This window comes from Caballeronia sp. LZ028 (assembly GCF_031451415.1).
Taxonomy (GTDB): domain Bacteria; phylum Pseudomonadota; class Gammaproteobacteria; order Burkholderiales; family Burkholderiaceae; genus Caballeronia; species Caballeronia zhejiangensis.
On record NZ_JARUXN010000005.1, the window covers coordinates 1 to 115343 of the forward strand.

At 63.6% G+C, this 115343-nt stretch carries 103 protein-coding genes and 1 pseudogene (1 of these 104 running past the window's edge); 41 read left to right on the forward strand and 63 right to left on the reverse strand.

Annotation, left to right across the window (positions count from 1 at the left end):
- Positions 1-222: helix-turn-helix domain-containing protein (locus QCE58_RS29355; RefSeq protein ID WP_309780526.1), on the forward strand; the 222-nt coding region annotated here is incomplete at its 5' end.
- A 54-nt stretch (positions 223-276) separates the two neighbouring features.
- Here the strand turns inward: QCE58_RS29355 and bamA are convergent.
- Together bamA and QCE58_RS29365 are read right to left on the reverse strand one after the other, a co-directional pair.
- Positions 277-2571: an outer membrane protein assembly factor BamA gene (bamA, locus tag QCE58_RS29360; protein ID WP_250522620.1), complete on the reverse strand. Its 2295-nt coding sequence runs from the start codon at positions 2569-2571 to the stop codon at positions 277-279.
- A 36-nt stretch (positions 2572-2607) separates the two neighbouring features.
- The gene (locus QCE58_RS29365) at positions 2608-2997 is read right to left on the reverse strand and encodes a hypothetical protein (protein ID WP_008345356.1); all 390 of its coding nucleotides are present in this window, start codon (positions 2995-2997) and stop codon (positions 2608-2610) included.
- 362 nt (positions 2998-3359) lie between these two features.
- Between QCE58_RS29365 and QCE58_RS29370 the strand changes: the two genes are divergently transcribed.
- The 3 genes from QCE58_RS29370 (at position 3360) to QCE58_RS29380 (ending at position 6977) form a co-directional block, all read left to right on the forward strand.
- Positions 3360-3620, forward strand: a complete 261-nt coding sequence (locus tag QCE58_RS29370) for a hypothetical protein (RefSeq protein ID WP_250522619.1) — start codon at positions 3360-3362, stop codon at positions 3618-3620.
- 397 nt (positions 3621-4017) lie between these two features.
- Positions 4018-4317: a hypothetical protein gene (locus QCE58_RS29375; RefSeq protein ID WP_175982411.1), complete on the forward strand. Its 300-nt coding sequence runs from the start codon at positions 4018-4020 to the stop codon at positions 4315-4317.
- Positions 4314-6977, forward strand: a complete 2664-nt coding sequence (locus tag QCE58_RS29380; protein ID WP_175982412.1) for an ATP-binding cassette domain-containing protein — start codon at positions 4314-4316, stop codon at positions 6975-6977. Before QCE58_RS29375 ends, QCE58_RS29380 begins: the two co-directional genes overlap by 4 nt.
- A gap of 61 nt (positions 6978-7038) precedes the next feature.
- Here the strand turns inward: QCE58_RS29380 and QCE58_RS29385 are convergent, their stop codons facing one another.
- From QCE58_RS29385 to QCE58_RS29435, 11 genes are all read right to left on the reverse strand, one after another.
- On the reverse strand, positions 7039-8031 hold the full coding sequence (locus tag QCE58_RS29385) for a UDP-glucuronic acid decarboxylase family protein (RefSeq protein WP_033535669.1): 993 nt from the start codon (positions 8029-8031) through the stop codon (positions 7039-7041).
- A gap of 27 nt (positions 8032-8058) precedes the next feature.
- A complete protein-coding gene (locus tag QCE58_RS29390; protein ID WP_008345361.1) occupies positions 8059-9018 on the reverse strand; it encodes a glycosyltransferase family 4 protein in 960 nt (319 codons plus the stop codon).
- The gene (locus QCE58_RS29395) at positions 9005-10060 is read right to left on the reverse strand and encodes a glycosyltransferase family 9 protein (protein WP_250437772.1); all 1056 of its coding nucleotides are present in this window, start codon (positions 10058-10060) and stop codon (positions 9005-9007) included. Before QCE58_RS29395 ends, QCE58_RS29390 begins: the two co-directional genes overlap by 14 nt.
- Positions 10057-11073, reverse strand: a complete 1017-nt coding sequence (locus tag QCE58_RS29400; protein ID WP_250522640.1) for a glycosyltransferase family 2 protein — start codon at positions 11071-11073, stop codon at positions 10057-10059. Before QCE58_RS29400 ends, QCE58_RS29395 begins: the two co-directional genes overlap by 4 nt.
- Before the next feature lie 32 nt (positions 11074-11105).
- Positions 11106-12851 carry a carbamoyltransferase C-terminal domain-containing protein gene (locus QCE58_RS29405; protein ID WP_033535668.1) on the reverse strand — a complete coding sequence of 582 codons (1746 nt, stop codon included), beginning with the start codon at positions 12849-12851 and terminating at the stop codon, positions 11106-11108.
- Positions 12852-12854: 3 nt separating this feature from the next.
- A complete protein-coding gene (locus tag QCE58_RS29410) occupies positions 12855-14015 on the reverse strand; it encodes a glycosyltransferase family 9 protein (RefSeq protein ID WP_409014186.1) in 1161 nt (386 codons plus the stop codon).
- Positions 14012-14590: an HAD-IIIA family hydrolase gene (locus QCE58_RS29415; RefSeq protein WP_008345366.1), complete on the reverse strand. Its 579-nt coding sequence runs from the start codon at positions 14588-14590 to the stop codon at positions 14012-14014. Before QCE58_RS29415 ends, QCE58_RS29410 begins: the two co-directional genes overlap by 4 nt.
- Positions 14587-15858, reverse strand: a complete 1272-nt coding sequence (locus QCE58_RS29420) for a glycosyltransferase family 1 protein (RefSeq protein ID WP_008345367.1) — start codon at positions 15856-15858, stop codon at positions 14587-14589. Before QCE58_RS29420 ends, QCE58_RS29415 begins: the two co-directional genes overlap by 4 nt.
- Positions 15859-16042: 184 nt before the next feature.
- Positions 16043-16990 carry a glycosyltransferase family 2 protein gene (locus tag QCE58_RS29425; protein WP_250522618.1) on the reverse strand — a complete coding sequence of 316 codons (948 nt, stop codon included), beginning with the start codon at positions 16988-16990 and terminating at the stop codon, positions 16043-16045.
- Positions 16983-17657: a PIG-L family deacetylase gene (locus QCE58_RS29430; RefSeq protein WP_250522617.1), complete on the reverse strand. Its 675-nt coding sequence runs from the start codon at positions 17655-17657 to the stop codon at positions 16983-16985. Before QCE58_RS29430 ends, QCE58_RS29425 begins: the two co-directional genes overlap by 8 nt.
- A gap of 351 nt (positions 17658-18008) precedes the next feature.
- Entirely contained in the window at positions 18009-18950 is a 942-nt protein-coding gene (locus tag QCE58_RS29435) for a helix-turn-helix domain-containing protein (protein ID WP_250522616.1), read from the reverse strand.
- A 93-nt stretch (positions 18951-19043) separates the two neighbouring features.
- On the opposite strand from QCE58_RS29435, the gene QCE58_RS29440 reads away from it, so the two are divergent.
- From QCE58_RS29440 to QCE58_RS29460, 5 genes are all read left to right on the forward strand, one after another.
- A complete protein-coding gene (locus QCE58_RS29440) occupies positions 19044-20294 on the forward strand; it encodes a DUF1479 domain-containing protein (protein WP_008345371.1) in 1251 nt (416 codons plus the stop codon).
- A gap of 40 nt (positions 20295-20334) precedes the next feature.
- The gene (locus QCE58_RS29445) at positions 20335-21582 is read left to right on the forward strand and encodes an ABC transporter substrate-binding protein (protein ID WP_409014187.1); all 1248 of its coding nucleotides are present in this window, start codon (positions 20335-20337) and stop codon (positions 21580-21582) included.
- Positions 21583-21791: 209 nt separating this feature from the next.
- Positions 21792-22868, forward strand: coding sequence for a taurine ABC transporter substrate-binding protein (tauA, locus tag QCE58_RS29450; RefSeq protein WP_008345373.1), 1077 nt, complete (start codon positions 21792-21794; stop codon positions 22866-22868).
- A gap of 49 nt (positions 22869-22917) precedes the next feature.
- Positions 22918-23733: a taurine ABC transporter ATP-binding protein gene (locus QCE58_RS29455; protein WP_008345374.1), complete on the forward strand. Its 816-nt coding sequence runs from the start codon at positions 22918-22920 to the stop codon at positions 23731-23733.
- Positions 23726-24631, forward strand: coding sequence for an ABC transporter permease subunit (locus QCE58_RS29460; RefSeq protein ID WP_008345375.1), 906 nt, complete (start codon positions 23726-23728; stop codon positions 24629-24631). Before QCE58_RS29455 ends, QCE58_RS29460 begins: the two co-directional genes overlap by 8 nt.
- 6 nt (positions 24632-24637) lie before the next feature.
- Here the strand turns inward: QCE58_RS29460 and QCE58_RS29465 are convergent, their stop codons facing one another.
- The 3 genes from QCE58_RS29465 to QCE58_RS29475 are packed head-to-tail and all read right to left on the reverse strand — an operon-like array spanning position 24638 to position 26385.
- Complete coding sequence (locus tag QCE58_RS29465) at positions 24638-25177, reverse strand: hypothetical protein (RefSeq protein ID WP_250457692.1); 540 nt, start codon at positions 25175-25177, stop codon at positions 24638-24640.
- 33 nt (positions 25178-25210) lie between these two features.
- Positions 25211-25789: a hypothetical protein gene (locus tag QCE58_RS29470; RefSeq protein WP_250522615.1), complete on the reverse strand. Its 579-nt coding sequence runs from the start codon at positions 25787-25789 to the stop codon at positions 25211-25213.
- A 26-nt stretch (positions 25790-25815) separates the two neighbouring features.
- A complete protein-coding gene (locus tag QCE58_RS29475; protein ID WP_250437753.1) occupies positions 25816-26385 on the reverse strand; it encodes a hypothetical protein in 570 nt (189 codons plus the stop codon).
- 170 nt (positions 26386-26555) lie between these two features.
- Here QCE58_RS29475 and QCE58_RS29480 point away from each other — a divergent pair, with 170 nt between their 5' ends.
- The 7 genes from QCE58_RS29480 (at position 26556) to QCE58_RS29510 (ending at position 32907) form a co-directional block, all read left to right on the forward strand.
- Positions 26556-27023 carry a DUF6484 domain-containing protein gene (locus tag QCE58_RS29480; RefSeq protein ID WP_250442125.1) on the forward strand — a complete coding sequence of 156 codons (468 nt, stop codon included), beginning with the start codon at positions 26556-26558 and terminating at the stop codon, positions 27021-27023.
- An 11-nt stretch (positions 27024-27034) separates the two neighbouring features.
- Positions 27035-28324, forward strand: coding sequence for a TIGR02270 family protein (locus tag QCE58_RS29485; RefSeq protein ID WP_208457008.1), 1290 nt, complete (start codon positions 27035-27037; stop codon positions 28322-28324).
- 61 nt (positions 28325-28385) lie between these two features.
- On the forward strand, positions 28386-29384 hold the full coding sequence (locus QCE58_RS29490; protein WP_250522614.1) for a DUF2169 domain-containing protein: 999 nt from the start codon (positions 28386-28388) through the stop codon (positions 29382-29384).
- Complete coding sequence (locus QCE58_RS29495) at positions 29381-30451, forward strand: beta-ketoacyl synthase N-terminal-like domain-containing protein (RefSeq protein WP_175982427.1); 1071 nt, start codon at positions 29381-29383, stop codon at positions 30449-30451. Before QCE58_RS29490 ends, QCE58_RS29495 begins: the two co-directional genes overlap by 4 nt.
- 15 nt (positions 30452-30466) lie before the next feature.
- Entirely contained in the window at positions 30467-31450 is a 984-nt protein-coding gene (locus QCE58_RS29500; RefSeq protein WP_051078947.1) for a PAAR-like domain-containing protein, read from the forward strand.
- Positions 31451-31459: 9 nt separating this feature from the next.
- A complete protein-coding gene (locus tag QCE58_RS29505) occupies positions 31460-31987 on the forward strand; it encodes an SMI1/KNR4 family protein (protein WP_250522613.1) in 528 nt (175 codons plus the stop codon).
- 17 nt (positions 31988-32004) lie between these two features.
- Positions 32005-32907, forward strand: a complete 903-nt coding sequence (locus QCE58_RS29510; protein WP_250522612.1) for a type VI immunity family protein — start codon at positions 32005-32007, stop codon at positions 32905-32907.
- Between the two features lie 10 nt (positions 32908-32917).
- Here the strand turns inward: QCE58_RS29510 and flhC are convergent, their stop codons facing one another.
- From flhC to QCE58_RS29530, 4 genes are all read right to left on the reverse strand, one after another.
- Positions 32918-33487 (reverse strand): flagellar transcriptional regulator FlhC, encoded by a 570-nt coding sequence (gene flhC / locus QCE58_RS29515; protein ID WP_250522611.1) that lies wholly within the window; start codon positions 33485-33487, stop codon positions 32918-32920.
- A complete protein-coding gene (flhD, locus tag QCE58_RS29520; RefSeq protein ID WP_250437747.1) occupies positions 33484-33801 on the reverse strand; it encodes a flagellar transcriptional regulator FlhD in 318 nt (105 codons plus the stop codon). Before flhD ends, flhC begins: the two co-directional genes overlap by 4 nt.
- Before the next feature lie 193 nt (positions 33802-33994).
- Positions 33995-36355, reverse strand: coding sequence for a bifunctional diguanylate cyclase/phosphodiesterase (locus QCE58_RS29525; protein WP_250522610.1), 2361 nt, complete (start codon positions 36353-36355; stop codon positions 33995-33997).
- A gap of 195 nt (positions 36356-36550) precedes the next feature.
- Positions 36551-37486 (reverse strand): cation diffusion facilitator family transporter, encoded by a 936-nt coding sequence (locus QCE58_RS29530; RefSeq protein ID WP_033535665.1) that lies wholly within the window; start codon positions 37484-37486, stop codon positions 36551-36553.
- Positions 37487-37681: 195 nt separating this feature from the next.
- On the opposite strand from QCE58_RS29530, the gene QCE58_RS29535 reads away from it, so the two are divergent.
- Together QCE58_RS29535 and QCE58_RS29540 are read left to right on the forward strand one after the other, a co-directional pair.
- Positions 37682-38005: a DUF4148 domain-containing protein gene (locus tag QCE58_RS29535; protein WP_250442119.1), complete on the forward strand. Its 324-nt coding sequence runs from the start codon at positions 37682-37684 to the stop codon at positions 38003-38005.
- A gap of 93 nt (positions 38006-38098) precedes the next feature.
- On the forward strand, positions 38099-39670 hold the full coding sequence (locus QCE58_RS29540; protein WP_008345391.1) for a protease pro-enzyme activation domain-containing protein: 1572 nt from the start codon (positions 38099-38101) through the stop codon (positions 39668-39670).
- Positions 39671-39722: 52 nt separating this feature from the next.
- On the opposite strand, the gene QCE58_RS29545 is transcribed toward QCE58_RS29540, so the two are convergent.
- The 6 genes from QCE58_RS29545 to QCE58_RS29570 all read right to left on the reverse strand — a co-directional run bounded on the left by QCE58_RS29545 (position 39723) and on the right by QCE58_RS29570 (position 45458).
- The gene (locus QCE58_RS29545) at positions 39723-40115 is read right to left on the reverse strand and encodes a hypothetical protein (protein ID WP_033535664.1); all 393 of its coding nucleotides are present in this window, start codon (positions 40113-40115) and stop codon (positions 39723-39725) included.
- 65 nt (positions 40116-40180) lie between these two features.
- Positions 40181-40849, reverse strand: a complete 669-nt coding sequence (locus tag QCE58_RS29550) for an RraA family protein (RefSeq protein ID WP_008345394.1) — start codon at positions 40847-40849, stop codon at positions 40181-40183.
- Entirely contained in the window at positions 40846-41886 is a 1041-nt protein-coding gene (locus tag QCE58_RS29555; protein ID WP_008345396.1) for an amidohydrolase family protein, read from the reverse strand. The genes QCE58_RS29550 and QCE58_RS29555 overlap by 4 nt, the downstream gene beginning before the upstream one ends.
- Positions 41883-43229, reverse strand: a complete 1347-nt coding sequence (locus QCE58_RS29560; protein WP_033535663.1) for an MFS transporter — start codon at positions 43227-43229, stop codon at positions 41883-41885. Before QCE58_RS29560 ends, QCE58_RS29555 begins: the two co-directional genes overlap by 4 nt.
- Before the next feature lie 186 nt (positions 43230-43415).
- Positions 43416-44315: a LysR family transcriptional regulator gene (locus QCE58_RS29565; protein WP_250522609.1), complete on the reverse strand. Its 900-nt coding sequence runs from the start codon at positions 44313-44315 to the stop codon at positions 43416-43418.
- Between the two features lie 234 nt (positions 44316-44549).
- Positions 44550-45458: a LysR family transcriptional regulator gene (locus QCE58_RS29570; RefSeq protein ID WP_008345399.1), complete on the reverse strand. Its 909-nt coding sequence runs from the start codon at positions 45456-45458 to the stop codon at positions 44550-44552.
- Positions 45459-45561: 103 nt separating this feature from the next.
- On the opposite strand from QCE58_RS29570, the gene QCE58_RS29575 reads away from it, so the two are divergent.
- Entirely contained in the window at positions 45562-46368 is an 807-nt protein-coding gene (locus QCE58_RS29575; RefSeq protein WP_250522608.1) for a phytanoyl-CoA dioxygenase family protein, read from the forward strand.
- A 34-nt stretch (positions 46369-46402) separates the two neighbouring features.
- Here QCE58_RS29575 and QCE58_RS29580 read toward each other — a convergent pair whose 3' ends face one another.
- Positions 46403-47290, reverse strand: coding sequence for a LysR family transcriptional regulator (locus tag QCE58_RS29580; RefSeq protein WP_250504358.1), 888 nt, complete (start codon positions 47288-47290; stop codon positions 46403-46405).
- Positions 47291-47416: 126 nt separating this feature from the next.
- Here QCE58_RS29580 and QCE58_RS29585 point away from each other — a divergent pair, with 126 nt between their 5' ends.
- Positions 47417-48598 carry an MFS transporter gene (locus QCE58_RS29585; protein ID WP_250522607.1) on the forward strand — a complete coding sequence of 394 codons (1182 nt, stop codon included), beginning with the start codon at positions 47417-47419 and terminating at the stop codon, positions 48596-48598.
- 75 nt (positions 48599-48673) lie between these two features.
- Here QCE58_RS29585 and QCE58_RS29590 read toward each other — a convergent pair whose 3' ends face one another.
- On the reverse strand, positions 48674-49135 hold the full coding sequence (locus QCE58_RS29590) for a MarR family winged helix-turn-helix transcriptional regulator (protein WP_250522606.1): 462 nt from the start codon (positions 49133-49135) through the stop codon (positions 48674-48676).
- An 84-nt stretch (positions 49136-49219) separates the two neighbouring features.
- Positions 49220-50101 (reverse strand): NmrA family NAD(P)-binding protein, encoded by an 882-nt coding sequence (locus tag QCE58_RS29595; protein WP_250522638.1) that lies wholly within the window; start codon positions 50099-50101, stop codon positions 49220-49222.
- 211 nt (positions 50102-50312) lie between these two features.
- On the opposite strand from QCE58_RS29595, the gene QCE58_RS29600 reads away from it, so the two are divergent.
- Together QCE58_RS29600 and QCE58_RS29605 are read left to right on the forward strand one after the other, a co-directional pair.
- On the forward strand, positions 50313-50456 hold the full coding sequence (locus tag QCE58_RS29600) for a hypothetical protein (protein WP_250522605.1): 144 nt from the start codon (positions 50313-50315) through the stop codon (positions 50454-50456).
- A 24-nt stretch (positions 50457-50480) separates the two neighbouring features.
- Positions 50481-51917: an MFS transporter gene (locus tag QCE58_RS29605; protein WP_409014188.1), complete on the forward strand. Its 1437-nt coding sequence runs from the start codon at positions 50481-50483 to the stop codon at positions 51915-51917.
- A 297-nt stretch (positions 51918-52214) separates the two neighbouring features.
- Here the strand turns inward: QCE58_RS29605 and QCE58_RS29610 are convergent, their stop codons facing one another.
- The 3 genes from QCE58_RS29610 to QCE58_RS29620 form a co-directional block, all read right to left on the reverse strand.
- Positions 52215-53033 (reverse strand): MetQ/NlpA family ABC transporter substrate-binding protein, encoded by an 819-nt coding sequence (locus QCE58_RS29610; RefSeq protein WP_034471132.1) that lies wholly within the window; start codon positions 53031-53033, stop codon positions 52215-52217.
- 119 nt (positions 53034-53152) lie between these two features.
- A complete protein-coding gene (locus QCE58_RS29615) occupies positions 53153-53446 on the reverse strand; it encodes a peptide ABC transporter substrate-binding protein (RefSeq protein ID WP_008345409.1) in 294 nt (97 codons plus the stop codon).
- Positions 53447-53462: 16 nt separating this feature from the next.
- Positions 53463-54638: an acyl-CoA dehydrogenase family protein gene (locus QCE58_RS29620; protein ID WP_175982445.1), complete on the reverse strand. Its 1176-nt coding sequence runs from the start codon at positions 54636-54638 to the stop codon at positions 53463-53465.
- A 179-nt stretch (positions 54639-54817) separates the two neighbouring features.
- Between QCE58_RS29620 and QCE58_RS29625 the strand changes: the two genes are divergently transcribed.
- A complete protein-coding gene (locus QCE58_RS29625) occupies positions 54818-55630 on the forward strand; it encodes a MetQ/NlpA family ABC transporter substrate-binding protein (protein WP_175982446.1) in 813 nt (270 codons plus the stop codon).
- A gap of 23 nt (positions 55631-55653) precedes the next feature.
- Here the strand turns inward: QCE58_RS29625 and QCE58_RS29630 are convergent, their stop codons facing one another.
- Genes QCE58_RS29630 through QCE58_RS29655 form a run of 6 tightly spaced genes read right to left on the reverse strand, consistent with a single transcriptional unit; the run spans position 55654 to position 63556 of the window.
- Positions 55654-56532: an ABC transporter permease gene (locus QCE58_RS29630; RefSeq protein WP_008345413.1), complete on the reverse strand. Its 879-nt coding sequence runs from the start codon at positions 56530-56532 to the stop codon at positions 55654-55656.
- Complete coding sequence (locus tag QCE58_RS29635) at positions 56529-57521, reverse strand: ABC transporter permease (RefSeq protein ID WP_175982448.1); 993 nt, start codon at positions 57519-57521, stop codon at positions 56529-56531. The genes QCE58_RS29630 and QCE58_RS29635 overlap by 4 nt, the downstream gene beginning before the upstream one ends.
- 5 nt (positions 57522-57526) lie before the next feature.
- Positions 57527-59248 (reverse strand): ABC transporter substrate-binding protein, encoded by a 1722-nt coding sequence (locus QCE58_RS29640; RefSeq protein ID WP_175982449.1) that lies wholly within the window; start codon positions 59246-59248, stop codon positions 57527-57529.
- Positions 59184-60890 carry an ABC transporter ATP-binding protein gene (locus QCE58_RS29645; RefSeq protein WP_250522603.1) on the reverse strand — a complete coding sequence of 569 codons (1707 nt, stop codon included), beginning with the start codon at positions 60888-60890 and terminating at the stop codon, positions 59184-59186. Before QCE58_RS29645 ends, QCE58_RS29640 begins: the two co-directional genes overlap by 65 nt.
- On the reverse strand, positions 60887-62284 hold the full coding sequence (locus QCE58_RS29650) for an LLM class flavin-dependent oxidoreductase (RefSeq protein WP_250522602.1): 1398 nt from the start codon (positions 62282-62284) through the stop codon (positions 60887-60889). The genes QCE58_RS29645 and QCE58_RS29650 overlap by 4 nt, the downstream gene beginning before the upstream one ends.
- A 27-nt stretch (positions 62285-62311) precedes the next feature.
- Positions 62312-63556: an acyl-CoA dehydrogenase family protein gene (locus QCE58_RS29655; protein ID WP_250437734.1), complete on the reverse strand. Its 1245-nt coding sequence runs from the start codon at positions 63554-63556 to the stop codon at positions 62312-62314.
- Between the two features lie 62 nt (positions 63557-63618).
- Between QCE58_RS29655 and QCE58_RS29660 the strand changes: the two genes are divergently transcribed.
- From QCE58_RS29660 to QCE58_RS29690, 7 genes are all read left to right on the forward strand, one after another.
- Entirely contained in the window at positions 63619-63822 is a 204-nt protein-coding gene (locus QCE58_RS29660; protein WP_250522601.1) for a hypothetical protein, read from the forward strand.
- Positions 63823-63879: 57 nt separating this feature from the next.
- Positions 63880-64710, forward strand: coding sequence for a CmcJ/NvfI family oxidoreductase (locus QCE58_RS29665; protein ID WP_008345423.1), 831 nt, complete (start codon positions 63880-63882; stop codon positions 64708-64710).
- A 267-nt stretch (positions 64711-64977) separates the two neighbouring features.
- Positions 64978-65916: a TauD/TfdA family dioxygenase gene (locus tag QCE58_RS29670; RefSeq protein WP_008345425.1), complete on the forward strand. Its 939-nt coding sequence runs from the start codon at positions 64978-64980 to the stop codon at positions 65914-65916.
- 66 nt (positions 65917-65982) lie between these two features.
- Positions 65983-67068 (forward strand): ABC transporter substrate-binding protein, encoded by a 1086-nt coding sequence (locus QCE58_RS29675; RefSeq protein WP_250442109.1) that lies wholly within the window; start codon positions 65983-65985, stop codon positions 67066-67068.
- A 51-nt stretch (positions 67069-67119) separates the two neighbouring features.
- Positions 67120-67893, forward strand: coding sequence for an ABC transporter permease (locus tag QCE58_RS29680; RefSeq protein ID WP_250522637.1), 774 nt, complete (start codon positions 67120-67122; stop codon positions 67891-67893).
- A gap of 9 nt (positions 67894-67902) precedes the next feature.
- Entirely contained in the window at positions 67903-68685 is a 783-nt protein-coding gene (locus QCE58_RS29685) for an ABC transporter permease (RefSeq protein WP_008345434.1), read from the forward strand.
- A 13-nt stretch (positions 68686-68698) separates the two neighbouring features.
- Positions 68699-69469, forward strand: coding sequence for an ABC transporter ATP-binding protein (locus tag QCE58_RS29690; protein ID WP_033535709.1), 771 nt, complete (start codon positions 68699-68701; stop codon positions 69467-69469).
- Here QCE58_RS29690 and QCE58_RS29695 read toward each other — a convergent pair.
- On the reverse strand, positions 69466-69840 hold the full coding sequence (locus QCE58_RS29695) for an ester cyclase (protein WP_008345436.1): 375 nt from the start codon (positions 69838-69840) through the stop codon (positions 69466-69468). The two genes, QCE58_RS29690 and QCE58_RS29695, sit on opposite strands and share 4 nt — an antisense overlap.
- A 173-nt stretch (positions 69841-70013) precedes the next feature.
- Between QCE58_RS29695 and QCE58_RS29700 the strand changes: the two genes are divergently transcribed.
- A complete protein-coding gene (locus QCE58_RS29700) occupies positions 70014-71327 on the forward strand; it encodes a Gfo/Idh/MocA family protein (protein ID WP_250522600.1) in 1314 nt (437 codons plus the stop codon).
- A gap of 900 nt (positions 71328-72227) precedes the next feature.
- Positions 72228-72929 carry a sterol desaturase family protein gene (locus QCE58_RS29705; RefSeq protein WP_250522599.1) on the forward strand — a complete coding sequence of 234 codons (702 nt, stop codon included), beginning with the start codon at positions 72228-72230 and terminating at the stop codon, positions 72927-72929.
- A gap of 61 nt (positions 72930-72990) precedes the next feature.
- On the opposite strand, the gene QCE58_RS29710 is transcribed toward QCE58_RS29705, so the two are convergent.
- The 11 genes from QCE58_RS29710 to QCE58_RS29760 form a co-directional block, all read right to left on the reverse strand.
- Positions 72991-73881: a LysR substrate-binding domain-containing protein gene (locus tag QCE58_RS29710; RefSeq protein WP_175982457.1), complete on the reverse strand. Its 891-nt coding sequence runs from the start codon at positions 73879-73881 to the stop codon at positions 72991-72993.
- Positions 73882-73946: 65 nt separating this feature from the next.
- On the reverse strand, positions 73947-74672 hold the full coding sequence (locus QCE58_RS29715) for an amino acid ABC transporter ATP-binding protein (protein ID WP_008345440.1): 726 nt from the start codon (positions 74670-74672) through the stop codon (positions 73947-73949).
- Positions 74673-74716: 44 nt separating this feature from the next.
- Positions 74717-75373 (reverse strand): amino acid ABC transporter permease, encoded by a 657-nt coding sequence (locus QCE58_RS29720; protein WP_008345442.1) that lies wholly within the window; start codon positions 75371-75373, stop codon positions 74717-74719.
- Positions 75370-76134, reverse strand: a complete 765-nt coding sequence (locus QCE58_RS29725) for an amino acid ABC transporter permease (RefSeq protein ID WP_250522598.1) — start codon at positions 76132-76134, stop codon at positions 75370-75372. Before QCE58_RS29725 ends, QCE58_RS29720 begins: the two co-directional genes overlap by 4 nt.
- 43 nt (positions 76135-76177) lie before the next feature.
- The gene (locus QCE58_RS29730; protein ID WP_008345445.1) at positions 76178-76990 is read right to left on the reverse strand and encodes a transporter substrate-binding domain-containing protein; all 813 of its coding nucleotides are present in this window, start codon (positions 76988-76990) and stop codon (positions 76178-76180) included.
- Positions 76991-77029: 39 nt separating this feature from the next.
- A complete protein-coding gene (locus tag QCE58_RS29735) occupies positions 77030-78112 on the reverse strand; it encodes an ABC transporter ATP-binding protein (protein WP_250442105.1) in 1083 nt (360 codons plus the stop codon).
- Positions 78113-78125: 13 nt separating this feature from the next.
- Positions 78126-78968 carry an ABC transporter permease gene (locus tag QCE58_RS29740; RefSeq protein ID WP_008345448.1) on the reverse strand — a complete coding sequence of 281 codons (843 nt, stop codon included), beginning with the start codon at positions 78966-78968 and terminating at the stop codon, positions 78126-78128.
- Complete coding sequence (locus tag QCE58_RS29745; RefSeq protein ID WP_250522597.1) at positions 78965-79885, reverse strand: ABC transporter permease; 921 nt, start codon at positions 79883-79885, stop codon at positions 78965-78967. The genes QCE58_RS29740 and QCE58_RS29745 overlap by 4 nt, the downstream gene beginning before the upstream one ends.
- A gap of 5 nt (positions 79886-79890) precedes the next feature.
- Positions 79891-80988 carry a PotD/PotF family extracellular solute-binding protein gene (locus tag QCE58_RS29750; protein ID WP_008345450.1) on the reverse strand — a complete coding sequence of 366 codons (1098 nt, stop codon included), beginning with the start codon at positions 80986-80988 and terminating at the stop codon, positions 79891-79893.
- Between the two features lie 159 nt (positions 80989-81147).
- Complete coding sequence (locus tag QCE58_RS29755; protein ID WP_250522596.1) at positions 81148-82623, reverse strand: aldehyde dehydrogenase family protein; 1476 nt, start codon at positions 82621-82623, stop codon at positions 81148-81150.
- A complete protein-coding gene (locus tag QCE58_RS29760; RefSeq protein WP_309780527.1) occupies positions 82620-84317 on the reverse strand; it encodes a 5-guanidino-2-oxopentanoate decarboxylase in 1698 nt (565 codons plus the stop codon). The genes QCE58_RS29755 and QCE58_RS29760 overlap by 4 nt, the downstream gene beginning before the upstream one ends.
- A gap of 443 nt (positions 84318-84760) precedes the next feature.
- Between QCE58_RS29760 and QCE58_RS29765 the strand changes: the two genes are divergently transcribed.
- The 3 genes from QCE58_RS29765 (at position 84761) to QCE58_RS29775 (ending at position 87459) form a co-directional block, all read left to right on the forward strand.
- Positions 84761-85669, forward strand: coding sequence for an ABC transporter permease (locus tag QCE58_RS29765; protein ID WP_175982464.1), 909 nt, complete (start codon positions 84761-84763; stop codon positions 85667-85669).
- Entirely contained in the window at positions 85656-86429 is a 774-nt protein-coding gene (locus QCE58_RS29770; RefSeq protein WP_250504341.1) for an ABC transporter ATP-binding protein, read from the forward strand. Before QCE58_RS29765 ends, QCE58_RS29770 begins: the two co-directional genes overlap by 14 nt.
- Positions 86430-86490: 61 nt before the next feature.
- A complete protein-coding gene (locus tag QCE58_RS29775; protein WP_235366136.1) occupies positions 86491-87459 on the forward strand; it encodes an ABC transporter substrate-binding protein in 969 nt (322 codons plus the stop codon).
- Positions 87460-87508: 49 nt separating this feature from the next.
- Here the strand turns inward: QCE58_RS29775 and QCE58_RS29780 are convergent, their stop codons facing one another.
- From QCE58_RS29780 to QCE58_RS29800, 5 genes are read right to left on the reverse strand one after another with little or no spacing between them, the layout of a single operon-like run.
- A complete protein-coding gene (locus QCE58_RS29780; RefSeq protein WP_250522594.1) occupies positions 87509-88741 on the reverse strand; it encodes an SfnB family sulfur acquisition oxidoreductase in 1233 nt (410 codons plus the stop codon).
- Positions 88742-88763: 22 nt separating this feature from the next.
- A complete protein-coding gene (locus QCE58_RS29785; protein ID WP_250522593.1) occupies positions 88764-90101 on the reverse strand; it encodes an LLM class flavin-dependent oxidoreductase in 1338 nt (445 codons plus the stop codon).
- Complete coding sequence (locus QCE58_RS29790; RefSeq protein ID WP_250522592.1) at positions 90098-91291, reverse strand: LLM class flavin-dependent oxidoreductase; 1194 nt, start codon at positions 91289-91291, stop codon at positions 90098-90100. The genes QCE58_RS29785 and QCE58_RS29790 overlap by 4 nt, the downstream gene beginning before the upstream one ends.
- Positions 91288-92952 carry a rhodanese-like domain-containing protein gene (locus QCE58_RS29795; RefSeq protein ID WP_250522591.1) on the reverse strand — a complete coding sequence of 555 codons (1665 nt, stop codon included), beginning with the start codon at positions 92950-92952 and terminating at the stop codon, positions 91288-91290. The genes QCE58_RS29790 and QCE58_RS29795 overlap by 4 nt, the downstream gene beginning before the upstream one ends.
- Positions 92953-92992: 40 nt before the next feature.
- Positions 92993-93427, reverse strand: a complete 435-nt coding sequence (locus QCE58_RS29800; protein WP_051078948.1) for an SDR family NAD(P)-dependent oxidoreductase — start codon at positions 93425-93427, stop codon at positions 92993-92995.
- Between the two features lie 211 nt (positions 93428-93638).
- Here QCE58_RS29800 and QCE58_RS29805 point away from each other — a divergent pair, with 211 nt between their 5' ends.
- Positions 93639-95006, forward strand: a complete 1368-nt coding sequence (locus tag QCE58_RS29805; RefSeq protein ID WP_250522590.1) for an LLM class flavin-dependent oxidoreductase — start codon at positions 93639-93641, stop codon at positions 95004-95006.
- 176 nt (positions 95007-95182) lie between these two features.
- Here the strand turns inward: QCE58_RS29805 and QCE58_RS29810 are convergent, their stop codons facing one another.
- Positions 95183-97582, reverse strand: a complete 2400-nt coding sequence (locus tag QCE58_RS29810; RefSeq protein ID WP_250522589.1) for an ATP-binding protein — start codon at positions 97580-97582, stop codon at positions 95183-95185.
- Between the two features lie 342 nt (positions 97583-97924).
- Here QCE58_RS29810 and QCE58_RS29815 point away from each other — a divergent pair, with 342 nt between their 5' ends.
- The 3 genes from QCE58_RS29815 to QCE58_RS29825 are packed head-to-tail and all read left to right on the forward strand — an operon-like array spanning position 97925 to position 102371.
- On the forward strand, positions 97925-99916 hold the full coding sequence (locus QCE58_RS29815) for a TonB-dependent siderophore receptor (protein WP_250522588.1): 1992 nt from the start codon (positions 97925-97927) through the stop codon (positions 99914-99916).
- Positions 99917-99918: 2 nt separating this feature from the next.
- On the forward strand, positions 99919-100440 hold the full coding sequence (locus tag QCE58_RS29820) for a YfiR family protein (RefSeq protein ID WP_081851830.1): 522 nt from the start codon (positions 99919-99921) through the stop codon (positions 100438-100440).
- Positions 100437-102371, forward strand: coding sequence for a bifunctional diguanylate cyclase/phosphodiesterase (locus QCE58_RS29825; RefSeq protein WP_250522587.1), 1935 nt, complete (start codon positions 100437-100439; stop codon positions 102369-102371). The genes QCE58_RS29820 and QCE58_RS29825 overlap by 4 nt, the downstream gene beginning before the upstream one ends.
- Before the next feature lie 72 nt (positions 102372-102443).
- On the opposite strand, the gene QCE58_RS29830 is transcribed toward QCE58_RS29825, so the two are convergent.
- From QCE58_RS29830 to QCE58_RS29840, 3 genes are all read right to left on the reverse strand, one after another.
- Entirely contained in the window at positions 102444-102698 is a 255-nt protein-coding gene (locus QCE58_RS29830) for a hypothetical protein (protein ID WP_309780528.1), read from the reverse strand.
- A gap of 804 nt (positions 102699-103502) precedes the next feature.
- Entirely contained in the window at positions 103503-104570 is a 1068-nt protein-coding gene (locus tag QCE58_RS29835) for a hypothetical protein (RefSeq protein ID WP_008345468.1), read from the reverse strand.
- Positions 104571-105691: 1121 nt separating this feature from the next.
- The gene (locus tag QCE58_RS29840) at positions 105692-106870 is read right to left on the reverse strand and encodes a porin (RefSeq protein WP_250522586.1); all 1179 of its coding nucleotides are present in this window, start codon (positions 106868-106870) and stop codon (positions 105692-105694) included.
- 1000 nt (positions 106871-107870) lie between these two features.
- Between QCE58_RS29840 and QCE58_RS29845 the strand changes: the two genes are divergently transcribed.
- Positions 107871-109424 carry a methyl-accepting chemotaxis protein gene (locus QCE58_RS29845; RefSeq protein WP_250522585.1) on the forward strand — a complete coding sequence of 518 codons (1554 nt, stop codon included), beginning with the start codon at positions 107871-107873 and terminating at the stop codon, positions 109422-109424.
- Between the two features lie 12 nt (positions 109425-109436).
- Here QCE58_RS29845 and QCE58_RS29850 read toward each other — a convergent pair.
- The 3 genes and pseudogenes from QCE58_RS29850 to QCE58_RS29860 form a co-directional block, all read right to left on the reverse strand.
- Positions 109437-109598: pseudogene (locus QCE58_RS29850) on the reverse strand (NAD-dependent epimerase/dehydratase family protein); the annotation flags it as partial.
- A gap of 131 nt (positions 109599-109729) precedes the next feature.
- On the reverse strand, positions 109730-111421 hold the full coding sequence (locus QCE58_RS29855; RefSeq protein WP_250522584.1) for a cyclic peptide export ABC transporter: 1692 nt from the start codon (positions 111419-111421) through the stop codon (positions 109730-109732).
- Positions 111421-112296, reverse strand: coding sequence for an alpha/beta fold hydrolase (locus QCE58_RS29860; protein WP_250522583.1), 876 nt, complete (start codon positions 112294-112296; stop codon positions 111421-111423). The genes QCE58_RS29855 and QCE58_RS29860 overlap by 1 nt, the downstream gene beginning before the upstream one ends.
- A gap of 154 nt (positions 112297-112450) precedes the next feature.
- On the opposite strand from QCE58_RS29860, the gene QCE58_RS29865 reads away from it, so the two are divergent.
- On the forward strand, positions 112451-113110 hold the full coding sequence (locus tag QCE58_RS29865) for a hypothetical protein (RefSeq protein ID WP_250522582.1): 660 nt from the start codon (positions 112451-112453) through the stop codon (positions 113108-113110).
- Between the two features lie 103 nt (positions 113111-113213).
- Here the strand turns inward: QCE58_RS29865 and QCE58_RS29870 are convergent, their stop codons facing one another.
- A protein-coding gene (locus tag QCE58_RS29870) for a non-ribosomal peptide synthase/polyketide synthase (protein ID WP_309780529.1) crosses the window boundary here: on the reverse strand, positions 113214-115343 show its 3' end. 24102 nt of this gene lie beyond the right edge of the window; only the last 2130 of its 26232 coding nucleotides appear in the window; its start codon lies beyond the right edge, outside the window; it ends in the stop codon at positions 113214-113216.

The window sequence follows — 115343 nt, forward strand, 5'->3', positions numbered from 1 at the left end:
AATCCGATGACGGTGATGTCGCGCCTGCGCCTCACGCGTCAGTTGAGCGAGCAGGGCTGCGCGCTGTCCGAGCGCTCGGTCGATGCGCTCGTGTGCCGTTTGCGACAGATCGTCGAGGACGATCCCGCAGAGCCGCGCCTCATTCAGACGATACGCGGGCGCGGCTACGCCTTCAGTCCGAATGGCGCGAAGCTCGGCGCGGTCATGCCCGCTCATGCGTAGATCGCCGAACCCGGACGGGGCCGGGCTCTTCGCCGGAGATTCACGTAAAGAGCCTTAAAACGCGGTGCCGATCTGAAACTGGAACTTCTGATACGTGTCGCCGCTGTGATGCACGATCGGGAAACCGAGGCTCAGCTTCAGCGGGCCGATCGGCGAAATCCATTCGAGGCCCATGCCGTAGCTGTAACGCAGGCCGTTCGATCCGGTGCTGTTGCCTTCGTCGCCCCAGACGTTGCCGCCATCGACGAAGGTGAACACGCGCAAGGTGCGGTCGTAGCCGGTGCCCGGCAACGGGAACGTCATCTCGATGTTGGCGACGACCATCTTCGAGCCGCCGATCGGATCGTTCGTCGTCTTGTCGCGCGGACCGAGCGAGCTCGACTCGTAGCCGCGCACGGAACCGATGCCGCCCGCGTAGTAGTTCTTGAAGATCGGATACGACTTGCCGCCCAGACCCGAGCCATAGCCCGCCTGTAGATTCACGCCGAACACGAAGCCGCGCGAGAATGAGTGGTAATACTGCGCGGTGAAATCGGTCTTGTAGTACTCGGTGTTGCCGAGCGGCGTGCCCACTTCCGCGTTGGCCTGCAAATAATAGCCGCGGCTCGGCACCAGCGCGCTGTCGCGATGGTCGCGCTTCCAGCTCGCCGTGAGCGGCACGTTGTTCACCACACGGCCGAACTCGCTCACGTAGTCCAGATACGATTGCGGCGTATCCGAATCGGTATTGAAGCGATCCTGCTCGACGCCCGCGCCGAAGTACACCATGTCCGATTCGGAGAACGGAATGCCGAACTTCGTGTCGACGCCCATGCTCACGATACGAAAGCTCGAATCGCTCGAATAGTAGATCGGATACGTCGTCCGGTAATACGCATCGGTGATGCGCTGAATGCCGTCGACGGTGAAGTACGGGTCCGTCTGCGTGATGCTCAGCGTGCGATACGTCTTCGCCGTATTGACGTTCACGCCGAGACTCGTGCCCGAGCCGAACACGTTGTCCTGCGTGACGCCGGCGGACAGCACGACCTTGTCCGTCGATGAAAAGCCCGCGCCGAGCGTGATCGCCCCTGTCGGTTTCTCTGTCACTTTCATCTGCACGTCGACCTGATCCGGATCGCCTTCGATGGGCACGGTCGTCACATCGACATCGGTGAAATAGCCGAGACGGCTGATGCGGTCTTTCGAGAGCTTGAGCGCCTGACTGTCGAACCATGCGCTTTCGAACTGGCGCATTTCACGGCGCACGACTTCATCGCGCGTGCGCGTATTGCCGATCACTTCGACGCGGCGCACATACACGCGCTTGCCCGGATCGACCTGCAACGTGAGCGCGACCGTGTGATGCGCCTGATCGATGTCCGGCTGCGCGTTCACGCTCGCGAAGGCGTAGCCGTATCCGCCGAGCCTGTCGACGAGCGTCTGCGTCACTTGCTGCAGCTTGTTAGCCGAGAACAGCTCGCCCGGCTCGATGCTCACGAGCCGCGCCAATTCCGCATCGCGCCCGAGCAGATTGCCCGCGAGCTTCACGCTCGTGATGGTGTAAGGCTTGCCTTCGTGCAGCATGATCGTCAGATACATGTCCTTCTTGTCGGGCGAGATCGAAACCTGCGTCGATTCCACGCTGAATTCGAGGTAGCCGCGATCGAGATAGAACGAGCGCAGGTTTTGCAGATCGCCGGTGAGCTTTTCCTTCTGATAAAGATCGTTCTTCGTGTACCAGGAAAACCAGTTGGGCGTGGAGAGCTGCATCTCGTCGTGCAGCGTCTTTTCATCGAACGCGGTGTTGCCGAGAAAATTGATCTGCCTGATCTTCGCGCTCGGTCCTTCGGCGACCGAGAAAAGCAGTTGCACGCGGCCGCGATCGAGCGGCGTCACCGTGGTCGTGACTTCGGCGGCGTAAAAGCCGCGCATCAGATATTGGCGCTTGAGTTCCTGTTCCGCGCGGTTCGCGAGCGCCTTGTTGTAGGTCTGACCCGGCGCGAGTCCGACCGATTTCAACGCCTTCGACAAATTGTCCTTGTCGAATTCATGCACGCCCGCGAACTGAACGCCGGCGATGGCCGCCGCTTCGACGACGCGCACGACGAGCACGTCGCCTTCGGTCGACACGCTCACGTCGGTGAAGAGGCCGGTGTCGTAGAGCGCGCGGATCGCATCGGTGGCTCCCGTCTCGGTGAAGGTGTCGCCGCGCCGTATCTTGAGATTGGCGAAGACCGTCGACGGATCGACGCGGCTCACGCCTTCCACGCGAATGTCGCGCACGATGAAGCTGCTGCCGGCATGCGCGTGCGCGCTGACGAGGGCGCCCGCCGCGACTGCGAGCGAGCGATAGATGTGATGCTTCATGCGGGAATCGGGAAAAGTGGAGAGAGCGGCGCGGGCTTACTGGATCGGTGCATCGCCGATGGCGGGCAGGGACTGGCCGGTCGCCGCGCCGATGACTTCATGGATCTGCAGCGCGCTTTCGCGGCGTATGCGAAAGGAGAGCTGCGCGCCGCCCTGAAGGACGAAGGAGAGAATCAGCGCGCCGGTGCCATCCGCATCGAGCGCGACTTCCCAGCCTGCGCAATGCATCGTGAATTTGGCCGCGCGATTTTTCTTGCGGATTCTTTCCGAGCACGCGATGGCGTGCGCGAGCGCGGCGATCAACTCGTGCATGACGGAGCAATGCAATGCGACCGACGAGCCCGAGCGCGCGTCGACGACGAGATAGCCGCCGTCTTCGCTAAGCCGGAAGCTCGCGAGCGAATCGATGGTGAGAGCCGGGCGCATGTGCGTTCGAAGCGGGTTATCGAAAGCGCACAGTCTATGAAGGCACGACGCGCATTGGGTTACGCGCCTCTTACCGGATGTTGCCCGGGATGCGGCCAAGAAAGCGGCGCATTCAATCGAATGCTTTCCTATAACCACATCATGAAATGCGCGTGATTTTTTAGGCGCCGCGGTCCGATATTTGCTCGATAAGGGCTAAGCTATCCGAATGCCTGATTTACATCGCATGTCTGGAAAAACGTGCATTGCGTGGCGGTCGAAAGCGGCGCGGCAAGGCAGCGCTCGAACGGTCGGGCGTTTCTCCGGGCGTTCGGACCTCGCATCAGCAGATGTGCTTTTAAACGAAGGACATCATGTACTCCATGAGCGATTTTTTTGTCGAGATCATTCCAGAACACGTACCGGATGATGGCTGGACCGCGATCGCACAGTTCTCGCGCCAGCGAGATTATCGAAAGCACGACGAAGTGCCCAAAGCGACCTTTCCGACCAACGTGGCGTATGGAACACGGAGCGCCGCCGAGCGCGCCGCCACGCAATGGGCACGCGAATTCGTCACGTCTTCGAGCGAAGTTCTCGAATCGTCCTTGCGGCTGGAAGAGGCGGCGCGCAAGGCTCATTGAAGGCAATTGCCTGCAAACGTACTGGGTCGAGTCTTTTCGATCTCAATCCCACTACGACAAGATGGATAGGCAGACTCTCTCGAGGATCGACCTCACGCTCACGCAATTCGAGCGTAGAGTTTCCGAACAGGAACGGCGTCAGATTCGTCTACGACAGATCGGTTGCAATAGTAAAGAGTGCATGGCATTGCTTCACGAATTGCAAAACAGCCTGAGATGCCTCCGGCGATATCGATTCGCTGTCGGACAAGACTTAGGGCGCCCCGATGATGACGTGGGTTCATGCTGGATTCAGGCCCCTTGACGCTTCCCATTCGGTCCGTCATCGCGGTCCCGGGCGCACGGGTTGCTGATCGACACACCAGTGCTGACCACTCCCTGTTGCAGGAAGAACGCCATGAATCGCAAATTACGATCGGGAATGATCCACACGCTCGCGTGCGTCTCGCTGTCGGGCGTCACGCTCGCAAACGCCCAGCAAAACGGTGCGCCGCCAGGCCATTCCACATCGGGAAACCAGGCGTCCGGGAAATCCGCGGGTGTTGCCGGCGGCGCGGGCGCCGCGGGCCAGTCGGGCACGGACCCGGCCACGCTTAGCCGCATGGAAGAAGAGCGCGTGCAGAAGAACAACGCGCAATCCGCGACGAAGGGCGCATCGAATCCCGGCGCGGGCAAGCGCAAGGACTGGAAGGAGTGACGGCCCGCGTAACGGAGGATCAGGAGCGCGCGCGTCTGCGCAGGCGCATCGGCGCCGATCTGTGGCGCGCGGTGTGGGCCTGGCGCTATCAGACCGCCGCGGCGGTCGCGCTGATGATCGGCGCGCGGCTCGCGGTGGTCGGCGTGCCGCTGATGCTCAAGCGCGTCATCGACGAGTTCAGCCATCCCGCATCGAGCGTCGTCTTTCCGGTCTTTCTCGTCCTCGCCTACGTCCTGCTGCGCTATCTCGGCGATGTGCTCAACGAAGCGCGCGACGTCGTCTTCAGCATCGTCACGCAGCGCACGGTCGCGTCGTTCACCGAGCGCACGTTCGCGCATCTTCATGCGCTCGGCGCGCGCTTTCATGCGCGGCGCGAAACCGGCGCGGTCGTGCGCGACGTGCAGAAGGGCGCGGACGGCATCGGCTTTTTGCTCGGCACATCGCTCTTCACGATCGTGCCGGTGATGATCGAGATCGGCACGATCGTCGCGGTCATGGTGCATGCGTATTCGCTGGAATTCATGGCGATCATCGGCGCGACGTTCGTGCTGTATTCGGTGTGGACGGTCATCTTCACGCGCTTTCGCATGCGCTTCCAGCGCGCGGTGAACGGCCTCGAAGCACAATCGGACGGCCGTCTCGTCGACAGCCTGCTCAACTACGAAACGGTGAAGTTCTTCGCGAGCGAAAGCATCGAAACGCGGCGTCTTTCGAGCGTGCTGGAGCAGTGGGTGCATGCGCGCATCGCCAATCAGCGCGCGCTCACGCTGCTGCATGTCGGGCAGAGCACGATCATCACGATCGGCATTGCGGCGGTGATGTTGCGCGCGGCGCAACACGTCGTCGCGGGCACGATGAGCGTGGGCGATCTCGTGCTCGTCAACGCGTATATCGTGCAGGTGTGCAATCCGCTCAACACGCTCGGCTTCGTGTTTCGCGAGACCAACGACGCGATGGTCAACGTCGAGCGCATGTTCAACATTCTGCTGTCGCGCGGCCGCGTGCGCGAGGATGTCGATGAAGCGCACGCGAAGCCGCTCGTCGTGACGGCGGGCGAGATCGAGTTCGATCATGTCGAGTTCGGCTACGATCCGGCGCGGCAGATTCTGCGCGATGTCGATTTTCGCGCGCATCCGGGCAAGAAGCTCGCGGTCGTCGGCGGCAGCGGATCGGGCAAGTCGACGCTCGTGAAGCTGCTGTTCAGGCTCTACGAGCCGACGGCGGGCGCGATACGCATCGACGGTCAGGACATCTCGCAGGTCACGCAGAACAGCCTGCGCGCGACCATCGGCATCGTGCCGCAGGACACCGTGCTCTTCAACGACACGATCGCCTACAACATCGGCTATGGGCGTCCCGGCGCGACGCGCGCGGACATCGCGCGGGCGGCCCGCGCGGCGCAACTCGACGGCTTCATCGAGCGTCTGCCGGACGACTACGAGACGCGCGTCGGCGAGCGCGGCGTGCGGCTCTCCGGCGGCGAGCGTCAGCGCATCGCGATTGCGCGGGCGATACTCAAGAATCCGCGCATCATCGTGTTCGACGAAGCGACGTCCGCGCTCGATACGCGCTCCGAACGCGCGATCCAGAACGAGCTCGACAGGCTCGCGGAGGGCCGCACGTCGATCGTCATCGCGCACCGGCTGTCCACTGTCGTCGATGCCGACTGGATTCTCGTGATGGAGCATGGACGCATCGTCGAGCAGGGACAGCACGACGAACTGCTCGCGCGCGATGGCGTGTACGCGCGCATGTGGTCGCTGCAATGGCAGCAGGGCGAGCTGAAGCACGCGCAACGCAAGGTGTCCGCGACGGCGCTCGGACTGGATGCGCTCGTCGCAGGCGTGGTCGATGCGCTGCACGACGAGATCGTCACGCGCGGCGTGAATCTCTACACGGTCATCAGCGATCCGGGTTTGCGCGTCTCGGGCGATGCCAGCGTGCTGCAGCAGATCGTGGCCGATCTGTGCCGTTCGCACATGAGCTCGGCGGCGCGCGGCGAGCGCATCGAACTGCGCGTGTTCCGCGAAGACAATCACGCGAATCTCACGGTGATCGGTCAGCGCGCGAGTCCCGCCGATCTGTCTTCGCAGCAGATGCGGCGGCTCGAATCCGCATTGAACGAAATGGGCGGTGGCTTCACGGTGCGCTATATCGACGAGCATGTCGCGTATGTCGCGACGATGCCGCTGCGTCCCGTGCTCGACGATCCGCAAGCGTCCGAAGCCACGCATGACGATGCATTGGCTGGCATCACCGTGATGGTGCTCGACGATCAGGAAGACGCGCGCGATGCGCTCGAAGCCGTGCTCGAATCGGTGGGCGCGCGCGTCATGTCTTGCGCATCGGGCGATGAAGCGCTTGCGCGTCTGCGCGAACTGCCCGGCGCGCAGTGGCCGGACGCGCTTCTGTGCGACATCGTGCTAGGCGGCGAACAGAACGGCTACGACGTGCTGCGACTCATTCGCGAGGAAGAGTCGCGCCGCGGCGCGTCGCTGTCCGAACGCATGCCCGCGATCGCGCTGACGGGACACACGCAGGCGGATGCACGTTCGCGCGCGCAGGCCGCGGGCTTTCAGGCGCATCTGACGAAGCCGGTCGCCGCGCCGAAGCTGATCGCGACGATCGGCGACGTGACGGCGCGCACATCGCTTCGATGAGGGCGGCGCGAGCGCGCGTTCGAATGTGACCGATGCAATGCTGCGCCGTTGAACGGAAGCATCAACCTGACGTGGCGATATTGAGCGCGTGACGTCCCTGCATCGCCTCGATGACGCCACGGAAATGCTGCGCCGTGCGACGCAGGCCTTCGTCGAGCGGCGTCGTCGGTGTCCAGCCGAGGGCATCGCGTGCGAGCGCGATATCCGGCTGACGATGCCACGGATCGTCCATCGGCAAAGGCTTGAACACGATCTCCGATGACGATCCCGTCAACTCGATGATGCGCCGCGCGATCTCGAGCATCGAAAGCTCGTGCGGATTGCCGAGATTGACGGGTCCGGTGAGTTCATCGGGCGTGTCCATCAGGCGGATGAATGCGTCGACCATATCGTCGACATAGCAGAAGGAGCGCGTCTGCGAGCCTTCGCCGTACACGGTGATCGGCTCGCCCGAGAGCGCCTGCATCATGAAGTTGGAGATCACGCGTCCGTCCGACGGATGCATGCGCGGCCCGTACGTGTTGAAGATGCGCGCGATCTTGATCGACAGTCCGTGCTGCCGCCGATAATCCATGAAGAGCGTTTCGGCGCAGCGCTTGCCTTCGTCGTAACACGAGCGCGGACCGATCGGATTCACGTTGCCCCAGTACGCTTCCTGTTGCGGATGCACATGCGCGTCGCCATACACTTCGCTCGTCGATGCCTGGAAGATGCGCGCATGCACGCGCTTCGCAAGCCCGAGCATGTTGATCGCGCCGTGCACGCTGGTCTTCGTCGTCTGCACCGGATCGTGCTGGTAATGAATCGGCGATGCGGGACAGGCGAGGTTGTAAATCTCGTCCACTTCGACGTAAAGCGGAAATGTCACATCGTGCCGCATCAGTTCGAAATTCGGGCTGTCGAGCAGATGCGCGATGTTGTCCTTCGTGCCGGTGTAGAAGTTATCGACACACAGCACATCGTGCCCGAGCGCGAGCAGCCGCTCGCACAGATGCGAGCCGAGAAAGCCCGCGCCGCCCGTCACCAGAATTCGCTTTCTATAGGCTTCTCTCATGTCGCCTTCATCCTTTCGATGTGTGTGCTAACTGCATACGAAGCGCAGCGTTTCGTCCCAGTCGCGGGCGAAGCGCGCGATATTGAATCGTTCGAGCGCGGTGCGCCGCGCGCCTTCGCCGAGACGCCGCGCTTCGGCGGGATCGCGCAGCAGGTGCTGCATCGCGTCGATGAGCGCCTGCGTGTCGGTATGCACGTAGCCGCTTTCGCCGTTGCGGATCACGGTGGCGAGTTCGGTCGTCGCGAGACCGATGATCGGCATGCCGATCGTCATCGCTTCGACGATGGCGAGCCCGAGGCTCGTCCAGCGAATCGGATTGAAGAAGAAGCGATAGCGCGCGCTGAACGCCGCAAGCTCCAGATTGCCGATCTCGCCGATGCCGCCCGCCGACTGCGCATCCATGCCGACGAGATCGAGTGGCACGCGCGCGGCCGCTTGTGCATAGACATCGTTGCCGAGCCGCCTGCCGCGCTGGCGCAGATGATTGATCACCGCGATGCCGCGTTCGAGTTCGCCGCTATAGCGCACGCCTTCGGGCACGATCACGCCGTGTTCGATGACGCGCGTCGGCGTTTCGCCGCTGTCCCACATCAGCTTGTTGAAGTGCGTGACGTGCACGAGCAGCGTGTCGCGTTCCTGCACCCAGTGCTTCTGTTCGAAGGGGTTTTCCTGCGGCGGATCGTGCTCGATGTAGACGCGCGGCAGCCGGCGTTGCGCGTCGCTCAGCAGATTGATGCGGTCGTCGTCCCATTGACGCTTGTGCTGAAAGAGCACGACATCGAAGGATTGCGACTGCACTTCGCTCGCCGGAATTTCATGCACGTTCGGGCCGAAGGGCAACGCACCCGCCGTGCCCGCATAGCCCGGCGGATAACCGGGGCGCGTGACGAGATAGAAGTCGTGCGGCGCCTGGCTCAGATAGTAAAGATAATTGCCGTGAATATGCCAGGTAAGCACGCGCAGACGCCGGGAACTAGTCGTGGGCATGAAGAAGCGTCTCCTCTCGGACGGTCGATTCAAGCTGGGCGAATGCCGTGTCGATCACGGATTGCACGCTTATGTTCATCGCGCATTCATGACCGTAAGGGCACTCGCGAAACGCGCACGGACGGCACGAGGGCCAGTCCGCGAGCACGCGATGACGCGCGTGATCGAGCGGCGCCCAGCGACGTGTATCGCTGCCCGACGCGACGACGACACTCGGCGTGCGCATCGCTGCGGCGACATGCGAAAGCCCCGTGTCGTTGCATACGATGAGCCGCGCCTTCGCGACGAGCGCCGCGAGCGAGCCGAGCGACGTGCGGCCGGCGAGATCGATGCCGGCACCTTGCGCAACGCGCGCCGTCAACGGGGCTTCACCCGCGCTGCCTGTGACGGCGACTTGCCAGCCGCGCCGCGACAACGCGCGCGCCACGTCGGCGAAGCGCTCGACGGGCCATCGACGGGAAGGCAGCTGCGCGCCCGGATGCACGAGCACGAGCCGCTCGCTATCGAGCGCGCAAGCTTCGATCAGCGCATCGCATTCGCGATTGTCGGCATCGGTCAGCGGAATCTCGAGATCGAGATCGTTTGCGTCGATGCCGAGCCGCTGCATGAGCGCGGTGTATCGCGCGGATTCGGGCAGATCGTCGGGCCATGGCATGAAGACGCCTTTACGCATGGCTTCGTCCGGCTTCAGAAAGCCCGCGTTCAGACGCGCGCCGATGCCTTCGACGATATCGTTCGCCACGCCGCCGCTTCCATGCAGTTGAATCGCGAGATCGAAGCGACGTGCGCGCATCGCTTGATGAAAACGAGGCAGATGTGCATCCGTTTCCTGCTGCTCGGGAAAACCGATAGCGCCGGGAAACACGATGAGTTCATCGACGAGATGCGCGTATCGTTCGACGAAACTCGCCGCCCAAGGCAGACCGATAAGCGCGATATGTGCTTGCGGATAGGCGCGGCGCAATGCACGCAACGCAGGCACGGCGCACAACATGTCCCCGAGCTGCAATGCGCGAAAGATGACGATGCGCTCGACGTTCATAGAAAGAAGACCCTGAACTTGAACGCGCCGCGTATGCGCCAGTAGATCGACAGATACGGAATGATCGCCGACGTCCACAGCATTTCCGCGACGTGCGACGGCGTGCGCGCAGTCGTCTTCAATCGTTGCATGCTGAACCATATGGTCATCGCGGCCCAGGCAAGCAATGCGAGCGACCCGGTGCGCGGCGCGTGTGCTGCGAACGATCCGATCGCAACGACGAGCGCCGCGAGCATCGCGTAGTACAAAAGCGGCGGATTGCGGCGGATGCGCGTGCGAAACATCGCGGGATACTTTTTGTAGAGCAGTGCATCGAACTGGCTCTTCTTCTGCTGCGATATGCTCACGCCCCAGCGCGCAGGGCGCACCGGATGCAGCACGGTTGCGTCTTCCGCACGGGCGATGACGAGTCCCGCCTTAATCAGCGCGAATTGCAGATCCGAGTCCTCGCGCCACGCCGCCGTAAAGCGCGCATCGAAGCCGCCCGTACGTTCGAGTGCGGCGCGCGTGACGAAGGTGTTCGCCGTCGCGAATTCGGCGCTGGCGAGTCCGGCGGCGTCGCGTTCGTAATCGGTCGGGCGTGGTCCCAGCGGCACGACGATGCGGCCCGACACGGCATCCGCGCCCGCATCGAGCGCACGCATGCCATTGGCGATCCAGTTCGGATCGGGAATGGTGTCGTCGTCGGTGAAGGCGATGCGCCGCGCAAGCGATGCGCGCCAGCCCGCGTTGCGCGCACCCGCCGGACCCTGCGTCGCGGTGACGGGAACGTAGCGGATCAACGGGCCGCGCCGCGCACGCCATTGCGACAGGCGCTGCACGCATGCCTTCGTCGCTTCGTCGGGGCCGTCGTCGCATACGATGATCTCGTAGCGCGCCGGATCGTAGGTCTGCGCCGCGAGCGCCAGCACGCAGCGTTCGAGCATCGCGGGGCGGCGATACGTCGGCACGACCACGGTCACGTCCGGGATGAAATCGCCGCGCGGTATCGCGGGTGCATCGGCCGCGCTCATCGCGCCGTGATCGAAGAGTTCGGCGTAGGTGCTCATGCGTGCGCGCCCGGCTTTTCGACAAGGAACGAGCCGATCACGAGCGCATCGAGCGGCGACGTCCAGAACGATTCGAGTGCGTCGCGCGGCGTATTCACCATCGGCTCGCCGCGCGTATTGAACGATGTATTGACGAGAACCGGTACGCCCGTGCGCGCCTTGAACGCCGCGAGCAGATCGTAGTAAAGCGGATGCTGCGCGCGATTGACGGTCTGCACGCGCGCGGTGCCGTCGATATGCGTGACCGCGGGAATGCGCGTCTTCATGTCGTCGCGCACGTCGAACACGAAGAGCATGAACGGCGCGACGCGTGCATCGACGAACCAGTCGGCTGCGTGCTCTTCCATCACGACGGGCGCAACCGGACGAAAGTCCTCGCGATCCTTGATCTCGTTGAGGCGCGCCTGCATGGACGCATCGATGGGCGATGCCAGAATCGAACGCGCGCCGAGCGCACGCGGGCCGAACTCGGTGCGTCCCTGATACCAGCCGATGACGCGGTTCTGCGCGAGAATGTCCGCCGTTTCTTCGGCGATATTCGTGAGCTTGCGATACGGCGCGCGCGTCCACTTGAGGAAGGTTTCGATCTCGTCGTCATCGAACGACGGTCCGAGATATGCGTGATCCATGCGCCATTTTCGACCGCGATCGCCGGTCTTCGCGCGTTGCTGATAGTCGGTCCACAAGGCAGCGCCGAGCGCCGTGCCCGCATCGCCGGCGGCGGGCTGAACCCAGATTTCATCGAACGGTCCGCGATCGCGCAGGCGCGCGTTCATCACGCAGTTGAGCGCGACGCCGCCCGCCATCGCGAGATTCTTCAGACCCGTACGTTCGTGCAGCCACTTCGCGAGTTCGAGCGCGGTCTCTTCCAGAACGACCTGCAATGAATGCGCGATATCGAAATGATGCTGCGTGAGCGGGCCGCCGCGTTCGCGCGCGGGACCGAAGCGCTCGACGAGACGCGGCGCATCGACGGTATAGCTGCCGTCGCGGCGATACTTCACGATCTCGCGAAACTGATCGACATACGCGGGCTTGCCGAACGACGCGAGCGCCATCACCTTGTACTCGTCGGACGAGTGCAGGAAGCCGAGATAGCCCGTCACCGTTTCATAGAGCAGGCCGAGCGAGTGCGGCAGTTCCACTTGCTTGATGCGCGTGTATTCGCCATTCACGAATTGCCCGAGACTCGTCGTGACGCCTTCGCCGCGACCGTCCATCGTAAGTACGGCGGTGTCGTCGAAAGGTGCGGCGAGAAACGCGCTCGCTTCGTGACAGAGATGATGATCGACGTTATGCCACGCGAAGCGCGGGGCGCGTCCGCCGCTTAGGAAACGCCGCTTCAGATGATGCGGCGCGCCGTCGATCAACTGACCCTTCGCATTGACGATATAGCTCAGGAACAGCGGATCCCAGGGCGATTCGGACGGGTTCGTCATCGCTTGCGCCGAGGGCATCATCGGCAGGGATATGTTCGCGTTTGCGTCCTTCGGCATGCCGGAAAACAGATGCGGATCGTACGAATACGCGATGTGATCCACATCCGCGAGTTCGATGCCCGCTTCCTTCAGGCAATAGTCGATTGCATCGAACGGAAGCTGCCATGTGGAAAACGGCACCGGCCGTTTCGCATGCTTGACGTGCGTGAAGCGCTCGTCCTCGGCCGCCGCGATGACGACGCCGTCCTTGACCAGCGCCGCGGCGCTGTCGTGATAAACCGCGTTGATTCCAAGTGTGTACATAGCTTAGCTTGCCTGTGTTATCGGATGGACGGGCGATGCATGTTCTTCTTCGATGAGCTCGAGCGCGGCGGAGACAACCTCGTCTACCTCGACGCCGACAAGGCACGCGTGATGGCCTTCGGGACACACGCTGCGATAGCACCAGCGGCACGAGACATCGTGATACAGCACGCGATGCGACGTTTGCCACGGCATGTGCTGCGGATTTGTGAGTGCGTAGAGATCCACGACGGGCGCGCCCAGCGCGGATGCGAGATGCACCGGTCCGCTGTTGTTCGAGATGAGAACGCGAGCGCGCTGGATGAGCGCTGCGAGTTCGCCGAGTTCGAGCGCGCCGGACAGATCGTGCGCGTAGGGACTCGTGCCGCAGGCGGCGCGGCACAAGTGACTTTCGCTTCGCGAGCCCGTCACGAGAATCGGCCATTCCAATTGAGCGCCGAGACGTTCGATCGTTTCGGCGAAGCGTTCGACGGGATAGCGGCGCGACTCCGCGCTCGCACCCGGATGCACGACGATGAACGGTGCGTCCATATCGACATCGCGGGCGATGAGCTTTTGCGTCAGCGAGTCGATATCGGCGGGGCGCACGGAGAAGCGCATGCGCGTGTCGTCGGCTTTCGCACCGACTCTTGCGACGAGAGCGAGTTGCCGCTCCACTTCATGCCGTGTGCCGTGCTGCGGTTCAGTCTCCTGAACCCAGTCGGTGAGCAAACCATACGGATTCTCGCGGCAATGCGCGAGCCGCAGCGGAATGCCGGCGAGATGACACAACATGGCCGCGGGCAGCGGATTCTGGCTGTAGACGCTGAAGATCACCGCTGCATCGAAATGCGCCGATGCAAGGCGCGCACGCATGGCGAGATCGGCGAGGGCGTCGATGGGCGCATCCTGCTTGACCCACGGCGCGTCGTATTCGATCACATCGTCGATTGCATCGATGAAAGGCGCCGTCGCCTTGCCCGCTCGCGATGCGAGCAAGGTCAGATGCCTGCCCGGCTGCGCGGCGCGTAACGCGTGCAGCGCGGGCGTCGTCATCAGCACGTCGCCGAGATTGTCGAGACGGATGCAGAGAATGCGCTTGACATCCGCGCCCCATTCGCGCGCCTGGCTCGCGGCGCTCTTGCGCGCATGCGCTTCGACGACGGGTGCAAGCATGGGCTTCATGCGGGACACTCCGCATTGACGACTGCAATCGCCGCCTCGTACAGGTCCTTCGCGACGATATCCGGCTCGCGTCCAACGCCTTTGAGCCATTCGGTTTCGTTGCCGTTATCGATCAGCGCACTGCGGCAGCCCGCGCGATGACCGGCTTCGACGTCATCGAGAATGTCGCCGATGAACCAGCTCTGCGAAAGATCGATGCCATGCTCGCGCGCCGCACGCAACAGCAGGCCGGGCGCGGGCTTGCGGCATTCACACGCGCGCGTGAATTCAGGCACGACGCCCCGCGGATGATGCGGGCACCAGTAAATGCCGGCGAACGACGCGCCCGCTTCGGCTGCGAGTTCACGCAAACGCGCTTCGACGCGATCGAGTGCCTGCAAGTCGAACTTGCCGAGCGCGACGCCGCTCTGATTGCTGATTACGAAGATCGGCAGTTCGAGCCACGAAAACAGGCGCAACGCGTCGAGCGCGCCCGGCGCGAGGCGCATCTTCAGCGGATCGACGTTCCAGGGCACATCGTCGAGCAAGGTGCCGTCCTTGTCGATGAAGATCGCAGGCCGCAGTGGTTGCGTCATCGTGCGGCTCCGCCCATGGCAACGCGCGCGGCGGCTTGTCCTTCCTCGCCCGCAAGTCGCGCGTAGACCTGTGCGAGCGCCTGCGCGACGCTCGACCAGGTGAACATTGCGTTCGCGCGGGCGAGGCCCGCTTCGCCCATTCGCGTGGCGAGCGCGGCATCTCGCTTGAGCGCGACGAGCGCATCCGCGAGCGCGGCCGGATTCTTCGGCGGCACGAGCAAGCCGGTTTCTCCGTGCGCCACCGAGTAGCGAATGCCGCCGACAGCAGCACCGATGACGGGCCGCCCGCAAGCCATCGCCTCCAGCGGCGTGATGCCGAACGGCTCATACCACGGCGTCGTCACGAAGACATCGGCTGCGTTATAGAAGTGCTTCAGTTCACCTCGTCCATGACGGCCCACGAAGTGAACATGCTCTTCGATGCCGCATTCGCGCGCGACCCCGCGCAGCCTGCCGATCTCCGGCGTCGCGTTCTCGTTCGCTTCGTCGGAATTGCCGCCCGCCACATAAAGCTCGGCACTTTCGCCATGCTCACCGTGTAGCATGCCGAGCGCGCGCACGACATTGTCGACGCCCTTGCGCGGCACCATGCGCCCGAGTTGCAGCACGATGAACCGGTCTTGCGGCCAGCCGAGACGTTCTCTCGCTGCCGCCTTGTCTAGCGGATGGAACTCCGCGCGATCGAAGCCGCACGGCACGAGGTCGATGCGCGCGGGATCGGCGTCGTACAGATGAATCAGATCGTTCTCGTCCTGGGGACATTCGGCGATGACCGAATCGGAGCGCCTGACGAGCTCGTCTTCGATATCGAAGCGCGCATCGGGAAAGCCGTCCGATTCGCCTTGATGCAGGCGTCGCACGCGCCCCAGCGCATGAAACGTCGTGACGAGCGGCACGCCGAGCGCGTCCTTGATGCGCAGACCCACGAGGCCCGACATGAAGAAGTTCGCGTGCACGATGTCATACGGTTGCGCTTCCTTCTTCATGAAGTCGATCATGAAGCCGGCGAACGCATCCATATGCGGCAGAAGCTGTTCCTTCGGTAACTGCACGGGCGGACCGGCCGGTACATTTATCACGCGGATGTTTTCGAAGCGCGAGACGAGCGGCAATAACGAACGGTCGCAACGCGTGAACACATCGACGTCGTGACCGATGCGAACGAGCTGACGCGCGACATTCGCCACATAGATGTTTTGCCCGCCGCTGTCTACGCCACCCGCGATCGCCAACGGCGATGCGTGCTCACTGATCAATGCGATTTTCACGGAAGTCCCCTTATCTTGCGATCCCAATGTGCGTGTGCGCGGCGCGCCATCGCGTGGATCAGTCACCAGCGTTCAGCATTCCCTGTGCCACTCGTTGTCGAACTGGCGAGAACTGCGAAACGATTTGCGGTTCGATGCGGGACGAACCAAATTTCGTTTGGTTCGTCGCGCGACGCACGCGTTTTTACGTGGGGCGTGTAGAACCGAAAGACGCCGACGATTTCGTCTGCCTGGCGCGGCGCAAATCGTCTTCGCGCACGACGCGGCGCATGTCCTGGACGCGCGAGGGGATCACGCGGCGCCTGGTCATCGCCCATGCGATGCCGCTTGCGAGGATCGGTAAATCGCGCATCAACGTGCGCTCGCGCCATGCCACGAGGAAGGCTTTTCCGGTGGCGTGAAGGGCTTGGTCGAATGGCAGGCGCATCCATGCGACCCACGCGGCGTTGCGCGCGAGGAGCCTGCGCCGTTGTGCGCTGTCGCGCAGCGGTGAGGGATGGTGATGAAGGACGAGGTCATCCATATAGACCATCTCGTAGCCGGCGGACAGGACATCCAGCGAGACGAGCGTTTCTTCTCCGCCGATGAAAAGCCTGGCCTCGTAGCCGCCGACTTGCCGGAAGACGTCGGTGCGGAACACGCACGCGCCCGCCATGAAGCCGACGAGCGCGGGACCGGGCAAGCCGCGATGCGGCAGCGGGCTTTCGCGCATTCGTTGGCAGGTCTCGTCCGCCGCGCCGTCGGCACCGACGACGACGCGCGCGTTGAGCACCGCGACGCGCGGCGCCGCGTCGAGGATCGCGACGGCGCGCGACAGCGATCCGGCGCTCCACCAGGTGTCGTCATCGCAGAATGCGACGTACTCCGTCGCGACGCGAGCGACGCCGAGATTGCGTCCGGCGGCGCCGAGATTGTCCGGCGCCACGACGAGTTCGACCGATGGAAACTGCGCCGCAATGCGCTCGGCCGTGCCGTCGGTGGACGCATTATCGACCGCTACGATGCGGATGCGGTCCGGCAGCGCGGCAAGTCTTGCGAGCGTGTCGAGCACCTGATCGGCACGGTTGTACGTCAGCACGACGACGGTGAGCCGCGCGCGATCGGGCTCGGAAAGTGTCGCCGGTTCAGCCATGGTCGACGGCTCGCAGAGTCCAGAAGCGTTCGGGCGCGAGCACGTCGTCATAGCCGTGGGGCCCGAAGGCTTTGAGCTGACTCGCATAACATTGCACCGCGCGTTGCTTCGCTTCGATGCAGCGCGAGAGCGTGGCGGCATCGATCGGATCGAGCAGCGGCGTCGCTTCGATGTTGCTTCCGATGAGTTCGACGAGCCGTTGCTGCACGAGGCCATCCATGCGCCGATATAGACAGTCTTCGTACGCAATGCATGCCGTCGCGTCCGGAAGGCACGCCTCGCGCGCGGCCGTATGAACCAGCGCGTGGTCGGAATGAAAGAGGCCGAGCGGGATGAGGAGCGTGGTGCAATCCGTCTCGCGCATCACGTCGCGAATGGCCGAGGCGATCTTGGCGGTGGTCGCGCTCGTGCCGCCTTGCGTGTATTGGGAGTCGAGAAAGCCGAGATGCACGGCGCGCGCGCCCAGGACGTGCAGCGCGGCTTTGTCTTCGACACGGCGCTCGCGCATCGCCTGATGTGCGTCCGCGAAGCCGCACTGCGCGTCCCAGTCGGTGGCGAGCGCCGTGTCCGGCGCACCCGCGAATATCGTGCAGACGGATGCGCCCGGCGACGCGGCGAGCAGGGCGCCGCAACTGAAGACGGCATCGTCGAGATGCGGGGAAATCACCAGGGTTCTTTGAGCGGAGAGAGGCATGGCCGGTTGCTTTCGATGAATCGATCCGAAGCCACTGCGCAATGAGCGTGCCTCGACGCGCCGGTCTGCAGGTAATCGTCTGATCGTGCGCGGTCGGCGCGTGTCGATTGATTAGGAACCCAAGCTAATCGCAACGCGGAGACGACTTCAGCCCGTTCGCATGAAGGCACCGCCGGGGTCCGCTCCGACCCAGGCGCATCGGCCGCGACCGACGCTTAACAAAAGCGTGAGCACGCCGGCGCACAAGAAGGCGAGCCGGACGATCATGGGCTATCTGAGATTGTCGCGCGATGCAGGGCATACGCTCAGCGCATCGCGATAACTTCAACGTTGCCGCTTCTGCTGAAGCGAAGGCGGCCGTTCGGTCAGGCTGTTCGCCGTGTCCTTGACGAGCGCGCCTGCATCGATGAACTGACGCCGGTACTCCGCCGGCGTCGTTTGCTTCGCGGCCTTGAATTGCCGATTGAAGTTGGCGACGTTCGCAAATCCCGAGCGCGCGGCGATGACCGATATCGGCAGGGACGTGTCGCCCAGCATCCGGCACGCATGGCCGATTCGAACCCGAGCGATGTATCGCCCGACGCTCTCGCCGATGTGCTGCACGAAATAGCGCGTCAAGGTGCGCTCCGAAAGGCTCGCCGCTTCGCATAGCTCCGATAGCCGGAGCGGTTCGGCAAAGCGCGCATCGATCATCGAAAGAACGCGATTGATGCGCTCGGGCTCGTGACCGGACGGCCCCGCGTTCGTCTGATTGAAAGCGCTCGGCGACGCGAGCGGATGGCCCGGCGCATCGGCGAGCGTGCACAGGACATCGAGCGCGGCGCTCAGGCGTTCGCGCGGCGCGGTCGAGAGCAACTGTTCGAGACGGCTGCGCATCCGTTCGCCGGCGGGAGGCTCGAACGCCAGCCCGCACGCCGCACGGCGCAGGAGCTTGCGAAGCGGCTCGTATTCGCGGCAGCAGTCCGCCATGCGCCGCGCCCAGTCGCCGTCGAACCAGATGACGATCGCGACTTGCGGCAACGACGAGTCGATCGACCGGTTCGACGACCACGTATGCGGCAAATCAGGCGGCACGAGGACGAGATCCTCGGCCTGATAGTCGTTCACCGAATCGCCGATATAGCGCTTGCCGTGACTGTTCATCGTCAGCGTCAGCTCGTATTCCGGATGGTGATGCCATTCGAATGGAATACGCGCGAGCCGCCGATGGTAAACCCGCACCGAACAGTCCGCGCCGAATTCGACATGCTCGTAGGCTGGTTTCATGGCCGAAAACGCAAATGAATTGCCTGAATCGTATCACCGCCGCAGACGGACGCATCATATGCTGTGTCCACGGCAATTCATGTGGAGACGATCATGGCGCTGAAAATCGATGACTTGCCGGGCGCGATCCGGCAAGCAAAAAAGGAACTGCGCGCCGCGCTGCCGAACTACCGCGAAGTGTTCGCGCAAGTCGAGCAGACGATCGGCGAGGAAGCGAAGCGGATCGCCGCGCGGCGCGATCGCGGCGAAGACGTCATTCCGGAAATTCAGTTCGCCGACATCACCGAAGGGCGCGTGAGCGGCGAGCAGATCGCGCTCGTCAAGTCGAGCGGCGCGTGCGTGATCCGCAATGTCTTTCCACGCGCACAGGTACAGCAATGGGATGAAGACATCGCGCATTACGTCGAACGAAATCGCCTCGACAAGCGCCTCGAAAACCGCGCCGAAGACAAGTACTTCGGTCAGCTCGCGTCGAGCAAGCCGCAAATCTACGGCGTGTACTGGTCGAAGCCTCAAGTGCTGGCGCGCCAGTCGGAGTCGCTGACCGCGGCGCGCGTGTTTCTCAACAAGCTCTGGCGCAACGAGAGCGAAGGACGCGTTCACTTCGACCCGGAACATGTGCCGGTTTATGCCGACCGTCTGCGCCGGCGGCCGCCCGGTTCCGCGTCGCTCGGCTTGTCGGCGCATTGCGATGGCGGCTCGGTCGAGCGCTGGATCGAAGGCAATTTCCGCAAGGTGTATCGCCACGTCTTCGCGGGCAACTGGCGCGATTACGATGCGTTCGATGCCGCTTTCCGTCCCGATGTCGAAGAGATCGCATCGCCGGCCGTGTGCTCGATGTTCCGCACGTTCCAGGGCTGGACCGCATTGACGCCGCAAGGTCCGGGCGACGGCACGCTGCAGCTCGTGCCCATCGCCAACGCGATGGTGTACATCCTGCTGCGCGCGCTCCAGGACGACGTCGCCGACGACGACCTGTGCGGCGCGATGCCCGGACGCGCGCTGTCGATCAGGCCGGAGTATCACGCGCCGCTGTTCGAGGCGCTGTCGTCGATCCCGAAGATGGATGCGGGCGACACCGTGTTCTGGCATAGCGACGTCATTCACGCGGTCGAAGACGAACACAAGGGCGCCGGCTACAGCAACGTCATGTACATCGCTTCCGCGCCCGGATGCGCCAAAAACGACGCGTATCTGAAGCGTCAATTGCCGAGTTTCCTGAAGGGCGAAAGCCCGCCCGATTTTCCAGGCGATCATTTCGAAGTCGATTTCGAAGGCCGCGCGACGCCCGACGACCTGACGCCGCTCGGCAAGTCGCAACTCGGATTCGAACAGCGCGCGTGAACGCGTCGCTTCATAAATAAATAAAACCCGGAGACAAGCAATGAAACGATCAACGATGTCGGTTGCGGCAGCCGTCGCGATGTTCATCGCCGGCACGCACGCGGTATCGGCCGCCGAACAGATCTCGGTCCTGCACTGGTGGACTTCCGGCGGCGAATCGAAAGCGATCCGCGTGCTCAAGGACGACATGAGCAAGCAAGGATACGAATGGAAGGACTTCGCCGTCGCGGGCGGATCGGGCACGGCGGCCATGACCGCGCTGAAGACACAGGTGATCTCGGGCAACGCGCCCTCCGCTGCGCAGATCAAAGGACCGCTGATTCAGGACTGGGCCGATCAGGGCGTGGTCGTCACGATCGATCAGGCCGCGGCCGACTGGAAAGCCCACACGCCCGCGCAGATCGACAACGCGATGAAGTCGGGCGGACATTACGTCGCCGCGCCGTTCTCGGTGCATCGGATCAACTGGCTGTGGATCAACAAGGCGGATCTCGACAAGGTCGGCGGCAAGCCGCCCACGACGTGGCCGGAGTTCTTCGCGCTTGCCGACAAATTTCGCGCGGCGGGCATCACGCCTGTCGCGCATGGCGGTCAGCCGTGGCAGGACATGACCATCTGGGAGACGGTCGTGCTGTCGCAAGGCACGGACTTCTATCGCAAGGCGCTCGTCGATCTCGATCAGAAGACGCTCACGTCGCCGCAAATGATTCAGGTCTTCGAGACGGTGCAGAAGATACGCACTTACTTCGACAAGGCCTATCACGGCCGCGACTGGAATCTCGCCACCGCGATGGTGATCTCGGGCTCGGGCGGCATGCAGTTCATGGGCGACTGGGCCAAGGGCGAATTCGCGAACGCGAGCAAGAAGGCGGACGTCGACTTCGTCTGCGCGCCCGCTCCGGGCACGTCGAACGCCTACACGTACACGGCGGATGCCTTCGTGTTCTTCCAGCAGAACGGCAAGAAGGATGCGACGCCGGGACAGATCGCGATGGCGAAGACGATCATGTCGCCCGAATTCCAGGAACAGTTCAGCCTCAACAAGGGTTCGATTCCCGTTCGCCTCGATGTGCCGATGGACAAGTTCGACAGCTGCGCGAAGAAGTCTCGCGCGGACGAGCAGGCGACGATCAAGTCGGGCGGCTTCCTGCCTTCGCTGGCTTTCGGCGAACTTCAATCGCCGGTGACGGCGGGCGCGATCACCGACGTCGTGACGAATTTCATGAACTCGAACGAGGATGCGAAGGAAGGCGTGCGCAAGCTCGCCGCCGCCGCGAAGATCAAATAAAAGGCGCATCCGCAGCGCCGACGCCTTCATAGGAGCCTTCCCGCCGCCCGACGGAATGTGGACTCAACGATTGTTCCCGTCTGGCACTAACTTCCTGGATTTTTCGCTGTGGATACTCGGTCATCGGTTCGCCGCTTGCGCGACGGACCGCACCGAAACGGGGAATGCCGCGCCGGCGAGCCCGATTTTCCACTTCTCCAGGAACCGTCATGAACACGATCCGCGTCTGTGGCTTGAAACGCCTGCCGGGCAAGTTGCTTAGAAAGTTCTCGCCGGCGCGCGCGCTGGCGACACTCGCCGTCGCCGTGTGCGCGTGGGGCGGCGCGCAGGCCGCGAACGCCGAAGACAAGGAAGTGACGATCGCGTATCAGCAGATCGTCGATCCTTGGGTCGTCGGCATCGCCGATGGCTCCATCGCCAAGGCGACCGGCTACAAGATCAACTGGCGGCAGTTCGAATCCGGCGCGAAGGTGGCGACCGCGATGGCCTCGGGCGACATCAAGATCGGCGTGATCGGCTCCAGCCCGCTCGCCGCCGCCGTCAGCCAGGGCGTGGACGCGCAGCTCTTCTGGATTCTCGACAACATCAACGAAGCCGAGGCGATGGTCGTGCGCAACGGCTCGGGCATCGCCAAGCCGGCGGATCTGAAGGGCAAGACCATCGGCGTCCCGTTCGTCTCGACGACGCACTATCACACGATGTTCGCGCTGCAGCACTGGGGCATCGATCCGTCGTCGGTGAAGATTCTCAACATGCAGCCGAATCAGATCGCGGCGGCGTGGGAGCGCGGCGATATCGACGCTGCCTACGTGTGGGATCCGGCGCTCTCGCAACTCAAGAAGAGCGGCAAGGTGCTGATTACGTCGGGCGATCTGTCCAAGCTCGGCAAGCCGACGTTCGACGGCATCGCGGTCGATCGTGCGTGGGGCGAAGCGCACAAGGACTTCATGGCGAAGTTCGTCAAGGCCATCTCCGATCTCGATGCGCAATACCGCAACGATCCGGCCAAATGGACCGCGCAGTCGCAGCAGGCCGCGGCCATCGCGAAGACGATCGGCGGCGCGCCGGCCGACGTGCCGGGCTCGCTTTCGCTGTATGGCTATCCGTCGGCGCAGGAGCAGGCGACGAAGCAGTGGCTCGGCGGCGGCGCATCGAGCCGCGCGGCCTTCGCGCTCAAGGACACGGCGGACTTCCTGAAGCAGCAGAAGCGCGTCGACGCCGTGCTGCCGGACTATTCGAAGTTCGTGACGGCGGAATACGTCGAAGCCGCGGAAAAACTGAAATAAGCCCGGCCGCGCGCCGCTTGCCCTTGGCACATCCGAGTCCGGAGGACATATGGGTTGCATGCAGGTGAAGAACGTGAGCGTGGTGTTTCCGGGCCGACGCCCGGGCGAGCGCGTGCAAGCGCTCGACGGCATCGATCTCACTATCGGCGATGGCGAATTCGTCGTCGCGCTGGGTGCGTCGGGTTGCGGCAAGACGACGCTTTTATCGCTGATGGCGGGTTTCATCGCGCCGTCATCGGGTGAGATGCTGCTCAACGGCAGGCCGGTAGAAGGGCCGGGCGCCGATCGCGGCGTCGTGTTCCAGAAGCACGCGCTCTTGCCGTGGCTCAACGTGCTCGACAACGCGACCTTCGGCCTGAAGCTGCAAGGCGTGCCGAAGGCGCAGCGCGAGGACATCGCGAAGCGCAATCTCGCGCTCGTCGGCCTTCAGGATTTTCATCGGCACATGATTTATCAGCTGTCGGGCGGCATGCAGCAGCGCGTCGGCATTGCGCGCGCGCTGACCTGCGATCCGGCGATGCTGCTGATGGACGAGCCGATGGCCGCGCTCGATGCCCTTACGCGCGAGACCATCCAGGAGCTGCTGCTCGATGTCTGGCAGCGCACGCAGAAGATGTTGTTCTTCATCACGCATAGCGTCGAGGAGGCGCTTTTTCTGGCGAGCAGGCTGATCGTGATGTCGCCGCGTCCGGGCCGCATCACGCATAGCTACGATCTCGATTTCAACCGCCGCTTCCTCGCCACACGCGATGCGCGCGCGATCAAGTCCAGCCCCGATTTCATCGAGATGCGCGAGCGGGTGCTCGGCATCATCTACGGCGACGAGCGCGCCGCTCATCATGCGGAGGAGATTCATCATGGTTAAGCGCGCATCGATGACGGTGCCGGGTCCCGCGATCGACAGCGGCATCGGCGCATCGCGGCGTCCGCCGGGCCGGCCCGCGCGGCAATCGAAGAAGAAGCCGGTGAAGCCGGGCGACACGTTCGGCGTGCCAGGCTACGGCAGCAGCTTCGCGATGAGCATCGCGACCGTCGCCGTGCTCGTGGCCGGCTGGTTTCTGATCACCGGCATGCACTGGGTCAAGCCGCTCTTTCTTCCGTCGCCGCAAGCGGTCTATGCGAAGTTCATCGCGGTGGCGAGCGATGGCTTCGCGAACTCGACGCTCGCGGAACACGTCGTCGCGAGCTTGCTGCGCGTGTTCGGCGCGTTCGCGCTCGCGTGCGCGACGGCGATTCCGGTCGGCGTGATGATGGGCGTCTCCCGGCACGCGCGCGGCGTGTTCGATCCGCCGATCGAGTTTTACCGGCCGCTGCCGCCGCTCGCGTATTTGCCGCTCATCATCATCTGGTTCGGCATCGGCGAGTTCTCCAAGATCTTCCTGATCTATCTCGCGATCTTCGCGCCGCTCGCGATCGCCGCGCGCGCGGGCGTGCGCTCGGTGTCGATCGAGCAGATCCACGCCGCGTATTCGATGGGCGCGTCGCGCACGCAGGTCGTCACGCATGTGATCCTCAAGTCCGCGCTGCCGGAGATTTTCACGGGCATGCGTATCGGCATCGGCGTCGGCTGGACGACGCTCGTCGCGGCGGAGATGGTCGCTTCGACGCGCGGTCTCGGCTTCATGGTGCTCAACGCGGCCGAGTTTCTTGCGAGCGATGTCGTCATCATGGGCATCATCGTGATCGGCTTCTTCGCGCTTTGCTTCGATCTGCTGATGCGGTATCTGGAAAAAGCGATGGTGCCGTGGAAAGGCCGCGTGTGATGCCTTTCAATAGCCGATCCTGAGCGGCTCGGGATGCGTGCGGCTGATCGCGAGCGTCGCGCCGACCTTGAAGCCCGAAAGCGTGATGGATGCCGTGAACGGACGGCATCCGTTCGCCGCGTTCGGATCGAGCGCCGAATTCGCCTGGAACGACTGCGTGACGCCTTCGGCCGCGAAGTACACGGTGACGTCGTTGCCGCGTCTGACCGCGAGCGCGGCGCGCGGTCCGTTGAGCGAGTCGAGGATCGGATCGCCGCTGCAATCGGACGATGCGAAATCGACGACCTTCGTCGCGAGCCAGTTGAAGTCGGTCGCGGAAAAGTGAAAGGTCGCGTCCTGTACGCGTGCAATGGGAATCACGGCGGTTGCGTCTCCGGCCGTCAGCGCGACGCCGTTTTGCGCGGCGAAGATCGTGAGATCGCCGATGACGTGACCGTTCGCATCGAACACCCTGACAGGGCGATGCCTTGCCTGATGCGCGAAGTCATCGGCGGGCGATGTTGTTGCGTATAGCGCGATCAGCGCTCCGATCAGCCAGTGCCTCATGTCGGTCTCCGTGCGGTCCGTGCGCGTCTTCCGTCAATAAGCCACGCGCAACGGCTCGGGATAATGCTGCGTCAGCGGATACGTGCGCTCGATGGCCCAGTAGTTGGCGCCTTGGTCAGACAGACTCGTCAGGCAGGTCGTCGCCCCGGTAGACGGATCTGTCTGCCTGAACGACCACACTTGCACGTTGCCGGACATTTGCTTGCCCGCGATATAGACGGTCACGTCGGCGCCTTCTCTGAGCGGCATCGCCGGAGCGGGGCTGCCGGCATCCGCGACGGCGACGCTTCCGGTGCAATCGCGCGATGGGTACGGCACGAACGTATAGCCGACCCATTCGTATTGCGAGGCCGAATACTGCAACGGACCGACGCGCTTGTGATTCACCGCCACGAAGACGGGCTCGCCGTCTATCGCGAGATACACGCCGTTGACGCCCGAATAAACCTCCAGCGGGCCGACGCGCTTTCCCTGTGCGTCGTACACCATCGGCTGGCGCAATGTGTTCTCGCCGGAATGCGCGCGATCGTCGCGTTTATCGCGTTCATCGCGTTCATCGGCGGCGCTCACGCTCGCGCACAGGACGAGCAGCACAACAAGCATTCGACACATGAAGCGTCTCCGTCGATCGTGCCCGATCAATATCTGATGGTGAGCGGCTCGGGATAATGAGCCGTCAGCGGATAGTTCGTCTCGGCCGTGAATGCGGGCACGGGCGCGGTCGATGGCGGCATGTGCCCGATAGTCGGCGGCGGCGTGCACTGCTTGCCGTCGAAGACCGCGACGACCTGAGCGGGCGACGAGTCCGTATCGCCCGCGATCAGGAGCGTGACGTCCGCGCCCGTTCTCATCGCGATCGACGGTCGTGGGCCGCTGCCGGGAGGAATGATCGGCGAGCCGCTGCAATCGGCGGTCGAGTAGTCGAATGGTCCGTAAGTCGACCACTGGAATTTCGCCGAGTCGTACGCTTCGCCGTTGTTGTTCAGGCGCGTGATCTGCGCGAAGACGAGCGCGCGGTCGATCGTGAGGAACACGCCGTCGTAGCCGCCGTAAGAAGCAAGGCGTCCGATAAGTTTGCCTTGTGCATCGAATACTTTCAGGGCGGGCTGGTCGCGATGTCGTCGCCAGTCCTGCCGGTCGTCTGCGTCCGCATGCAGGGACATTGCGCTCACGGCCGACAGGACCACGAAGATAAGCGACAGACGCATGAGGCGTCTCCTTCCACTGACGACGTCCGCATGGGGCTTGCGGACCGGATTCGACTGTTCAATGAGCATAGGTTCGCGATGCGCTTATTTCAAGCGCCGCGAAGTCATGGATAGCTTTGCAAATCGCCGTCGGCTCGTTCGTCTTTGAATGAGACCCGAAGGAGCACGCGATGAGCGGACGCGATTTTCTCGAACAAGGCCCTCTTGCGGCCATCGACGGGGTGAGGATCGGCGAGTTGATCGGACTCGATGGCGACGCTGCGTCCCCGTTCGTCGTCTACCCTGGCCAGCCGGGGAGCGCGGCGCTCGTCGCGCGCACGGTCGTCGATCTGCGCGGCATGCATATCGGCCGTCAAGTCGCGCTGATGTTCGAAGCCGGAGACCCGACGCGCCCGATCGTCATCGGCTGTCTGATCGGATGCGAAGCCTGGCCGTTCGACGATGCGCCCGCACAGATCGATGTCGACGCCGATGGCAAGCGGCTTCTCGTGACGGCGAAGGAGCAGATGGTGCTGCGTTGCGGAAAAGCCAGCATCACGCTCACGCGCGACGGACATGTGCGCATACGCGGAAGCAGCGTGTCGAGCAGTGCGTCAGGACTGAATCGCATCATCGGCGGATCGGTGCAGATCAACTGATGCATGTCGCCGTGGACACGACGAAAGCCGACGAAGCCGAACCGGTCGCGGACTCGGCGAGCGGCGTGCTTTTCCGCGTGCTGGAGCAACATGTCGAAGACGCCGCCGCCTTGCGGCGAATCCGCTCCCGTCTCGTGCGCGCGCCGCATGTGAGGCTCTCCGATCTGACACGGCTCGACGAACGCATCGCGGCGCATCTCGACGGCATCGCCGTGGCGGGACGCGCCGGCCTGCGTTCGAGCATTCGGGCGCTGGAGCACGCGGGCAAGGGCGAACTGTTCACCGCCGCCGTCGGTTGCATCGAGGCGCGTTCGGACCCGGCGATCATGCGGCTGCTCGCTTTGAGTCAGGCCACGCCCAATGCCAGAGCGGGCTTTCATTCGGCGTTCGGCTGGGTGAGTCCGGGCCGTCTCGCCGGTGTCGTCTCGATCCTGCTCGCGTGCGACGACCCCGCCGCGCGACTGGCTGGCATCGAGGGATGTGCGCAGCATCGCGTCGATCCGAAGCGGCATCTCGACGCGGCGCTCGTTTCCGACGACGCTGTGCTGCGCGCCCGGGCGCTGCGCTGCGCGGGTGAGATCGGCCGCGTCGATCTGCTCGGAACATGTCAGGCCCATCTCGATCACGCGGACGCGTCATGCCGGTTTCATGCCGCGCGATCCGCGCTGCTGTTCGGCGATCGCGACGAGGCGCTCGAGGTCATTCGCGATATTGCGGCTACGCCATCCATGTTCGGCGACATCGCGCTCGCGCTCGCGGCGAGCGTGCTCGCGCCCGCCGATGCGCATCGATGGCTGGAGCGATTCGCTTCTAAACCGGAGAGTGCGCGCAGGCTGATTCGCGCCGTCGGTTTCACCGGCGATCCACGTTATGCGCAGTGGCTGATCGGCCGTATGGACGATGACCGCGTGGCGCGGCTCGCGGGCGAGAGCTTCAGTCTCATCACGGGAGCCGATTTCGTTCGTCTCGGGCTGGAACGCGCGCCGTTGGCATCGGGGAATTCCGGCGGCGAAAAAGATGCCGATGCCGCCGAGGAAGAGGACGACGGCGCGCCGTGGCCGGACCCCGACAAGACGCGCACATGGTGGCACGCCAACAAGGCGCGGATGCCGGGCAACGGGCGCTATCTCATGGGCGCGTTGTCGTCGAAAGCGCAGTGCATCGACGTGTTGCGCAATGGCGCTCAGCGGCAGCGCGCCGCGGCGGCCATTCAACTGCGCCTCGCCGATCCGCGCAGCGTGCTCTTCAATTGCGCAGCGCCTGCTTGGCGTCAGCGACGCGCATTGCAGGCGATGGATTGACGCTCTTTCAAAACGATTCTTCGTGCTTCGTCTTAACACTGTTCGCGATAGGGGGTCGTCAATGTGGAGCATCGAGAATCGGACTGCCTACGAAGTCGATACGTCATGGACGCGCGACAAGGAGGGCACGCACGAATGGATCGTCGCGGTAAAGGCGACCTATGACATCACGCCGGCGGGACCGCGGCTCGCGGACGAGCAGACGCCGCCGGTCGAGACCGCCGAATACACCGGCACGCCCGGACGGTCCAGCCTTCGCTACGACTCGGACTTGCTCGGGCCCAAGCCGACGACCGACATCGTGCTCAACGGTACCGCTTACGCGCCCGGCGGCAGGCCCAGCGACGACTTTCTGGTCGGCATGCGGGTTGGGCCGGTTCGCAAGACGCTGCGTGTTCGCGGACATCGTAGATGGGGAAAAGGGATGCCCGGCCGCATGCTGGCGGAGCCGGTCGTCCGTCTGCCGGTCATCTACGAGCTCGCTTATGGCGGCTACGATGCGCCCGGCGACGACCCCGCCAGACACGGCTATGACGCCCGAAATCCGGTCGGGCGAGGCGTAGTCGGCGCAGGGCAGAGCCGGGAAGGCATGGCGATGCCCAATTTCGAATACCCGAGCGGACGTCTGGACAAGGATGGCCCCGCCGGGTTCGGCGCCATCGACAGCTTCTGGTCGCCGAGGCGGGAACGCGCCGGCACTTACGACAATGCGTGGATGCGCGATCGCTCGCCGCTGTTGCCCGAGGATTGGAGTCCGCACTCCTTGCAGTGCGCTCCACCCGATCAGCAACCCGCAAGCCCTCTGCAGGGCGGAGAGCCGGTCGAACTGATCAACCTCACGCCCGCAGGGTCGATGTTCTTCGCGCTGCCGAAGGTGCGCCTGGCTTTCACGACGCGCATCGACACCCGCGACGAGGAGCATCGCGCACGCCTTTCGTCGGTGATACTGGAACCCGATGCGCTGCGTTTGATGCTCGTGTGGGTCACGGTTCTGAAGGTCGAAGACGAACCCGATTATCTCGAGAGCACGCTGGTCCGCGAGAAGGATTACCTGTCATGAGCGCACGCGTCGTCATGGCGGCCGCCGGTGCGCGCACGCCGCTCGGTCTCGGGGCAGAGGCAAGCGCGGCGGCCGTGCGGGCGGGTATAGGGGCGGCGCGCGAGCATCCGTTCATCGTCGACAGGCTCGGCAACTACGTGAACCTGGCCTTCGACGCCGAACTCGACCCGGGGCTGCACGGTCCGTCTCGTCTGCTTGCGCTGGCAGGTTTCGCGTGGCGCGACCTGACGCGCGCCCTCGCTCACCTGGGCGAAGCGCCGCTTCGATCGCCGATGATGGTCGCGCTGCCGGAAATCCGCCCTGGCTTCACGCATGAAGACGCGAGCGCCGTCATGCAGGGATTGCGGCGGCTGGGCGGATCGACGATCGATCCGATACAAGTCTCGGTGCATGCGCAGGGGCACGCAGCCGGAGTAGCGGCCTTCAGGAAGGCGAGCGAGTCGCTCGGAAGCGGCGAACTGGACGCGTGCGTCGTCGGCGGCATCGACAGCTATCTGCATCCTGAGACGCTGAATTGGCTCGACGGGCGCAGGCAGATCGCAGGCGAAGGATCGAGGAGCGGCTTCGTCCCCGGCGAGGGCGCGGCATTCTGCCTGTTGATGAGCGACGCCGCGTGCCGGCGGCTCGGCGTTGCCGAAACGATGCACCTCGTCGCCGCTGCGACAGGATCGGAGCGCTGCCTCATCAAAACGCGCGAGGTGTGCGTCGGCAAGGGTCTGACCGCGGTCGTGCGAGACGCGCTGACGAGCGCGCCGGGCGCGCGGAAGACGATCGATCATGTCATCTGCGATATCAACGGCGAGCGTTATCGAGGCGAAGAGTGGGGGTTCGTCTGCCTGAGACTGGGCCGGCATTTCAAGGATGCCACCGGCTATCTGTCGCCAGCGGACGTCTGGGGCGATGTGGGCGCGGCGTCCGGGCCATTGTTCGCGATGCTGGCTCATCAGGCGGCGTCGCGTGGCTATGCGGCAGGCCCGAGAACATTGATCTGGTCGAGTTCGGAGGCGGGCTTGCGGGCCTGCGCGCTTTTCGAATCGGCCACGATGCCGGCCGCTTCGCGCCATTGACTTGCTCGACGCGCCATGACCAGCGTTGGAATCCATCCTCCGAAGACGCCTGTCACCAAGGGCAGTTCCGGCACTGCTCGGGCCACGCTCCCGAACATGTGCAAGATGCCGGGGCCGCCCGCTCCGTTCGTTCCGGCTGCGTTGCCCAATACCGCCAAATCGGGCGATTCGCCGGACGGCTATTCGACGAGCGTCAAGATCGAGGGCGACGAGGTGGCTATCCGGGGCGCGATGTTCAACAGCTTCGGCGACATGGCCAGCAAGGGAACGGGCGGCGGTCTGCTTTCGAGCAACACGCACGGGCCGGCCAGATTCATCACGCCGGGTTCGATGACGGTGAAAATCGAGGGCAAGAGCGTTCATCTTCTCGCCGAGCCGATGCTCAACAACTGCGGCCCGAACGGTTCTCCGCCCAATACCGGCGCGACGATGACAGGCGTGAAGCAGAAAAGATCGAAACGTCCGCCGGCGACTCAGGTCGGACCGGATTGCGGGAAAAAGAAGAAAAAGAAAAAGCGCAAATGGGACGATTGCATGTGCGGTCAGGTCTGCGAGATGGTCAAGGCCTACAACCAGTCGAAGAGCAAGAAGGCGAGGCTGAGCGATAGTCCCAGCAATCCCGGTTCCGACCACTACGATGCGTATCAGGCGAGCCTCAAGCAATTCGCGAAGGACTTCGCCGACGCAGTGACCGCGGCCGCCGGCAATCCCGATCATCCGGCCATCAAGCGCATGTTTTACAGTCCGAAGAACGTGAAGCCGCCGGACTGTCAGCACGAAAAATGGAAGCAGGCGGGAGGATTGGCGGACCCCGCTCGCAGCGGCCGGGGCGCAATGAATCCGGATCACATGCACCCGGCTTCTCTTAGCGGGCCACTCACCAGCGCCAATATGCGATGGGCCGACGCCCGCGTGAATTACACGGTCGGCGGCAGCATGAACCGGCTCAAACCCGCCCCCAAGCGCATGAAAGCGCATCCCTCTTGTAACTGTGATTAAGGAGGTCGCGTGAACACCCAACAGATGCAAGACCTGCTGCAGAAGCTGAGTGATACCAAGTTCAAGCTCAACGGCTACTTCAGCGACGATCCCGTGCGGCCTCGACTGCGCCCGCCGGCGAGCGGAGGCGACCTCGCGGCGCTCGATGCCTTTCTGCAAGCGCGCAACCTCGTCATGCCGGCGAGTTATCGATTGTTTCTGTCCACGAGCAATGGCGTATCCAGCTTGATGAATGATGAATTGTCACTGCTTTCGGCGCTCGAGGTCGCGCGCGACGACCACGGTCTCCTTCCGGAAATGGTCGACGAGTACCCGGCGTGCAGCCAGTTCGTCATCGGTGCGGGGAACACGCCGGAGTGCGTTTCGTTCGACGTGGACACTTCGCCCTCTAAGCATGGCTACGAGGTTGTGTGGATTTCCAGCATCGGGGAGCAATGGCGTCACGATAACTTCGAGGCTTTCCTGAAGGGCTATCTTTCAGTGCTGGAGCGTCGTGTTGCCGCTCAGCAGAAAGACCGGAAAAACCTCAAACCCTGACCGGGAAGTCCGACGCGATGGCAAACCCCATCCTCGAATTCACGGATGATCCTGCGTCGCCCATGCCGCTGGTCGAATTGAAACAGCATCTCGTGTTCTATGTGCCCGATCCGCCCGGTCCGGTCACGGCGAGACGCGTGTATGACGCGTACCTTCGCGCGGTCGGCGATGTCTTCAGGAACTACAGGTCGACCGTTTCGTGGGCGAGGCTCGAAGCGTGGGATGCGGCGGCGCGCATTCGCTTCGAAACCGTCTTGCTTCCCGAACTGCGCAAGACGGTGCATTGGGGCTATGGGTTTTCGGACGCAAAGCCCGTCGATTCGCGGGTCTTCATGTTTCACGGCTTTCGGCCTTTTACGGAACCCGAAATGGCGAGCTTCTTTCGCTTCGAATTCGATTGGCAAGTCGATGCCGCATTCCTCCGTTCACTCGCACTCGACATGATGTCGATGTTTCCGGTTTGCTCGGGCTATGGCGGTTATCTGCTGCAGGGACGTCCGTCTTCGAAATACGAAGAAGTTTCGTTCGAGCGCATCTATGCTTTGGCGCGCCGATACTGGGGCTGCGATGTGGAGGAGATCGAACTGAGCGCGAGGGAACTCAAGCGAGGCTACAAGTGCCTGAGCTGGCTGACGGTCATCGGCGAACCTTTTCGAACGCAATTTCAAAAGGAATTAGCGCAGGCGAAGCTTGCTGCTTTCGATTTCGTCGATGGGCCTTTCGCGACGCTTTTGCAGGTGTCGGACAGCCCGACGCTCGGCGACCGCAACGTTCAAGCGGATCTGAAACCGTATTTCGATGTCGCACGTGCGTTGTTGCCGATGCAGATCAAGAGCCACGAACCGTTCTGGAGCACTCGATGGGAAGACGGCCAGACCATGGCATGGCTACAGCGCTTCACACATGGATGGCCGACCTGAGTTCATCCACTCACGCCGCCAGCGAACCGCACTCGGCCTTGCTGCTCGCAGCCTTCTTCGTCCGCCCCGCGCGTGACGGCGGCTGACACGCGCCGCACACGAAATGCACCTGAAGATCGTGCCTGTGCGCGACGAACTTGCCCTTGCAGCGGCAGCATGGCGTCTGCTGCAGCATGTCCGCTTCGAAGAAGCGCACCAGTGTCCATGCACGCGTCAGGCTCAGGACGACTTCGAGCCGGTTCTGCCCGCAGTGCTCGACATACAGTCGATAAGCCTTGGTCAACGCATCGAGACGCGAACAGCGTGTCTGCTCCTTGAGAAACAGATAGATGTTGTAGAAGAGCGATGAATGGATGTTGGGCATCCACGTCATGTACCAGTCCGCCGAGAACGGCAGCATGCCCTTGGGCGGCGGCATGCCCTTCAATTCCCGATACAGACGGATCATGCGGTCGCGCGATAACGTCAACTCGGTTTCGAGCAACTGCATGCGAGCGCCCAGTTCGATGAGGGCAATCGCGCGATAGACTTCCTGCGCGTCGTCGCTGACGCTTTTGCGAAGCGTGGTTTCCATGCTCATGCGAACTGTTCCGCCGGCTGTCCGGCCAGCAGAATGGCGGCGTGAGTGGCGCCGACGTCGACGTGCGTGGCCGGTTGCGTCAATGCGGACAGCAACGAATGATCGTTGAAGCGAAACGCGCACAACAACTGGTTCGAACTGCAAAGCTTGATTGTTTGCGCGGGCGTGAGACTGGCCAGAATCATGGCGATTTCCGGCGAAAGCCCGAGCCGGAACATGGCGACGGACTTGTCCTCGAGCAACATGCGTTGTGCAAGGATCACGTACGACAGATTGATCTCGCGGATCGAGTCAAGCGATTCACTGCTATTCATGGTTTCCCGCTCTTCGGAAAAACCCCGTGGTTCATGCCGGCATTCTTGCCGTGCAATTTTCTTGTGCGTCGTTTGCGACTCGATCGACGTTCGCGATCATCTTGATACAAGCGTTACATTTAGTCACAACTTCGGCGTAAGGTTAGGGTTCACCGAAAGGAAAAGCAAGCGCGCGAATTTCGCGGTTCCTTTCCTAATCTATCAATGCGGATGGCGTGGCGATCGGGAGCCCGAGCACGTCGTCGGGGGCGACCGGCCGGCTCAGCAGGAAGCCCTGCACGAAGTCACATTGCGCATGCCTGAGCAATTCCAGTTGCGCTGTTTCCTCGACGCCTTCAGCCGTCACGCTCAGGCCCAGCGTGTGACACATCTGGATGATGCCGCACACGATGCTGCGCGTTGCCTGATCCGATTCCATCCGCGTGATGAAGGAGCGGTCGATCTTCACGCAGTCCGGTGCGAAATCAGCCAGATAGCGCAGACTCGAATAGCCGGTGCCGAAGTCGTCGATGGCGATGCGCACGCCCAGCTTCTTCAACGCACCGAGCGTGCGCTGTGCAAGGCTCGGGTCGTCCATCAGCGCGCTCTCGGTGAGTTCGAGTTGCAGCGTCGAGGCGGGCAGGGCATGGCGGCGCAAGGCTTCGTCGACGACATCGACGATGGTCGCGTCGCGCAACTGTCGCGCCGACACGTTCACCGAAACGCCGAGCGCGCGCGCGCCGGCCTGCCGCCATAGCGCGAGCTGACGCAGGGCGTCGTCCATCACCCATGCGCCGACTTCGGCGATGAAGCCGCTCTCTTCGAGAATGGGAATGAAGACGCCCGGCGAGACGAGCCCGCGCTCCGGATGCCGCCAGCGAATGAGCGCTTCGACGCTGCGGACCTCGCGCGTGTGCGGCTCGTGGATCGCCTGGTAGTGAAGCTGAAACTCCTTCTTGGCGAGCGCCGCGGGCAGGTCGCGCTCGAGTTCGAAATCGACGATGCGTTCGCTCGAATCCTTGTCGGCGAAACGGTAGCCGTTGCGTCCGGCTTTCTTGGCCGCATACATCGCGATATCGGCGCTCGTCAGAAGCGTCTCGCGATTCGCCCCGTTTTCGGGAAAGACCGATATGCCGATCGACGCCGTGATCGTGCCGGCGCGGTGTGCCTGATCCGCCTGCACGAGCGCATCGAGCGTGGCGCGCGCGATCTCGGCGAGCGGGTCCTTGTGCTTCGCGCCGTCGATCAGCACGGCGAATTCGTCGCCGCCGAGACGTGCGAGAAATGCATCGGCCGGCAACGCGGCCCGGATGACCCTGCTCAGCGATTTGAGCAGCCGGTCCGCCGCCGTGTGACCGAGCGTGTCGTTGAGCACCTTGAAACGGTCCAGGTCGATGAACATCAACGCGAAGGGCGCCTGCTTGCGGCATCGCTCGTCGATCCTGCACATGAGCGCGGCGCGATTCGCGAGACCGGTCAGCGAATCCGTGAAGGCGAGGCGGTCGAGTTCGGCGAGGCGGTCCTGCTCCGCCGTGACATCCTCGCTGATGCCGACGATGCGCGCCACATTGCCCGCGCTGTCCAGAACGGGCGATCCGGTGCTTTGAATCCAGCGCACATTGCCGTCCAGACGGCGGATGCGGTATAGCGCCTTCTGGCTGACTTTCGATTCGGCGATCCGGCGCATCGCGGCCGTGAGTTGCGGCAGGTCTTCCTGCAGCACGAGCGCCATCCAGGCCTGGGGCGACTCGCGAAACGTTTGCGCATCCAGGCCGAAGACGGCCGCGCATCCCGCGCTGATGTGATGAAAGCCCGTGAAATCGGCGTTATAGGAATAGAAGCAAAGGCCGACGTGCGCCTCCATCTCCGACATCAGCGTCTCTCTGGCGCAGAGCGCGGCGGCGAGTTCCGCCTGCTGCGTCATGTCCTGCGAGGCGCAAATCACGCCTTCCACGCCGCCGTCGCCGTTCTCTATCGGAATGAGGCGCGAATGCCAGGTCTTGGGCGCGCCCGACGTGGTCGGGCAACTGCCTCGGAATGTCGCGCGTGCGCCGCTCATGGCGGCATGAAACGCATCGTGCGCGGCGGTCGCGTCTTCACCGGACCAGAAGCCGAGCCAGTCCGAACCGGCGAGTTGTTCGGGCGCGCTCGCTTCCATGAGTTCGGCGCCATATTCGGAAATGCGGACCATGCGGCCATCGGCGTCGAGCAGTTTCAGGCATTCGCGATTGGCGTCGAGCAGCGCTTTTGCGAGCGCGGTCGTGGCGTTCGCGCGCGCGGCGCTCCGGCGTGCACGACGCAAAAAGAACGCGAACGCGATCGCGCCCGAGACGACGCCCGCGCAGGAAGCCGCACCTTCGGACACGAACGACAGTGCGAGGTAGCAGAGCGCGCCGACGCCCAGGCCCGCGAGGCCGATCTGCGTGAGAACGGGCCAGGAGAGCGTCGCGCGGTCGCTTCGCGTGGACAGAAAGAAAGCGAGAAATTCCTGATTTCGCGCGGTCTTGTGCCCCTGTCGCGAGCGATCGCCGCTGGCGACGGTGCTGGACGATCCGGATTGGGGAGACTGGGACATTACGTTGATGACGCGGGCTCTCGATGAACGGGCAGCGGGCTCGGCGTTGCTTTTAGCGAAGATCACGCCTTGTTTACGTCAGCCGGATTCGGGAGCTTTAGGCGCCCGGAAGCCGGCGGGCGTCGGCCGACGCGCCGACGCGGTAATTTTGTCCAGCCGATGCCGCGTGCGCCGCGCCACGACGAACCGATGCAATCACTTGTGGCCGGCGGTGGATGCCGTGCCGAGCACGCGGTCGTCCAGACGATCGTCGACGATGCCCGCCGGTTCGACGTGCGCCGTGACGTCCGATGCCTGAAAGAGCCGCTGCACGGCTCTTTCCGCGTCATCGGCGATGGCGTGGCCCTGCGCGACGGTCAGCTCGCCGGCCACTTCGAGATGGAACTCGACGAATACGCGATCGCCGCCGTTTCGCGTGCGGATGTCGTGCACGCCTTGCACGCCTTCGACCGCCGTCACGGCCGCCGCAATGCGCGCGCGTTCGGGATCGTCCAGTTCGCGATCGAGCAGTTGCACGAGCGCAGCCACCGCCATGCCGCGCGCGTTCCACAGCATGTAGAGCGAGATGCACAGCGCGCCGATTGCGTCGGCGCGTGGCCAGTCGAGCAAGTGATCGAGCAGCAGGGCGACGAGCACGGCGATATTCACGGCGATATCGGTCGCATAGTGCGCGCGGTCGGCGGCGATGGCGGTCGATCCCGTGCGCTTCACGACCCACGTCTGCATCAGCACGAGTCCGATGGCCGCAAGCGTACTCACGACGATGACCGCGATCCCGAAGTCTGTCTGATTCAACGGTTCGGGATTCACGACGCGCTGCCCCGATTCGATGCCGAGTCCGACAGCCACGCCCGTGAGCAGCAGCGCCTGCACGAACGCCGCCACCGCTTCGGCCTTGCCGTGACCGTAGCGGTGCCCCTCGTCGACCGGGCGCAGGGCATAGCGCACACCCATGAACGTCACCGAAGACGCGACGACATCGACGAGGCCATCGGCTGCGGCGGTGAGCAGCGAAATCGATCCGGTCGCGAACCAGGCCCACACCTTCAACACGACGAGCACCAGCGCGAACACCAGCGCGACGATCGACGCCATGCGACGAAGCGCCTCGTCAGTGTTTCGTTGTGACATCGTTAGCTCCTTGCAGCTTTTCGCGCAGCATTATTCTGACGCGATTCTACGGACGATTCGCGAAGGCGTTGCCCTTCGCGCGCATCGCGTTCATATCGCGCAACGAAGAATGCGATTTTTTCCATCGGTGATCGTCTTTCATCTGCGGACGAGCACGTCCGCGTCACGGACTTTCGCATCATCAAGGAGATCATCATGAAACCGATTTTGATGGCGCTCGCGGCGGCGTCCGCGCTTGCGCTGCCGATTGCCGCGCTCGCGCAGACGGACGCGGCGCTCACGCGCGCCCAGGTGCGCGCCGAGCTCGAGCAACTGGAGCAGGCCGGCTACTACCCGGGCAGAGGCGAGGATCCCGGCTATCCGGCGGCGATCCAGGCAGCGGAGGCGCGCGTATCGAGCCGGAACGACGCGACTGGCTATGGCGGCGCGATGTCGGGCGCGTCGGCGACGGGCGCTCGCGCCGTCATGCGCCCGGCATCAGCGCAGGAGATGAAGCAGATCTATTTCGGCGGTCAATAAGCGCGTATCGCACGGCATCCGATGCCCGCCCGCCGCCCGCGAGGCATCGAAAACGCAACCCACGACGGCGGCGTTTCTCAGGAGTGTTCAGACATGGCAAACCATCCGCTCAACGGAAGCGAACGCGAGTGTTTAAAGGACGCGCAGCCCATCGGCAAGGCAGACCCGAACGAACGTCTGGAGGTCACCATGCTCGTGCGACGGCGCTCGCACGATGCGTTCGAGAAGCACATCAGCGCGCTCGCGGCGCAAGGCGCGTCGGCGAAGCATATCGATCACGACGAGTTCACGAAGCATTTCGGCGCGGACAGCGCGGACCTGGCGGCGGTCCATGCGTTCGCGCAAAAGCACGGACTGTCGGTCGTCGAGAGTCACGAGGCGCGGCGCGCGGTCGTGCTCTCCGGCACGGTCGCGCAGTTCGACGCGGCCTTCGGCGTGAGCCTGCAACAGTACGAACATGACGGTGGCACCTATCGCGGCCGCACGGGACCGATCCATCTGCCCGATGAACTGAACGGCGTCGTCGATGCCGTCATGGGTCTCGACAACCGTCCGCAGGCGCGGCCCAGCTTCCGGACCCGCGCGCAGGGCAACGTGCGCTGGACAGCGCGCGCAGCGGGCGCGTCGACGTTCACGCCCGTGCAGCTCGCGTCGCTCTATGACTTCCCGCAAGGCGACGGCCAGAATCAATGCATCGGGATCATCGAGCTGGGCGGCGGCTACCGTCCCGCGGATCTCAAGACGTATTTCGCGTCGCTGAATATGAAGGCGCCGTCCGTGACCGCGGTTTCGGTCGATCACGGACGGAACCATCCGACCGGCGATCCGAACGGTCCCGATGGCGAAGTGATGCTCGATATCGAAGTCGCGGGCGCGGTCGCGCCGGGCGCGAAGATCGTCGTCTATTTCGCGCCCAACACCGACGCGGGTTTTATCGACGCCATCGGCACCGCGATTCATGACACGAAGAACAAGCCGTCGGTGATTTCGATCAGCTGGGGCGGTCCGGAATCGGCATGGACGCAGCAGGCGATGAACGCGTTCGATCAGGCGTTTCAGTCGGCGGCGGCGCTCGGCGTGACGATTTGCGCGGCATCCGGCGACAACGGTTCCGGCGACGGCGTGGGCGATGGCGCGGATCACGTCGATTTCCCTGCGTCCAGTCCGTATGCGCTGGGCTGCGGCGGCACGTCGCTGCAGGCGAGCGGCAACGGAATCGCTAGCGAGACCGTATGGAACGACGGCGCCAACGGCGGCGCGACCGGCGGCGGCGTGAGCTCGTTCTTCGCGCTGCCCGCGTGGCAGGAAGGGCTGCGGGTCACGCGCGCGGGCGGCGCACACAGTCCGCTCGCGATGCGCGGCGTGCCCGATGTCGCCGGCAATGCCGATCCCGTGACCGGCTACGAAGTGCGCGTCGACGGTCACGACATGGTGATCGGCGGAACGAGCGCGGTCGCGCCGCTATGGGCCGGACTGATCGCGCGCATCAACGCGATCAAGGGCGCGCCGGTGGGGTATATCAATCCGCATCTCTACAAGGACCCGCTGGCGCTCGTCGACATCACAAAGGGCAATAACGACGATTTCCACGCGACAGCCGGATGGGACGCCTGCACCGGCCTCGGACGGCCCGATGGCAAGAAGGTGAAGGATGCGGTGAGTTGAGGCTGAAATGCGTGCTCGCGCGAAACGGACGTTCCTGCGCGAGCGCGCATTGTCACGGCGAGACGTCTTCGATCAGATCCGCGCGCACCGCGCGAATCCTGCGATCGACGAAGTAGCCGCCGCCTTCCGTGTAGCGCAGATACAGCCGCCCGCAGGACGAGCATTCCCAGACGCCGCAGCGGTTATACGGAAAGAAGCGCGGCGCGATGGGCGCATCGGCGGACCAGTAGTTCGTCTTGCCTGGCAGATATTCGGCGAAGGTCGGCTCCGGATCGTGCTCCGGTAACAGCGTGCCGATCTCGCGGAACTGCGATTCGTCGAGCGACAGCGGCTGCGATTGCCAGCCGTCGAGCGGTGTTTTCGTGCACGCGCAGGGTTGCGGCGCGCGGGCTTGCGCTCGTCGCGCGAGGTCGATGAGCGCGGCGGCGTCGAGAAAGTCGGGCATGGCGGTCGATAGTCGATGAAGCGAACGCGCCATCATGCGCGCGTTCGCGGCGGTTCGGCAAGGCGTCAGCCGTTCATCATGCGGTCGCGTTGAACCGCGACCCACGCACGATCGAAACGGCCTTCCGCGATCGACTCGAGCGCCGCCGCTTCCTTCGCCGCCTGCTTGCGCGCGCCTTCGATCACCGCTTCGACGTCGGCGGGCGCGATGGCGAGCACGCCGTCTTCATCGCCGACGACGATATCACCCGGATTCACCACCATCCCGCCGACCGTCACCGGCACGTTGATCTCGCCCGGCCCGTTCTTGTACGGCCCACGATGCGTGACGCCGCGCGCGTACACGGGAAAGTCGCGCTGGCCGAGCGCGCCGACATCGCGGATCGCGCCGTCGATGACGAGACCCTGCACGCCGATGCTCTGCGCGAAGCTCGCCATGATGTCGCCCATGAGCGCCTGCGTGAGCTCGCCGGCGCCGTCGATGACGAGCACGTCGCCGGGGCGGCAGTAGTCGAACGCGCGATGGATCGCGAGATTGTCGCCGCCGCGCGTGCGTACCGTGACGGCCGTGCCGGCCATCGGCTTCGGACGATGATAGGGACGCAGTCCGGTCGTGCCGCTCACGCGGGCCATGTTGTCGCTCAGAAGCGATACCGCCAGCTCGCGCAACGCGGCGAGCGTCGCGGGGCTCGCCTGAGCCGCGGATTCGTATTCACGCCATCCGGCCGGATTCATGCGGTCGCTCCTTCGTTCGATCGTTGCCGTTCCAGTTGCGCGGAAAGCCGTCCGTACACCGCGCGCGCGTTGTCCTCGAAAATGCGCTGGCGATCCGCGTCGCTGAGCCATTCGATCGCGTCGATATAACGGCGCGTGTCGTCGAAGTAATGACCCGTTTCGGGATCGATGCCCTGCACCGCGCCGATCGTCTCCGACGCGAACAGGATGTTCTTCGCCGGAATCACCTTTGCGAGCAGCTCGGCGCCCGGCTGATGGTAGACGCAGGTATCGAAGAACACGTTGTTCAGCAGATATTCGGTGAGCAGCGGCCGCTTCATGTCCTGCGCGAGTCCGCGATATCGTCCCCAGTGATACGGCACCGCGCCGCCGCCGTGCGGAATGACGAACTTGAGCGTCGGGAAATCCGCGAACAGATCGCCTTGGAGCAATTGCATGAACGCCGATGTATCGCCGTTGATGTAATGCGCGCCGGTCGCATGAAAGTTCGGATTGCACGACGACGAAACGTGGATCATCGCGGGCACGTCGAGCTCGACCATCGCTTCGTAGAGCGGATACCACGAGCGGTCGGTGAGCGGCAGCCCGGACCAGTGCCCGCCCGAAGGGTCGGGATTCAGATTGCAGCCGATGAAACCCAGCTCTTCCACGCAGCGGCGCAGTTCGGCGATGCAATTCTCGGGCGCCACGCCCGGCGCTTGCGGCAACTGACAGACGCCGACGAAATTACGCGGAAACAGGTCGACGACGCGATGCACGAGGTCGTTGCATGCTTCCGACCAGACCGCGTTGGCCTCCGCCGTCGCCAGATGATGGCCCATGCCGGCGGCGCGCGGCGAGAAGATCGTGAGATCGGTGCCGCGCTCGCGCTGGATGCGAAGCTGCCCGTTCTCGATGCTTTCGCGGATTTCATCGTCGGAGATGGCGGGGCGCGGCGGCGCCGATGCGCCGTCCTTCAGCGCGGCGATCTGCTGCGCGCGCCATGCTTCGTGCTGCGGCGGCGAGGTCGTGTAGTGACCGTGACAATCGATGATCATGCGTGGTTTTCCTGTCGTTGTGCGCCCGCTTCGTGCGAATCGGATGCGGGCAGCGAAGTGTCTTCGTCGTCGGCGGGCTTCACGCGCATGACGAGCGCGATGATCGTCGCGACGACGAGGAACGCCGCGATCGTCAGCAACGCGAGCTTGAAGTTGCCCGTCGCGTTGCGCACGAGCCCGATGCTCCACGGCCCGACGAGGCCGCCGAACTGCGCGATCGTGTTGATGAGCGCGATGGTCGCCGCGCCCGCCGCGCCGGTCCTGAACGACGAGGCGAGGCTCCAGAACAGCGGATTGCCTGCGTAGATGAAGAGGCCGGTCACGCACAGCAGCGCATAGGCGACGACCGGATTCGGCGCATACGCGCTGCCCGCGATCGCGAGGGCGCTCATGCCGTAGACGAACGCGAGATGCTTCTTGCGGTCGCCCGTGCGGTCCGAACTGCGGCTGATGATGAACGTGCCGAGCACGCCGAGAAGCGGCGGCGCGGCGGAAAGAAAGCCGACTTCGATGTTGCTCAGATGACCGAGACTCTTGACGATCTGCGGCAGCCACAGAAAGAGCCCGTAGATGCCGACGAGCGCGCAGCCGAAGAGACACGCGAGGCTCCATACGCGGACATCGCCCGCCACGCGCAGCAGCGGGAAGTGCGCGTTGCCGCCGACCGCTTCGCGCTCTGCCGCGAGCGTCGTTTCGAGCCAGCGCTTTTCGTCGTCGGCGAGCCAGTCGGCGTCGGCGGGGCGCTCCGTCATGATGCGCAGCGTGAGCAGGCCGAGCAGCATCGCCGGAATGCCTTCGAGGATGAACATCCATTGCCATCCCTGCAGGCCGAGGATGCCGTTCGCGTAGGTCATCAGCGCGGTCGAGATCGGGCCGCCGAGCACGGCGGAAAACGATCCCGCGATGATGTAGCCGCCGACCGCGCGCGCCCGATAGCGCTCGGGGAACCACTTCGTCAGATAGACCGCGACGCCCGGCAGGAAACCCGCTTCCATGACGCCGAGCAGAAAGCGCAGCACGTAGAAGCTCTTGTCGTCGAATACGAACGCGGTGACGGCCGCGACCGCGCCCCACGTGAGCAGGATGCGCGCGATCCAGCGGCGCGCGCCCACGCGATGCAGCAGCAGATTGCTCGGCACCTCGAGCACCATGTAGCCGACGAAGAAGATGCTGCCTGCGAAGCCGAACACGGCGGGGCTGAAGCCGAGCGCCTTGTTCATGTCGAGCGCGGCAAAGCCGATGTTGATGCGATCGAGGTAGTTGAAGAACATCATCGCGAAGAGCAGGGGCATGAGCCGCCCGTATACCTTTCGCATCGTTGCTGCTTCGTTGAATGGGGCCATGCCGTCTCCACGTTCTTTTTCATCGGATCGCGAGGCTCTGCGGCCTCGCTTTACAAACGGCCTGCGCCGCTCGTCTGTCCGTTCGGCTGCGCGTAAGGCATGCCTGCCCAGGACATGAAAATCGATGATAAGTAGCGCGCCGGCCCGCGTCCAAGACGCGTTCCTTATGCTTCTATAAGCGTTCTCTTATAGTGGGGCGCCGGTCAGCGGCGGAGGAAGGCACGCGAGAAAGGCACGCAGATGCGCCGAATCGTCGTCCGTGCGGAATGTGGCGGCGAGCGTGGACCAGCGCGACGCACCCGGGCCTGAGAGCTGACGGAACACGACGTCGGTGCGTCCATGCCGCGCCACCGATTCGCCGACGAAGGTCACGCCGAGCCCCGCCGCGACGAGCGCGATCGCCGTCTGGATTTCGTAAGCCTGATGCGCAATGAAAGGCGTGACGCCCGCATCGCGATACAAGGACTGCACGGTGCGCTTGAACTGCGCGTTCTGATGCTTCGGATACACGATGAGCGGCGTATCTTCGAGTTCGGCGATACGCACCTTCTTCCTGCCCGCCAGCGGATGATCCGGCGACAGCACGGCCACCACATGTTCACGCAGCAGCGGATACGACGTGCAACCGGGGATGTCGAGCGGCTGACGTCCGATGCCGACATGAATGCGCAGGTCGCGCAGTGCATCGGTCTGTTCTTCGGTCAGCATCTCGAAGAGCTTGAGCTCGACTTCCGGATACGAGTGATGGAACGCCTTCAGCGCGGGCGGCAGGATGCTGTACATCGCGGATCGCGTGAACCCGATCGACAGCCAGCCGCGCCGCCCGATGCCGATTTCCTGCGCGCCCAGACTGGCTTGTTCCCACGAGCCGAGAATCTGACGCGCTTCGGTGCAGAGATAGTGGCCCGCCTCGGTGAGCCGCAGCGGGCGTCTCGCGCGATCGACGAGTTGCGTGCCGAGCCGCTCTTCCAGCAGCCGGATCTGCTGGCTCAACGCCGGTTGCGCGATATGCAGCCGCTCGGCCGCGCGGCTGAAGTTCAGTTCCTCCGCGAGAATGACGAAGCACTGTAAGGACCTGAAATTCATGTTGACCTTCTTGGATACGATGGCGAACGTTGCAAACGTATGAGTGCGCGCCGATGCAGGCGGTGTGCTGGATGACGTCGGGCGAAGCGATCACCGAATCTTGCCGAATGCGTGGCGATCGAGCAATCGCATCAGCGTCGCATAGGGTGGCCGCAAAGCAGAGCAGGTTCGCCGACATTTTCCCTTTTTCAAAACCAACCTGTTCATCGCCATTGACGCCGTACCGCTTCGCGCTTACTCGACCTTCGCTTTTCGCGGGTAGTGCGCGGCTATCTCGCGCGCTAGTTGAACAAAAGAGCCTAGCGCGGGGGGCGGACCGGGTTCCTTCCACGCGAGGTAGAGTTCGCTTTTCGCGTGCTGTTCGCGCAGAGGACGATAGACGACGTTGTCCATGTGCGTTCGTTGAACTGACGCCGGTACGAGCGTCACGCCAAACCCGGCGCTTACGAGGCCAAGCGAAGCGTAGATCTGCCCCATTTCAAAGCTCGTGGATGGGGAAAATCCGGCAAGCGCGCACAACTGGTTGATGGTGGCGTGATAGTCCGGCGCGACATCTTTCCGGTAATTGATGACGCGCAACTGCCTGCAGTCCTTGATGGAAATCCGCCGTTTTGCTGCGAGTGGGTTGTCCTTGGCGATAGCAACGTAAAACGGCTCCTGAAGCAACAAGACGCTGTTCAGTCGCGTATCAGGCGGCAAAGAGCGGACGAACGCCAGATCGATGTCCCCTCGGTCGAGCGCATTGATCTGTTCCGCGGAGGAAAACCATCGAAGCTCGACTGTCACCGCGGGATAACGCTGCTGAAATTCGCGCAAGAGCGGCGGCAGCAGCGTATACGCGATGTGCTCGAAGAACCCCACCGCCACCCGGCCGACTTCCCCTCGTGCCGCGCGTTGCGAATCCACGATCGCGGAGTTCGTTTCCATCAGGATTCGCTTGGCCCGTTCTTCGAAGACCTGGCCCGCCGACGAAAGAAACACTCGTTTGCCCCGTCGCTCAAAAAGCGCTACGCCGAGTTCTTCTTCCAGATCGCGTATCTGCCGGCTCAACGGCGGCTGCGCCATGTGCAGTTCATCCGCCGCTTTCGTGAAGTTGAGCGTGCGTGCCACCACCAGAAAGTAGCGTAGATGACGCAGTTCCATCTGGAACCTCTGAGGTATCGATACGCAACTTATTATATCTTTTACATTGGACGTGACCGGTCTTACGATCATGACATTGCGCCGACAAGTCAGGAGACCCCTCATGAAACTTACCGCGTCACAGTTGGAAGCATACGAGCGCGATGGATTCGTTGTTCTGCCGGAGCTTTTCTCAGAAGAAGAAATTGCGCATATGAAGAGCGAGTTGCGCCGAATCCAGAAGATTGACACCGACCATCTTGTCCGGGAAAAAACGGGCGGCATTGCAAAAACCATCTACAAGGTTCACGAGACAGAAAGTCCGACGGCATCGGCGGTTTTTCACGCCGCAGTGCGCTCTCCCAGATTGCTCGGGCCGGCACAACAACTGATCGACGATGACCAGCTCTACGTCTATCACACGAAGTGCAATTTGAAGACGGCAATCGACGGTTCCGTCTGGCAATGGCATCAAGACTTCGGCACCTGGCATATCGACGGCGTGAAAGAGCCGCGGATGACAACCGCGTTGGTCATGCTCGACCAGCCGACCGAAATGGGCGGATGTCTCTACTTCATCCCGCGGAGCCACAAACTGGGTTCGCTCGATCCGACGTTCGACGAGGCAACCGGTTATCGCTTCTACGTGGTACCGAAGCCGACCATGCTCGATATTTTGTCGAGCCATCCCAAGGCCGTGCCTATCATCGGCCGCCCGGGAACAGTCGTGTTTTTCGACGCGAACATTGTGCATGCTTCGGGTCATAACCTGTCCGGTGACGATCGATGGCAGGCCTATATCGTCTACAACCAGGTGAAGAACAAGCCTGAAGAAGTAGAGCAGCCGCGACCGGATTATGTGCGCTCGACCAATTTCGCTCCGCTCGGGGCCGGTTCAGACGAGATTCTCGACAGCGTTCGGATCGGTTGAACTTGCGCGGCGTCGCTTGCCTGGCGCAAGACGGTCATGCGGATGGCCAATGTTCGACGAGATAGTCGGCGAAGATCCGGATTTTCGGCGACGACAATTTCACGCGTTCAAACAGCACGTGGACCGGCGTTGCGGGCGGTGCGTACATCTCCAGGACGGGCCGCAAGCGACCCGACTGGACGTGCTCCGCGACCTGCCATGCGGGCGCGCGCACGATCCCGGCACCTTGAATCGACGCCAGTACCAGCGCGTCCAGGCTATTCATCCACAGACGGCCCGTTACGCTGACGCGCGTGCGCATCGCACGCGACTCGAAGCGCCAGTCAACGGCCCCAGGCGCGTCTGAAAAGACGAGGCAGTCGTGCTTGCGCAGATCGCCGGGAGTATGAGGCGTGCCGCGATGCGCGAGGTACGCGGGCGCTGCGCAGGTCACCATCTGAATGTCGCCGAGCTTGCGCGCGACGAGGCTCGAATCCGGCAGACGCCCGATGCGCACCGCGAGATGCAGACCCTCGTCGACCAGATTGACCGCACGATCGACGAGCAGGAGATCAACAGCCACGTCCGGATGAAGCTCGAGAAAGCGCGGCAAAAGTGGCGCGATCACCAGCCGGCCGAGCAGGTTCGGCGCGCTGAGCCGTAGGCGGCCAGAGAGCTTGCCACGCCCCGCCGACATCGCACTGCCGAGTTCATCCACTTCGCCAAGGATTGCCTTCGCGCGGTCGTACAGGATGCGACCTTCGTCGGTCATCGCGAGATGGCGTGTGGTGCGTCGAAGCAGTTGCGCGCCGAAATGCTCTTCCAGCGCCGAAATGTGCCTGCTGACCGAAGTTAGCGACATCGGAATCGCGCGCGCGGCGGCCGACAAACTACCGGCATCGACGACCCGCACGTAGACGTTCATTGCTTCGAGGCGGTCCATGATTCGGCTCTTCCGTATTCAGCAAGGGTGATTGCCGCATCAGAGGGATACTGGCGAAATCCGGAATAGTCTACATTCGTCGCAAACGGAATAGCAAAGGCGGGGCGCAGCCTGAGGAGCACAGAGATGAAACGGTCGGTGTATTGGCTGATGGCCGCGGCGGCGGGCATCGTGGTCGCGAACAACTACTACAATCAGCCCTTGCTCGCCGACTTCGCGCTCACGTTTCACACCACCGAGCGCGCAGCCGGTGCAGCATCGGTTGCGACGCAGACCGGCTATGCGCTCGGACTTCTGCTCTTCGTTCCGCTGGGCGACATGCTCGATCGACGTTCGATACTGGGCACGCTGCTGTGCATCTCGAGCCTCGCACTCGCCGCAGTGGCAGTGTCACCGACACTCGACTGGCTCGTGGCCGCCAGTTTCCTGACCGGGCTTACCAGCGTCGCGCCGCAGTTGCTCACGCCCTTCGCGGCGCAAATTGCAGGACCCGAGCGACGCGGCGAAGCGGTCGGCATCGTGATGTTCGGATTGCTATCCGGCATCCTCATGTCGCGCGCGGTATCCGGATCGATCGCCCAGCATTGCGGATGGCGGACCGTGTACTGGCTTGCATCCGCAGCGATGCTTGTCACGGCCGCCGTACTGTCGCACAGGCTGCCTCGCTCGACGCCGACTTGGTCGGGCACGTACCGACGCCTGATGGGTTCGCTATGGACGCTGATCCGCGAAGAGGCGCTCTTGCGCCGGACGTCGGCGATCGCGGCCCTTCAGTTCGCTGCGTTCAGCGCATTCTGGGTCACGCTGACGTTTCATTTGCGCAGCATGAATGCGCATTACGGCAGCGAGATCGCCGGTCTGTTCGGACTTGTGGGCGTGGTCGGAGCGCTGGCCTCGACGGGAGCGGGCAAGCTGATAGACAAGCGCAATCCGCGTCTTGTGGTTTTGGCGAGCTCCGCAATTTTCTTCATGGCGTTCGCAATCTTCGCGTGGGTGGGCTACGGTATCGCCGGTCTGATCGCCGGTGTGATCCTTCTCGATTTCGGGCTGCAAAGCGCACACGTCGCGAACATGGCACGCAGCATGAGCATCAGGAGCGATGCGATGAGCCGCATTAACACGCTGTATATGACGATTCGCTTCGCGGGCGGCGCGCTCGGTTCGTTGCTGGGCGTGTGGGCGTGGAGCGTATGGCAATGGCCGGGAGTGTGTGGTGTCGGCCTCATTTTCGCGTGCGGGTCTTTGGCGTTGCAGGCCGGACCGGGGGTGGCCGGTGCCGGCGTGCAGGAAAGATGTTTGCGCGATTGATTCGACATGTGCGGTGATCTGGTTGCGGAACACGTGCTTGACGAATGACGTTCTTGCCGCAGTGCATCGGAAGGCTCAGTCTTCCGACGAACGCATCGACACGTCGCCGATGAGTACCCCTCTCAACCGTTCTCGTAACTCGAGAACGTCGTCCGCACCGTTCAACTGCTCGAACTCCCGTTGCGCTTCCTGCCAGAGAGGGGCTGCTCTTTCATGCAGGCGCCGTCCCTCCTTGGTGAGTTCGACAAGGCGGCTTCGGCCATCGGTGGGCGAGGGCTTGATCGTGACGAAACCGTCGCGCTCCAGGAAGCCCACCATCTTCCCCATCGCGGTTCGTTCGATATCGAGCCGTTCGGCAAGCGCGTTGACCGGGGTACTTCCCACTTCGCGCAGGGCGGCCAGGGTGAGGAATTGCGTGATGCGCAGACCCGAGGGCTCGAGATGGCTATCGTAGAGTCGGGAGATCTGCCTGCTCGCCTTCCTCACGGCGAAGCAGTTGCATTGATCGATGCCGAGCGGCTTATTTACTGGCAACATCCGTTGCACTCCTCATTCGGTTAATTGCGAGAAGCTTACGCGCGCGTCGTGCGAAAGTGCGGCGATAGCTATTCAAGGACCTGTTCACACGAAGGAGTCCCGATACTTCGCGACGAACTCCTGGACCGACAGCGGCGGCTTCCCGGTGATCTTCTCGACGGCGTCGTTAGTGCCCGAGAAAATGCCGTCGCCATAGTCCTGCGCGACTTCGACCAGATGCTGCGTGAGGAACGGCGGAAACTTGTATAGGGTTTCCATCTTGATCCGAAACTCCTCGATGGAAGTCGGCGCGTATTCGATCCGGGCGCCGAGAACCTCGCTCATTTTGGCTGCGATCTCGACGTGATTCATCTCGACGGGGCCGTGGAGCGTGTAGGTCCTGCCCTCGTGGCCTTCGGGGTTGGCGAGGATGTGGGCGATCACGCGTCCCTGATCGTCGCTGGAGATAGGCGCGTGACGGCCGTTGCCGAACGGAAATTCGATCTTCTTCGTGGCCCAAATTTCCCGCGCGAAATGCGGATAGACGAGCCAATCGGCAAAGAACGTCGGGCGCAAATGCGTAGTCGCGACACCCGACCAATCGAAGACTCGCTCGGAGACCCAGTGATCCTGTGCTGCGTGGCTCATCGATTCCCGACGCGCGGAAATCTGCGACATGTTGACGATCGCCGTGACGCCCGCTTCCTGTGCTGCCTGCGCGAAATAGGCCGCGGCCCCGATGATTCCCGGCGCAATCGGATGAAGGAAATAGGCCGATCGAATGCCTTCCATCGCTGCCCGAATATCGTCGATGTCGGTAAAGTCCCCGACCGCGACATCGACGCCGCGCTGCCTCAGCGCTTCCGCTCGATCGTCATCCGTACGCACATATGCCCGCACGCGTTTGCCCATCTCGAGCAGTTCGTCAATAGCATTGCCTCCGGTCCGTCCGGTCGCACCGCTCACAAGAATCTCAGGCTCGTTCATCGCTTCGCTCCGTTTGAAAGTGAGAGCATATGCTCTCTTGAGATGGAGATTAGGTGCATATGCTCGTATAGTCAAGTTTTTTGTCGGCTCTTTCACGCAGAGCGGAGCGTCGGCGCAAATTCGGCCGACAGACATCCTTCAAACTGACAACGGCCACGGCCTTGTAGCGGCGGACTGTCTTTTCTACGACGTCGATCAGGGCACGCTCCAGGTGAGCGGCCAATACCGCGACATCTATCAGCGACGCGAAGGCCGCTGGGCATTCGTGGAGCGCACCTTCACCATGCACTACGCGACGCCGCTCCAGAACTGGCAGCCCATCGCGGGAACGGAACGCTTCGGCCGTCCGGCTTGATGCGGCCCGCGGCCGCCGGGACTTATGCATATGACAACCTCTTCCACACGTCGATGGTCGGCGTTCGCGGTGTTGCTGGTGGGCGCATTTCTGCCGCCGCTGGACTTCTTCATCGTGAACGTCGCCCTGCCGTCCATCCAAAGCACGCTCCACACGAGCGCTGCGGAGCTGCAACTCGTCATTTCCGGATATGCCGCGGCCTACGCGGTTTTCCTTATCACAGGCGGACGGCTAGGCGATCTATTCGGACGACGAAGTATATTTCTGATCGGCGTCACGGGCTTTGGACTGACATCGGTGATCTGCGGGCTCGCATCGTCGCCCGCCATACTGATCCTCGGGCGAGTGCTGCAGGGTCTGAGCGCCGCCGCCATGGCGCCGCAAGGACTGGCCTCCATTCACGCCCTGTTTCCAGAGAGAGAGCGTGCGCGCGCCTTGGGCCTATACGGCGCGGCGGTGGGTCTGGCCGCCGTAGCCGCGCAGGCGCTCGGGGGCGCGTTGATCTCTGCGGACGTCTTTCACCTTGAGTGGCGCGTCGTCTTTCTCATCAACTTGCCCGTCGTCGCCGCTGTTCTGATCTTCGGGCTGCCGTTGCTACCCGACGTCCGCGGTGACAGCCCGGCACCTGTAGACCGAATCGGCGTGCTGCTCTGCGCACTCTCGCTGGGCTTGCTCATCGTGCCTCTGGTCGAAGGGCGGGAACTGGATTGGCCGTGGTGGGCCTGCGCAATGCTGATCGCGTGCCCCTTCGCCGGGGTGGGCTTCTGCCGATATGAGATGGCCTACGCCCGCCGAGGCGGTGTGCCTCTAATCAGCGTGGAGTTGATCCGCAGGCCCGGCCTGATGAGCGGGCTTACGGGCGTCCTTTTCTTCTACGTCGTCTCTGCATTCTTCCTGACGTTCTCCGTCTACCTCCAGGCGGCGCTTGGGATGAGCCCATTCGAGACAGGGCTGGTCTTCCTGCCGTTCGGGGTCGGCGCCTTCATCGGGCCGCTGACGACCCCGCTGGCCATTCGCCTCTTCGGCGACCGCGTCCCCGCCATCGGCATGATGCTGGAGGCCGCCGGCTGCATACTCCTCGCCGCCCTCGTGGCCGGCGCGCCCGGACAGATGCCGGCTCAGTTTCCGCTGATAGGAGCAGTAGCGCTCTTGGGATTCGGTCAGGGCTGGGCGCTGCCGACGCTGGTGCGCTCGGTTATCAATCGCGCACCGGCGACCGGTTCCGGGATGATCGCGGGCATCACGAATTCGGCGTTGCAAATCAGCGCAGCACTGGGTGTCGCGGTCATCGGCGGTGTCTTCTTCAGTGTCGCGGGGACTTCGCCGGATCCGGTGACCTTGGCCAAGGCACTGGTCGTCGCCATGATGTGCGTCGGCGGCAGTCTGACCGTTTCGGCCGTCCTGTCTATCGTCGCTTCGAGATCGAGCATTCATGCCGCTGCGAGGGCGGCGCCTCGTTGAGTCCGGCGCGCCATCACTCACGGCATTGCAGGGCCGTGGACATGTCGATGGCGACCCCGTGCCATTTCGGCCAGCACCATCGTCGGTTCGAGCGCCAATGCGCCAGGACCGGCGCTCGGGCACCTTCAAGCGGGACCTGTCCGCCGAGCCGGAAGACGACGCCTCCCCCGCGCTCGATACACATCCGCGAGGGCACGCTCCGCAGTCTCTGTCGCGCTGAGCGCGAAGTCGGTCCGGCGCGATATCGTGTCTTATCCGCGGTTTGCATCGGTCGTCGAAGGCGCGTCTGTCGGCCCCTCAGAACGCCGGAATGATCGCGCCTTGATAGCGCGACAGGATGAACTGCCTGACTTCGGGAGACTGATAGGCGGCGACGATCTGCTGCACCCACGGCTTGTTCGCATCCTGCTCGCGTACGGCGATCAGACACGCGTAGACCCCGGAGCCGTCCTCGCGCAGGATCGTGTCCTTCGCCGGGTTGAGTCCGGCCTTGATCGCATAGTCCGCATTGACCGTCGTGGCGTCGAAATCGTCGAGCGTGCGCGGAAGCTGCGCCGCATCCACTTCCTTGAATCGGAAGTGCCTGGGATTGTCGATGATGTCGAGGGGCGTCGCGTTGACGCCCGTGACAGGATCGATGCCCTGTCGCAGCCGAATGCTGCCCGCCTTCTGCAACAGCAGGAGAATCCGGCTCTCGTTGGCGGGATCGTTCGGAATGCCGATGGTCGCGCCGTCCGGCAGGTCCGAGTACTTCCGGTAACGCTTCGAATAGAGTCCGATCGGCCCGATCCACGTGCGGCCGATGCCGACCAGCTTGTAGCCGCGCGCGCGAATCTGCGAGGAGAGGAAAGGCCGGTGCTGGTAGCTGTTGGCATCGAGATCGCCTGCGTCGAGGGCCGCGTCGGGCTGAATATAGTCGTTGAACGACACGATCTTGATGCGCAGACCGTAGTCGCGCTCCGCGACCTTTTTCACCGCCTCGAAGATTTCCTCATGAGGTCCGCTCGTCACGCCGATCTTGAGCAAGGGCGTTTCCGCCTGCGCGGTCGCGCTCACGACCACGGCAAAAAATGCGCATAGCAGCGCGCGCAGAAGGGAAAGGGAGAGTCGTTGCACGAGAACTGTGTCCTTGTCGTGAGGATGGCGAACCCGGTCATTCTATGGACCCGATCCCGTTCCGATAACCAATCCGTTGGCATAACCTTATGCCGGCCTGCCTTCGGTTTCGGCGCGCGTCACGGCAGGATGTAAAGGTCCGCGAAATTGCCTCTCAGACCTTCGCCTGTGGATGCATGGTTCTTCACTTTGGTCGATGCGATCGTGATGTTCGGATTGGCGCCGAACTCGATCGACGGAATATCGTCATGCACGATCTGCTGGAACTGCCGGAATAGCTGACGGCGCCTGTTTTCGTCGGTTTCCACCGAGGCCGCTTCGAGCAGTCGGTCCACTTCCGGATTCGAATAGTGCGCGGCCTGAAGATCGCGCGCAGTTTGCTGGAATGGCCGCGCGCCATGGCGAAAGCGCATGGCGCGGCGCGTCGTCTCACGAATAGAACGACGGCTTCGGAATTCGTCCGTTGAGCGCCCAGTCGCCCAGTTCGCGCACCTTGTAATCGAGCGGATCGTGCAGCGTATGCACGCGCACATTGCGCCAGAAGCGGTCGAGCCGCAACGCCGCCGTCGTCGAGCGCGCGCCCGTCACTTCGAACATGCGATGCGCGACGTCGAGCCCCGCGCGCGCCGCCGCCACCTTCGCCGTGGCGACTGCGACGGCCACTTCGCCGCGCTCGCTTTCGGTGAGGGAAAGGCCGCGCGCCCACGCGCGATCGAAGGCCTGCATCGAACGTTCGACTAGCAGACACGCCCCTTCGAGCGCGACAAAGAAGTCGCCGTAGTGCGCGATCACGTACGGATCCTCGGCGGGACGCTCGGCCTGCGAGGCAATCCACGGCCGCGTCTGCGCGAGCGTCGCGTCGCGCGCCGCCTGCAATGCGCCTTCGCCGATGCCGAGATAGATATGGCACAGGATCGACTGCGCGAGCAGCGGCCGCAGCGTCGCGAACGGGCTGGAAAGCGGTCCGGGATTGAGCAGCAATTCGTCCGCCGCGATGGGCACGCGCTCGAAGATCACCGTGCCGCTGTCGGTCTGGCGCTGCCCCATGTTGTCCCAGTCGTCGAGCACGGTGATGCCCGCGCGATTCGTCGGTGTGATGCCGATCAGCAGCCGCCCGTCGCCATCGAACGCGGACGCGAGCAGCTGGTCCGAATCGCGGGCGCCGGAACAAAAGCTCTTGCGGCCATCGAAGACATAGCCGCCGGCGTCGCCTGGCAGCGCGCGCGTGCTCTTGTCGAGCGGATTGAGCGCGTTGCCCCAGAACCAGCCCTGCGCGACAGTCTCACGCGACCAATGGCGAATCTGCGCATCGCTGCCGAAGAGGCGGATCGTCGCGAGTTGCAGATGATGGAACGCGAACAGATGCGCGAGCGAGCTGTCGACTCGTGCCATCCGTCTGACGACATCGAGCGTCGTCGACCACGGAGCGCCGTCGCCGCCGTACTCCACCGGCAACGACAGTCGCAGCAGGCCGCTCTCGCGCAACAGGCGGCGCTCATGAAAGGCGGTGCCGCCGGCCTTGTCGCGTGCCGCGGCGGTTTTCGCCCATTCGCGCAGCACCGCTTCCAAAGGCTCGGCCCACGGGGCGTCTTGAGTGCGGCTCATTGCAGTGTCTCCTGTCGATGAAGGGTGCGCCGTGTTCGATGCCCGGCTTTGGCGTCAAACCGGAAAACCATAGATAAATACATTGGTTTGGCTTGGATGGGCCGATTTGTAAGCTTGTCGCGCACCATCGACGATAACCGCTTCGCTGCCTCGCGCGCGCGAAGCAAGAGGAGAACCCAATGAAGAAGTTCCATCCGTTGCGGGCCGGCGTGCTGGCCATCGCATCGAGCGCAATGATCGCATCGCTCGCGCAGGCCGCCGATCCGAACAAGCCCGAGATTCGCTTCGGCGCGACGGCCGGTCCGTACTCGGACCAGATTCGCTACGGTATCAAGCCACAGTTGGAGAAGGAAGGTTACAAGGTGACGATCGTCGAGTTCAGCGACTACGTGCAGCCGAACCTCGCGCTCGCCGACGGCGCGCTCGACGCCAACGCATTCCAGCACGAGGTGTATCTCAAGAAGTTCTCGGCGGACCACAAGCTCGCGCTCTCGGAGCTCGTGAAGGTGCCCACCGCGCCGATCGGACTCTACAGCCACAAGCACAAGCGCCTCGACGAGCTGAAGGACGGCGCGACCGTGTCGCTGCCGAACGACGTCACCAACCAGGCGCGCGCGATCATTCTGTTGCAGCAACTCGGCTGGGTGACGCTCAAGTCTGGCGTCGATCCGGTGAAATCGTCGGAGCGGGATATCGCGTCGAATCCGCACAGGATCAAGCTCGTGCCGCTCGAAGCCGCGCAACTGCCGCGCTCGCTCGATGACGTCGACTATGCGTTCGTGAACGGCAACTTCGCGCTCGCGGCCGGCCTCAAGCTCAATGACGCGCTCCTGCTCGAAAAGATTCCGCCGTACTACCTGAATCTCGTTGCGGTACGCACGGCCGATCTGAACAAGCCGTATGTGACGGACATCGCGAACGCGTACCGGTCGGCGGATTTCGCGCGCGTGATCGAGCAGCGCTTCGCGGGATTCTCCAAGCCGGCGCAGTAAGCGGGAACGCTGCGGCGCAACGCTCAAGGCCGCAGCCCTTCGACGGCTTCGAGCCGCGACGCCGCATCGTCGCGGCGGCTTCTCGACAGACGCGGATTGAACGCGGCGTGCAGCGCATCGCTCAGCAGATTGAGCGCGAGCACCGTCAGGGCGATCGCCGAGCCGGGCACCGCGATCATGTACCACGCGGTGCGCAGCGCTTCGCGCCCGGTGCCGACCATCGAGCCCCAGCTCACCACGTTCGGATCGCCGAGCCCGAGAAACGACAGCGCCGCCTCCGACAAAATCGCGTTCGCGACGAGCAGCGCGGTCGAAACGAGAATCGGCGTGAGCGCGTTGGGCAGGATCTCGATGAAGATCAGATGCGCATCGCTTGCGCCGAGCGCGATGCTCGCGCGGACGAACTCGCGCTCGCGCAGCACGATGAACTCGCCACGCGTGAGCCGCGCGATGCCCGGCCACGCGGTCACGCCGAGCGCGAACACGATCGTCGAAAGCGACGGCGTGAGAATCGCCACGAGGATGATCGCGAGCAGAAACGGCGGCACGGTCTGGAAGAACTCGGTGATCGCCATGAGCACGCGGTCGATCGCGCCGCCGAAGTAACCCGCGACGCCGCCGATCAGCACGCCCAGCACGAGCGCGATAACGGCGACCGTCCCGCCGACGGACAGCGAGACGCGCGCGCCGTGAAAGAGACCGGCGAGCAGGTCGCGGCCCATCAGGTCGGTGCCGAGCGGAAACGCGCGATCGGCGCCGGGCCATTGATAGGGCGCGGCGACCATGTCGAGCGGATCGCCGGGAAAGAGCCAGTTGGCCGAGAGCGCCGCGACAAGCGCCAGCGCGAGCAGGAGCGCGCCGACGAACGCGGAAGGCTGGCGCAGGAAAGTGAGCGGCTTCATCGGTTCGACCTCGTGCGTGGATCGACGAGTCCGTAGAGCAGATCGACCATCAGATTGAGCAGGACGACGAGACACGCCGAGAGCAGCAGCACGCCGACCAGCAGGTTGACGTCGCGGCTTTTGATGGCCTCGAACGACAGTTGCCCGAGCCCCGGCCAGCCGAACACCGTCTCGACGATCACCGAGCCGCCGATCAGCGCGCTGCCCTGCAGGCCGAGCATCGTGAGCACGGGCAGCACCGCATGGCGCAGCGCATGACGCGTCGTCACGTACCACGGCCGGCCGCCCTTCGCGCGCGCGGTGCGGATGAAATCTTCCTGCAGCGTCTCGATCATCGAAGCCCGCGCGAGCCGCGCGAAAATGGCCACGTAATACAGCACGAGCGTCGCGGCGGGCAGCACGAGATGGCGCAGATGATCGAGCAGGCGCGAAACGCCGCGATGCGCAACGTTGGTATCGGCGACACCGCCGATCGGCAGCCAGTCGAGATGCACGCCGAAGACGACGATCAGGAGCAGCGCGGTCCAGAACATCGGCGCGGAATAGCCGATGGTCGCGAGCGTGGAGACGAGCGTATCGACGACGCCGTGCGGGCGGCGCGCGGCGAGCACGCCGAGCATGAGCCCGAGACTGACGGAGACGACGAGCGCCGTGCCGATCAGCGCGAGCGTGGCGGGCAGGCGCGCGAAGATCAGCGACGCGACCGGTTCGCCGAAGCGAAACGAAAAGCCGAGATCGAGCCGCAGCGCATGTTCGATGTAATGCAGCAGTTGCCACCCGACGCCGTGATTCAAGCCATATGCTTCGCGTAACTGCGCGACGTATTGCGGCGACACGTTGCCGCTCTCGCTCGCGATGACATCGACGAGATCGCCGGGCATCAGCTTGAGCAGCACGAAGTTGAGCACGGTGGTGCCGAGCAGCACGAGCACGAGCTGAATCAGCCTGTGCCCGATCCTGCGTCCCGCGAGCGCCGATGTAAGCCGCATGACGGTCACGCCTTGTCGAACCAGACGCGCGCGAAATTGGCGCGCGAATGGCTGGCGGTGTCGGTGACGTTGCGCAAGTCCTTCGCCCACACGCCGAACCAGCGGAACTCGAACAGATTGATGAGCGACAGGTCGCGCTGCGCGATCTTCTGCAACTCGACGTACAGGTCGCGCCGTTTGGCCGGATCGGTTTCCGTCTGCGCCGCTTCGATCACGCGGTCCATCTCGGTGCTCGCATAGCCGGACGCGTTGAACCACGGCGTGCCGTTGGAGGCCGCCTTCGACCAGTAATGCTGCTCGATGCCGATCTGCGGATCGAGGCCGTCCGTGCCCCAACTGCTGATGAGCTGGAAGTTGTAATCGGTGAAGACGTTCTTGATCCACGTCGGCAAGTCTTGTCCGCGCAGATTCACGTCGATGCCCACGCGCCGCAGCGCCTGACGCACGAACTCGCCGGTGCGCCGATAGTCGTCGCCGTAGGGAATGAAATCGTGATCGAGCTTGAAGCGCCAGCCGTCCGCCTTCTTCGGGAATCCGGCCTTGTCGAGCAAGGCCTCGGCGCGCTTCGGATCGTACGGATACTGCTGCGTATCCGCCGTATAGAAAGACTTCACCAGCGACGACTCCGGCCCCGTCGCGGGCACCGCGTAGCCGCCCCACACGGTCTTGACGAGCACGTCGCGGTTGATCGCGTGCGCGATCGCCTGACGCACTTCGAGCTTGCCGAGAATCGGATCGCGCAGATTCGGTTCCAGCCAGAGCCACGCCGCGTAGCCGTTATAGCCTTCACGCGAAACGACGAGATGGGGCAGCTTCGCGAGCCGGTCGGCATCTGCGAAAGTCACCGGATTGCGTTCGCCATATTGCGCCGCGCCGGTTTCCAGCGCGGTCGCGCGGCCGGAAACGTCGGGCGTGATTTTCCATGTGATGCGGTCGAGATACGGCTGACCCGGCGCCCAATACTTGTCGAAGCGGTCGAGCACGATGCGGTCGCCGCGGGCCCATTCCGTGAACTTGAACGGACCCGTGCCGACCGGCTTGTTGTTGTACGGATTGTTGCGGATGTCCGTATTCTCATAGAGATGCTTCGGCAGGATCGGCGTGCCGAGCGAATCGAGAATGCCGAAGGTCGCGGGCGTCGATTTCGACAGATGCAGCACGACCGTATGCGCATCCGGCGTATCGATCTTCGTCAGGTATTGCAGCACGCGCCGCGACGCCGGGCTGATTTTCAACCACACTTCCTCGGCTGAGAATTTGACGTCGGCGGACGTGAAGGGCTGGCCGTCGTGCCACAGCGCATGGCGGCGCAGCCTGAAGGTCCATGCGAGGCCGTCGGGCGAGACGGTCCAGCTCTCCGCGAGCTGCGGGCGCGGCTTGAGGTCCGGGCCGTATTCGACGAGGCCGTCGAAGATCTTGCTTGCGACCGCGCCGATCATCGTCGCGGAATTGACGAAGAAGGCGAGCGTCGGCGGTTCCGGATGGATGACCGCCGTGAGCGTGCCGCCGCGCTTCGCGCCGTTCAGCGTGATCGGCGTCGTTTCGGTCGTGGCCCAGGCGTTGCCCGTGAACACGAACGGCGTCGCCGCGCCCGCGACGAGCGCGCCCGCGCCCTTGAGCAGCCTGCGCCGCTTCAGATCGGCCACGGCGGCGCCCAGCGGATCATCGCGGAACAGAAGCGTCGAGGTCGAGGTCGAGGTCGGCTGCGGCTTGCGCTTGAAAGTCACGATCAATTTTCCTTGTATCGAATAAGAATGGCGCATGCGATGACGGCACCGCGTCGATCAGCGCGCGCGTGTAGGTGTGTTGCGGCGAAGTCCAGATCGAAGCGTGATCGCCGCTCTCGACGATGCGTCCCGCCTGCATCACGAGCACGCGGTCGGCGATATAGCGGACCACCGACAGGTCATGCGAAATGAAGAGCAGCGCGAGGCCCAGCTCGTGCTTGAGGTCGGCGAGCAGGTCGAGAATCTGCGCCTGAATGGAGACGTCGAGCGCGGACACGGGCTCGTCGCAGATGACGAGTTCCGGCCGCAGCACGAGCGCGCGCGCGATGCCGATGCGCTGCCGCTGCCCGCCCGAGAACTCGTGCGGATAGCGCCGCAGCGCCGATTCCGACAGACCGACGGCATCGACGATGCGGCGAATCCTGTCGTGCCGTTCGCGCCGGTTCGAGACGCCGTGAATGGCGAGCGCATGACCGAGCGTGCGTTCGACGGTATGACGCGGATTGAGCGAGCCGTACGGATCCTGAAAGATCATCTGCACGCGGCGGCGATAGGGCCGCAACGCACGCCGTCCACGATGCGTGACATCGTCGCCGTCGAAGACGATGCGCCCGCCCGTGGGCTCCACGAGCCGCGTCAGCGCGCGCGACAGCGATGACTTCCCGCATCCCGATTCGCCGACGAGGCCCACTGTCTCGCCCGCGCGAATCTCGAAGCTGACGCCGTCCACGGCGCGCACGCCGTCGTAGTCGACGCGCACGTCGCGGGCGTCCAGCAGCACGCGCGCGGGCGTTTCGGCGGTGGATCGCGGCTTGGCGCGCGGCGCGTCGGTGAGCCGCGCGTCGCGATAATGCAGTCCCGCGCCGAAATGCAGCGACGCGCCGAGCAGCGCGCGCGTGTACGGTTGCGCGGGCTGCGTGAACAGTTGCCGGCTCGATGCTTCCTCGACCTTCGCGCCGTCCTTCATCACGACCACGCGATCCGCCCAGCGCCCGACCACGCCGAGATCGTGCGTGATGAGCAGCACGGCCATCGACAGTTCGCGCCGCAGGCGGTCGATCAGCGCCAGAATCTGCGCCTGAATGGTGACGTCGAGCGCGGTGGTCGGCTCGTCGGCGATCAGGAGGCCGGGGCGGCACGCGACCGCGATGGCGATCATCACGCGTTGCCGCTGTCCGCCCGACAGTTGATGCGGATAGTGCGCGAAGCGCCGGCGCGGCTCCGGCAGATGCACGAGTTCGAGCAGCTCGAGCGCTTCCTTGCGCGCGGCCTGAGCGGACATCGGGCGATGCAGCGTGAGCGCTTCGGCGACCTGCTTGCCGACGGGCTGAAGCGGATTCAGCGAGGTCATCGGCTCCTGAAAGATCATGCTGATGCGATCGCCCCGCAGCGCGCTCCATTCACGCTCGCTTTGCGCGAAGAGCGGTTTCCCTTCGAAGCGGATCGCGCCTTGCACGCGCGCACGTTCCGGCAGCAGTCCCATCGTCGCGAGCGCGACGGTCGATTTCCCGCTGCCCGATTCGCCGACGAGCGCGACGATCTCGCCACGCGCGATCGTCAGATCGAACGGGCGAACCGCCGCATGGCCGCCGAAGGACACGCTCAACTGGTCGATCTCGAGCAGGGGCGTCGCGGCGCTCATGTCGCCTGCCTGTCGGCCGGCCCGGACGGATCGCGGAAGCCGGCGGCCGTGTGACGCGCGCCGAGCCGCGCGCCGCCGCCGAAGAGCTTCTCGCGCAGCGTGCCTTCTGCATACGCCGTCTTGTAGATGCCGCGCGACTGCAATTCCGGAATGACGAGATCGATGAAGTCCTCGTAGCTTTCCGGCGTCACGGTCCGCGTGAGATTGAAGCCGTCGATGCCGGCCTCGTCGACCCAGGATTGCAGCGCGTCGGCCACCTGAACCGGGTCGCCGACGATCGTCGTGTAGCGGCCGCCCAGTTGCATCTGGTCGAGCAGATGCCGCACGGTGACGCCGCGCTTGCCGTCGGTCACGCGCTGCACCGACGATTCGATGCCGCGTCCCTTGTGGCCGCCGGGCGGCGCGATTTCGTCATCGGGCGCGTAGGTCGAATAGTCGATGCCGCTGCCCGCCGCGAAGTGCGCGAGACCCGCTTCAGGACTCGCATACCGCGCGTACTCGGCGAGCTTCTCTTCGGCTTCGCGCTGGGTGCGGCCGACTACCACGGTGATACCCATGATGATCTTCAGATCGCCCGCATCGCGTCCGGCTTCGACGGCTTGCGCGCGCAGCGCGTTCACGAGCTTGCGCGTGCCTTCCTTGCTCTGGCTCGACACGAACACGCATTCGGCATGACGCACGGCGAACGCCTGGCCGCGCCCCGACGATCCGGCCTGGAACAGCACCGGCGTGCGTTGCGGCGACGGCTCGCACAGGTGATAACCGTCGACGTCGTAATAACGGCCGCGATGCCGCACCTTGCGCACCTTCGCGGGGTCGGCGAACACGCGCGCCTCGCGGTCGCGCAGCACGGCATCGTCCTGCCAGCTTCCTTCCCACAGCTTGTAGAGCACGTCCAGATACTCGTCGGCGCGATCGTAGCGCTCGTCGTGCGCGATCATCTCGGTTGCGCCCATCGCGCGGGCGGCGCTGTCGAGATAGCCGGTCACGATGTTCCAGCCGATACGTCCCTCGGTCAGATGATCGAGCGTCGAGAAGCGCCGCGCGAGCAGATACGGCGCTTCATAGGTGAGATTGACGGTGATGCCGAAGCCCAAGTTCTGCGTCGCGGCGGCCATCGCGGAGACGAGCATCATCGGATCGTTGACGGGTAACTGCACCGACTCCTTCAGCGTGACATCGACCGATTGCTGATAAACGTCGTACACGCCGACGATATCCGCGATGAACAGCCCGTCGAAGAGGCCACGCTCAAGCAGCTTCGCGAGGTCGGTCCAATAGGAGAGTTTGCGATAGTCCGTCGAACGGTCGCGCGGATGGGTCCAGAGGCCATGATTGATATGGCCGACGCAGTTCATGTTGAACGCGTTCAGAATGATGTGCTTCTTGCTCATGAAAGGGCGGGGCGAACGAAGAAAAAGTCAGGCCACGCCGATGCGCCATTGGCCCGGCGGCAGCGTGCCGTTCACGGCGAAATCGCCGACGATCCGGTCCTTGTAGATGCGCGGATTGTGCGACGCGATCGTGCGCGCGTTGCGCCAGTAGCGGTCGAGCCCGGCGGTGCGCAGCGTCGCGGATGCGCCGAGCGCGTCGAACACGCTCGCGCTCGCGTCGAGAACGAGTTGCGACGCGACCGTCTGCGCCTGCCAGATCTCGATCTCCGCTTCCGCGATGACGGCGAGCGCATCCGGCCTGTCGAACGACGCCGCCGCGCGTTCGAGCGCGCGCGCCGCCTGCGCGACGATCGCGCCGGCCGTCCAGGCGTGCGCGCGGGCGCGGCCGACTACTTGCAGCAATTGCGGATCGTCCGCGGCGCGCGTGCTGACCGCGTGGCTGTAACTGCGCGTGCGCGCGGCGATGGCGGCGGCCGCATCGCTCGCGACGGCCCGGCCGATGCCCGCGAGCGTCGCCAGATGCACGAGCTGATAGAACGCTTCGGAGTACGGGAACGGCGCGCGGCCCGCGACGATTTCGCGTTCGTCGACCTTCACGTTGTCGAAGCGGCTCGTGCCGCTCGCGGTGAGGCGCTGGCCCATGCCGTCCCAGTCGTCGATCACTTCGACGCCGTCCGCACGACGATCGACCGTGACGGACACGGCCTCGTCGTCCGCATCGGTTGCGCCGACGTGGATCCAGTCGGCGAAGAGCGAGCCGGTCGTATAGAACTTCGTGCCGTTCAGATGCCAGCCGTTCGCGTCGCGGGTGAGGCGCGTCGCGAACTGGCTGCGCGGCGCTTCGCCCGTCTCGGACCACGCCGCCCCGACGATGACGCCCTTCGCGAGCCGCGCGAGCCATCGCTCGCGTCGTTCGACGGGACTGTCGAGCGCGTGCTCGATGAAGCCGAAGTGCGCGCGCAGCGCCTGCGTGATGTTCGAATCGGCTTCCGACAACTCGATCAGCAATTCGAACAATTCGACGAGGCGGATGCCCTGGCCGCCATAGTCGGCCGGCACGCGCAAGGACGTGAAGCCGGCGTCGCGCAGCCAGGCGATTTCGTCGGTGGGAAGACGGCGTTCGAGCTCGCGCGCGACGCTCTGTGCGCGGATGCGAGCGAACACGGGCCGAAAGCGCGCGGCGAGCGCGGCGTACCGTTCAGTGGGACCGGGACCCCACGCTGCGCCGACTTCGACGCCGGAAGGCAGGGGAGCATTGCGATCGAAAGGCATGGCGCTCCGATGTGATTCGTGAAAGCGTCGATTATCTGCAACCCGTGCGCCAACGCTAAACGATGAATCATCAGAAGCTAAGCGCAATCGCCGCTATTCGCCGTTATCTGGTGTCGACGGCCATCTTCGCGGCAGGCGCGTGGGCCAAGGCGAGCAGCTATGACCTCGAGCCACCGCTGGTCGCGCTTGCGCTCGGGCTGATCGACCGTCTGACGATGCCGCGCGTTCCTCGCGTGCAATGCATTGCAGAAAAGCTTCGTTGTTGAACCGTTCCGGCGAGCCTAGATTCGATCTGTCGAACCTAGCCAGCGGGGCGTGCAATCATGAGCGATGTCGTGATCGAGCAGCCGGTCGAAGTCGAGGCCGGGTTGAACTATCTCGTGCCTACGGGCGTGAAGCCCGCCTCCTACGCCTACGATCCGCCGCCCGGCGTGCCGCGCCGCACCGGCGAATATCGCACGCACGCGGTGAGGATTTCGAATGCGCGGCTGCGGCCGCCGCCGGGCGGCCTGTCGCTGGACCGGAATGGATTCGAGTTGCATCGCGAAGCGAGCGCGCTAAGCGATTTCTCCGACGATGCCGCGATTCGTTCGGTCTACTACCCGCAATCCGAGCGCCTGCTGAAGCAATGGACGGGGGCGAAGCGCGTCGTCATCTTCGATCACACACTGCGGGATGGCGCGGCGGCACGCGCGAACGGCGTGAAGGAGCCGGTGCATCTGATCCACAACGATCAGACCTTCGTTTCCGGGCCGCGCCGGGTGCGCGATCATCTTCCCGCCGATGAAGCCGCCCGCCTGCTGCAAGGGCGCTTTGCGATCGTCAATCTGTGGCGGCCGGTGGGCGAGGTCGTGGAATCGTCACCGCTCGCATTGTGCGATTCGCGCAGCATCGACGAACGCGATGCGGTCGCGCAGGACTTCATCTATCCGACGATGACGGGCGAAACCTACGCGTTCGTGCATAACCCGCTGCATCGCTGGTACTACTTCCCGCTGATGTCGCCCGACGAGGCGCTGCTCATCAAGATCTACGACTCGGCCGGCGACGGCGTTGCGCGTTTCACCGCGCACACGGCCTTCGACGATCCCGCATCGCCGCCCGATGCACGGCCACGCCGCAGCATCGAGTTGCGCAGCCTGCTGTTCTTCTGAGGTACTGCCGAGCAAGCCTGGTACGCGCTGCAAATACGAAAAGGTAACTCGGTATCGCAGAGGAAGGCATCGCACGCGGCCGCGAAAGCAACGAACGAATTCGGCTACGGCGCGCAATGGGCGAGCTGCGGGAAAGCATCGCGGGATTGCAGCGATATGCATAGTCGAAACGCTTCGTTGGCGACGCGTCTTGTCGATGCTTCAATGTTTCCGTCGCATTGAATGCGGCCTGCATCCGACAAACGCAAACCACAACGGAGATTTTCGATGTCCGAACTTTCCACGCTCGCCGCCGAATCCACGCTGTCTCCCGTCACGTCGAATGAACCGTTCCAGGTGCGCCCGATCGGCGGGCGCATCGGCGCCGAAGTGCGCGGCGTGACGCTTTCCGCCGATCTCGACGATAACGCCATCGCCGCGATCAACAATGCGCTGCTCGAACACAAGGTTCTGTTCTTCCGCGGCCAGTCGCATCTCGACGACGCCGCGCAGGAAGCCTTCGCCGCGCGTTTCGGCGAGACCGTCGCGCATCCGACCGTGCCGTCGCTTTCGAGCGGAAGCCGTCTGCTCGAACTCGATTCGAAGCATGGCACGCGCGCGAATTCATGGCATACGGACGTCACGTTCGTCGATGCTTATCCGAAGATTTCGATTCTGCGCGGCGTCGTGATCCCGCCCGCCGGCGGCGACACGGTATGGGCCAACACGGCCGCCGCATATGCGAACCTGCCGGAAGCGCTGCGCGATCTCGCCGACAAACTCTGGGCGCTGCATTCGAACGCCTACGACTATGCCGCCACGCGCAACGTGCCCGATACGGAATCCGAGCGCGAGTACCGCAAGCAATTCACCTCGACGCTCTATGAAACGGAGCATCCGGTCGTGCGCGTGCATCCGGAAACGGGCGAACGCACGCTCGTGCTGGGTCACTTCGTGCAGCGCTTCATCGGTCTTTCGCAGCGCGATTCGGACCGTCTCGCCGAAATCTTCCACGATCACGTCACGCGCCTCGAAAACACCGTGCGCTGGCGCTGGACGCAAGGCGATGTCGCGATCTGGGACAACCGCGCGACGCAGCATTACGCGGTGGCCGATTACGCCGATGCGCATCGCGTCGTGCGTCGCGCGACCGTGCACGGCGATGTGCCCGTAGGCATCGACGGGCGCAAGAGCCGCATCGTCAAGCAGGAAACGCGCACCGCCTGACGCGTGGCGCGATACCCCATGCACCGGCGATCGCATCGCCGGCGATCCACTCTTTCTCATTGCACGATGACACTACGATTCAAGCTCTTCGTCGGCGCGGCGACGCTGTTCGCTGCGCTCATCGGTCCCGCGCAGGCCGCCGATCCGGCCGTGGTGCGCATCGGCGTTGCGCAGCAGGGAACCGGCGATCCGCCCGTTTTCGGCGGCTCGCCCGCGGCGACCGCGCTTTTGCAGCATCGCGTCGAAGATGCGTTGCAGCCCGAGCACATCAAGGTCGAGTGGATCTTCTTCAAGGGCGCGGGACCCGCCGTCAACGAGGCGCTCGCGAACAAACAGCTCGACTTCGCGTATCAGGGCGATTTGCCTTCCGTGCTCGGCCGCGCGAACGGATTGAAGACGCATCTGCTGCTGGCGTCGAACGTCCGGACGGGTGTGTACCTCGCGGTGCCTCCTGATTCGGACATCAAGAGCGTCAAGGATCTGAAGGGCAAGCGCGTCGGCATCTTTCGCGGGACGAATCTGCAACTCGTCGCCGATAACGTGCTGAAGCAAAACGGCCTCAGCGAACGCGATCTGCGCGTCATCAATCTCGATACCGCTGCCTCGCAGGCCGCGCTGGCGTCGAAGGGCGTCGATGCGGTGTTCCTCGACTACTCGCTCTTCAAGCTGCAACGTCAGGGGCTCGCGAAGATCGTCTATGCATCGCGCGATGACGGCGTGCAGTTCACGCGCCAGGCGCATCTTCTCGTGCTCGAAGACTACGAGCGCGCGCATCCCGACACGGTGCAGAAGGTCGTGACCGCCGTGGTGCAGGCCGCGCAATGGTCGTCCGATGAAACCCATCGCAATGCACTCTTCGCGTTGTGGGCGAAGAGCGGCGTGCCGGTCGAATCGTGGTCGTCCGAGTTTGCGAATCAATCGATGAAGGACCGCATGTCGCCGCTCATCGATCCGTTTCTGGTCGCGCGTTATCAGGCCGTCGCCGACGATGCGTTGCGTCTGAATCTGATTCGTCAGCCCGTCAGCGTGAATGGATGGTTCGAGCCGAAGTATCTGGATCAGGCGCTGAAGTCGCTGAAGCTCGAAGCCTACTGGCCGCGTTTCGATGCAACGGGCAAGCCTTCCGGCGAACGTCTCGCGGAGAACAGATAAATGGCCAATGCACTGACGCGTGTGTTTCAGCCCGCGGATCGTGCGCGCGGAATGTCATCGACTGATGCGTGGCGCACGATCGGCTGGACTGCGTTGCCGTGGATCGTGCCCAGCGTCTGCGCGTTGCTGTGGGTGCTCGGCTCGCACTACGGCTGGATCTCCGCGCAAGTGTTGCCGGCGCCCGCGCTCGTCTTCGAAACGCTCGGCGCACTCGCGAAGAGCGGCGAGTTGTGGACGCATCTGCTGGCGAGCACGACGCGCGCCGCTGTCGGATTCGGCGGCGGCGTGCTGCTCGGCATCGCGCTCGGCGGATTCCTCGGCCTGTCGCGCACGCTGGAAGCCTACGTCCTGCCGAGCTTCAACGCCATCGTGCAAGTGCCGGTGCTCGGCTGGTTGCCGTTTCTCATGATCGTCGTCGGCATCGGCGAGCCGCTGAAGTATCTGCTGATCGGGCATGCGGCGCTCGTGCCCGTCACGCTCTCGACACTGCAAGGCTTTCGCGGCACGCCGCGTGCGTTGCAGGAAGTTGCGTCGGTGTATCGCTATACGCGCTGGCAAGTCATCACGCGCGTGACTTTGCCATCCGCGATTCCGGTCATCGGCACGGGCGTGCGGCTCGCGTTCACGAAAGCGTGGCTGACGCTCGTCGTCGTCGAGCTCGTCGCGTCGTCGGAAGGGCTGGGTTATCTGATCGTGTATGGACGTCAGCTTTTTCAGCTCGATCTCGTGCTGGCCGCGGTGCTGATCGTCGGCGCAATCGGCTATGCGGCAGATCGCCTGCTCGATGCATTCGAGCGCAAGCTGCAACGCGGCCGCGTCAATTGAGGATCAGCCATGTCGACTCTGGATTGGGAAGCGGGAACAGTCAAAGGATCGTGGCGCGGACTCGTGCTGCCGATAGCCGCGCTCGCCGTGTGGTGGTACGTGTCGCGCGATGCGCAAGTGGGGCGAGGCGTGATGGTTTCGCCTGCACACGTGTGGAGTACGGCGGTCGATCAGGTCCGCAGCGGGGCGCTCGCGCGTGCGTTGTCGGCATCGCTTGCGCGCGAGTTGACGGGCTTTGCGATCGGCACCAGTCTCGGCCTCGCGCTCGGCGCATTGCTCGGCATATCGAAGCTCGCGAATCGCGCGATCGCACCGAGCTTCAACACGTTCAAGCAAGTGTCGCTGTTCGCGTGGATTCCATTGATCTCCGTGTGGTTCGGACTCGGCGATGTCGCGAAGGTCGTGTTCCTGTCGCTTGCCGCGCTCGTGCCCGTCGTGATGCATACGAGCGACGGCATCCGCGCCGTTCCCGCGAACTGGCTCGACGTGGCGCGCGCATATCGCTATGGCAGGCTGCAAACGGTGGCCTATGTCGTGGTACCCGCAGCGTTGCCGTCCATCTTCACGGGCGTGTATCTGGCGCTCATCTATTCGTGGCTCGCGACGCTCGGCGCGGAGTATCTGCTCGTTGCGGGCAGCGGCATAGGCAATACGCTCGTCGATGGCAGCGAACAGTTTCGTATGGATCTCGTCGTGTTCGGCGTGATCGTGGTCGGTTTGACGGGGTGGGCGTTGAATGCTTTCGCGCGCGGCGTGCAGCGGCGCTGGTTCGGCGCGTCGCGCGCGGCTTGAGGAGAATCCGGATATGACGACGCAAATAGAGCAAGACAGTGGCCTGACGCTTCGGCACGTGAGCAAGCGCTTCGCTGGCGATGCGGGGCCGCCGGTGCTCGATCGCATCGAGCTGTCGATTGCGAGCGGCGAGTTCGTGAGCATCGTCGGGGCGAGCGGTTGCGGAAAGTCGACGTTGCTGCGGCTGATCGCGGGCCTAGATGGAGATTACGACGGCGAGATCGATTTCGGCGGCGAACGCGTCGTGACGACGGATCTGTCGCGCGGCATCGTGTTTCAGGATCATCGGCTTTTTCCGTGGCTCGATGTCGCGCAGAACGTCGCGGTCGCGTTGCGCAACGCGCCGTTATCGAAGGCCGAGAAGGCGCGCGCGGTGGCCGAGCATATCGAGCTCGTCGGATTGAAGGGCTACGAGCGGCTTTATCCGCATCAGTTATCGGGGGGCATGGCGCAGCGCGTTGCGATTGCGCGAGGACTGGTGAACCGGCCGCGTCTGCTGTTGCTCGATGAACCCTTCGGTGCGCTCGACGCACTTACGCGAAGCCGCTTGCAGCTCGAATTGCAGCGGATATGGGAGCATGAACGGATCACGATGGTGCTCGTCACGCACGATGTGGAGGAAGCCGTGCTGCTGTCGGACCGGATCGTGGTGATGCAGGCGCGGCCGGGACGCATCGGGGAAGTGGTGGATGTATCGCTGCCGCGGCCGCGAAAGGTTGGAGATAGCAAGGTCGCCAGGTTGCGCGACGATATCGTGGACAGCTTCTTTACCGAAGCGGCCTAAAGCTGCGCTTCGATCGCCGCTTTATCGATAACGGACCACACGCGCTCGATCTTGCCATCGCGGAACTCATAGAAGACGTTCTCGCAAAACACGACGCGTCTTCCATCGATATGCAGGCCGAGGAAGTCAGCCTTCGGCGTGCATTCGAAGCGCAACCGGCAAGCGACGCGCGGCGGCTCCGCTATCAGCAGTTCGATATCGAAGCGGAGGTCCGGAATTTCGCGCACATCTTTCTTCAGGAGCTCGCGATAGTCATCGAGCGTGAGCGCGCGCGCGTTGTACTGCAGCGCATCGTGAACGAACGCGCCGAGATTCGGCCAGTCGCGCGCATTCAGGCAAGCGATGTATTGCCTGTAAATATCTGAAAGCATCGTGTGCGCTCCAAAAGGAATGGTGATGCGCTTATCGTAGCGTTGTGCGTTCGGCGGTGAACCGACGCGCGCAGCGCTCAATTCTCATCGACGACTCGCTAACTAACAAGCTTACTTCGGATGGCACGCGCAATGCTGAACGCAGGCATCACATTTCCCCGCCGGAGTTCTCCATGCCTTTTCGCGGCCAACCCGATCAGCTTTTGCCCAACGCCGCGCCCGCCGAACCGGAAGCGGGGCGCCGTTCGTTTCTGACACGCGGCGGCGCGGGCATTGCAGTCGCGCTCGCGGCCGGAACGGGCAGCGCATGGGCCGCCGGTCCTTCAGGTGCCGATGCCAATCAGGTCAAGCTGCCGCTGATTCAAGACCCGAACACGGAGCAGAAGGAAGAAACGCCCGACGCGAATCTGCCGCCCGACGCGCGCATCGGCTATGCGATCGTCGGGCTCGGACGTCTTTCGTTGAATCAGATTCTGCCCGCGCTCGCGCAATGCAAATACTCGAAGGTGGCGGCGCTGGTTTCCGGCGATCGCGAAAAGGCGCGGCGCGTCGCGCGTCAATACGGCATCGCCGATGCCGACATCCACGATTATCAGGACTTCGAGCGTCTTGCAGACAATCCGCGCGTGCACGTCGTGTATATCGTGTTGCCGAACGGCATGCACAAGGCGTTCACGCTGCGCGCGGCGAAGATCGGCAAGCATGTGCTCTGCGAGAAGCCGATGGCGAACAATGCCGCCGACTGCGAGGCGATGGTCGAAGCGATGAAGCGCGCCAATCGCAAGCTGATGATCGCGTATCGCAGCCAGTACGAGCCGATGGATCGCATGGTTGCGAAGATGGTCAAGGAGAAGAAGCTCGGCACATTGCGCGAGTTCATCGCGGGAAATTCGCAGAATGTGGGCGATCCATCGCAATGGCGCTTGAAGAAGGCGCTCGCGGGCGGCGGCGCAATGCCCGACATCGGCCTCTATTGCCTCAACGCGGCGCGCTTTCTGTCGAACGAAGAGCCGATGGAAGTCGTCGCGACGGTGCATCACCCGCAAGGCGATCCGCGCTTTGCCGAGGTCGAGGAATCGGTGCACTTCATCCTGCGCTTTCCGAGCGGACTCACGGCGACGTGCATGTCGAGTTATGCAAGCCACGAATCCCGTTTCTTCAGGCTGCAAGGCGCACAAGGCTGGGTCGAGATGGATCCGGCGTTCGGCTACAACGGATTGCGCTTGCGTCACGGCATGCTCGTCGACGGCAAGAGCGCGACGACCGAAGTGCAGATCGATCCGCAGAACCAGTTCGCGCGCGAAATCGATCACATGTCGGTCTGCGTGAAGGACGATCTCGTGCCGCACACGCCGGGCGAGGAAGGCTTGCAGGATCAGCGGATCATCGACGCGATCTACGAATCGGCGCGCACCGGCCGCGCCGTGAAGCTCGCCCAGCCGGATGCGCCGACGCGCGGGCCGGAGCCGCAGGAAGAGACTTTCTGATCGGTTGCGAACGGGTGGCATGCGGCGCGTGCGGAAGAGATAGCGCACGAGCACGCTCGCCGCGTTGACGCCCGTCGCGAGGTGGACGCCTTGTGCGCGGTAAGGATTGGCCAGCACGACGTTGGCGAGAATCTTCACCGCGAAGCCTCAGAGATCATGCGATAGCGCGTTTCGCTCGCGAACTGATTCGCGAGTCCGCAGCGGAACAGTTTCGTCACAGCGACGGTGTCTCCGGCGTGAACGCGCCCCTCTGAAACAACAGGTTGATCCCCCGCAGAAAAAGAAGCACTTTCGCCGTGGCCCGCCCCGCGCGTGCGCCAACTCTCGCACGATCGGCAAAGACGGGCGGTACATCAGCCGTCCCTCGCGGCATCAGCGATGCTAATAGACGAAGACGCCGTTATCAGATCGATTTGACGGAGCGCGCCGGGCATTTATTCAGGCTTGCTGCTTAACCGCCCATTCCCGCGCGTCCCATTGATACGGAACCGTAAGGACAGTGTCATCCGGGCTAGCACCGATATAAGCCCGAATTATCCGGCGCATCAATAAACAGTATTAGGCGTTATGGTGCGATCTCGCTACGCTTCATCCAATGCGCTCGCTTACCACAGTCGGCGCGCACAGATGGAGACGCTGATGAACACGCGCTGCCGCAGCGAACGGCAATACCGCATTCGTCTAGCCGGTGTTGTCGTCCGCGCGCGGCAGCGCCGATCATGCGCCCGTGCTGATCTTCCCAGAACGAGCGCGTGCATCGGCTTCGGGATCAGCGTTATTCGTGGTGTCGGAGACGCTCGACAAGCTCGAAGGCGGCTACGCGCGGACTCCCTCCCGAATCATTGCGCATAACGGCGGACGCCAACGGGCACACGCCTTTCACAACAGCCGGAGACATTGATGAAATACGAAGATGACGTTCGTGCGCGTTCCTACAAGTTCCGCGACGGGTATGTCGATGCCACGCCATGGTGGTATCGCGGCGAAATGCACCTCGGCTTCACATTGCTCTTCACGGGCGGCGTGATCGTCTTTTGCCTGATGCAGCTTCATGCGCCGACGCTCGCCGAATGGCTGGCCGTCATTCCGCTCTTTTTGTTCGGCAACTGGGCGGAATGGGCGGCGCACCGCTATGTGCTGCATCGTCCGACGAAGTATTTCAGCATGATCTACAAGCGCCATTGCGCGGTTCATCACCGGTTCTTCACGCATGTGACGCTTGAATACAAGGGTCACCGCCACTGGCGCGCGCTGCTGTTTCCGCCTTTCGCGCCGGTTGCATTCGTGCTGGCGGCCGTGCCGTTCGCGCTCCTGATCGGGTTCGTATTCTCCCGCAACGCAGGCTACATCGCGCTGTTCACGATGGCGGCATACTTTCTGATGTACGAGGGCCTGCATACGCTCTCGCACGTCACCGACAGCCCGTTCCTCGACCGCGTTCCGTTCGTGAACACAGTGCGGCGCCTGCACGCTACACACCACGATCCCGAAGTGATGGCGACACAGAATTTCAACCTCACGTTCCCGATCTGCGACACGCTGTTCGGCACACGCAGCGACGTTCCCGGTCGTGCGCGTCAACCGTTGGAACGCGGCCACTAAGGCGCTTGTTTCCACAAAACACAGTCGCTCGCGACGTGGCGTTGCGTACGGCGGCCTCGAACTACCCGGCCGTCGCAGCCGCCTCACGGTTGCGCATGATCCATTCGCTGAAGAGTTTGACCTTCGGCTGACTCGCGACGCACTCCGGATAGACGAAGTAATAGCGTGAGCCCGTTTCGAGCACGGTGTCGAACGGCATGACGAGCCGCCGGGCCGCCACGTCTTCGCTGACCAGCGTCCGGTCGCCGATCGCGACGCCGAACCCTTGCATGGCGGCGTTGGTCGCCAGATCGAGCGTTTCGAATGTCGGTCCGAGCGTCGCGTCGATCTCGCTCGCACCCGCGCAATCGAGCCAGAGCTTCCAGTCGCGGTGATCGCGCGTCGGATGCAGCAACGCATGATGCGCGAGATCAGCCGCGGCGGCGAGCGGACTTTCATTGAGCAGTTCGGGCGAGCAAACGGGCGTGAGCTGCTCGTCGAAGAGCGGCACGGCGTGCACGTCCGCACCGGGCGACGAGCCGTAGATGATCGCCGCATCGAACGATTCGACCTCGAAATCGACATCGTGCTGCCAGGTCGTCGTGATCTGCAATTGCAGTTCGGGATGCTCGCTCTGGAAGCGCATGATCCTCGGCAGCATCCATCGCATCACGCAGGTGGGCACTTTCAGCGCGAGATCGGTGCGCTGGCGCGTGAGACGCAGCGATACCTCTTCGATGCGCCCGAAGCTCTCTCTCACGACGGGCAACAGCACGTCGCCTTCCGCCGTCAAGGTCAGGCCCCTTGCGCCGCGGATGAAAAGGGGAAAGCCGAAGTATTCCTCCAGCGCGAGAATCTGTCTGCTGATCGCCCCCTGCGTGAGGCACAGATGTTCCGCCGCACGCGTGAAGCTGCGGTGACGCGCGACGGTCTCGAAGATCTGCAGTGCGTTGAGCGGAGGAAGTCGTCGCATCGGGGCGTGTCTCCGATCATGAAAATCACGTCAGCCGGAAATAGTGTAGCAAGCCGGGCGCGGTGCTAATGCAGTATCTTGCCCAGAAAATCCCTCGCCCGGTCGGACCGCGGATGCGCAAAGAACGCGTCCTTATTTTCGTCTTCCACGATGCGCCCGTGATCCATGAAGATCACCCGGTGCGCGACCTTTCTGGCGAAGCCCATTTCGTGCGTGACGCACATCATCGTCATGCCTTCCTGTGCCAGTTCGACCATCACGTCCAGCACCTCGTTGATCATCTCCGGATCGAGCGCGGAAGTGGGTTCGTCGAACAGCATCGCGACCGGGTCCATCGACAGTGCGCGCGCAATCGCCACGCGCTGCTGCTGGCCGCCTGAAAGCTGCGCGGGATACTTGTCGGCGTGCGCGCGCAGGCCGACGCGCTGGAGCAGACGCAGCGCCTTGTCGGACGCTTCGTCTTTCGAGCGCCCCAGCACTTTCGTCTGCGCGAGCGTGAGGTTGTCCGTGATCGACATGTGCGGAAACAGCTCGAAATGCTGAAACACCATGCCCACTTTCGAGCGCAGTTTCGACAGGTTGGTGCGCCTGTCGTGGACGGACTCCCCGTTGACCGTGATGCTGCCGCTCTGGAACGGCTCGAGCCCGTTGACGGTCTTGATGAGCGTCGACTTGCCGGACCCGGACGGCCCGCAGACCACGACCACTTCGCCTTTGCCGACGGTGGTGGTGCAGTCGGCCAGAACCTGGAACTGGCCGTACCACTTCGACACGTTACCGATGGAAATCATGCGCAAACCTTTTTGAAAGTGCGTTAGCCATTGAGACGCGGCGTTTAGCGATGTCTGCCGACGCGATACCGGCGCTCGAGCGCGCGCGCATACCAGGTCAGCGGAAAGCACATCGCGAAGTAGAGCAACGCGACGAGGGCGTAGATCGGGAAGGGACGAAACACTGCGTTGGTGATCATGGTGCCGGTCTTGGTCAGCTCCGTGAGACCGATGATCGACGTGAGCGCCGTGCTCTTCACGACCTGCACGAGAAATCCCACGGTGGGCGGCACGGCGATCTTCCATGCCTGCGGCCAGACGACGTAACGCAACTGCTGCGTCCACGTCATGCCGAGGCTCGCCGCGGCGCTCCACTGGCCGCGCGGCACCGCCTCCACGCAGCCGCGCCAGATGTCGGCGAGACAGGCGCCCGTGTACAGCGTGAGCGTGACGGTCGCGGCAGCCCAGGGCGACACTTCGACGCCCAGCAGCGGCAAGCCGAAGAAGCCGAGGAAAAGCTGCATCAGAAGCGGCGTGCCCTGGAACACCTCGACATACAGCACCACCGTCCGGCGCAGCCACGGCAGCGGCGACACGCGCATGGCGAGCAGCGCCAGTCCCGTGAGGCCGCCTCCGACGAACGCGATCACCGAAAGCACAACCGTCCAGCGCGCGGCCAGCGTCAGGTTGCGGGCGATATCCCACAGCGTGAACTCGATCATCGTGAACGCTCCTTCGGAAGGCCGGGTTCGGCCGCGCCGATGCGCAGGGACATCAGGTTGCGCAGACCGCGCCGGGAAGTGGTCGCGGCCGCGCGGCCGGCCCGTCCCGCGAACAGCCGCTTGCCGAGTCGGTTGATCAGCATGCGCAGCACGATCGACAGCAGCAGATAGATCGCGGTGACGATCACGTAGCACTCGAACGAACGGAAGTTGCGCGACTGAATGAAGCTGGCGGCGTGCGTCAGGTCAGGCACCGAAATCTGCGATACGACCGCGGAGCCGAGCATCACGATCAGCACCTGCCCGAGCAGTGCGGGAAACACGTTGGCGAGCGCCTGCGGCAACACGACGTGGCGGAACACGTGCGGTCCCCGCAGGCCGAGCGCCATCGCGGCCTGGAGCTGTCCGCGCGGTATCGAGTCGATGCCCGCCCGGACGATTTCCGTGGCGTACGCGCCGAGGTTCACCGTCATCGCCAGCACGGCGGCCTCGATTTCGCCGATATGCACGCCGAGGCTGGGCAGCCCGAAGAACACGAAGAAGAGCTGAACGAGAAACGGCGTGTTGCGAATCAGCTCGACATATGCGGTGATCGCCGCGCGGACCGGCTTCGGGCCCGTCACGGCGAGACACGCGCCGCCGATGCCGACCAGGCCGCCCAGCAGCGTCGATATGGCGGTCAGGCCGAGCGTCACCGCGACGCCATGCGCGAGCACATCGACATAGAGGCCGACGTCGCTGAAGTCGAACGTGTAGGTCATCGAGCGATCCTCCCGCGTGCGAGTGAACGGAGCGCTCCGCGCATCACAGGTCGGCCGGCAGCGGTGCGCGCAGCCACTTCTGCGAGATCGCGTTCATCGTGCCGTCCTTCTTCGCCGCGGCGATGGCTTCGTCGACCTTCTGCTTGAGGCGCGGCTCGTTCTTGTTCAGGCCCACGTGATCGGGCGAGCTGAAGAGCGAGAACTTCTGCTCGGGATCGTTCGACGGGTGACGGGCGATGATCGTCGCGCCCACGTCGTTGCCCACCACGAGCAGTTGCGCCTGCCCGGCCAGAAACGCGGAGATCGCGCCGTTCGGGTCGTCGAATCGCTTGATCGACGCGGACGGCGGCGCGACCTTGCTCACGCTCAGGTCTTCCAGCGTGCCGCGCGCGACGGCCACGCTCTTGCCGGCAAGGTCGCCCGCGTTCTTCACGGGCAGCGACTTCGGACCGAATACGGCCAGGTTGTACGGCGCGTAGGCCTGCGAGAAGTCGATCACCTTTTCGCGCTCGGGCGTCTTGCCGACCGAGAGCAGCATGTCGGCCTTATGGTCGACGAGATACGCCATGCGGTTGTCGCCGGTGACCTGAATCAGTTCGACCTTCGCGTTGAGGGTCTTGCCGATCAGGCTGGACACGTCGATGTCGTAGCCCTGCGGCTTCATGTCCGGCCCGATCGAGCCGAACGGCGGATAGTCCTCGAAGACGCCGATCCGGACGACGCCGGACTTGTTGATCGAGTCGAGCGCGTCGGCGTGCGCCAGCGGCGCGAATGCGCCGAGGCCCGCGATGCCCGAGAAGGCGAGGAGGGCGGCGGTGCGGGCGAGGAAGCGCTGCGCGGAAGTCGTCGTGTGCATGAAGGTCTCTCCTGTGTCGATACGGTGGGCGGCGTGAATTCAGTGCGCGGTGCGTGCCGCGATGAGCTTGCAGGCGTGCGGCGGAAGTTCCGCGAAGACGGGCATGCCGATTCGCAGGTCCGGCGTCTCGCGCGGCGTCGTGGCGGCGGTGAGCGTGAAGCCCGCGCAATCGATGGTCGCTTCGAGCGACGCGCCGACATCCCGGATGAACGCCACCTTTCCGGCGAGCACGTTGGGCCCGGGATCGACGGCGCCGTTTACGGCTGTCCGCATGCAGACGTCTTCGGGACGAATCAGCAGGCGGACGTCGCCCGCCGCGCCGCGCGCGGGCGGTGCGGCATCGACGACGATCTGCTGGCCGCCCGGAAGCGCGATCCGGTCTCCGCCTTCGAGCGTGACGGGCAGGATGTTGCCGAGGCCGATGAAGTCGGCGACGAATTCGCTGACGGGATTGCGATAGATGTCGAGCGGCTTGCCGACCTGCGCGATGCGTCCTTTTTCCATGACGACGATCTCGTCGGCCATGGTCATGGCTTCGCGCTGGTCGTGCGTCACCATGATCGTCGTGATGCCGAGGCGCTGCTGCAGGAGACGGATCTCGACCTGCATCGCCTCGCGCAGCTTCGCGTCGAGCGCGGAGAGCGGCTCGTCGAGCAGCAAGAGCTTCGGCGACGACGCGATGGCGCGCGCAATCGCCACGCGCTGGCGCTGTCCGCCCGACAGCCGCGAGACCGGCCGGTCCGCCATGTGCGGCAACCGGATCAGATCGAGCAGCTCGGCGACGCGGCTGGCTTCCGCCTCCTTGCCGACCCGGCGAAGACGCAGCGGATAGGCGATGTTCTGCGCGACCGTCATGTGAGGAAAGAGCGCGAGCGACTGGAACACCATGCCGAAATCGCGTCGGTTCGCGGGCACGTCAGTCAGATCGCGGCCGGCGAAGGCGACCGTTCCGGACGACGCCGTTTCCAGCCCCGCGATGATGCGCAAGAGCGTCGTCTTCCCGCAGCCGGACGGCCCGAGAAAGCACACCAGCTTGCCGTCGGGCACGGCGAGATCGACATGATCGACGGCGTATGCGGCGTGGAAGCGCTTCGTTACCGCCTGAAGTGTCAGATGAGTCATGAGGGTTCCCCGGTTACAGCGCGACGCCTTCGTCGCCGACCAGCTTTTCGAGCAGCCAGATCAACGCAAAGTCGATGAGCACGATGACGACCGCGAACGAGAACACGGTCGGATCGAGCGAGGACACGGTGCGGCTGTACAGCCAGATGGGCAGCGTCATCGTGTCGATGCCGTACAGAAAGAACGTGACCGTGAACTCGTTGAACGAGACGATGAAGGCGAACAGCATGCCGGCGAGAATGCCGGGCCGCATGAGCGGCAGGACCACATCGACGATCGCGCGGCGCGGGCTCGCGCCCATCAGGCACGCGGCTTCCTCGAACTCCGGGCCGATCGCCGCGACCGAGGCGGCGCAGTTCTTCACCGTGAACGGCAAGGCGAGGATCACGTGCGCGATGATGAGCCGCAGAATGCCTAGCTCGACGGGCAGCACGTTGAACACGAGCAGCAGCGAGAGCCCGAGCATCACGAGCGGATAGACCAGCGGCAGCGCGACGAGCTGCTCGATAACCGCCTTGCCGCGGAAGCGATAGCGCGAGAGCGCGTAGGCGGCGGGCACCGAGACGGCGGTGGCGATGATCATCGTCGATACCGCGACGACGAGGCTCGTCGTGAGGGCCGTGCCCATCGAGAGCACATCGCTTGCGTCGGGCGATACGAACGTGTGCCACGCGGCCCGATACCAGCGCAGCCCGAAGCTCGGCGGCGGGAACTGGAGCGTGTCCGAATTGCCGAACGACATCGTCACCATCGTGAGGATCGGCAGGGCGGCGAGAAAGAGCACGACGGTCGCGAGCAGGCTGGCGGCGCGGCTCAGGCGTCCCGGCATGATCGCGGAAAGGCGCAGGGCGCTCATGAACGGGCTTCCTCCGTGCTTTGCATGCCGCGTACGAGCCGTTGCGATACCGACATGACGACGAGCGTCGCCACCATCAGCACCACGCCGGATGCCGACGCGGCGGGCCAGTTCAGAAGCGGCGCCACCTGGTCGTGCACGAGCACGGCGAGCATGGGCACGCGGCGGCCGCCCAGCAGCAGCGGCACGGCGAACGCGCTCGCGTTGTAGGCGAAGACGAGCAGCGCGCCGGAAACGAGACCGGGCATCGCGAGCGGCAGGACGATGTGGCGCAGCGTCTGCGAGCGCGTCGCGCCGAGCGTAGCGGCCGCTTCCTCGTAAGAGCGCGAGATGGCGCGCATGGCGCTCGCGAGCGGCAGCACGGCGAGCGGGAACGCGGTCTGGATCAGGCCGAGCAGCACGCCGTTCTCGCGATAAAGCCACTGCACCGGACGCCGCACGACGCCGGCCGCGAGCAGCGCGTTATTCAGCATGCCCGCCGGCCCGAGCATCACGAGCCAGCCGTAACCCTGCAGCAGCAGATTGACGAGCAGCGGCAGCAGCACGCCGGCAAGAAGGAGCCGGCGAGCGAGCCGCGATTCGGTGCGCGCCATCGCGAGCGCCACCGGAATCGCCAGCGCCACCGCGCAGACCATGCTCTCAAACGCGAGCTTGAGCGTCAGCCCGAGCGAACGCAGGAAGTACGAATCGGCGAGGTCCGCGTAATTGTGAAGCGTGAGTGCGCGCCACTCGTTCCCCGGCACGCCGAAGCTCATGCGCAGCACCGCGAGCGACGCCGCGACGAGCACGGCGAGAAACGCGAGGATCGGCGCGAGCAGCACCCACGGCGGCACCCTGGGTAGCGCGGGAGCCGACGTCTGTCCGGAGGCGGCGTCTGCCAGCGTGGCCGTCCTGCGGCGGAAGGAGAGTGCGGACATGGAGCTCAGGCCGAGAAGATTTCCGTATAGCGCTTGATCCACGCCGGTTGCACCGCCGCCAATGCCTTGTCGTCGTGCAGCACGGCGTTCTCCGCGATTTGCTGGGGAGACGGCACGAACGCGCGGCTTTCGGCGGGAATCGCCGCCTTCGAGTTCACCGGACCGTTCAGCACGTCGGCGGCCATGCGGCCTTGCACGCCTGCGTCGAGCGAATGGTTGATGAACGCGTGGATCAGGTCGATGTCGCCCGGATGCGCCTTCGGTATGACCGTGAACATCAGCTGGGTGGCGAAGCCTTCCTTCATCCCGTACGTGACGGCCATCTTGTACTCGGGCTTGCGCAATTGATCGGGGAAGAACGCCGGCGAGTAGATGCCGCCGATATCCAGCGAACCCGTGCGGAACAGGTCGGCGACCTGATTCGGATTCTCGCCGAGCGTGAGCACGCGGTCCTTGAGTTGCGCGAGCTTCGCGAAGCCCGGTTCGATGTTCTGCTGCGAGCCGCCCGCCATCTTGGCGGCGATGATCGCGAGATCGACCGCTTCGGCCCATTCCGGCGGCGGCAGGAAAATCCGCCCCGCATACTTGGGATCCCAAAGCGCTTCGTAGGTCGTGGGCGCCGTCTTGACCGACGACGTGCTGTAGACGAGACCGTCCGACCACAACAGATAGCCGATGCCGAAGCCGTTGGCGCCCGTTTGATACCGCGCGGCGACATCCTTCAGGTTGGGGAGTTTGTTCAGATCGGGCTTCATCAGCAGACCGGCATCCGCGAGACCCGAGGCGCCCACGCCCGCGAGCGTGATGACGTCGTAGGTCGGGCGGTCTCCGGCCGCTTTCACTTTCGCCACCATGCCGGAGGTGCCGTCGGCGCGATCGGCGATGACCTGCGCGCCGGTCTTCTGGCTGAACGTCGCGGCAATGTTGCGCAAGGCCGCCGCGCCGGTGTCGTCGGACCATGTGAGCAGGCGCAGCGTCTTGCCGGCGAAGCTCCTCTCCTGCGCCTTCGCGGTGCTGATGAACGGCATCGGCAGACTCGATGCGGCGAGCGCCATGCCGATGGTCTTGATGGCCTGCCTTCTGCCTCGTTTGATGTCATGCATGGTTCACTCCTCGCTGAACGTGCAGCAGTCGGTCAATGCGGTCGGTCGATCAACAGCGGCGTTGTGAGAGCACTCTAGGTACGCAAAATTTCGGCAACAATCGAAATCTCGGCATGGTTGCCATGAGCCGAACGCATGGCTCGGCCTTAACAAAAGCTTTCAGTCGGAATCGGCCGCAGTCAGCACCTGCTTGATTTCCTGGAAGGCCGCGAGTCCGAACGGCCCGAGTTCGCGGCCGATGCTGCTCTTCTTGAAGCCGCCCCAGGATGTCTGAGGAAAGATCAGTTGCGGCGCGTTGATCCAGACGACGCCCGCCTGCAACGCGGCCGCCACGCGCTGTCCGCGTGCCGCGTCGCGCGTGACGACGCTTGCGACCAGCCCGAACTCGGTGTCGTTGGCGGTCGCGATCGCTTCGTCTTCCGTGTCGAAGCTGCGCACGCACAAGACGGGTCCGAAGATCTCTTCGCGCCACACGGCGCTGCCGGCGGGCACGTCGACGAACATCGTTGGCTGCACGAAGTATCCGGGTCCGTCGGGCGCCTCGCCCTGGACCACGAGGCTCGCGCCGTCCGCCTTGCCCCGCGCGATGAAGCGTTGCACGCGTTCGTGCTGCGCGCGGTTCGTGAGCGGCCCCATCTGCACGGCGGCGGCGAACGGATCGCCGACGACGGTGCGCGCGACCCGGTCGGCGAGGCGAGCGATCAGCGCCTGCGCGAGCGGCCGTTCGACCAGCACGCGCGACGTGGCCGAGCACATCTGTCCGGCATTGAAGAACGCACCGCCGATGACGAGATCGACGGCGAGATCGAGGTCGGCGTCCGCGAAAACGACGATGGACGACTTCCCGCCCAGTTCGAGGCTCACGCCCTTGATGGACTGCGCCGCCGCCTTCATGACCTGCTCGCCGACCGCCGTGCTGCCGGTGAACGAGACCTTGGCGATGAGCGGATGCGTGGTGAGCGCCGCGCCGACATCGGTGCCGGTGCCGGTCACGATGTTGAACACGCCGGGTGGCAGGCCGGCCTGCTCGACGATCGCGGCCAGCGCCAGTTCCGGCAGCGGGGTGAATTCGGAAGGCTTGAGCACGACCGTGCATCCCGCGGCGAGCGCGGGCGCGAGTTTCCAGGCCGTGGTCACCATCGGGAAATTCCACGGCACGATCAGGCCGACCACGCCCGCGGGTTCACGGCGGATCACCGCGCGATGCCGGTCGCTCGGGATGGCGATCGCTTCGCCCGGTTCATCCAGCCGTTCGGCCAGCCCGGCGTAGTAGTCGAAGGTGGCGACCACGTCGCCGACATCGATGCGGGATTCGGCGATCGGCTTGCCGTTGTTGAGCGACTGAAGCGCGGCGAGATGCTCGGCACTGGCTTCCACGCCGCGTGCGATCGCTCGCAGAAAGGCGGCGCGCGCGGCGCCCGAAGTCTGTTTCCAGGCGCGCCATGCGTGCGACGCGGCGCGCACCGCGCGATCGACGTCGGCGGGACCGGCCGCGTCCACTTCGGCGATCGTCTCTTCGGTCGATGGATTGATGACGGGCAAGCGTTGCCGCGTTTCGGGCGCGCACCAGCAGCCGTCGATGAAGAGCTGGGTGCGCAGCGGAAAGTCGAAGACGGGGCGTGCGTCCGCGTTCATGACGGCACCCGTGCAAACCAGTCGGCTTCGCGGACCTCGATCACGGTCGGGACGTCGCGCGATGCTGCGCGCCGCAGCTCGGCTTCGAGGGTCCGCGGGTCGTCGACTCTTGCGGCCTCGCATCCGAAGGCTTTGGCGAGCGCGGCGAAGTCGGGCGTGTAGATATCGACGCCGACGGGCGTGATATCGCGTTGCGCCATGTATTTGCGGATCTCGCCGTAGCCGAAGTTGTTCCACACCAGCACGATCACGGGCACGCGCGCCTCCACGGCGCTCGCCAGTTCCGGCAGCGTGAACTGCAGACCGCCATCGCCGATCAGGCAGACGACCGGCCGCCTGGGCGCGGCGAGCTTCGCGCCGATGGCGGCGGGCAGTCCATACCCGAGCGTGCCGTAGCCGGTCGACGAGTTGAACCATGAGCGCGGCGCCGGTGCATCGTGGAGAAAGTTGCCCGCGTAGACCGGGCTCGTCGAATCGCCTGCAATGACGACGCCGGGCAAGGTGCCGACGATCGTGTCGATCAGGCGCTGCTGCGAGCGCATCGCGGCGTCGCAGCCGGCCAGGTTGGCGGCCCGCACCGCGGCGACGCGCGCCGCGCCCCAGTCCGTCGCGGGCGGGCGAACGGGACGCTCGTGCAGTCTCGTCGACAGCTCGCTCAACGCCTCGCGCGCGTCACTGACGATGGCCACATCCGGACGAACGTTGCGCATCAGTTGTTGCGCATCGATATCGATGCGGATGAGCTTGCCTGCGATCGCAAAGCCGCCGTCGAAGACGACGTCGTAATCGGTTTCGCCCAGTTCGGTTCCGACCGCGAGCACTACGTCGGCTTCGCGGATCATCGCGCGGGTGTGCGGCAGCGACTGCGTGGACCCGATGAGAAGCGGCTGTCCGGACGGCAGCAGACCTTTCGCATTGGTCGTGAGCGCGACCGGCGCCTGCAGCCGCTCGGCGAGCTCGCGCAGTTCGGCGGCAGCGTGGGCCGGGCCGCCGCCAGCGAGAATCAGCGGGCGGCGCGCTTCCGCGAGCAGTTCCGCGGCGGCGGCGAGCGCGGCGGGGTGTGCAGCGGGTTTCGCCGCACGCACGGCGCACGACGCCTCGATGACGCCCGCCGGCGACACGATGACGTCGAGCGGGATCTCGATATGCACCGGCCGCGGCCGGGCGCTCTCGAACACCGCGAACGCGCGGGCCAGCACCTGAGGCAGATCGGCGGCATCGAGCAAGGTGTGCGAAAACGCGGCGAGCCCGTTGAATACTTCGCGCTGCGAGGGCAGTTCGTGCAGGCGTCCGTCGCCGCTGCCGAGCTCGCTGCGCGCATTGACGCTCGATATCACGAGCATCGGGATGGAATCGGCATGGGCCTGTGCCATCGCGGTCGCGATATTGGTCATGCCCGGACCGGTGATGATGAAGCACACGCCGGGCTTGCCGGTGACACGCGCATATCCGTCGGCCATGAAGCCCGCGCCCTGTTCGTGACGGGGCGTCACGTGCCGGATCGACGAGCGCGCAAGACCGCGATAGAGCTCTACTGTGTGCACCCCCGGGATGCCGAAGACATACTGGACCCCGTAAATCTCGAGCAAGGTGACGAGCGATTCGCCACAGGTTCGATGGCGCGAGCCGGCCTGGCCGTTTGCCGTTCTCACGTTGCGATCGTCGAAGTGCCTGGTGGATTCACGAAGGTTCATCGGTCGTTGCATTCCTGATTGGTTGGACTGCGGAGGCGGCTGGGGTGCAATCATTCTCGACGCGGCCCCGTCGCGAAGCCAATCGAAAAGATCTCATGGGGCGCATCAGATTTCGGCATGGGTCAGGCAGGCCGCGCGTGGATGGATGGCAGCCCCGCGGCGGGCTCGTGCTCCGTGCTTCGGAAGCGCATCGCGGATCTTCAGCTCGGGACACGCGGCTGCGTGAAATGCGACGCTCGCGCTGGTCGGCGGACCGATCCGCATCGGCCTGACAGATGAAGAGGTGGAACAGCGCGGCTCGCCGGATCCGGATAGTCCCTCGACTGCAATAGTTATTCGGGAAAGCGCGCATAGCATCCGGCAAACGCTTCGTTTGCTCGCAATGGGGGCGAACGTACCATCATTCGTTCAACCCGCTCCCGGTCATTCCCGCCCGCCTGCCCATGAACGTTCCCCGCTATCCTTCCGCCGCGCTACGGCTCGATGCCGGCGCGCCCCCCGAACGGGACGACAAGCGCACAAACGATACGCGCGCGCTAGTCGACCTGCCCACACGCGAAGCGGCGCAGGCACGCGCGCGCACGTTGAGCGTGCTGCGCTCGCGGGGTTTGCGCATCGGCGTTCCGCTCGCGTTGATCGTGTTGTGGCAGCTCGCATCCTCGCTGCAACTCGTCGCGCCCGAAACCTTGCCGCCGCCGACCGTCATCGTCGCGGCACTGAAGGAACTGATCGCGGACGGCGAACTGCAAAGCGCGATCGGCGTGTCGCTCGTGCGCGCGGCGACGGGCTTGGCCATCGGCGGCGGCATCGGTCTTTTGGCGGGCCTGTTTGCGGGCCTGTGGCGCGTCGGCGAAGAGATCGTCGATGCGCCACTGCAGATGCTGCGCACCATTCCGTTCATTGCCCTGATTCCGCTCTTCATCACCTGGTTCGGCATCGGTGAAGGCGCGAAGGTCGCCGTGATCCTCGCGGCCACCATCTTTCCGATGTATCTCAACACGTATGCCGGCGTGCGCGGCGTCGATCCGAAGCTGCTCGAAGCGGCGCGCGTTTTCGGGCTGTCGAGCCGGCAGATGGCGCTGCGCATCATTCTGCCGACGGCGCTGCCATCGATCCTCGTCGGCGTGCGCTATTCGAGCGCCGTCGCCTTGCTCGCGCTCGTCGTCGCGGAGCAGATCAACGCGCAGAACGGCATCGGCTACATCCTCGTGAACGCGAACCAGAATCAGCGCGCGGACATCATCATCGCGGGCATTCTGGTGTATGCGGCGCTCGGCATCGTCACCGATCTCGTGATGCGCGCGCTCGAACATCTCGCCCTGCCGTGGAGGCCGCGTTTTGAACTCGCCTGACATCGAACGCTTCGACGCGTTGCAACAGCGCGAAGCCGCGCTCGAACTCGACCGCGTGAGCCGAGTGTTCGCCGGGCGCGCGGTGCTGAAGGACGTCTCGCTCACCATCAGGCGCGGCCAGTTCGTGTCGATGCTCGGCGCATCGGGCGCGGGCAAGACGACGCTGTTGCGCATCCTCGCCGGGCTCGATCGCGCCGACAGCGGTCGCGTGCGCGTCGCGGGCGCGCGTTCCGTCGTGTTTCAGGAGCCGCGTCTCGTGCCCGCCAAGCGCGTATGGGAAAACGTCGTCATCGGCCACGACCGCCTGGGCGCGGCGAAGCAGTCCGCGCTCGCCGCGCTCGACGAAGTCGGCTTGTCGCGCCACGCGCAAGGCTGGCCGAAGACGCTTTCCGGCGGCGAGGCGCAACGCGTCGCGCTCGCGCGTGCGCTCGTGCGCGAGCCGAAGCTCTTGTTGCTCGACGAACCCTTCGCCGCGCTCGATGCGTTGACGCGCATCCGCATGTACGAACTCGTCGCGCGTCTGTGGCGCGCGCATACGCCTGCGGTCGTGCTCGTGACGCACGACATCGACGAAGCGATTCTGCTGTCCGATCGCATCGTCGTGCTATCGCAAGGCGAGATCAACGCGGATGTGACGGTCGATTCTCCGCGTCCGCGTTCGCGCGGCGACGAGCACGCCATCGCGTTGCGCGCGCGGCTGCTCGCGGAACTCGGCGTCGACGACGCTGCATTGCAAGCCGCGTCCCGAAACGCGGCATGAAGACTTCATTCACTCAGACCACACGTTCATGCGCATCAGGAAACGCTTCATCGCTTTTTTCGTGACGAGTTTCGTCGCGGGGTCGTCGGCATCGTTCGCGCAAGGCGAACCGCTGACGCTCACGATCGGCACGCAGGACGCCGCATGGCCATTGATCGTCGAAGCGTCGCACGTGCTCGACGGCGCGCCGTACAAAGTCAAATGGGCCGTGCTGACCGGTCCGGCGGCGCAACTGTCCGCGCTGTATTCGAAGGTGCTCGATGTCGGGCTGATGGGCGATACGTCGCTCATCATCGAACAGGGCAACGCACGCACGCCGTGGACCGCGGACACCGCGCCCTTGCAGATCATCGCGGGCTGGCGCAATCCGGATAGCAGCTATCCGCCTATCGTCACGGTCGTGCGCAAGAGCGCCGACGTCAAGGACCTCGCCGATCTCAAGGGCAAAACGTGGGGCTATAACTTCGGCGGCTTCAACTATCTGCAATACGTGCTCTCGTATGTGAAGGCCGGACTCAAGCCGAAGGACTTCGAAGCCGTCAAGTTCGGCGACGGCAACGTGTCCGCGTCCGCGTTCAATGCGGGGCAGGTCGCGGTGTATTCGGGCGGCTACGGCCCGGTCAAGGAAACGGTGGACAAGGGCGATGCGCGCGTCATCATCAGGAGCGACGAACTCGACATACCGGCGTTGTCCGTGTTCACCGCCCGCACCGACGTGCTGCGCGATCCGAAGAAGAGCGAGGCGCTCGGCGACTTCCTCGGCCGCCTGAAGAACTCGTGGACGTGGTGGGCGCAGAACGTGCCGGCCGTCGAGAAGATCTATCTCGAGAAGATGAAGCAAAGCCCGGCGCGCGCGAAATTCTCCGCCGAAAACGGACGTTCCCGGTTCTATCCGCTCGACAAGGAACTGGTGGCGCGCGAGCAGAAGATCGCGGACACGCTCTATAAATCCGGCGACATCAAGAATCAGATCAAGGTGGACGTAGAGTTCAACCCGGTGTTCGACAGGCAGGCCGTCGCATCGCACTGAAGCTTCGCGGAAACGGCGTGCCTTTCGTGCTGAAGGCACGCCGTTTGACTTACACGTCGAGCTTCGTATAAGGATTCGCGTAAGTGAACGGATCGCAAAGTAGATCGTTCAACGCATACTGCCCGACCGCGTGATATTTCCACCGCACGCTGTCGTGCAGCGTGTGCGTGCGCGCATTGCGCCAATGCCGGTCGAGATTGTGTTCGGAGCGCGTCGATTGCGTCCCCGCGAGTTCGAACAGCTTGTTCGATGCATCGAGCGCGAATCGCGTCGTGACGATCTTCGCTTCCGCCGTCGCGACGATGGCAGCGGCGACGGCCTCGCGCGGCGCGTTTGGGTCGCGCGCCCGGTCGATCGACTCGGCGGCGCGTGCGGTCAGCGCCTCGGCCGCATGCAAATCGACCGTCAGTGCGCCGATGTCACGCAGCGTGTACGGGTCGTCCGTCGCATGCGATGCGCCGCTGCCGCGCGCGGGATGCGCGAACGCGTGCAGGAAGCGCTTCGTCTCATCGAGCGCGGCCCGGCCGATACCGAGATCGATCGCCGCATGGAGCACCTGCGACACGGCATTGGCCGTATCGATATTCGGACGGCGCCCGCGCGCGACGATCTGCAGCGCATCGAGTTCGACCTCGTCGAGCCGCACCTGACCGCTCGCCGTCGTGCGCTGACCGAATCCCGACCAGTCGTCGATGACCTCGACGCCGCGCGCATGCCGTGCGACGAAAGCGGTCACGGGAAGACCGTCGTCATCGCGCGCGGCGACAGGAATCCAGTGGGCGAAAAGCGCGCCCGTCGAATACACCTTGCGGCCCGTCAGCACGAAGCCGTTGCCATTGGCGCGGCGGAGCACGCGCGTCTCGTGCTCCGAGGGCAGACGGTCGCCCGGTTCGGCGGTCGCATTGCCAAAGCGTTCTCCGGCGAGCGCGCGTGAAAAGAAGAAGTCCTGCTGACTCGGCGTGCCGTCGTGTCGCAGACGTTCGAGCGTCGCGAAGTGATTCTGCGGAATTTGCCCGAGCGACGAATCCGCCGCCGAGATCGTATCGAACACCTGCGCGATGGTGCGCACGGAGACATCGATGCCGCCGAATGCGCGCGGCACGCCGATGCCCCATAAGCCGCTCGCGCTGAACACTTCGATCTCGTCGAGCGGCAGCCGGCGATCGCGATCGCGCGCGGCGGCGTCGACGGCGAATTCGGCGGCCAGACGCCGCGCGGTGTCGAGGGCTTCGTCGTCCGAGCGGATGAGCGCCGCGCGCGTGAGTTGCTTGTCCTGTGTCATGCGGTTCCTGTCCTCTCGATGTTCATGCGGCATGCGCCGACGATGCATACTGGCTGGCCGGTCGCGGCAGGCCGAGATGGTCGCGCAGCGTCGTGCCTTCGTAGTCGCGGCGAAAAATGCCTTTGCGCTGCAGGATCGGCACGACGTGATCGACGAAGGCGGCGAGGCCCGAAGGAAACACGTCGGCGTTGAGATTGAAGCCGTCCGCGCCGCGTGCCTGGAACCATTGCTCGATATCGTCGGCGATCTGCTCGGGCGTGCCGACGATCATCCGGTGGGCGCCGGGGTTGCGGTCGAGCAGATCGCGCACCGTGAGGTTCCCGCTCTTCGCGAGCGCGACCGTCGAGTCGATGAAACCGCGCGGCAGGTCCGAACGCGCGACCTTGCCGATAAGCTCGTAGGGCAAGGGCGCATCGATCGACAGATCGTCGGGCGCGAGGCCGAGTGCGCCTGCAAGCCGCGCGATTTCGCGATCGGTATCGAGCAGCGCGTCGAGTTCGGCCTTGCGTTCGCGCGCCTCGCGCTCGGTTCCGCCGACGACCGGATACAGCCCCGGCAGCAGCAGGAAATGATCGGGATTGCGGCCATGCGCGCGCACGCGGTCTTTCATCTCCGCGTAGAAAGCCTGCGCCGTCGGCAGCGTCGTCTGCGCGGTAAAGACGGCGTCGGCGAAGCGTGCGGCAAGCGCGCGTCCGCCTTCCGAGGAGCCGGCCTGCACGAGCACGGGCCGCCCTTGCGGGCTGCGCGGCACGGACAGCGGCCCGCGCACGGAGAAGTACTTGCCGCGATGCTCGATCGTATGCACGCGCGCGGGATCGGTATAGCGGCCCGACGGGCGGTCGGCGACGAAGGCATCGTCTTCCCAGCTGTCCCAGAGCTTCGTCACGACCTCGACGAACTCCTGTGCGCGCGCATACCGCTCTTCGGTCGAGAGCGGAATCTCGTGGCTGAAGTTCGCGGCGGCGTGCGTGTCGTAAGTCGTCACCGCATTGAACGCGATGCGTCCGCCGCTCAGATGATCGACCGATGCGAAGCGGCGCGCGAGATTGAACGGATCGTTGAACGTGGTCGATGCCGTCGCGATCAGGCCGACATATTGCGTCGCGCCCGCGAGCGCGGTCAGCAGCACGGTCGGTTCCAGCGCCTGCGACGGGCCTTCGGCGTGATTGCGCAGCGACAGGGTATCGGAGAGAAACACCGCATCGAGCCTGCCGCGCTCGGCCGTCGCCGCGATCGCCTTGAAGAAGCTCAGATCGATGATCGAACGTGGATTGTCTAGCGTGCGCCAGCCCGCCGGATGCCGCCCGGTGCCGGTCACGTTCGTGTTCAGATGGAGTTGCCGTGGCCGCGTGGTGGTCATGTCGTCGTTTGCAGAGAGTTGGATCCGGCGAAGTCGCGACGCAGGCCCGCTTCGACGAGCAAAGGCAGCACCGCTTCACCGAAATAGGCGAGATCGGGTTCGAAGTCGAAAAAGGTCAGTTGCACGCCGTCGCATCCGGCGCGTTTCAGCGCGAGCAGCTTGTCGACGATCTGCTCGGGCGAACCGATCAGATGCAGATTGCCGCCGAGGATGCGCTGCTCGCGCTTGTGCTTCGACCACGCTTTCGCGTCGCTGCGGCTGCCTTGCGCGACGAAGCCGTCGAGCGCCCCTTCATCGGCGTGCGCGACGATGGCGTCGCGATACGCATACGCCTCGCGCTCTGTCGGACGGCATACGATCGTCGGGTTAATGAGCGTGCGTACGCGCCGTTCGACGCGCGCCGCGCCTTCGCGAATTTTTGCGGTGTGCGCGGGCAAGGCGCCGATGGCGTCGTCGAAATCCGCGCCCGCCGGACTCGTGATGAAGACGAGGTCCGAATGGCGCACCGCATAGTCGATGCCGGCATCGGAGCCGGTCGCGTTGACGAGTACCGGACGGCGATAGCGCGGGCGCGGGCTCACGAAGGCATCGTCGAGCTGCCAGCGCGGCGTGCGGATCGTCAGGTTCGCGTCGCTGCGCCAGAGCGTGTCGAGCACGCCGACGAATTCCGCCGCGCGCGCATAGCGCTCGTCGTGCTCGATCATCGGCTGGCCGAACATCGCCCATTCGGTGGAGACGTGACCGGTCACGAGATTGATGCCCCAGCGCCCGTTCGAAATGTGATCGAGCGTCGCGCCGAACTTCGCGAGATGCAGCGGATGCCACGGCCCGTAGAGCGCATGAACCGTCGAGATCAGCAGGATGCGCTCGGTGATCGCGGCGAGCGCGCTCGTCGCGATGAATGCATCGAGCGACTGCTCGCGATACTTCATCTCGCCGCCGTGACCGTTCTTGCCGAGCCATTGCGCGAGCCCGAAGACGAGATCGAAGCCGAGCGCTTCCGCCTGCTTCGTCAGACGCGCGTTGTAGTCGAAGCGCCAGTCGGTGCCGCGCGGCAGCGTCGAAATGGACCAGCCGCCGTTCTGGATCGGCAGGAAGAGGCCGAGGATCAGCGGTTGCTGGAACGCCGCGTGCAGCGGACTGCCTTCGATGTCCGCCGGGCTCGATGCGCCGTCGAACGTGGGGCTCATTCCGCGCGCCCCGCGATGTCGGCGAGCCGTTCGCGGCTGCGGCGCGCGGTGGGCGTTTCGAAGTCGAGCACGTCGATGGACGCGATCGCATCGCGGTCCACCTGTTCGACGAGTTGCAACTCCCAGGCGAGATACGCGTTCATCTGCGCGGCGACCTGATCCGCCTTTGCGTGATACGGGCTGTACCACGCGTCGTCGTCGCCGGTCAGGTTGCCCGCGTCGCCGGCGTCCTGGGGCAGTCCGAGCGCGAGCCAGCGGCGCGTGCCGCCGATGAGCGCGGATACGCCGCCGCGCGTCTGCGCGATTTCCGCCGCGACAAGTCCCGCGAGCACGCCGTCTTCTGACGTGAGCACGATCGGCGTGTCGCGCGGCAAGTCGCTCAGATGCGCGAGAACGGCGCTCGCCGCGACGAAGCGCGCTCCCTTCACATGGGCGCGGCGGAACGCGAGGCTGCTGTCGATATCGATGGTCTGCACGGCGCCCGCTTCGATCTCGCGCAACAACGCATCGGCTTCTATCCAGCGCGTGCGCGCGCCGTGCGGACGCACGCGCACGGCCTGCGCACCGGCTTCGACGTGCTCGTCGACGAGCGATGCGCTCCCCGCATCGTCGAGCACGCGGACATCGAGATAGCCGAGTTGCTTGAGCCACGACGCCGTCATGCGCGCGCGCACCCCGTCGTCGTCGCGCAGCACGACGCGCGCATGCAGCGTGCCGACGTATTCGTCGGTTGCCTGCACGAGCTGTCCGCCGGGCGCGTTTTGCCAGCCTGCCGGATGACCCGCTTCGTATTCGAGCGGATCGCGCACGTCGAAGCGATACAGCGTGCGTTCCCCGCTTTCGCGTTCGAGCGCGGCGAGCGTGTCGCGGTCGATGACCGGCACACGGGCGCGGCGCGCGGCGGCGGCGGCGAGCTCGCGCGCGGTCGCGAGCGCCTCGCCTTCGGGGCGCGGCGCGGTGCGGATCTTGCCGTGTTCGAGTTCGAAGCCTTCGAGCAGCCACGACATGGAGCCGCCCGTGAGCGCGGCGACCGGGTTCGGCACGCCCGCGTTGATGAGCGACTGCGCGCCGAGGATGCTGCGCGTGCGGCCCGCGCAGTTCACGACGATCAGCGTATCCGGCGACGGCACGGCAGCGAGCGCGCGATAGACGAGTTCCGCGCCCGCGCAATCGATGCCGCCGGGAATGCTCATTGTGTTGAATTCGCCGAACGGACGCGAGTCGAGCACGACGAGATCGTCGCCGGCATCCTGGCGGGCCTTCAACGTCGAGGCGTCGATGTTGGGCGTATGCAGCTTGTGCTCGATGACTTCGCCGAATGCCTTGCCCGGCACATTGGTGCCCGAAAAAACTTCGAAGCCCGCCTGCGCCCAGCCTTCGACGCCGCCTTCGAGGATCGCGACGTCGGTATAACCCCAGCGTTCGAGCAAGGCGGCTGCGCGCGGCGTGTACTCGCCGTGGGTATCGACGAGAACGATGGGTGTGCCGCGGCGCGGCACGAGGCGATCGATCAGCAGTCCGAGCCGGCCCACCGGCGCAACCGACGAATAGAACAGACGCTTTCGCGCGGAGACGCCTTCCTCGCGCACGTCGAGCACGGCGAGTTCCGAGCGTTGAGCGATGAGCGTGCGCAACTGCGAGGCGGATACGGAACGGGACATGAGAGAGAAGTCCTTGAAAGTAGGAAGCGGAATCGAGAAATCAGGCGTACGGCGGGCCGCCGCCATCCACATAGAGACGCGTCCCGGTGACGAAGCGGGCATCGTCGGAGAGCAGATACGTGACCGCGGCCGCGACGTCGTCGGGCGTGCCGGGGCCGTCGAGCGCGGTGAGACGCGTGGGTTCGGCATCGACCTGGCCGGTCGTCATCGACGCGAAGCGCGGCGATTCGATCGGACCGGGCGCGACCGCGTTGACGCGCACGCCATGCGGCCCGTACTTGCGTCCGAGACCTTGCACGAGCAGGTCCAGCGCGGCGTTGACGCTCGAACCGGGGAAATGATTATCGATGTTGCGCGAGGACGCGACCACATGCGCGCCTGCGCAAGCGAGTCTTCGCACGACGGCCGCGCCGAGCGCGCCGAATGCGCCTGTGACCCAGAAAACCCGGTCATTGAACTGATCGTGACTGGACATGGACGGATGCACATGGGATGGAAGCTCTCCATGTTGATTCCTCGTGTCGTCAGGACGAACGGATCATTTCGCGAAAGCTCTGCACAATGGGCGTAATGGGCTTGCCAGCGACCGGTCAATTTGCTTAGCTGATTAACTTGGTTGGCGCGACGCGGCCTCTCTCCTAGTGTGTATCGCTCCGAAATGCCGGCCGCGAGAAAGCGCGCGCACCATGAACAGACATCTGCATTTCAACGCGTTCCACATGAACGCGCCCGCGCATTCGTGGGCCGGATTCTGGCGGCATCCGCGCGACCGTTCTCTCGAACACAACACGCTCGGCTACTGGATCGAACTTGCGCAGACTGCCGAACGCGGCCTGTTCGACGGCGTTTTTCTGGCCGATGTCTTCGGCATCTACGACGTCTACGGCGGCGGCGTCGACGCGACGCTGTTCTCCGCCGCGCAATCGCCATCGCACGATCCGCTGCTGACGGTGCCCTCGATGGCGCATGCGACGAAGCACCTGGGCTTCGGCGTGACCGCCAATTTGACGTACGAGCATCCGTATCAGTTCGCGCGGCGTTTCTCGACGCTGGATCATCTGACGGGCGGGCGCGCTGGCTGGAACGTCGTCACCGGATATCTGGAGAGCGCGGCGCGGGGCATGGGACTGGAGAAGGCGCGCGAGCACGACGAGCGCTATGCGGCGGGGGAGGACTTCCTCGAAGCCGTCTACAAGTTATGGGAAGGAAGCTGGACGGAGGGCGCGGTCGTGCATGACAGGCGCGCGGGCAAGCCTTACACGGACCCGTCGAAGATCCGCCGCGTGTTGCACGAAGGGCCGTACTTTCGCGTCGATGGCTTCAATCTCGTCGAGCCGTCGCCGCAACGCACGCCGGTGTTGTATCAAGCCGGCGCATCGGGACGCGGCAAGGCGTTCGCCGGCAAGCATGCCGAATGCGTGTTCCTCGAAGGCCAGACGCCTGCCATCGTCGCGGCGGCGGCGCGTGACATCCGCAAGCATGCGGTCGATGCCGGCCGCGCGCCTGACGACGTGCTGCTTTATCTCGGCGCGACCGTCGTGGTGGCGCGCACGTCCAGGGAAGCTCGGGCACTCCACGCCGAATACGCGGAATATGTCGACACGCTCGGCCAGCTCGTGCTCGTGTCGGGATGGACCGGCATCGACTTCGCGGCGATGGATCTCGACGAACCGATCCGCTATGTCAAAAGCAATGCGCTGCAATCGACCGTCGAAAACCTGACGAAGCGCGCCGGGCGGCCGATCACGCCGCGCGACATGACGCGCTTCGATCAGATCGGCGGGCGCGGGCCGTTCATTGTCGGCGATCCCGCAGAAGTGGCGGATCAACTCGTCGCGTGGGCCGATGAAACCGGCGTCGATGGCTTCAATCTGCGTCGCACGGTCATGCCGGAGAGCCTGCATGCGTTCGTCGATCTGGTCGTGCCGGAGTTGCAGAACCGTGGCCGATACCGCACGGCGTATGCGGACGGCACCCTGCGCGAGAAGCTGTTCGCGGGACGCGGGCCGCATCTGCGTGACACGCATCCCGGCGCGCGTTATCGCGCGGGCTGAGAAGCGCCGCCCGCGATGCGGTGCCGATTTCATAGACAGCATGGGCCGAGTACCGAACTCCGCACTGCGTTATCGGGAGGAGCGCAGGACTTGATCTACCAACTTCGCCAGATCCGCCATGACGGGTCGGCAGACGCCTGCCTGTCAACGCAATTCGCCTGTCGGGCGATGGTGTTCTATTCGCGATCCGCGCGCGAAGCGACATCGCCAAGCAGGGAAAAAAGTCTCCGCACGTCCAAGGGCTTGACAAAGTGATGATCGAACCCGGCGGCGATCGCCTTCTCTTTGTCCTGTTGCAAGCCGTATCCAGTTACTGCGATGAGAACTTTGCGCGCGGTCTCCGGGCGGCACCTGAGTTTGGACGCCAACTGATATCCGTCCATGTCGGGCAAGCCGATGTCGAGAAGGCATACGTCGGGATTCCACTGTTCGACTTCCTTCAGGGCTCCATTGCCGTTTGCCGCGACACGTACTTCATTTCCCAAGGTTTGCATCAGCATGGCAAGCGTCTCCGACGCGTCCGGGTTATCGTCAACGATCAACACCCGCAATTGGGATAACACAGGCAGCTCAAGAGAATTGTCCGTCTTGTCATTTCGTTGGACATTCGAGGTTTCAGCCTGCTTCAGGCATACAACAAACGTGCTGCCTTCGCCGGGACCTGCGCTGTACGCGGTGACGGTACCTCCATGGAGTTGGACCAGACTCTTGACGAGTGCGAGTCCTATCCCCAGTCCACCTTGAGAGCGATCGGAACTGCGTTCGCCTTGCGCGAACAAGTCGAAGGCGCGCGCGGCAATTTCCGGCGTCATCCCGATGCCGTTGTCAGCTACGACGGCTTTGACACAGTCGTCGTTCAAGCTCACGGTGAAGTCGATAACGCCTGCTTCCGGCGTGTACTTGGCTGCATTATTGAGCAGATTGACGAAGACTTGCGTCAGCCGCTTCTCGTCTGCCCGTACCAGCGCCGCCGTCGACGACGTACGCAGCGAAAGACGATGCCTTTTCCTCTCGATGATCGGTCTGACCTGCTCGATTGCGTCAGCCGCAACCCGATTTGCGTCGAGCACCTCGACGTTGAGGTTGATCAGTCCCTGCGTTACCCGTGACACATCGAGAAGGTCATCGATGAGTCCCGTCATGTGTTTTACTTGTCGCGAGATGATTTCGCACGACTTGCTGACCCGTCGCGCATCGTTAGGTGCGACCCTCATCAGTTCTGCCGCGCTTGCGATAGGCGAGAGCGGATTGCGGAGTTCATGTGACAACATGGCGAGGAATTCGTCCTTCCGTCTATCGGCGAGACGCAACTCCTCTTCGGCGTTGACGCGATCGGTGATGTCCAACTGTGCGACAACGGCGCCGACGATGGCGCCATGATCGTCCCTGATGGGGGCCCCCGTGCTCAGTAATGTCCGTCGATTGGGCGGGTCATCGAAGCTTTCGATGGAGACGATATCCCTGGCGGCGGCTTCACCGTTTAAAACGCGCGCCGTAGTCCACTCATGGGCGGTGAGTGGATGGCCGTGTCTGTCTGAATGATCGGCCCAGCGTCCTTTCCACATCTCGAAGTCTTCGATGTTTTGTGGGCGCGGATGATTCTCGCCCCAAAACTGAGCAAACGATCGATTCACTCGTTCGATCGCACCGCCTTTGTCGCTGACGACAATGCCGATCGGCGCGGCTTCCAATACTGCGTCCAGGCGGCGGGTAGCGTCCAGTGCTTCGCGCGCGGCGCTTCTTGCGTTCCGCTCGCTGGCGACCAGACGTTGCTCATCTTCTCGCTGCTCGGTAATGTCAGAAAAGAGGACTCCCACCTGATGAGGCGTTGCAGCGTCAGGGCGGAATGCATAGATGTCGAACCAGCGTCCTAGCTGCGACGCCTCCCTCTGTGCGTGAATCGGGAGGCCATTCCTGGCGACGGCGCCATAGATATCGAAGAAGTGGCGGTCGTGGCCGGGAATCACTTTGGAAACGTTCTTTCCCACGACGTCCACCAACCCCGTGTGCGCCTGGAATGCGGGATTCACCATGACGAACTTGTAGTCCATTGGCTCCGCGCCCTCATCGAACGATAGCTCGATGACGCAGAACGCCTGATTGATCGCATCAAAGAGGCTTCGGAATCTCTGTTCGCTTGCGGCGAGCGCTTGCCGGGTCAAATGCGCATTCGTGACATCGGTCGTGGTATGAGAGACGCAGAGCAGCGTGCCCTCTGAATTGAAAATCGGCGTGTTGACAGCACTCCAAAAGCGTTCTTCGTAACGTGTCTTCCCGTCGTCGGTGGTCACCCAGAGCGGGAATCGCTGTAGCGGCAATGTCTGAGGTTCACCCGTCTCGATTGCACGAGCAATCGATTGGCGCAGCGCTTCGACTCCTGTGTCTTCCGGATCAGCTTCATTGTGCGGGAACACATCGAAAAGGCTCCGTCCGACCATCTCTTCTCTACGAAGCGTCGAGGCCTTGAGGAACGCATCGTTGACCGCAAGGATGATTGCGTCCCGTGTGGGGGAGAGCAAGTAGCTCCCGATGGGCGCCGTGTTGAAAATTTCTGCGAAGATCTCAGGGGAGGCCATGGGGACGGAGGCGCGGCAGGAGACGCCTTGAATTCTCCGGAGGATGGAGAAGGCAGTTGCGCAACATCCGTGCCGCCGCTTCAGGGTAAGCGATCAGACGACGGCGCTGGCGTGCGCTCACGCCGGCACACAGCGCGGTGCGGGGTGCCGCGAAAATATTACCGACACGCGGCCGCTGAAGCGCGCCGACGCATGGAGTCCGACTCAAGCGGCCGGGTGCGGATGCCGATAAGAAAAGAACCCTCGAATTCATTAGAACATGCCGTACAGATGTCGATCTTCACCCAGCCGCCAAGTCTTTGTTCCGCTGATGCACCGCTGCACTTTGTCGCCGGACTGTTCATGGCCGCGTTCGTCGGCGCGTGCGTGACGCCCGCGTGCGCGGCTACCGCTCCGTCGCTCGCGCGCGCATCGCTCCAACTGGAGAACGAAGACCTGGCTTCGATGCCGCTCGAGTCGCTGATGAGCATGACCGTGAGTGGTGCGACGCGGGTCGCACAGTCCGCGGCGAGCGCGCCTGCCGCCGTCATCGTACTGACCGCCCGTGACATACGCGACTACGGCTGGCGCACGCTGGCCGATGCGCTTGCAACGCTGCCCGGACTGTATATCACCTCCGATCGCATGTACTCGTATCTCGGCGCACGCGGTTTCCAGCGCCCGGGTGATTACAACAGCCGCTTCCTGCTGCTCGTCGACGGAATGCGTTTGAACGACGGAGTCTATGATCAGGCGCCCGTCGGCTCGGACTTTCCGATCGACATGGATCTCGTCGAGCGTATCGAATACATACCCGGCCCCGGCTCGGCCGTGTATGGTTCCAATGCGTTGCTTGGCACCATCAACGTAATCACAAAGAAGGGCAGCGAGATCGGTGGCGTTCAACTCGCCGGCGCTGTCGGCAGCTTCGGTGAGAAACAAGCTCGAGCGACGTATGGTTGGCATGGCGCGCACGGCGCGGACCTCGTGCTGTCCGCGACGGCCTACGAGCGCCACGGCCAAGACCTCTTTTTTCCCGAGTTCGATACGCCGGACAACAACAACGGCGTAGCAAACGGACTCGATGGCGAGCGCAACCAGAAGTTGTTCGCGAAGTTCGGCATCGGCGGCTTGCGCATCAGCGCGGGCTACGGCAACCGCACGAAGGACGTTCCGGGCGCGCCTTACGACGCTGTCTTCAACGCACCCTTCAGCGTAACGGACACGCATTCCTTCGTGGATGCCACGTACACGCATCATTTGCGCAACGACATTGCGATCGACTATGAGCTTTATTCGGGGCGTTACGACTACACGAGCCGTCAGCTCGTCTCCCCCGCGCCGGGCATCAGCAACGTCGATGGCGATCATGCCGTGTGGTACGGCGGCGATGTGCATGCGACCATGCGCACGGTGCCGCGCAATCGCATCGTAGCCGGCGTCGATTACACGATAAACACGGCACGCGACCAGTGGAACTACAACGTTGGGCCGTATGAGCGCCTGCTCGACGACCATCGCGTCAGTCAGCGCGTCGGCGTGTATGTCGATGACGAAATCAAACTTGCCGAGCCGCTGACGCTCGACATCGGCGGCCGCTTCGATAGCGAGACGCGCATCGGCGGCAATTTCAGTCCCCGTATCGCGTTGATCTGGCGGCCGACCGCAAGCGATACGTTCAAGCTCGTCTACGGCACCGCATATCGCGCGCCGAATGCCTACGAGATGTATTACGCAATTCCCGGCGAAGGCGGGCAGCTTGCGAATCCCTGGTTGAAGTCGGAACGTATCGGCACGCAGGAGTTCGTCTACGAGCGTGCATTGGGCGGCACGGGACGCGTGACCCTCTCGTTGTTCCGTTACTCGCTTCGGGACCTCATCACCGAGTCCATCGACCCGGATTCGGGTCTCTATGTGTTTCGCAACGTCGATCGCGCGCAGGCACGCGGCGCGGAACTCTCATGGCAGCAGCAGTTTGCCTCGGGCGTGCGCGCGCGGGCCAGTTACGCCTATCAGTTCTCGCGCGATTCCGTGTCGGGCGGCGCGCTTCAAAACTCGCCGCGCCACATGGCCAAGGTCAACGTGAGCGTCCCGCTGTTTGCCATGTCGGCGCGCGCAGGTTCGGAAGCGCAGTGTCTGTCGTCCCGGCTCGCACAAGCGGGTTCGGCGGGGGGCTACTGCGTCGTCAACGTGTCGCTCCACAGCCGGAAACTTATTGCGCCGGCAGATGTGTCGCTGTCGGTTTATAACGTCTTCGACCGCCGATATGCGGATCCGGCCGGCCCCGGCTTCGCTCAGAACGTCATCGTGCAGCAGAGCCGCACGCTGCTGGCGAAAATGGTCTACGGGTTCTGAAGATGTGGATCCGTCGAGGCATAGCGCTCTGTTTGTGCACGGCCGGTTCGCTCGCGGCATGGTGTGCGCACGCGCAGGTAGATCTGCCAAAGCTCGAGAGCGCCTACATCTTCAACTTCACGCAATTCACGCAATGGCCCGCTGAGCGCGCTCGCGGCGCCGAATTGCGCGTCTGTGCGAGCGAGCGTAGTTCGCTGCGCGACGCGCTGGCTGGACTCAATGGGCGACTGGTGGGTGCGCGCGTGTGGCGTTTTATGACCGTGGGCAGCAAGGGGGCCGGCGAATGCGACGTGCTTGCCCTGGACGACGGCGACAGCACGAGCGCGGAGATGCGCGAGGCATTGCGGTCGGACGATGCAGTGCTCGTCATCGCTGGCGCCGGCGCGACCGCGCCCGGTGAGGCGGTCATCAAGCTGATCGCGGAGGACGAACATTTGCGCTTCGACATCAGCAACACCGAGGCCTTACGCCGAAAGCTGGTTCTTAGCTCGAAACTGCTGCGGCTTGCAAGGAGACTCAAATGACCATGCGGAGCAGCAGTCGGAGCGCCGAGCGTCTGACGGTGCACGCGAATCTCGTGAGCGTCGGCATTGCGCTGGTGGTCGCGAGCATCGTGCTTCTCGTGTACCAGGCGGTGGCATTCCGCAGCGCTCTCTATGACGATGCGTCGCTGCAAGCGTCCGTCATCGCAGAGAACGTCAGCGCATCGTTGATGTTCGATGACGAAGCGTCGATGACAGACGTCTTGCGATCGCTGCGCCGCGTTCCCTACGTCGAGAGTGTCAGCGTATATCGCGACGACAACCGGATCTTCACTCGCTACGCGCGCGCAGGAATTAGCGCGGAGCACATCGACGAGGGTACGCTCGCGTCGACGGAGCATCGCACGACACTCTCGCTCGGTGACGTTTACGTGCGCGCGACGATCGAGCATAAAGGCCACAAGCTGGGACATGTGGTGCTCGTAGCAACGAGCGACCTGGTGCGTCGACAACTCCTGCAATATGCGTGCTTTCTCGGCGTCGCGTGTCTGGGTGCGCTCTGGGTTTCGACACTCGTCATGCGCCGGATGCGGCGACGAGTGACGGAAGCGGAACGCGAGTTGGAGCACCTGGCGCGCACGGACCCGCTCACGAGCCTGTCGAACCGGCGTACGTTCTATGAAACGCTGGAGGCGCGGCTCGGGGCGGCAAAGGACCCGCATCGCCATCTTGGTCTCGTGCTGATCGATCTCGATGACTTCAAGACGGTGAACGACACGCTCGGTCACGGGGCCGGCGACGAACTGCTGCAGCATGTGGCGCGCGTGCTGACGAGTGCCGTGCGCGGTCGTGGGATCGTGAGCCGGATGGGCGGCGACGAATTCGCCGTAACGGTAGAGTGCTCCTGGAAACGGAGCGCGGTTCAGGAAGTCGCGAATGAAGTCGGACACGCACTCTGCCAGCCCGCGATAATCGACGGCGACGAGATCAGCGTGACGGCGAGCATCGGCTATGCGAGCTTTCCGGAGGCCGGGCACGACAGCGGAAGCCTTGTCGCCAGCGCGGACATCGCGTTATACGAAGCGAAAACGCGCGGCAAGAACATGGTCGTGGGATTCTCTCGTGAACTGATGAATGCAGCGCATCGCCGTGCGTATCTCGAAGCGGAATTGCGCAAGGCCGTCGACGGCGGTGCGCTCGATCTCGTCTATCAACCGCAGTTCGACTGCCGCAACGGTTCGCTCGTCGGTGCAGAAGCGCTGACGCGGTGGACGCATAGGGACGAAGGCGTCGTATCGCCGGCAGAGTTCATTCCGATCGCAGAGAACAGCGATCTGATCGTGCGGCTCGGGCGTTCGGTGCTGCAGCGCGCGTGCGTTGCAGCGGCGACGTGGTGCGCCGACCATCAGAACGTGAGCGTTCGCGTTGCGGTGAACGTGTCGGCGCGGCAGTTGCGGCATCCGGCCTTTGTCGACGACGTCCTCGCGGCGCTCGCGGCGAGCGGCCTCGCACCCGGGCTGCTCGAGCTCGAGCTTACCGAGAGCCACCTCATTGCCAACCGCGAGACGGCGCTCGACGTGATGAATCGTCTGCGCACTGCGGGTGTGCTGTTATCCATCGATGACTTCGGCACAGGGTATTCGTCGCTGTCGTATCTGCATGCCTTCCCTGTCAATACGATCAAGATCGACCGTTCATTCATCGAAAGGCTTCCAGAACATGGACAGCCCATCGTGACGGCGATCCTGTCGATGGCTCATAGCTTCGGGCTTGACGCGGTTGCCGAGGGGGTGGAAGACGCGAAACAGCTCGCGTGGCTGATGGAAGCGGGATGCGACGTCGTCCAGGGTTATTTCACCGGCACGCCCATGTCGATCGACAGATTTCGTGCCCTTCTACGAGAGCATGCATTGGCGCAACAGACAGGTACGTCCGGGATTATCGCCAATGATGAACACCCGCAATCGGCATAACACGGGCAGCTCAGGAGAATTGTCCGTCTTGTCGTTTCGTTGAGAGACCGGAAGAGGGTGCAAGCGGATCAATCACGTCGCAGTCGGCTCTCCGGACATACTGAAGACCATCGTGGGCGGGCCTAACGGAGCGACTTCTTCGCGGGTTGAAATTCCAAGAAGATCCAGTAACGCGATCAAGCGACAGCGATCGCGGGCGGACAGTCCCGGAAACACCAGAAGCTTTTCCGTCTGAGCAGCCCAGTATTCACGGCGGATCAATGTGGGTCGGCATATCAGGGTGTTGACGGACCGTTCAAGTTGCCGAATTTCATTTTCGAGGATCACCCCAGCCTCCTGCCATGTGCATGAACTGAAACCGCGTCCCCGAACGTACTACCGAGGTAGCGTTTGCATCGGAAAGCGGTACTTTTCTCATCGAATCAGTCATCTTTTTGCCAAGTCCGGCGCATCGATTCGGACCGGCTTCTGCAATCCCGATTCGGGATATGCGACGCATCAAAGCGCCATGTACGGCTGCTCGAAACGCCTGGTCACGCAAACGTTGGCGCTCTTGCGTGCCGTTATGACCTGTTGCTTGCAGCGGATAACGGCAATTTGACGAGACGAGTTAATACGGGAAAACCAGTATTTCGCGGCATAGGCGATTCCTGCTCGCCGAGCCGAGGCCCGACGGTCGGGAAGTGATGGAAACGGCGCGTGGACCGCTGCGGCGCTAAGCCCGTGGTGAGCGCGCTTGCACGAGTCTGCGAAATTCTTCCGGTCGCATCGGCAGTTCTTGAGTGGAATCGGTGATACCGCAAAGGGGGCTGAGGGGCACTTGTGCGCCAGACGTCCTTGCCCACTCGGAGAATGTTGTCGAGACCGCAGACGCCTCGACAGTGGGATGTCGCCGAGGTTGTTGTCGCCGGTTCGTAAGCGCTGGACCGATGGTTGCCTTGGCGAAAGATCGAGAGGTTGTGCTAGACGGTCTTAGCCGGCCAACTCGAGCCGTTAATAGTCGGTGGAGGATCCGAGGGAATCGAATATCTTTCGAAGTGAGCGATTCCCTTGTTCGCCGGGTTTTTCGATGACCGCGTCATCGAAAGCCCCGACGCGGCGAATTTCAGCTGGCGACCGCCCTGCCGCTTATTACTTCGGGTGGCTCGCAATGAAATTCTTGACTGCCATGTACGAGGCCTTCTTCGTCTTGCCATCGCTTTGCAGCATGCCGTAGTTGCCTTCCTGGGAGTCGTACAACTCGAAACCTTGAATCGACTGGATGTTGTACTTCGACGCCTGGGTGTAGTACTGCTGCATCATCAGGTTACCGGTCAGGTAAGAAGCGATAGTGTCATTCGCGCCATATTCCGGACGCACGCCGAACTCGTTGATCCAGACGGGCCTGCCAAAGGAACTGATGATACCGAGAATGTCGTGACACCCCGTGCCCCCGCACGCATTCGTCATGTCGCCCTGGTCGGAGTACCAGTGCCATGCGGTGATGTCCCAGCTGACGGTCGGGTGACCGTGTGTTCCGTCGGGCTGTGAGCCGTCGAGAAGCATCTGAAAAAACGCAATGTGCTTCCATGTGCCATCGACGATAATCTTCGCGGAACTGTCGACCGACTTCACACCCGCGATCATGCCACGGATCACGCCGCGCGCGATCGTGAACGGCCGGTTGCTGTATTGCCACCAGATGTTGCCGTCGTAGTTTCCAGCCAGCGCGGCAGAATCCAATTCGTTGGCGACTTCGTAGTACGTGTACTTATAGGTCTGTGCCGTTTGCTGACCCATTACGAAGCCCGCATTGTAAGCCGCTTCCTCGCTGTCAAAACCCAGCCCGAGCAGCATCACCGGATACACCTGAACCCCTCCTGCCGCAAACTGTTTGGCAACGGTAGCGAGCACTTTGGCGGATGCCAAGTTGTACACGTCGTTGCGGAAAATCTTCACGCCAAGGTCTTGGAGCTGCGAGAGCTGCGTCGCGTAAGGCGTGTTGTCATAGGCGCCGCCGTTGGTAATGTGACCGTTCATGCCGTAAAAGATTGAAGCCGTGGTGGCCGCCTTTGCGGTCGCCTCCGGCATATCGGTGGCTTTCGCCGTGGCGGCCTCGACGGCGCCTTCGCCGCCGCCGCCGCATGCCGCGAGCATCAGACTGGTGGCGACGGCAACGACGGCCGCCGAGATATTGACGAGGCGGAAACGGTCACGCAAGCAATGGCCAGGTTTTCTGTGGTTTGTCATGGTAGTTAGCAATACGAATTGATGTGTTCCGAAGCCGTGGGCGTGCGGACTGATGACGCCTATTTCTCTAAGTCGGTAGTCAGACCGCGATGGAATGCAGGCTTCGGACTGAAACGCCCGGTTGCTGCAGTTCGTTCGTTACGCTGTATGGACCGGAGCGTTAGGGGATTAATGAGGACGACTTGCACGGCAAGGGAGCCGGGTTCGCAAATCGGCCGCAATGTCGCTCCGCGATGTTGCTACCCCGTCGACCTTTGAGGACGCATAAGGGCTAGCCAAAATTACCGAATGGATGAGCCTTATAAACAGTTTTACGGCAAGCTTTGTGCGTTCTTTAGGTTATTCGGAACGGGATACCGAAACGCAGTCGCTTTGAATTGCGTAATAGGTAATAATTGCGTATGCGCCGGGAAATCTTTTGCACAATCCGCGGATCGACGCCAGCCCGGCAATGACACAGCCGACGGTCGCGGAAGCAGCGCGGGAAGTGGTGCACTACACGTCAGATCTGAATGTGACTAGTCGGCCGGGCCTGGCCTGGCCTGCAAATAAGGCGGCGCCACCGTCGAGTATCAAGTAAGCGATCCTAATAAATAAAGTGGCGCCGGCTTTCGTGGCTTCCTGGGTCCGGCGCGATAGAGGTTTCGCCGCTGTATTCTTGACGTCGACCGATGCTTCTTGAATTGGACGCATTGCGAATCTACTCTTCTTAACTGAAGGTGAGCCGCGCGCCATACGCGGCGCTGTCATTCGAAGGAGATACGCATGCGTCGCTTGCTCGACATTGTGGTCTCTCTTCTTTTGAGCGTCACGCCGCTTTATTCAGGTGCCGGTGGCGACAAGGATGGGGCCTAAAGGCGCGCGGCTGTTCTTCATCCGTTCCGATCGCTACGATGCGGCCTCGCAATGTGTTAGTGGCTCCGCGCGCGACGATGCAATTAGCGCACAGTGCGCCGTTGTTCCACCGTTCTTGGCGATCGGTGGCCGCACACGACCGGGAGGACCGCTTTGCGCGGTCATCCGTCATCGATAGATTCGTCGTTGGATAGTGTCCTTCGTCCGGTTTGACGCTTAAGGCTGTTTCGAGGGCGTCAGAAGCGATGCTTCAAGCCGACGGCCGCTTCGAGCTGATTCGCCGTGGAAGCCGGGGCGGTCACGCCGTTAATCCATGCCACGCCCAAGGGCGAAGTGCCGCTCGGGCTCGACCGTTGCCACGCGCCCTGAATGTAGACATCGGTGCGCCGAGAGAAGCGGTAATCGGCCATCGCGCTTACCTGATTCCAATGTGGAATGCCGCCGCCGCCATTTCCGCCTGCGCGCGAATAGGTGTACGCGCCCGAAAGTTCGACCGCCGGCGTCAGCGCATACCGAATGTTTCCTTCGAAGTTCTGGAAAGTTCCGCTCAGCCCAGTCTGAAAGAATTGCGAGAGCTTGGTGTGCGAGTACACGAAGCCGGCCACAGCCGGACCGAAGGTGTAGTTCACACCGGCGCCGAAGGTCTTCTGACTGCTGGCCAGCACGCCCAAAGGCACACCCGTCGGCGTCAGCGCGCCTTGCAGGGACGCGCCGGTTGTATCGGTGACTGCGCCGTTCGTATTCAACTGTGCCGGCGTGCGCGCAGAACTGCTGAGCGCGAGATAACCCGCACCGAAGTTCCACGCGCCCGCGACGTATGAGATGCCGAAGCTATACGCACGATTGTTCGCGAATCCGCCCGCCTGATTGGAGAAGCCGTACAGCCCACCGAACCGAAAGCCTGCGATGTTCGGGCTCAGGTACTTCACCGCGTTGTTGATCTGAAACGAGTCGTTCAGATTGTCGTTGTCTAGCGGATGCGCAAAGTGCGTGCCCCCGAACTCCGTACCCGTCAATGAAAGCGGCGCGACAAAATCGACCATGCTGTCGGTCTGACGGCCCAGCGTGAGCGCGCCGTAATCGCGGCTCGACAAGCCGACATACGCCAGGCGATTGAAGAGGCGCATGTTTGCCGAGTACTGCCCGGTATTCAAATTGAAGCCGCTTTCCAGTGTGAAGATTGCCTTCACGCCCCCGCCGAGGTCCTCGGCCCCGCGCAAACCCCAGCGGCTGTACTGGACTGCGCCGCTCGTCATTTCCCAGTTGCTGTGCCCGCCGCCCGTCCCGCTGATCTGGCTGTTCGTATAGGTCAAACCCGCATCGATTAGCCCGTAGAGCGTGACGCTGCCTTGCGCATGCGCTGCCCCGCCGAGTGTGAGGATCGTCGTCGCACCTATCTTAAGCATCTTGTTCATGTGCCTGCTCCAGCAGCCAAGACCGGGAGATACATTCTCTGGGAACGCTTTCTACATGGAGCTAGATGTCTTACGGGTGCTTAGCCTTGCGAGTCATCGATACGAAAAGGCGCGATGTGCTTTACCTGACTTTATGCGATCGCGGTCAGATCTGCCAACTCAAAAGCTACGCAGACACAGATGTCGGGACATCCGTGCTGGAACAACAGGCACGCAGCTAACTAACGCCCGTGACCAACGGACTGACTACTGCGCAGATGGGCAATCCGACGAGCTTCGTACGATCGGGACCGTCATTCCGTAACGTCACGACATGGTGGGCGTCGGCCTGCGTCGTCGTGGTCCGACTTCACTTCGATGTACTTTCCGAAGACGGGTGTTCGGCCTGCTCAGCCGGAATCACACGACCGCTTACCGAGGTCGCGTCGGCTCTGTGCTGCGTTCGACTCTCGTCGCGTGGAGCGGTTGCGAGAACCCCTCCAACAGCGATCGCGCCGATGATGGCGATGCTCGACGCGAGCAACATCTGCCGGCTGACGCTTTGTGACGAGGACGTCAGAGATTCTCCTGTCGCTTCATCCGGAGGCGGATTCGGCGGCAAATGTGTCTGGCAGCGTTTGCATAGAGAGGCCATAGCGCTTACTTCGGCGCCGCATGTATCGCATATTTTGTAGCGCATTCAGTTATCTTCTCGAGTTTCTACTTCGCGCGCAGCGGTGGCGTCCGGAGCTAAAGAGGCGAAAGCGATCTCGCCATATCGGCAGTGGAAGCGCAAGACTTGAGACGCCCGATGCCTGAGGGTGTGATTTGCCCGAATGAGGAAGTACAAGCGACGGCAAAACCAAGGCGATGCGCTAGCCCGTTGCTTTGCGCGGCACACTCGTCAAAAGACGCCGAAAGCACCGTAAAGTAAACCGAATGCTATCCGTAAACAGTATGAAAGCAGTGGATTTCTCATCCTGGGAAACCCGCTCGCATCTGTCTACGGAGAATCACAACCATGAAGGTCGTCACCAAACTGGGTCTGGGCTTCGGCATCGTGCTGTCAACGTTGTTCGCCGTGCTCGTCTTCGGTCTCGTGAGCATGTCGCAAATCCAGGCGCGCTTCGATGAAGTCGTCGAAGTCAACAATGCGGAGGCGAAGCTCGCGCACGTGCTGAGCCTGTCGGTGAGCGACCGGATGATTGCACTGCGCAACATCGCGCTCCTGACCGATGCGGCCGCGGTCGAGACGGAGAAAGCGCGCATCCGTACGCAGGCGCAAGGCTACGCGCAGGCTTACGACGCACTCGGCACGCGCTTCAAGGAAAGCGATCAGACCTCCGCAAGCGAACGCGCGGTATTCGAGAAGCTTCGCGCGAACGAAGCCGCCGCCGCGCCGATCGTCGAAAAGGCGATCTCGCTTGCCGAAGCGCGCGAGCAACAGGCGGCAATTCGCGTGCTGATCGACGAGTTGCGGCCTGTGCAACGGGACTGGATGAGTACCACGAAGGACATGATCGCGCTGCAGGATGAACAGAACGATATCGCCAACCGCGACGCCGACGCCGCCTACGCCCGCGCCAAAGCGATCATGCTCGCGCTCGGCGTAGCAGCCTTGCTTGCCGGCATCGTAGCCGCGCTTGTCATCACGCGCGGTCTTACACGCGCGCTCGGCGGCGATCCGGGCGAAGCGATGGCGCTTGCGGCACGCATCGCTCAAGGCAATCTACGCGATGCGATCCCGCTCGAAGGCCGCAGCCCCGACAGCCTGATGGTCTCGCTCGAGACGATGCGCGCGCGTCTGAACACGATCGTGGTTGGCATTCAATCATCGAGCATGGCGATTGCCGAAGCGGCCAGCGAAATCGCGCAGGGCACTGTCGATCTGTCGAAACGCACGGAGTCTCAGGCGGCATCGCTCGAAGAAACGGCGGCGAGCATGGAAGAACTCGCGAGCACGGTCGCGAAGAATGCCGACAACGCCGCCGAGGGCACGCACGCCGCGACGAAAGCATGCGGCGACGCGACTCAGGGCGGCGACACGGTCAACGACGTGGTCGCGACCATGCGCAGCATCGCGCAGGCTTCGTCGCAGATGGCCGACATCATCGGCGTGATCGAAGGCATCGCGTTTCAGACCAACATCCTCGCGCTCAATGCGGCCGTCGAGGCCGCGCGGGCAGGCGATCAGGGCCGCGGGTTCGCGGTCGTCGCCGGCGAAGTGCGCGCACTGGCGCAACGCAGCGCCGTGGCCGCCAAGGAGATCAAGACGCTCATCGATGCTTCGAACGCGCGCGTGTCGAACGGCTCGGCGCTCGTCGAGCATGCCGGCGGCACGATCGAAGGCCTGGTCGCGTCAGTGAATCGCGTGACGGCCATCATGAGCGAAGTGGCGGCGGCATCCGGCGAGCAGCGCATGGGCATCGATCAGGTGAATGTGGCCGTCGCGCAGATGGACGAGGTCACGCAGCAGAACGCGGCACTCGTCGAAGAGGCGTCCGCCGCCGCTCAATCGCTCGCCGAGCAGGCCGAAGCGTTGCGTCGGGCGGTCGCGGTGTTTCAAGTGGCGTGAGCCGCGCGGTCCTGGATCGCCGCGCAGCGCCTGCACGATGAAGTTCGACGCGACGCGTCCGTCCTGAGGGTCCATGCGCGGACCGTAGGTGTTGAAGATGCGCGCGACGCGCACATCGGTGCCGTACATGCGGCGATAGGCGAAGCACAGCGTCTCCGCGGCGCGCTTGCCTTCCACTGGTTGCGCAGCCCTAAGTTTTTGCGGAAGGAATTACGCGCCAAACGTTTGCTTGTTCGGGGCTGACTTTGCCGGCGTCGCTGTCGAACGCCGTAGGTGGGGACGTCGTGTTCGAGGGAACGGCGAACTTATTCGGCCACTGCCGAGCCGCTGCGTCCGGCGAAGAGGCCTTCTTTCAGTGCTTCGGAAGAGACGTCGATGAGGCGCCCGTTCGCAACCTGAACGAGACGATCGGCGCATTCGAAATAGGCATCGTCGTGAGAAATGACGATGACCGTCTTGCCCTTGCGCTTGAGCTCGGGAATCAACTGCGTGTAGAACACGCGCCTGAATACGGGATCCTGGTCGGCGGCCCATTCGTCGAAGAGATAGATCGGGCGGTCTTCCAGATACGACGCTATGAGCGCCATGCGCTTGCGTTGTCCGGAAGAGAGATTGACCGTGCTGAACCGGTTGCCCTTCATGTTGACCTTGTGGTCGAGTTCGAGCTTGTGAAGATACTGTGCCGCCTGCTTCGCGATTTGCGACTGGTCTTCACACAGCACTTCATCGAACAGATGAAAGTCGGCGAACACGGCCGAGAAGCGCTCGCGATAATGCGCAAGGTTGTCTCTCTCGACTTTTACACCGTTCAGTTCTACGTGCCCTTGCTCGGGCTCGTACAGACCGAGCAGCAGCATCGCGAGCGTGGTCTTGCCGCTGCCGTTTCCGCCGATCAGATAAACGACTTCGCCCTGACGAATCGACAGATCGATCGGTCCGAGTGTGAACGGATGATCTTCCGTCAGCCCCGGATAGCGATGCGATACGGCGGAAAACCGGATCAGCGGCACGCCTTCGACTGCGGCCCCGAAGGGATCGTCTGCGGACCCATGACCGTCATCGTCCGCTTGCTGCGTGAGCTCGGCATCGAGAATGCGGATGCGCTGAAGCGCAATCGACGCCTGACGAAGAATCGGCAAGATCGTCATGACTTCGCTGACCGGATGGATCAGGAAAAGAAGCAGGAGGGTGAGCGTCACGAGCACGCCGTGGGATTGTGGAAACCAGTGCGGCACGACGAGCAGGATCAGGCCGATCGCCACATAGAAGAGCATGCCACCGGCGTTGGCGACGAGCGAATAGATGAGCATCGCGCGGGTGAACGATCGGCGGAATGCGTGTGCGGTCGAATGGACGACGTGTTCGGTGAAGTATCGGGCTCGCGCGTCGTTGAGTTGCAATTCCCGCGTCCCTTCCAGCAAGGAACGAAAGTGCCGGAAGATGACATCGAGCTGATCTCGCACCGCTTGCATTTCGCGCAAGGGCCAGCGTTCGATACTGTGATAGATCGCCCCCCCGACGACGAGAAAGACGAAAAAGCACGCGAACGCCTGCCACGAAAGCCAGGCCATATACACGAGGCATACGACAATGAGCACGACGTTGCCGAACGCGAGCGGCAGCATTTGCGATGCCTGCGCGAACGTGTTGATGTCCGTGGTAAGAATGGCGAGCAGGCGCGGCTTCCCGAGCGATTGCAGCTTCTTGTAGGGCGTGCGCAGGATCTTGCGGCATAGCTCGATTCGAAGACTGCAGATCACCTGCTGACCGAAATCGAGCACGATGATCTGCGAACTCGTTCTGAACAGCAATTGCGCCGCGCACACCGCGAAGAAAACGATCACCAGTCCGCGCGTTTCGATCTGGCCGGCGGCGACCTGGCCGATGAGACGCGCGATCTCCGCGCTGCACAGCGCCCCGGCGAACCCGGCGATGACTGCAATGACCAGTCGCGGCATCGACTGTCGGCGAAGCTGCGCGGGAATGATCGAGAACATCACTGACCTCCGCTCACGGCATCCGGCAGCGAAGCAAGGAAGGCGTCGATCGTACGATTGAATTCGTCGGGGTTATCGGTCATCACCGCATGGCCGGCGCGGGATATCGTGGCGAGTTGCCCTTCACATAGCGTGTGATGCGCCATGCGTTGCGCAACCTGCGGCTTTAGCACCGCTGACCCGACGCCTCTCACGACGAGCGTCGGGCAGCGCACGGACGCCAGCATCTGCCACAGTTGTTCCGCCTGCGGCTCCCTCTTTTGCGGCGACTCATCGGCGACGCGCCGGTCCAGCTTCGGCTCGAACACTCCGGCCGGCGTGCGGCGCAACGCATGCAGCGCGAGATTGCGAAGCGCACGGCCGTTGGCCAGCGGACGCCGTTCGAGCAACCACGAGACATATCCGTCGACCGTGTCGAATGTAGCCGGCGTCTCGCGTATGTCGGCACGAACGCGTTGTGAACCCGATGCATCGGATTCCGGTCCGAAGTCCACCATGACCAGTCCGGAAACATGGTGTCCGAGCAGTGCGTTCAATTGCAGTGCGACACTGCCGCCGAGCGAATGACCGATAAGAACGGGCTTTCTTATGTTCATTGCAAGCAGAACCTGCAATACATCGCCCGCGAGGGTTGGCGAATCGTAAGCGCGCTCCGGGTCCCAGCTCGAATCTCCGTGGCCCCTCAGATCGATCGACACGAAACGATGTTCGGCCGACGCTGCGTCGGTCAATGTTCGCCATACGCCGCTGCACTCGCCGCGGCCGTGCAGCAAGACGCAGGGCGTGCCGATACTTCCGGACTCTTCGACGGAAATATCAAAACGGCCGTCGCGAACCTTGATGCTGCGACGCTGCATGAATAAGGGACGTTTCATCGTGAGCACCTGTCAGGAATGACGCTTAGTGTGTCTTTCGAAAGTTAGCGTGGGATGAGGACGCGGATCGGTTCGAATCACGGTCATGGGCTAACTGCGAACTAACTCTCGACGCATACCCTGACGCACATCCAAACCTACCGGTGGAGTGCTCATGAAAAGCGCCGAACATGTTTATGAAGCGCAGGATTCGCTGCTCGTCGAGTTTGCGGACACCGAGACGACCGACGTATCGCCGGAAGCACTCGCAGCGATGGTCGCCGAGGCAATGCGCGTGAAGCGATGCGTCGTTTCGATACCCGTCGACGATCGCGTTGTCGAGTTGTGCGCGGCCCGCACGGAGGCATTCGGCGAAGTGCATATCGGAGAGAAGACGGCCATCGTCGAATACTCGGACGCGCGCGACAAGATGTTCGCCGTCCTCGCGATGAACGGAAAGACGATAGGCGTCGTGCAAGTATCGGGACCGCGGCTCGGACGGCAATTTGATGAACATGATCTGAAGCTGCTTCGCATTCTCGGCACGTTCGTCACGCGATCCGTCGAGGCGGACCGGCTTGAGAAGCTCGTCGCCTCGCCGTTCGCTCAGGCAACGATCAAGCGATCCTCGGATCAGACGATCGGCGACATCGTCGCGCAATCCGTACAGAACCCGAGCCAGCTCTCGAAGATGCTTGCACGATCGTTCTATCGGGAGATGACGCGCGCGGGATTCGACTTCGGTCAGATCATCGGCGCAGCCACCGAAATCATTTCGGAACTCGCCAGCAACGTGCGCAAGCATACCGATCGCAAGCAGCGGCGCGCAGGTTGAGCGATCGTCATATCGGCGGCCTCGGCGCACTCTTTTCACTCCTTCTATTCCTTCGTTCGATGGCAGCGCCACCGGCCTATAAGCCCGTGGCGCTGTTCGTTCTCTACTTCGCTGATGCACCAATCACATTCATCGATGCGAGGTTCTGTCCGATCATCGCGAGCGACGATGGCAGGCACATCTCGCCATGCATGCAGTCGATGTCGTAGTTCACGATCGAACCGTTCACACACGCTCGCCATTGCGCGCTACGTCGGGGTTGTCCGGGCGCTTCGGAACGCGTCGCCGTGAAATAGACGATATCGCCATGGAACGACCGGGGCGCGTACATCGATTGCAACTGCATGTTCCGTTGCGTCGTGCCGATCAGCGTTGTGACGTGCTCGTCCGTGATATACGCCGGTATCAGCCGATGCTCACGTAGCGCGACCACGCGTTCGGTGGTCGATTGCATTGCCTGAAGCGTGAGCGTGAGATCGGGCGACATGTCCGGGAACGTCGCGGCGAACAGCGCCCATTCATCGACTTCGGATGCAGTGAGTCCGTCCGGAAGACGCGAATCCAGCAACACGAGCTCGCCGATCTTCTCGCCAAGGTTTTGCAGTTGCGTCGCCATTTCGTACGCGAGCAGTCCGCCGAAGGACCAGCCGAGGAGGTGATAGGGACCGTGAGGCTGAACCGTGCGGATGCGCGCGATATAGTCCGCCGCCATGTCGACGATGCTCGCGGGACGGTAGCCGGGCTCCTTCAACGCCGGCGTCTGGACGGCGTAGAGGGGCCGGTCGTCATCGATGATCTTCGCGAGACCCGCATAACTCCACGCCAGTCCGCCGACCGGATGAATGCAGAAGAGCGGTGCGCCGCTCCCCGATGCCCGGATAGGCAGAATCGGATCGAATTCGTTGTTCGAAGGCGCGGCGTTCAGTTGATCGGCGAGTTCCGCGACCGATGGCGCATTGAAGAGAACGCGAATCGAAATGTCCTGGCCGAGCTTCGCGTGAATCGATGCCATCAACTGAACAGCCAGCAACGAATGCCCGCCGAGCGCGAAGAAGTTATCGAAGACACTCACGCGCTCGAGTCCGAGGACGCTGGCAAAGCACTGCGCGAGCGTATGTTCGAGCGAGGTGCGCGGCGCGACATAAGCGGCGAGATCCTGCCACTGCGGATCGGGCAATGCGCGCCGATCGAGCTTGCCGTTGGGCGTGAGCGGCAGCGCATCGAGCGTGACGAACGCCGATGGCACCATGTAATCCGGCAAGCGCGCAGTCACATGCTCGCGAAGCGCATTCGTATCGATAGCGGTGGCGCCAGTGACATAGGCGATGAGCTGCTGGTCCTGCGTCTCTTCACGCCGCGCCCGTGCGATGACGACGGCTTCGCGCACGGCCGGATGACTCGCGAGCTGCGCTTCGATCTCGCCGAGTTCGATCCGGAAGCCGCGAATCTTGACCTGATGATCGTTGCGTCCGAGGAACTCGAGATTGCCATCGGCGCGATAGCGCGCGAGATCGCCCGTGCGATAGATGCGCGCATCGGCAATGAACGGATCGTCGAGGAAGCGCTCGGCGGTGAGCTCGGCACGATTGAGATAACCACGCGCCACCCCCGCGCCACCGATATACAACTCGCCCACGGCACCCGGCGGCACGAGCCGGTAGTGCGCATCGAGCACGTACAGACGCGTGTTGGCAATCGGCCGGCCGACCGATACCGTGGATGACCTATGCGCGTCGCGGCCCGTGCGATAGCACGAGGACCAGACCGTCGTTTCAGTCGGACCGTAGAGATTCCACAGCGCCTTGACCTTCTCGTTCAGACGCGCCGCGAGGTTCGCGGACAACGCTTCGCCGCCGCACAGCGCGGTAAGCTTCGCGCTGCCGCTCCACTGCGTGTCGAGCAGCATGCGCCAGGTGGCCGGGGTCGCCTGCATGAAGCTGATGGCGTGTGCATCGATGAGCGCTTGCAACGCGAGCGGATCGGCCGCATCGTTGCGCGATGCGAGCACGATGCGCGCGCCGGCGCTCAAGGGTAAATACAACTCCAGGCCCGCGATATCGAAGGATATCGTCGTGACAGCGAGCAGTGTGTCGGCGGCGTTCATCGAGGTGATATCGCGCATCGAGCACAGGAAGTTCAGCATCTGGCGATGCTCGATCATCACGCCTTTGGGCTTGCCTGTGGAGCCCGATGTAAAGAGCACGTATGCGAGATGATGTGGTTCGATTCTGGT

Excerpts from the sequence above, each read along its gene's own strand:
- tauA (WP_008345373.1), top strand. The coding sequence starts at position 21,792 with ATGAACACGATCCGCGTCTGTGGCTTGAAACGCCTGCCGGGCAAGTTG.
- QCE58_RS29495 (WP_175982427.1), top strand. The coding sequence starts at position 29,381 with ATGAGCGCACGCGTCGTCATGGCGGCCGCCGGTGCGCGCACGCCGCTC.
- QCE58_RS29440 (WP_008345371.1), top strand. The coding sequence starts at position 19,044 with ATGGCGCTGAAAATCGATGACTTGCCGGGCGCGATCCGGCAAGCAAAA.
- QCE58_RS29735 (WP_250442105.1), bottom strand. The coding sequence starts at position 78,112 with ATGACTCATCTGACACTTCAGGCGGTAACGAAGCGCTTCCACGCCGCA.
- QCE58_RS29445 (WP_409014187.1), top strand. The coding sequence starts at position 20,335 with ATGAAACGATCAACGATGTCGGTTGCGGCAGCCGTCGCGATGTTCATC.
- QCE58_RS29560 (WP_033535663.1), bottom strand. The coding sequence starts at position 43,229 with ATGGCCCCATTCAACGAAGCAGCAACGATGCGAAAGGTATACGGGCGG.
- QCE58_RS29425 (WP_250522618.1), bottom strand. The coding sequence starts at position 16,990 with ATGGCTGAACCGGCGACACTTTCCGAGCCCGATCGCGCGCGGCTCACC.
- QCE58_RS29655 (WP_250437734.1), bottom strand. The coding sequence starts at position 63,556 with ATGCCTTTCGATCGCAATGCTCCCCTGCCTTCCGGCGTCGAAGTCGGC.
- QCE58_RS29645 (WP_250522603.1), bottom strand. The coding sequence starts at position 60,890 with ATGAGCGCCGCGACGCCCCTGCTCGAGATCGACCAGTTGAGCGTGTCC.
- QCE58_RS29865 (WP_250522582.1), top strand. The coding sequence starts at position 112,451 with ATGAAAAGCGCCGAACATGTTTATGAAGCGCAGGATTCGCTGCTCGTC.
- QCE58_RS29845 (WP_250522585.1), top strand. The coding sequence starts at position 107,871 with ATGAAGGTCGTCACCAAACTGGGTCTGGGCTTCGGCATCGTGCTGTCA.
- QCE58_RS29730 (WP_008345445.1), bottom strand. The coding sequence starts at position 76,990 with ATGCACACGACGACTTCCGCGCAGCGCTTCCTCGCCCGCACCGCCGCC.
- QCE58_RS29400 (WP_250522640.1), bottom strand. The coding sequence starts at position 11,073 with ATGAGCGCGGCCGATGCACCCGCGATACCGCGCGGCGATTTCATCCCG.
- QCE58_RS29615 (WP_008345409.1), bottom strand. The coding sequence starts at position 53,446 with ATGCGCTTTCGCCATGGCGCGCGGCCATTCCAGCAAACTGCGCGCGAT.
- QCE58_RS29580 (WP_250504358.1), bottom strand. The coding sequence starts at position 47,290 with ATGGACCGCCTCGAAGCAATGAACGTCTACGTGCGGGTCGTCGATGCC.
- QCE58_RS29535 (WP_250442119.1), top strand. The coding sequence starts at position 37,682 with ATGAAACCGATTTTGATGGCGCTCGCGGCGGCGTCCGCGCTTGCGCTG.
- QCE58_RS29795 (WP_250522591.1), bottom strand. The coding sequence starts at position 92,952 with ATGTCCCGTTCCGTATCCGCCTCGCAGTTGCGCACGCTCATCGCTCAA.
- QCE58_RS29490 (WP_250522614.1), top strand. The coding sequence starts at position 28,386 with ATGTGGAGCATCGAGAATCGGACTGCCTACGAAGTCGATACGTCATGG.
- QCE58_RS29690 (WP_033535709.1), top strand. The coding sequence starts at position 68,699 with ATGACGACGCAAATAGAGCAAGACAGTGGCCTGACGCTTCGGCACGTG.
- QCE58_RS29575 (WP_250522608.1), top strand. The coding sequence starts at position 45,562 with ATGAAACTTACCGCGTCACAGTTGGAAGCATACGAGCGCGATGGATTC.
- QCE58_RS29750 (WP_008345450.1), bottom strand. The coding sequence starts at position 80,988 with ATGCATGACATCAAACGAGGCAGAAGGCAGGCCATCAAGACCATCGGC.
- QCE58_RS29545 (WP_033535664.1), bottom strand. The coding sequence starts at position 40,115 with ATGCCCGACTTTCTCGACGCCGCCGCGCTCATCGACCTCGCGCGACGA.
- QCE58_RS29635 (WP_175982448.1), bottom strand. The coding sequence starts at position 57,521 with ATGCGGCTTACATCGGCGCTCGCGGGACGCAGGATCGGGCACAGGCTG.
- QCE58_RS29605 (WP_409014188.1), top strand. The coding sequence starts at position 50,481 with ATGCATATGACAACCTCTTCCACACGTCGATGGTCGGCGTTCGCGGTG.
- QCE58_RS29695 (WP_008345436.1), bottom strand. The coding sequence starts at position 69,840 with ATGCTTTCAGATATTTACAGGCAATACATCGCTTGCCTGAATGCGCGC.
- QCE58_RS29465 (WP_250457692.1), bottom strand. The coding sequence starts at position 25,177 with ATGAGGCACTGGCTGATCGGAGCGCTGATCGCGCTATACGCAACAACA.
- QCE58_RS29550 (WP_008345394.1), bottom strand. The coding sequence starts at position 40,849 with ATGAATCCGGCCGGATGGCGTGAATACGAATCCGCGGCTCAGGCGAGC.
- flhC (WP_250522611.1), bottom strand. The coding sequence starts at position 33,487 with ATGAGCATGGAAACCACGCTTCGCAAAAGCGTCAGCGACGACGCGCAG.
- QCE58_RS29765 (WP_175982464.1), top strand. The coding sequence starts at position 84,761 with ATGAACGTTCCCCGCTATCCTTCCGCCGCGCTACGGCTCGATGCCGGC.
- QCE58_RS29825 (WP_250522587.1), top strand. The coding sequence starts at position 100,437 with ATGACCATGCGGAGCAGCAGTCGGAGCGCCGAGCGTCTGACGGTGCAC.
- QCE58_RS29595 (WP_250522638.1), bottom strand. The coding sequence starts at position 50,101 with ATGAACGAGCCTGAGATTCTTGTGAGCGGTGCGACCGGACGGACCGGA.
- QCE58_RS29470 (WP_250522615.1), bottom strand. The coding sequence starts at position 25,789 with ATGTGTCGAATGCTTGTTGTGCTGCTCGTCCTGTGCGCGAGCGTGAGC.
- QCE58_RS29725 (WP_250522598.1), bottom strand. The coding sequence starts at position 76,134 with ATGACCTACACGTTCGACTTCAGCGACGTCGGCCTCTATGTCGATGTG.
- QCE58_RS29565 (WP_250522609.1), bottom strand. The coding sequence starts at position 44,315 with ATGAATTTCAGGTCCTTACAGTGCTTCGTCATTCTCGCGGAGGAACTG.
- QCE58_RS29805 (WP_250522590.1), top strand. The coding sequence starts at position 93,639 with ATGAACAGACATCTGCATTTCAACGCGTTCCACATGAACGCGCCCGCG.
- QCE58_RS29620 (WP_175982445.1), bottom strand. The coding sequence starts at position 54,638 with ATGAGCCGCACTCAAGACGCCCCGTGGGCCGAGCCTTTGGAAGCGGTG.
- QCE58_RS29530 (WP_033535665.1), bottom strand. The coding sequence starts at position 37,486 with ATGTCACAACGAAACACTGACGAGGCGCTTCGTCGCATGGCGTCGATC.
- QCE58_RS29625 (WP_175982446.1), top strand. The coding sequence starts at position 54,818 with ATGAAGAAGTTCCATCCGTTGCGGGCCGGCGTGCTGGCCATCGCATCG.
- QCE58_RS29840 (WP_250522586.1), bottom strand. The coding sequence starts at position 106,870 with ATGAACAAGATGCTTAAGATAGGTGCGACGACGATCCTCACACTCGGC.
- QCE58_RS29745 (WP_250522597.1), bottom strand. The coding sequence starts at position 79,885 with ATGTCCGCACTCTCCTTCCGCCGCAGGACGGCCACGCTGGCAGACGCC.
- QCE58_RS29525 (WP_250522610.1), bottom strand. The coding sequence starts at position 36,355 with ATGTCCCAGTCTCCCCAATCCGGATCGTCCAGCACCGTCGCCAGCGGC.
- QCE58_RS29555 (WP_008345396.1), bottom strand. The coding sequence starts at position 41,886 with ATGATCATCGATTGTCACGGTCACTACACGACCTCGCCGCCGCAGCAC.
- QCE58_RS29590 (WP_250522606.1), bottom strand. The coding sequence starts at position 49,135 with ATGTTGCCAGTAAATAAGCCGCTCGGCATCGATCAATGCAACTGCTTC.
- QCE58_RS29385 (WP_033535669.1), bottom strand. The coding sequence starts at position 8,031 with ATGAGAGAAGCCTATAGAAAGCGAATTCTGGTGACGGGCGGCGCGGGC.
- QCE58_RS29740 (WP_008345448.1), bottom strand. The coding sequence starts at position 78,968 with ATGAGCGCCCTGCGCCTTTCCGCGATCATGCCGGGACGCCTGAGCCGC.
- bamA (WP_250522620.1), bottom strand. The coding sequence starts at position 2,571 with ATGAAGCATCACATCTATCGCTCGCTCGCAGTCGCGGCGGGCGCCCTC.
- QCE58_RS29585 (WP_250522607.1), top strand. The coding sequence starts at position 47,417 with ATGAAACGGTCGGTGTATTGGCTGATGGCCGCGGCGGCGGGCATCGTG.
- QCE58_RS29630 (WP_008345413.1), bottom strand. The coding sequence starts at position 56,532 with ATGAAGCCGCTCACTTTCCTGCGCCAGCCTTCCGCGTTCGTCGGCGCG.
- QCE58_RS29810 (WP_250522589.1), bottom strand. The coding sequence starts at position 97,582 with ATGGCCTCCCCTGAGATCTTCGCAGAAATTTTCAACACGGCGCCCATC.
- QCE58_RS29650 (WP_250522602.1), bottom strand. The coding sequence starts at position 62,284 with ATGAGCAAGAAGCACATCATTCTGAACGCGTTCAACATGAACTGCGTC.
- QCE58_RS29370 (WP_250522619.1), top strand. The coding sequence starts at position 3,360 with ATGAGCGATTTTTTTGTCGAGATCATTCCAGAACACGTACCGGATGAT.
- QCE58_RS29455 (WP_008345374.1), top strand. The coding sequence starts at position 22,918 with ATGGGTTGCATGCAGGTGAAGAACGTGAGCGTGGTGTTTCCGGGCCGA.
- QCE58_RS29785 (WP_250522593.1), bottom strand. The coding sequence starts at position 90,101 with ATGACCACCACGCGGCCACGGCAACTCCATCTGAACACGAACGTGACC.
- QCE58_RS29820 (WP_081851830.1), top strand. The coding sequence starts at position 99,919 with ATGTGGATCCGTCGAGGCATAGCGCTCTGTTTGTGCACGGCCGGTTCG.
- QCE58_RS29480 (WP_250442125.1), top strand. The coding sequence starts at position 26,556 with ATGAGCGGACGCGATTTTCTCGAACAAGGCCCTCTTGCGGCCATCGAC.
- QCE58_RS29435 (WP_250522616.1), bottom strand. The coding sequence starts at position 18,950 with ATGAAACCAGCCTACGAGCATGTCGAATTCGGCGCGGACTGTTCGGTG.
- QCE58_RS29715 (WP_008345440.1), bottom strand. The coding sequence starts at position 74,672 with ATGATTTCCATCGGTAACGTGTCGAAGTGGTACGGCCAGTTCCAGGTT.
- QCE58_RS29855 (WP_250522584.1), bottom strand. The coding sequence starts at position 111,421 with ATGTTCTCGATCATTCCCGCGCAGCTTCGCCGACAGTCGATGCCGCGA.
- QCE58_RS29415 (WP_008345366.1), bottom strand. The coding sequence starts at position 14,590 with ATGACGCAACCACTGCGGCCTGCGATCTTCATCGACAAGGACGGCACC.
- QCE58_RS29780 (WP_250522594.1), bottom strand. The coding sequence starts at position 88,741 with ATGACACAGGACAAGCAACTCACGCGCGCGGCGCTCATCCGCTCGGAC.
- QCE58_RS29540 (WP_008345391.1), top strand. The coding sequence starts at position 38,099 with ATGGCAAACCATCCGCTCAACGGAAGCGAACGCGAGTGTTTAAAGGAC.
- QCE58_RS29665 (WP_008345423.1), top strand. The coding sequence starts at position 63,880 with ATGAGCGATGTCGTGATCGAGCAGCCGGTCGAAGTCGAGGCCGGGTTG.
- QCE58_RS29710 (WP_175982457.1), bottom strand. The coding sequence starts at position 73,881 with ATGCGACGACTTCCTCCGCTCAACGCACTGCAGATCTTCGAGACCGTC.
- QCE58_RS29375 (WP_175982411.1), top strand. The coding sequence starts at position 4,018 with ATGAATCGCAAATTACGATCGGGAATGATCCACACGCTCGCGTGCGTC.
- QCE58_RS29475 (WP_250437753.1), bottom strand. The coding sequence starts at position 26,385 with ATGCGTCTGTCGCTTATCTTCGTGGTCCTGTCGGCCGTGAGCGCAATG.
- QCE58_RS29460 (WP_008345375.1), top strand. The coding sequence starts at position 23,726 with ATGGTTAAGCGCGCATCGATGACGGTGCCGGGTCCCGCGATCGACAGC.
- QCE58_RS29700 (WP_250522600.1), top strand. The coding sequence starts at position 70,014 with ATGCCTTTTCGCGGCCAACCCGATCAGCTTTTGCCCAACGCCGCGCCC.
- QCE58_RS29405 (WP_033535668.1), bottom strand. The coding sequence starts at position 12,851 with ATGTACACACTTGGAATCAACGCGGTTTATCACGACAGCGCCGCGGCG.
- QCE58_RS29510 (WP_250522612.1), top strand. The coding sequence starts at position 32,005 with ATGGCAAACCCCATCCTCGAATTCACGGATGATCCTGCGTCGCCCATG.
- QCE58_RS29410 (WP_409014186.1), bottom strand. The coding sequence starts at position 14,015 with ATGAAGCCCATGCTTGCACCCGTCGTCGAAGCGCATGCGCGCAAGAGC.
- QCE58_RS29395 (WP_250437772.1), bottom strand. The coding sequence starts at position 10,060 with ATGAACGTCGAGCGCATCGTCATCTTTCGCGCATTGCAGCTCGGGGAC.
- QCE58_RS29680 (WP_250522637.1), top strand. The coding sequence starts at position 67,120 with ATGTCATCGACTGATGCGTGGCGCACGATCGGCTGGACTGCGTTGCCG.
- flhD (WP_250437747.1), bottom strand. The coding sequence starts at position 33,801 with ATGAATAGCAGTGAATCGCTTGACTCGATCCGCGAGATCAATCTGTCG.
- QCE58_RS29705 (WP_250522599.1), top strand. The coding sequence starts at position 72,228 with ATGAAATACGAAGATGACGTTCGTGCGCGTTCCTACAAGTTCCGCGAC.
- QCE58_RS29790 (WP_250522592.1), bottom strand. The coding sequence starts at position 91,291 with ATGAGCCCCACGTTCGACGGCGCATCGAGCCCGGCGGACATCGAAGGC.
- QCE58_RS29675 (WP_250442109.1), top strand. The coding sequence starts at position 65,983 with ATGACACTACGATTCAAGCTCTTCGTCGGCGCGGCGACGCTGTTCGCT.
- QCE58_RS29390 (WP_008345361.1), bottom strand. The coding sequence starts at position 9,018 with ATGCCCACGACTAGTTCCCGGCGTCTGCGCGTGCTTACCTGGCATATT.
- QCE58_RS29760 (WP_309780527.1), bottom strand. The coding sequence starts at position 84,317 with ATGAACCTTCGTGAATCCACCAGGCACTTCGACGATCGCAACGTGAGA.
- QCE58_RS29660 (WP_250522601.1), top strand. The coding sequence starts at position 63,619 with ATGAATCATCAGAAGCTAAGCGCAATCGCCGCTATTCGCCGTTATCTG.
- QCE58_RS29755 (WP_250522596.1), bottom strand. The coding sequence starts at position 82,623 with ATGAACGCGGACGCACGCCCCGTCTTCGACTTTCCGCTGCGCACCCAG.
- QCE58_RS29685 (WP_008345434.1), top strand. The coding sequence starts at position 67,903 with ATGTCGACTCTGGATTGGGAAGCGGGAACAGTCAAAGGATCGTGGCGC.
- QCE58_RS29500 (WP_051078947.1), top strand. The coding sequence starts at position 30,467 with ATGACCAGCGTTGGAATCCATCCTCCGAAGACGCCTGTCACCAAGGGC.
- QCE58_RS29860 (WP_250522583.1), bottom strand. The coding sequence starts at position 112,296 with ATGAAACGTCCCTTATTCATGCAGCGTCGCAGCATCAAGGTTCGCGAC.
- QCE58_RS29570 (WP_008345399.1), bottom strand. The coding sequence starts at position 45,458 with ATGGAACTGCGTCATCTACGCTACTTTCTGGTGGTGGCACGCACGCTC.
- QCE58_RS29670 (WP_008345425.1), top strand. The coding sequence starts at position 64,978 with ATGTCCGAACTTTCCACGCTCGCCGCCGAATCCACGCTGTCTCCCGTC.
- QCE58_RS29800 (WP_051078948.1), bottom strand. The coding sequence starts at position 93,427 with ATGTCCAGTCACGATCAGTTCAATGACCGGGTTTTCTGGGTCACAGGC.
- QCE58_RS29815 (WP_250522588.1), top strand. The coding sequence starts at position 97,925 with ATGGCCGCGTTCGTCGGCGCGTGCGTGACGCCCGCGTGCGCGGCTACC.
- QCE58_RS29720 (WP_008345442.1), bottom strand. The coding sequence starts at position 75,373 with ATGATCGAGTTCACGCTGTGGGATATCGCCCGCAACCTGACGCTGGCC.
- QCE58_RS29365 (WP_008345356.1), bottom strand. The coding sequence starts at position 2,997 with ATGCGCCCGGCTCTCACCATCGATTCGCTCGCGAGCTTCCGGCTTAGC.